Below are 110,669 nucleotides of genomic sequence, written 5' to 3' on the forward strand. Positions count from 1 at the left end.
AGCCCCCCCAGCAGCCAGGGGCGGGCCTGGGCCGGAGCCGGCCGAGCGGTGGCCGGGTGGGCGCTGGCGGGCGGCGATGCGAGGGCCGGCGCAGGTCGCGGCGCGCCGCGCTGCGGCTTCGGCAGCGTCAGCATGGCAGCCGCCGCCTGAACCTGCGCCGCCCCCACCCGCGCCGCGCCATCCAGCCCGGCGGTGAACAGCGCGCTGCCCAGCAGCATGTTCAGCAACCGCGGCACGCCGCCGGAGGCGGCCCCCAGCGCCGCCACGCCGTCCGGCGCCAGCCGCGCCGACGGCACGCCGAGTTGCGCCAGCCGGGCGGCGACATAGGCCGGAACCTCCCCGGCACGGACCGGGCGCAGGATCACGCGACGATGCGCCAGGCCCTGCAGCCGCTGCGCGAAACCGGGCAGCGCCGCCAGCACGGCCACGCCCGCCGTCTGCCGGGCCAGGGCTTCCAGCGCCGGCGCGCCGATCCGCTCCGCCTCGTCCACCAGCAGCACGCCGGGGGCGGGCGGCCCGGCCAGGTCGCCGAAATCGACGCGATGCACCCCCGGCCCCGCCTGGCGCAGGCGCCGTTCCAACTCGCCCAGCATCATGGTCTTGCCGACGCCGGGCGGGCCCAGCAGCGCCACCACCCCGGGGCCTTCCGCCAGCGCCGCCAGCAGCGCGCCCCATGCTTCCGACCACCCCGCATGGCGCAGCGCGGTGGCGGGGGCGGGGCGATCGGGCAGGTCGTTCAAATCGCGCGGATCCGGCTGTGGGCGGCAGGCGCGCCGCGCCATCCGGCCGCCCTGCCTGCCACCCTAGCCGGCGCCGCTGCCCCGCTCACCTGACAAAGCGATGAGCAGCCCGCCGCGGCGCGGCGATGAGCAGCCCGCCGCGCCGCGGCGACGAGCAGCCCGCCGCGCCGCGCGGCTCAGCCGCGCTTCACGTTCCAGAACAGCGGCAGGCCCTTCAGCACGCCGGACAGGTCGCGCCGGTAGCCGGTGGCCTGGAAGTACTGGCCGAGCGGCAGGTAGGGCACTTCCTGGAACGCCACTTCCTGGATCTGCCGGCCGACCGCCTGCTGCGCGGCGAGGTCCGGTGCCTCGAACCAGGCGACGCGCAGCTCCTCGATCTTCGGGATGGTCGGCCAGCCGAACCAGGCGGCCTGGCCATGGCCGCGCAGGCTCTGGTGGACGCCCGGGTTGAACATGTCGAGCCCGGACCAGAAGGTGAAGAACATGTTCCACCCGCCCTTGTCCGGCGCTTCCCGGCTCGCGCGGCGCTGCACCACGGTGCCCCAGTCGGTGGAGATGTAGTCCACATTCATGCCGGCACGGCGCATCATGTCGTTGCCGACCTGCGCCAGCGCATTCAGCGACGGGAAGTCCGAGGCCGCGATCAGCGTCACCTTCTCCCCGTTATAGCCGGCCGCGGCGAGGTCCGCCTTGACCTTTTCCATGTTGCGCGGGCTGGTGACGGCATCGAGCCCGGCGTCGGAGGCCAGCGGCGTGCCCGGCGGGAAATAGCCGATGCCCTCGCGCCACAGGCTGCGATCCGTGCCGATGACGGCGGTCATGAAATCCGCCTGGTTCACCGCGCCCAGCAGCGCGCGGCGCACCGCCGGCTTGTCGAAGGGCGGGTGCAGGTGGTTGAAGCGGGCGATCGCCATCAGCCCGGTCGGGTCCGGGATCTCCAGCACCACGTTGCGGTTGCGGCGCAGCAGCGGCTGCAGGTCGCCGGTCGGCTGCTCCCACCAATCCATCTCGCCGCTCTGCAGCGCCGCGGCCGCCGTGGCGGCATCCGGCGTCACATGCCATTCGACGCGGTCGAAATGCGCCACCTTCGGCCCGGCCGTCCAGCTGGCCTCGCCCCCGGTGCGCGGCACGTAGTCGGCGAAGCGCTCATAGACGATGCGCGCGCCCGGCACGCGTTCGCCGGCCACGAACTTGAAGGGGCCGCTGCCGATCAGGTCGCCGGTGATGGGCGTGTTCGGCGACTGGCTGGCCAGGCGCTCCGGCATCATGAAGGCGACCGGGGTGGAGGGCTTGCCCAGCGCCTCGAACAGCAGGGGGAAGGGCTTCTTGAGGCGGAACAGGATGGTCTTGTCGTCGGGTGCCGCCAGCTCGTCCGTCTGCGCCATCAGCACCTGGCCCAGCGCGTCGCGCGCCGCCCAGCGGCGGATCGAGGCGACGCAGTCCTTCGCCGTCACCGGCGCGCCGTCGTGCCACTTCAGCCCGTCGCGCAGCGTGATGGTGACGCGCTTGCCGTCATCCTCCACGGCATGGCCCTGGGCCATCTGCGGCTGCGCCTTGTAGTCGGCGTCGAAGCCGTACAGCGTGTCCCAGATCAGGTAGGCGTGGTTGCGGGTGACATAGGCCGTGGTCAGGATGGGATCGACCACCGCCAGGTCGGCCTGCGGGATGAACTTCAGCACCCGCGAGGTGCCGGAGGTCCCCTGGCCGAAGGAAGGTGCGCCGAGGGCCGACGCGCCGAGCGCCGCCCCGGCGCCCGTCAGAAGATGACGACGCAGCATGGTGTCCCGTTCTCCCAGATTGCGCGGCGGCAGGGCGCCGCGCCATTCCCTGTGCGCCCAGGGAACAGCCTTCACGCCCGCGATGCAAGGGTCGCAATGCTGCCGTGCCGTTACGGACGGTGTCCGAAGCCCAGCGCCGGGCTCGCCGCCGTTTCCACCCACACCGCCTTGCTCTGCGTGTAGGCGGCCAGCGCCTCCTGCCCCGAGGAACGGCCATGGCCGCTGGCGCCAAAGCCGCCGAAGGGGACGGAGACATGGATGGTGCCGTAGCCGTTCACCCAGAAGCTGCCCGCGCGGACGCCGGCCGCCACCCGGTGCGCCCGGCCCAGGTCGCGCGTCCACACGGCACCGGCCAGGCCAAAGGGCGTGGCATTGGCGAGCGCGATCGCCTCCGCCTCCTCCTCGAAGGGGATGGCGGCGACGACCGGGCCGAAGATCTCCGTCCGGGCCACCAGCGCCTGGTTGTCCAGGCCGGCCAGGATGCTGGGCATCACCCAGAAGCCGTCCTCGGGCAGGCAAGCCGGCCGTGGCGGCGCGAGAAGGGTGGCGCCTTCCGCCACGCCGGCCGCCACTAGCCCCGTCACATGGGCGAACTGCCGCGCCGTGGCGACCGGGCCGATCTCGGTCGCCGCATCCAGCGGATCACCGGCCCGGATCCGGGCGGAGGCGCTGGCCAGCAGTGCCACGAAGTGGTCATGGATGGCGCGGTGCACCAGCAGGCGGGAGCCGGCGACGCAGCTCTGTCCGGAACTGGCGAAGATCGCCTGCTGCGCGCCCTGCACGGCGGCCGGCAGGTCGGCGTCGTCGAAGACGATGTTGGCGGATTTCCCGCCCAGCTCCAGCACACAGGGGATCATCCGCGCGGCGCAGGCGGCGGCGATGTGGCTGGCGCTCGCCGCGCCACCGACGAAGGTCACCATCGCCACCTCCGCCGCCCCCAGCAGCGCCTGGCCGCTGGTGGCGCCCAGCCCCGCCACCACCTGCACCAGACCCGGCGGCAGCCCGGCCTCCACCGCCAGCAGCCCGAAGGCCAGCGAGGTCAGCGGCGTGTATTCGGAGGGCTTCAGCACCACGGCATTGCCGGCGGCGATCGCCGGCAGCACGTTCCAGCCGCAGGTGAACAGCGGCGCGTTCCAGGGCGTGATCGCCAGCACCACGCCCATCGGCTCCCGCCGCACGATCACCGTATGGCCCGAAGGCACGGGGACGGTGCGGCCCTCGATCTTGTCGCACCAGCCGGCCCAGTACTCCGCCATCTCCGCCACCCGCGCGACCTGGGCGCGGCAGTCGCGCAGCGGCTTGCCGGCATTGGCGGATTCCAGCCGCGCCAGCGATTCGGCATCGCGCCGCAGCAGCGCGCCGAGCGCCCAGATGCGTCGGCCGCGCTCCGCCGCGCTCAGCGCCATCCAGGCGCGCTGCGCCCGCGCCGCCCCGGCCGCGGCGGCGGTGGCCAGGGCCGGGCCGGCATCGGCATACCGGGCGATGGCCCGGCCGGTCGCCGGGTCCTGCAGGGTGAAGCCGGCCCCCTGCCCGTCCACCACCTGCCCGTCGATGACGCTGCCGATCCGCCCGCCGAGCAGCCGCGCGATCTCCGCTTCCAGCACCCGTTCCGCCTGGAACCCTGCCTGGAGCATGGCTCAGCCCTCCGCCAGGATGGCGGCGGGCAGGCGGTTGAAATCGGCCGCCGCGGGCAGCGAATCGCGCGCCCAGCGGGCAGCCGCCGCGCTGCAGGCCGGCAGTTCGGCGCCCACCGCCCGGGCGAGATCCAGCGCCAAGCCGACATCCTTGCGCATCAGCCCGGCCGAGAAGCCGGAATCGAAGGCCCCGGAGAGGATCCACCTCGGAAAATTCACCTCCGTGGCGGCGGAGCGGCCGGAGGCGGCGTTGACCACCGGCAGCAGGGCCTCCGGCGCCACGCCGGCCAGCGCGCCGAGGCGCAGCGCCTCCCCGGCCACGGCCAGGTGGGTCGCCACCAGCAGGTTGTTCACCAGCTTCGCCACCTGCCCGGCCCCCGGCCCGCCGACATGGATCAGCTTCGCCGCGACCAGCGCCAGGCCCGGCCGCGCGCGTTCGATCGCCGCGGCCTCGCCGCCCAGCATCATCGCCAGCGTGCCCGCCGCCGCGCCGGCCGGGCCGCCGGAGACGGGGGCGTCCAGATAGGCCGTGCCGGCGCCCGCCGCCTGGTCGGCGAATCGGCGGGCGGCGAGCGGGTCCAGCGTCGAGGTATCGGCCACCACGGCGCCCGCCGGCAGGGCCGGCAGCAGCGCCGCCAGCACCGCCGCCACCGCGCGGTCCTGCGGCAGGGAGAGCAGCACCAGCGGCGCGGCGACGCCTGCCGGGCCGGAGGCGACCACCACGCCGAGCGCCGCCGCCGCGGCGCAGCGGTCCGGATCCAGGTCGTGCCCCACCACGGCCGCGCCACATGCCGTCAGGCGGGTGGCCATCGCCAGCCCCATCTGCCCCAGACCCACCAGGCCGACCCGCATCCGCCGCCACTCCGAACCGTGATGCGGTGCAGGCTTGCAGCCGGCGGCGTGGCCGGCAACTGCCGCGCTTTGGTCACGCTGCCATGCTCTACCCCGCGGGCTTCACGAACTGCCTCCAGGCCCCACCTGACCCGCATGGATCCCCGATGCCCGATGCCCTGACCCGCCTGCTGACCCGCCTGCTCGGCGCCCGGCGGGCCGCGACGCTGCTGCAGTTCCTGCGTTTCGGCGTCGTCGGCACCGCCGGATTCCTGGTGGACACCGCCGTGCTCTATGCCGGGCTGGCGCTGGGCCTCGGGCTGTATTCAGGGCGCGCCGTCTCCTACCTCGCCGCGGCCAGCACCACCTGGGCGCTGAATCGGGCCTGGACCTTCCGGGGCGCCGCGCCGGCGCCGATGGCGCGGCAATGGGCGCTGTTCCTGGCGCTGAACCTCGTGGGCTTCGCCTTCAACTACGGCACCTATGCCGCGCTGGTGGCCTGGGTGCCGGCGGTGGCCGCCGCCCCGGTGCTCGGCGTCGCGGCCGGGGCTCTGGCCGGCATGGCGGGCAATTTCTGGCTGTCGCGCCGCTTCGTCTTCGCCGCGGCCGCGGCATGAGCGCCCCGCCCCGCATCGCCGTCCTCATCCCCTGCTACAACGAGGCGGTGGCGATCCCGGGCGTGGTGGCGGATTTCCGCGCCGCCCTGCCGGGTGCGACCATCCATGTCTATGACAACAACAGCGCCGACGGCACGGCGGAAGCCGCGCGCGCCGCCGGCGCGCTGGTGCGGCGGGAGACGCAGCAGGGCAAGGGCCATGTGGTGCGGCGGATGCTGGCCGACATCGAGGCCGACCTCTATGTGCTGGTGGATGGCGACGGCACCTACGATGCCGCCGCGGCGCCGGGCATGATCCGCCTGGCGCTGGAAGAGCAGCTCGACCTCGTCACCGGCACGCGGGTGACCCAGGGCGAGGCGGCCTATCGCCCCGGCCATGTACTGGGCAACCAGGTGCTGACCGGCCTGGTGCGGCACATCTTCGGCAACCGCATCACGGACATGCTCTCCGGCTACCGCGTCTTCTCCCGCCGCTTCGCGAAATCCTTCCCGGCCCTGGCGGAAGGCTTCGAGACGGAGACGGAATTCACCGTACACGCGCTGGCGTTGCATATGCCGGTGGGCGAGGTGCCGACCGCCTATCGCGCCCGGCCACCCGGCAGCACCTCCAAGCTCAATACCTGGCGGGATGGCTGGCGCATCCTGAGCGCCATCCTGCTGCTGGTGCGGCGGGAAAGGCCGCTGCCCTTCTTCGCCCTTGTGGCTCTGCTGCTGGCGGCAACAGGGGTGGTGCTGGCGGTGCCGGTGCTGCAGACCTTCGTCGCCACCGGCCTGGTGCCGCGGCTGCCCACCGCGGTGCTGTCCATGGGGCTGGTGCTGCTGGCCTGCCTGTCGCTGGCCTGCGGCCTGATCCTGGACACGGTGACGCGCGGCCGGGTGGAGGCGAAGCGGATGGCCTACCTCGCCATTCCCGCACCGGATTTCGCCGCGCGCCTCGACGGCGCCGGCGGGACCACCGGCGAACCGGATCACCAACGCAACTAATTACGCGAAACTTTACGCGAAGCGGTTCATCCATCACGCTTCTTTGTCCTTGCCGCATCGCGTGCTAGATGGCGTTCCGCAAGGTCCTGTTACCTCGGGAACGGCTATCGCAGGGACCATTGGGAAGCCTGGAACGATGACGGTCCTGCCGCATGCCGGGGCGCGCGCCCCTTCGCCCGCCGCCTCCATCGCCCCGCTGGGCGCCGGCGCGCCCGATGGCGCCCTGCCCTGCCTGGAGGATTTCCTGACCGGGGAGCCGGAGCAGGAGCTGCGCGACCTGCTGGCCTTCGCCATGGCCGTGCAGGCCGGCCAGCCCACCGTTCCCGCGGCGCTGCGCGGACGCGCCGATGCGGCGCTGGCGGCGCACGCGCTGCGCCACATGCACAACCAGATCGAGTCCATCCGGCTGGATGCGGCGCGGGAGCAAATGGCGCGGATGCGGCGCGGCCCCGGCTTCACCAGCCTGGTGATGGCCAACCTCCTGGCGCTGGCGCTGGCGGCGCTGCTGGGCGGCTTTCTGTGGCTGCGACCCGACCTCTGGTTGCACCTGATCCCACGCGGCCTGTTTCCCGAAGGGGGGATCTGACCCATGCGCCCACCGATGCCCCTGATGCCGGGCCAGGAACGCCTGCCGGAGACGGTGCTGTCGAAGGCGCTGGCGGCCGGGCGGTCGCAGCTGGTCGGCGTTGCCCTGTTCTCCGGCGTGGTGAACATGCTGCAGCTCACCGTGTCGCTCTACATGATGCAGGTCTTCGACCGGGTGCTCGGCAGCCGCAGCATCGACACGCTGTACTACCTGACGGCCATCGCGATCTTCGCCCTGCTGGTGATGGCGGTGCTGGACGGGCTGCGCGGCCAGGTGATGCAGCGGCTGGCGACCTGGATCGAGGGCAAGGTGGCGCCGGAGGCCTTCCTGCGCGCCGTGGAGAGCCAGCTGCGCGGCCGCCCCTACCGGATGGAGGCGCTGCGCGACCTCTCCGCCTGCCGCGCCTGGCTCGGCTCCCCGGCCTCGCTCACCGTCTTCGATGTGCCCTGGGTGCCGATCTACCTGGCGGTGATCTTCGCCCTGCACCCGATGCTGGGCTGGATCGCGCTGGCCGGCGCGGCGGTGCTGTTCTGCCTGACCCTGGCCAATGAATGGGCCACCGGCACGCTGGTGCGCCAGGCCAGCACCGCCTCCATCACCACCCAGCGCCGGGCCGAGAGCATGGTCCGCAATGCGGAGGTGATCGACAGCATGGGCATGGCGCCGGCGGTGCTGCAGCGCTGGCGCGAAGGCCTCGCCGCCGCCATGCCGCCGCAGGAACGCGCGGCGGACCGGGCGGCCATCCTGCTGTCCATCACCCGCTTTTCCCGCCTCACGGTCCAGGTCGGCGTGCTCGGCGTCGGTGCCTGGCTGGTGCTGGAACAGCAGCTGACGGCCGGCGCCTCCATCGCCGCCTCCATCATCATGGGCCGCGCCCTGGCGCCGGTGGAACAGATGATCGGCGGCTGGAAGCAGCTGGTGCAGGCGCGGCAATCCTATCGCCGCCTGCTGAGCTTCCTGGCGCAGCCGCGCATCCGCCCGCCCGGCATGCCGCTGCCGGCGCCTGAAGGCCGCGTGGCGGCGGAACGCGTGACCTTCGGCTTCCCCGGCCAGTCGGTGGCGATCATCAAGGGCGTCACCTTCAACCTGAGTGCCGGGGAAAGCCTGGCGATCATCGGGCCATCGGCCGCCGGCAAGACCACGCTGATCCGCCTGCTGATCGGCACGCTGCAGCCGGCCGCCGGCACGGTGCGGCTGGACGGCGCCGATGTCTTCACCTGGCAGCGGGAGGATTTCGGCCGCTATGTCGGCTACCTGCCGCAGGATGTGGAACTGTTCGACGGCACGGTGATGAAGAACATCAGCCGCATGCGCGACGAGCCACCGGAAGGCGTGTTCGAGGCGGCGCGGCTGGCCGGCTGCCACGAGATGATCCTGCGCCTGCCGCAGGGCTACGACACCGAGATCGGCGATGGCGGCCAGCACCTGTCCGGCGGCCAGCGCCAGCTGATCGGCCTGGCCCGCGCCATGTACGGCAACCCCCGCTTCGTGGTGCTGGACGAGCCCAATTCGAACCTGGACGGCGACGCCGAGCAGGCGCTGATCCGCGGGCTGGAGACGCTGAAGGCGCAGCGCACCACCGTGATCCTCGTCTCGCACCGGCCGACCCTGGTGCAGGGCGTGGACAAGGTGCTGCTGCTGCGCGACGGCGCGGCGGAGGCCTTCGGCCCGCGGGCCGAGGTGCTGAAGCGCCTGGCCCAGGGCAGCCGCCCGCAGGACATCACCCAGGCGCCCGGCCGGGCCGAGGGGGCCGCACGATGAGCTCAGCCATTCCCATGCCGGGCCCGGTGCCCGCGAACGGCCCGGCCGCGGGCCCGCAGCCGATCGGCCGCATCGTGCCGCAACCGGCCGGCAGCCTGCCGCCGGACGGGCCGCCGCCGGATGGCCCGCAGGGCGGCGCGCTGGCGCCGCGCCCCGCGGCGGCGCCCCCCGCGCTGTGGCAGCCGCCGGAGGACCAGCTGATCCTCGATGCGCCGCGGCCGCGCACCGGGCTGCCCATCACGCTGGGTTACCTGATCGTCGGCATCTTCGTCATCGGCCTCGGCCTCTGGGCCAGCCTGACGCCGCTGGCCGAGGCCGCCATCGCCCCCGGCATCCTGAAGGTGGAAGGCACCCGCCGCACCATCCAGCATTTTGAGGGCGGCATCGTGCGGGAGATCCTGGTCCGCGACGGCGACGCGGTGGCCGCCGGCCAGGTGCTGATGCGCCTCGACCAGCCACAGGCCCTGCAGCAGACGGAAACCCTGCGCAGCCAGCGCTGGGCCTTCCTGGCGCAGGATGCGCGGCTGGTGGCGGAACTCGCCGGCGCCCCCGCCATCACCTTCCCCGAGGATCTGCTGGCCTCCACCGAGCCGCGCGCCGCGGAGGTCATCAGCGGGCAGCGCGCCCTGTTCCAGGCGCGCAGCATCGCGCTGACCAGCCAGCTGGAGGTGCTGCGCACCCGCATCGACCAGCACCGCGCCACCATCGCCTCCGCCGAAGGGCAGATGGACGCGCAGCAGCGCATGCTGGTGCTATTGCGGGCCGAGGAATCCAACACCGCCCAGCTGCTGCGCCAGGGCCTGGCGCGGCTGCCGCAGCTGCTGGCCCTGCAGCGCCAGGTTGCCTCGGTGGACGGCAACATCACCGATATCCGCAACCAGATGGTGCGTTCCCGCGCCCAGATCGAGGAATCGGAACGCGAGATGGAGCGGGTGCAGAACCAGCGCACCCAGGACGTCTCCACCGAACTGCGCGAGGTGCGGCTGCGGCTTTCGGAAACCGAGGAGCGGCTGCGCGCGGCGGAGGATGTCTCCACCCGGCTCGAGATCACCGCGCCGGAGGCCGGCACGGTGCTGAACCTGCGCGTCTTCACCGTGGGCGCGGTGCTGCGCCCGGGCGACCCGGTGATGGACCTGGTGCCGCAGGAGGACCGCATCATCGCCGAGGTGAATGTGCAGCCGAACGACATCGACGTGCTGCATCCCGGCCTGCAGGCGGAGGTGCGGCTGCCCGCCTTCAAGCAGCGGCTGGTGCCCTACCTGCACGGCCACGTCACCTTCGTCGCCTCCGACATCACGCAGGATGAGCGGCGCGGGCTGAGCTACTACCGGGTGCACATCCAGCTGGACGAAGAACAGCTTCGCGCGCTGGAGGGCGTGCAGCTGCGCGCCGGCATGGCGGTGGAAGCGCAGATCCGCACCGGGGAGCGCAGCTTCGCCCGCTACATGCTGCAGCCGCTCTTCGACAGCTTCCACCGCGCCTTCCGCGAGCAATAGGAAACACGGCCATGTCCATCCCCACCGTCTTCGGCGACGGCGTCATCGACGTGCATGTGGTCAGCGGCGTCGCCCGCATCACGCTGGGCGCGCAGACCGCGGCCGGCGCGAAGGAAGGCAAGCCGGAACCCTCCGCCCTGCTGCTGGTGCCGGTGCTGCAGCTGGGCAACCTAGCCCGCGTGCTGGCCGAGGTGACGCGCCAGGTGGAAGCCAAGGCGCGGGAGGCGCAGGGCCAGGCGGCGACGCCGTCGCCGGCCCATGGCCAGGTGCTGCAGGCGCAGCAGCCGCAGCCGGAAGCGCCGGCCGACCAGGTCTCCGGCGCCTTCCGCTTCAACGGCTGACCGGGCACCCCGGCCCGGGGGTGCTGCTTCAGGCGGCCGCGCGGCGGTCGCCATAGCCTTCCGGATGCGCCACGCGCCAGTCCCACGCCGTGCGCACGATGGATTCCAGATCCGGGAAGCGCGGCGACCAGCCGGTATCCTGGCGCAGGCGGGCGGAGGAGGCGACCAGCACCGCCGGGTCGCCTTCCCGCCGCGGGCCCAGCGTGTGCGGCACCGGTCGGCCGCCCACCTTCTGCACCATGTCGATCACCTCGCGCACCGAATAGCCGGTGCCGTTGCCGAGGTTGTAGCGGACCGAGCGTTCCTCCAGCAGCGGCAGCACCCGCAGATGCGCATCCGCCAGATCCGTCACATGCACGTAGTCGCGCACGCCGGTGCCGTCCGGCGTCGGGTAGTCCGTGCCGAACACCATCAGCGGCGGGCGCTTGCCCAGCGCGGCGTCGATCGCCAGCGGCAGCAGGTGGGTCTCCGGCTCATGATCCTCCCCGGCCCGGCCCTCCGGGTCGGCGCCGGCGGCATTGAAGTAGCGCAGGCTGGCGAAGCGCAGGCCGTGGATCTTCTCCGCCCAGTCCAGCGCCCGCTCGCACATCAGCTTGCTCTCGCCATAGGGGGAGACGGGGCCGAGGCGCTGCTGCTCGTCGATCGGGATGCGTTCGGGAAAGCCGAACAGCGCGGCGGTCGAGGACATCACCAGCCGCAGGCAGCCATGCTTCACCGCGGCATCGGCGACGGCGGCCAGGGTGCCCAGATTCTCCGCCATGTAGCGCAGCGGGTCGCGCATGCTGTCGCCGACCAGGGACAGGGCGGCGAAGTGCAGCACCGCGTCGAAGCGGCCGCCGGCGAAGGCGCGCGCCAGCGCCTGGCGGTCCTCGCAGCGGCCTTCCACGAGCCGCACGCCGGCCGGGATGGCGGCATGGTGGCCCTTGGACATGTCATCCAGCACCACCACCTCGTCGCCCCGGTCGCGCAGGGCGAGGACGGTATGGCTGCCCACATAACCGGCCCCGCCGGTCACCAGATAACGACCCAATGCGCAAGCTCCCACTCGCCCGGCCCCCAGGCGGCCTGGCCAGGGGCGCATTCTACACCCGCGAATGTGTCAGAAAATGCGCCATCGCGGGCCCGGTTGAGGCATTCCCGCCGCGGCGCCATAAACCCTGCATGATCGTCCCGCGCGCACCGGCCCGAACCGGCTTCCTGCTGGCCCTGGCCCTCGCCGGCCCGCCCGGCCGGGCCGCCGCGGTGGAGGCACCGCCGGCGCGGGCCGCGGATTGGGCGGCGCTGCCGCTTCCTAGCCCCGGCCCGGCACGGGCCATTGGCGGCACCGCGCTGGGCTGCCTGGCCGGCGGCGTCGCGCTGCCGGCGGCAGGCCCCGGCTGGCAGGCCATCAACACCCACCGCAACCGCCAATGGGGCCACCCGGCGACCCTCGCCCTGCTGCGTCACCTGGCCGGCCAGGCGCGGTCGGCGGGGCTGCCGGACCTCTACATCGGCGACCTGTCGCAACCGCGCGGCGGGCCCATGCCCTCCGACCATGCCAGCCACCAGAACGGGCTCGATGCCGATATCTGGCTGGACCTGCGGCCGAAGCCCAGCCTGCCGGCCAGCCGGCGCAGCAACCTCGCCATCCCCTCCCTGGTGCGGCCGGACGGGCAGGCGGTGGACCCGGCGCGCTGGACCCCGCGGCATGCGGCGCTGATCCGCCTGGCAGCCGAAAGCCCGGGGCTCGACCGGCTGCTGGTGAACCCGGCGATCAAGCGGCGGCTCTGCGCCGAGCATCGCGGCGCGCCCTGGCTGCGCCGGGTGCGGCCCTGGCGCGGCCATGACAGCCACATGCACCTGCGCCTGCGCTGCCCGGCGGACAGCCCGGATTGCCGCGACATCGCCCCGCCGCCGCCCGGCGATGGCTGCGATGCGACGCTGGAATGGTGGTTCTCCGAGGAAGCCCGCCGCCCGGCGCCCCGCCCCGCCCGCCCCGGCCCACCGCCGCGCCTGCCGCTGGCCTGCGCCACGGTGCGCGCCGCGCCCTGACGGCAGGCGTCCTGCCCAATCCGCGGGCAGTTTCGGCGGCCGCGCGGCCTTCCCGGCGGCATCCGGCGTGGCCCGCGTCTTGCGTGGCCTGCCCCGCCTGTCGCACACAGGACCGTGCGCGCACCCCGCGCGCCAACCGGGGGATGAGATGGAGCGACCTTTCGTCGAGATCAGCGGCGTCGCCATGCGGTATGGCGGCGTGGAAGGGACGCTGGCCTTGCAGAACGCGACGCTGTCCGTCGGCAAGGGTGAGTTCATTGCCGTGGTCGGCCCCTCCGGCTGCGGCAAGTCCACGCTGATGAAGCTGGTCACCGGCCTGTGGCCCGCCACCGCCGGCACCCTGCTGGTCGCGGGGCAGGAGGTGGACGGGCCCCTTTCGATCGCCGGCATGGCGTTCCAGAACCCCACCCTGCTGCCATGGCGCAACATCCTGGACAATGTGATGCTGCCGCTGGAGGTGGTGGAGCCGCATCGCCGCCAGCTGCGCGCGCAGCGCGCCATGTACGAAGCCCGGGCGCAGGACCTGCTGAAGCTGGTCGGGCTCGGCGGCTTCGACAAGAAATTCCCGCATGAGCTCTCGGGCGGCATGCAGCAGCGCGCCAGCCTGTGCCGCGCGCTGATCCACGAACCCGCCCTGCTGATGCTGGACGAGCCCTTCGCCGCGCTCGACATCTTCACCCGGGAGGATCTCTGGGCGGTGCTGCAGGGCGTCTGGATGGCGCGCAAGCCCACCGTCATCCTGGTGACGCACGACCTGCGCGAGGCCGCCTACCTGGCCGACCGCGTGCTGGTCATGTCGTCCCGCCCCGGGCGGATCATCGCCGAGCGGGTGGTGGACCTGCCCCGGCCGCGCACGCTGGAGACCACCTACAAGCCCGAATTCGTCTCCCTCGTGCATGACCTGCGCGAGCACATCAGCGCCGCCCGCAAGGGCGAGGAGGTCGTCCATGGCCAGTGACGCCGTGCTGCCTGCCGCCGCGGCCCCCGCCGCGGCCTCGAACGATGCCACCATGTCGCCGGAGGCGATGCGCCGGCTGCAGGCCATGGCCGTGGCGCAGCGCCGCCGCCGCCGCCTGCAGGCCTGGCTGCCATGGCTGGTCATCGTCGGCATGTTCGTGGTGTGGGAGATCGGCGTCCACGCCTTCAACGTGCAGCAATTCGTGCTGCCGGCGCCGTCCGCCATCGCCGAGAGCATGGTGAAGTGGTGGGTGCCGCTGCTGGACAATTCCTGGCAGACGCTGATGACGACGCTGGTGGGCTTCTTCCTGGCCGTGGTCTTCGGGCTGCTGCTGGGGGTTGCCATCGGCAGCTCCACCCTGCTGTATCACGGGCTCTATCCGCTGCTGATCGGCTTCAACTCCGTGCCCAAGGTGGCGGTGGTGCCGATCCTGGTGATCTGGTTCGGCATCGGCACCGTGCCGGCCATCATCACCGCCTTCATGATCAGCTTCTTCCCCATCGTGGTGAATGTCGCCACCGGCATCGCGACGGTGGAGCCGGAGTTGCGCGACGTGCTGCGGGCGCTGGGCGCGCGGCCTTCGGACATCATCCGCAAGGTCGGCCTGCCGCGGGCGATGCCGTATTTCTTCGCCTCGCTGAAGATCGCCATCACGGTCGCCTTCGTCGGCTCCATCATCGCGGAGACGGTGGCGGCCAACAAAGGCATCGGCCACCTGATGATCCTGGCTTCCTCACGCTTCGACGTGCCGCTGGTCTTCGCCGGGCTGATCGTGACGGCGGTGATGGGCGTGGCCATGTATGTCGCCGCCGTGGCGATCGAGAACCGCACCACCGGCTGGGCCATGCGGGGCCAGAACGACCAGCAAGTGACCGTCCCCGGGGTGTAGGGCCCCGCCCCGCCCCCGGCCTTTCCGGCCGGGGCTTGCGCCCGGCCCCGGCTCGGCGCATCCCTGGCGCCGGGGATGAAACGACGGAACGGGGCATGATCGGCGTCGATTGGGGCACAACGAGTCTGCGCGCCTATCGCCTGGGCGCCGACGGCCGGGCCCGGGATCGCCTCGACCGCCCCGGCGGCATCCTCACCGTGGCGCCGGGCGGCTTTCCCGCCGCGCTGCAGGACGCCATCGGCCCCTGGCTTGCGGCCGGGGAGCGCCATGTGCTGCTCTGCGGCATGGTCGGCAGCCGCCAGGGCTGGGTGGAGGCGCCCTATCTGCGCTGCCCCGCCGGCCCGGCCGAGATCGCCGCCGCCACCATCGCCATCCCCTTCGACGGCGCCGAATGCCGCCTGGTGCCCGGCCTGACGACGGAGGATGCCGCCGGCATCCCCGACGTGATGCGCGGCGAGGAGACCAAGCTGGTGGCGCTGGCGGAAAGCCTCGGCACGGCGCTGGCGTGCCTGCCCGGCACGCACAGCAAATGGGCGCGGCTGGAAGACGGGCGCGTCACCGGCTTCACCACCCACATGACCGGCGAGACTTTTGCGGCGCTGTCCGAGCACACGATCCTGGCGCGCACCAGCACGGATGGCCCGGATGTGCCCGAGGCCTTCGCCCGCGGCGTGGACCGCGCCCGCCAGCCCGGCGGCCTGCTGCACCATCTGTTCGGCGCCCGCACCCTGCACCTGATGGACCGGCTGGCGCAGGCGGAAACCCGCAGCTTCCTGTCCGGCCTGCTGATCGGGCACGAGATCGCCGCCGCGGCCGCCGATGCCCGCCAGGTGCACCTGGCGAGCGCCGCGCATCTGGCCGCGCTCTATGCCGCGGCGCTGGCACGCAACGGCATCGCGGTGACGCAGCACGACCCCGACCTGGTCGCGCAGGGCCTCGCCCGCATCGGGAGGGATCTGGGATGGGTCTGAAGGACTGGCTCGCGGCCTGCCCGCTGGTCGCGATCCTGCGCGGCCTGAAGCCGGAGGAAGCGGTGAAGGTGGGCGAGGCGCTGGTTGAAGCCGGCATCGCCGTGCTGGAGGTGCCGCTGAACTCGCCCGAGCCGCTGGAGAGCATCCGCATCCTGGCGCATCGCTTCGGCGAGGATGCGCTGGTCGGCGCCGGCACGGTGACGGACCCCGCCGATTGCGCGCGCATCGCCGCCGTGGGCGGCCGGCTGGTGGTGACGCCGCATGCCGATCCCGCCGTGGTGCGGGCGGCCAAGGCGGAAGGCATGATCGCCATCCCCGGCTTCTTCACGCCCGGGGAGGCTTTCGCCCTGCTCAAGGCCGGCGCCGACGGGCTGAAGCTGTTCCCGGCGGAAGCCGGTTCGCCCGCCATGCTGAAGGCGCTGCTGGCGGTGCTGCCGAAGGGCACCCGGGTGCTGCCGGTGGGCGGCATCGATGCGCACAACATTCCCGCCTGGCGGGACGCCGGCGCCGCCGGTTTCGGCATCGGCAGCGCCATCTACCGCCCTGGCGACACCGCTGCCATGGTCGCCGCCAAGGCCGCCAAGCTTCGCCTTGCCTGAAACCGGCCCGGCGGGCATCAATACCCGCAATCTCCCGGCGCGGCGATCGCGCCAGGGATGAACGGGGGGCCTCGATCCATGACCATCCATCGCCGCCAGCTTGCGGCGCTCGGCGTCGCCGCGCTCGGCGCGCCCGCCCTGATCCGCAGCGCCAGCGCGCAGGAGCTGACGCTGCGCCTGCACCATTTCCTGCCGGCCGTGTCCAACGTGCACCGCCACTTCCTGGCGCCCTGGGCGCAGAAGGTGCAGGCCGAATCGCAGGGCCGCCTGCGCATCCAGATCTTCCCCTCCATGCAGCTCGGCGGCGCGCCGCCGCAGCTGTTCGACCAGGCGCGCGACGGCGTGGTGGACATCATCTGGACCCTGCCCGGCAACACGCCCGGCCGCTTCCCGAAGATCGAGGTGTTCGAGCTGCCCTTCGTGGCGGACCCGCGGGCGCGGCCGAATGCCCTGGCCTGCCAGGAATTCTTCCAGACCCATCTGCGCGACGAATTCGCGGATGTGCACACCATCGTCGCCTGGGCGCATGATGGCGGCGTGATCCATGCCAACAAGCCGGTGCAGCGGCTGGAGGATCTGCGCGGCCTGAAGCTGCGCTTCCCGACCCGCCAGGCCGGCGAGGCGCTGCGCGCCCTCGGCGCCGCGCCGATCGGCCTGCCCATCCCGCAGGTGCCGGAAGCGCTGTCCCAGCGCGTGATCGATGGCGCGGTGGTGCCGTGGGAGGTGGTTCCGGCGATCCGCCTGGCGGAGCTGGTGAACAACCACACGGAGATCCTCGGCAGCCCGACCTTCTATTCCGCCACCTTCGTCCTGGCGATGAACAAGGCGAAATACGCGGCGATGCCGGAGGATCTGCGCCGGGTGCTGGATGCCAATTCCGGCATGGTGGCGGCGGCGATGGCGGCCAAGCCCTGGGACGAGCAGGGCCCGGTGGTGCGCGCCCAGGTCGCCCGCCGGCGGCAGAACACCATCCTGCAGCTTTCGCCGGCGGAGAAGGAGCGCTGGATGCTGGCGACCCGCCCGGTGATCGATGCCTGGATCGCCGGATCCCGCGAGCGCGGCTTCGATGGCGCCGCGCTGCTGGCCGATGCCCGCGGGCTGATCGCCAAGCACGGCGCCGCCTGAACCCCACCCCGGCGCAGGGCATAGCAGGAGCGCCGGGATGGCGGAGAGCAAGGATGCCGGGGACCCGCCGCGGGGTCCCCTGGGCGGCATCGCCCGCGCCATGGCCTTCCTGGGCGGGGTTTCGCTGCTGGTGGCGGCCACGGTCACCACCATCAGCGTGGTGCTGCGCTGGACCACCAGCCAGCCGATCCGCGGCGATTTCGAGATGGTTTCCATCGCCAGCGGCGTCGCCGTCTTCGGCTTCCTCGGCTACGGTACGCTGATGCGCGCCAACATCCTGGTGGACACCTTCACCACCTGGCTGCCGCGCCGCGTCGCCGGCCTGTTCGATGCCTTCTGGATGCTGGTCTGGGCGGCGCTGACGCTGTGGCTGGCGGAACGCATGGCGCTCGGCGCGTGGGAGACCTGGGCCAACGGCATGCGCACCATCGGCCTGCTGGCCCTGCCCTATTGGTGGGCGGTCGCCATCGGCGCCCTGGCATTTGCCGTCACCGGGCTGGCGGCGCTGCTCTGGGCCGGGCGGTTCGCGCGGGGACGCTTCTAGATGGCGCCGGAATTCGTCCTCGCCGCCACCGGCTTCGCCGCGCTGCTGGTGCTGATCGCGCTGCGCGCGCCCGTCGGGCTTGCCATGCTGCTGGTCGGCATGGGCGGCTATGTCCACATCCTGGACTGGACGGCGCTGGGCAACTACCTGAAGACCACGCCCTACCACCTGTTCGCCAACTACACGCTGTCCGTCATCCCGCTGTTCATCCTGATGGGCGCGCTGGCGGAGCGCGGCGGCCTGGCGCGCGACCTCTTCGCGGCGGCGAATGCGCTGGTCGGGCGCAAGCCCGGCGGCATGGCGATGGGCGTCATCGGGGCCTGCGGCTGCTTCGGCGCGGTCTGCGGCAGTTCCGTCGCCACCACCGCCACCTTCGCCCGCGCGGCGCTGCCGGAACTGCGGCGCTACGGCTACGACCCGGGCTTTTCCACCGGCACCATCGCGGTGGGCGGCACGCTAGGCATCCTGATCCCGCCCAGCGTCATCCTGGTGATCTATGCCATCAGCACGGAACAGAACATCGCCAAGCTGTTCATGGCGGCGCTGATCCCCGGGCTGCTCGCCATCCTGTTCTACCTGGCCGCCATCGCGCTGATCGTCCGCGCCCGCCCCGAACTCGGCCCGCCGGGGGAGGCGCCGGCGCCGGGTGAGCGGCGGGAGGCCTTCCTCAACGTCATCCCCGTGCTGCTGATCGCGATGGTGGTGGTGGGCGGCATCTATGGCGGCGTCTTCACGCCGACCGAAAGTGCCGCCATCGGCTGCATCGGCACGCTGGCCGTGGGCCTGCTGCGCGGCACCCTGCCGCCGCTGGCGCTGCGCGACTGCCTGTTCGCCACCGCCGAGACCACAGCGATGATCTTCGCCATCCTGCTGGGCGCCGAGGTCTTCAACGCCTTCCTCGCCCTGTCCCAGGCACCGGACCTGCTGGCGCTGTGGATCACGGAGCAGGACTTCCCGCCCTATGGCGTGCTGGCCATCCTGCTGGTGTCCTACATCATCCTCGGCGCCGTGATGGATGAGCTGGCGATGATGCTGCTGACCCTGCCGGTGTTCTTCCCCGTTGTCACCGCGCTGGATTTCGGCCTGACGACGGAGGAGACCGCCATCTGGTTCGGCATCCTGGTGCTGGTGGTGGTGGGCATCGGGCTGACCGCGCCGCCCATCGGGCTGAACGTCTTCGTCGTCTCCGGCCTGGCGCGCGATGTGCCGATCTCCCGCATCTACCGCGGCGTGCTGCCCTTCCTGGGGATGGACCTGCTGCGGCTGGGCCTGCTGGTCGCCTTCCCGGCGCTCAGCCTGTGGCTGGTGCAGGCGCTGAGTTGACGCGCGCCGGCTTCGGCGGCACGAGAAGGCCAAACCGCGCCGCCAGGGCGGCGGGCCAATCCACCGGGGACCCAGCATCATGGCCGAAGCCTTCATCTGCGACGCAGCCCGCACCGCCATCGGCCGCTATGCCGGCGCGCTGAAGGATGTGCGGCCGGACGATCTCGGCGCCGTGCCGATCAAGGCGCTGATGGCGCGCCACCCCAACCTCGACTGGGCGGCGGTGGAGGATGTGATCTTCGGCTGCGCCAACCAGGCCGGCGAGGACAACCGCAATGTCGCGCGCATGTCCGCCCTGCTGGCCGGCCTGCCCGAGTCGATCCCCGGCGCCACGGTCAACCGGCTCTGCGGCTCCGGCATGGATGCGGTCGGCATCGCGGCGCGCGCCATCAAGGCGGGTGATGCCGAGTTCATGCTGGCCGGCGGCGTTGAGAGCATGACGCGCGCGCCCTTCGTCATGGGCAAGTCGGCCGAGGCCTTCGGCCGCAGCGCCGAGATCTACGACACCACCATCGGCTGGCGCTTCGTCAACCCGAAGATGAAGGCCGGCTTCGGCATCGATTCGATGCCGGAGACGGCGGAGAACGTCGCCCAGGATTTCCAGGTCTCCCGCGCCGACCAGGATGCCTTCGCGCTGCGCTCCCAGCAGCGGGCGGGCCGCGCGCAGGCCTCCGGCCGCTTCGCGCAGGAGATCGTCCCGGTCAGCATCGCGCGCCGCAAGGGCGACCCGATCATCGTCGACCAGGACGAGCATCCCCGCCCGGACACCACGCTGGAGGCACTGGCCAAGCTGGGCACGCCCTTCCGCAAGGAAGGCGGCAGCGTCACCGCGGGCAATGCCTCCGGCGTCAATGACGGCGCCTGCGCGCTGCTGGTGGCGAGCGAGGCCGCCGCCGGCCGGCACGGGCTGGTGCCGCGCGCCCGCGTCATCGCCGTGGCGACGGCCGGCGTCGCGCCGCGCATCATGGGCTTCGGCCCGGCCCCGGCGGTGAAGCGCGTGCTGGCCAAGGCCGGGCTGACGCTGGCCGAGATCGACGTGATCGAGCTGAACGAGGCCTTCGCCGCGCAGGCCCTGGCGGTGACGCGCGACCTCGGCCTGCCGGACGATGCGGCGCACGTGAACCCGAATGGCGGCGCCATCGCGCTCGGCCATCCGCTGGGCATGTCCGGCGCCCGCCTGGTGCAGACCGCGGTGCAGGAGTTGCACAACCGCCAGGGGCGCTATGCGCTGGTCACCATGTGCATCGGCGTCGGCCAGGGCATCGCGATGCTGCTGGAACGCGTCTGAGCGCGCGACGGCGGCGGGTTCCGGGCCTGGCCCGGGGCCGCGCTTCCGTCGCCCCGCGCTTCCGCTGCATGGAATGCCGATGCGCCCGGAGCCCGGCCTGCGGCTTCACGGGCGGCGGCATCAAGTGATAGAGAGCAGGCGGGTCTGGTGGGGAGCCGGGATGTTTTTGCACCTGGGCGACGTCGTTTTCCATGCCAAGGTGGAAGGGCCTGCCGCGGCCCCGCCGGTGCTGTTGCTGCATTCCATCGGCACGTCCCTGCATGTCTTCGACCCGCAGGTGGACATGCTGGCGCGCACGCATCGCGTCATCCGGATGGACATGCGCGGCCATGGCCTCTCGGGCGTCACGGATGGCGACTACTCCATGGATCTGCACGCGGCGGATGCGCTGGCGCTGCTGGATGCGCTGGGCGTGCGCCAGGCGCATGTGCTCGGCATGTCGATCGGCGGGCGCATCGCCATGGCGCTGGCGGTGATGGCGCCGGAGCGCGTGCTGTCGCTGATGCTGATGGACACGGCGCTGGAATTCCCGCCGCCCGAGGCCTGGCAGGAACGCATCGACGCGGTGTTGGAGATCGGCACCCAGGCACTGGTGGAGGTGGTGATGCCGCGCTGGGTGGTGGACCCCTCGCTGGCTTCCTCCCAGGGCCTTCGGCAGATGCTGCTGCGCACGGATCGCCGCGGCTATGCCGGTTCCGCCGCCGCGCTGCGCGATGCGCGCGCCAGCCAGGTGGAAGGGCGCATCACCTGCCCGACCACGGTGATGGTCGGCGACCGCGACATCGCCACCCCACCGGAGCTGGCCCGCGCCGTGCAGGCCGCCATCCCCGGCAGCCGCTATCTCGAGATCGCCGAGGCCGGCCACCTGCCGACGCTGGAATGCCCGACGGCGAGCAACGACGCCATCCGCGCGCATTTCGACGGCCTTGCCCCCGCCGCCGGGCATGAGGCCGGCATGGCCGTTCGCCGCGCCGTGCTGGGCGAGGCGCATGTCGCCCGCGCCGGCGCCGCCGTCACCCCGATGGACGCGGCCTTCCAGGACTGGATCACGGCGAATATCTGGGGCGGCATCTGGACCCGCCCGGGCCTGACGCGCCACACCCGCAGCCTGCTCTGCATCGCGATGATGGCGGCGCTCGCCCGGCATGAGGAGTTGGAGCTGCATCTGCGCGCCACCCGCAACACCGGCGTGACGCCGGAGGAAGTGGGCGAGGTGCTGCTGCAGGTCGGCGCCTATGCCGGCGTGCCCACCGCCAATGCCGCGCTGAAGCTTGCCAAGGCCGTCCTCGAGGAAGACTGATCCGATGCCCGATCCCCTTCCCTACCGCCGTCCGGACCCGGCCACCCAGCCGCCCTACGACGCGCCGGCCTATGGCAGCACCCACAAGCGCCACCCGCAGCAGGCGCTGCTGCGCATCCCCACCACGCTGACGGAAGCCAGCGCACCGCGCTTCGACCCGGCGCATTACGCGCCGCAGGCGGACATGTCCCAGGTCGCCGGCCGCGCCGCGATGGGGGAACGCATCATCGTCGCCGGCCGCGTGACGGACGAGGATGGCCGGCCGCTGCGCGGCGCGATGGTGGAGGTGTGGCAGGCCAATGCCTCCGGCCGCTACCACCACCCGCGGGACCAGCACGACGCGCCGCTGGACCCGAATTTCGAGGGCCGCGCCCGCATCTTCACCGATGTCGAAGGCCGCTACAGCTTCGTCAGCATCAAGCCCGGCGCCTATCCCTGGCGCAACCACGCCAATGCCTGGCGGCCCATCCACATCCATTTCGGCCTGCACGGCACCGGCTTCGCGCAGCGCATGATCACCCAGATGTACTTCCCGGGCGACCCGCTGCTGCCGCTGGATCCGATCTTCAACACCACGGCGGACGAGGCGGCGCGCAACCGGCTGGTCTCGACCTTCGATCTCGACATCACGAAGCCCGAATGGGCGCTGGGCTACCGCTTCGACATCGTGCTGCGCGGCCAGATGGCCACCCCCTTCGAGAACGCCTGACATGACCCCCGCCACCGCAAGCCAGACTGCCGGTCCCTACTGGCACATGATCGATTTCCCCGAATGGGCGGACCTGCTCCGCCCCGGCGGGCCGAATGAGGGCGTGGAGGGGGAGCGCATCACCCTGGCCGGCCGCATCACCGATGGCGACGGCGCCGCGGTGGCCGATGGGCTGGTGGAAATCTGGCAGGCCGGGCCGGATGGCGCCTATGAGGCCGGCTTCCACGGCTTCGGCCGCTGCGCGACGGATGCCGAGGGCGGCTTCCGCTTCACCACGCTGAAGCCCGGCGCCACGCCCGGCCCGGGCAACAGCACCCAGGCGCCGCATATCCTGGTGACGGTCTTCGCTCGCGGCCTGATGAAGCATGTGGTCACCCGCGCCTATTTCGCCGGCGAGGCGCTGAACGCGGCCGATCCGGTGCTGAACCTGGTGGACCCGGCGCGGCGCGGCACGCTGGTGGCGCAGCCGGAGGGCGCCGGGGTCTGGCGGCTGGATATTCGCCTGCAGGGCGAAGGCGAGACGGTGTTCCTCGACGCGTGAGCCCCGGCCCGGCGGGCACCCAGGCTAGGGCATTTTCAAGCCTTGCGGCTTCGCAAGGCGAGTCGGAAAATGCGTCAAAACAATAAGCTGGAGCCATTTCACCGTCTTCGCTTGCGGTGAAACGGCTCAAGGAGCCTACTGCGTTCGCTTGAACGCAGCGTGCTCTGGAAGTCTTTGATTCTAGAACAAGAGGTGCGTTCAGATGATTCGATCCGACCGCCTATTTTTCTAGCGCAACAGGCTGCCGATGGTCTCCGCCGCGCGCGCCACGGTGAAGGGCTTGGCGAGGAAGGGCGCGCCGGGCAGGCCGCGCCCCGGCTCCGCCGCCCGCAGCCGGCCGGAGGCATAGACCACCGGCAGGAAGGGCCGCAGTTGCCGCGCCGCATGGGACAGGTCGAAGCCATCCGCGCCCGGCAGGTTGATGTCCGTCATCAGCACGTCGATCTCCGGCCGCCGCGCCAGAAGGTGCAGCGCCACCTCGGCGTCCTCCGCCTCCAGCACGGTGTAGCCGGCATCGGTCAGGCCCTCGACCAGGGTCATCCGAACCAGCGGGTCATCCTCGACCAGCAGCAGCGTCTGCGGGGCCGCCTGCATGCGCACATCCTCCACGCCCATCAGGGTAACCCCTTAGCGGGGCGGAGAGGTGACCCACCGGGCGGCACGTCTGCGTGAAGCCGCGCGAAACCGGCTGCTGTGCCCGGCCTGCATCACCAGCCGCGGGAACTCTGCGCGCGCCAAACGTTTCCCCGGGCAAATCACGCGGCAGCGCAGCATGCGCCCCTTGTCACTGCGGCCGGGCAGGCCATACAGGGCAGCATGCCTCCCAAAGACATCGCCATCGTGGGCGCCGGCCTCGCCGGGCTGGCCTGCGCCAAGACCCTCGCCGCCTATGACGTGCGGCTGCGCCTGTTCGACAAGGGCCGCAGCCCCGGCGGCCGCATGGCGACGCGCCGGGTGGAGGCGGAAGGCCAGGTGCTGAACTTCGACCATGGCGCGCAATACCTGACCGCCCATGGCGCCGCCTTCGCCGCGGCGCTGGATGCGGCGCATGCGCAGGAATGGCCGGATGCCGGGCGGCGCGTCGGCGTGCCGCGCATGTCCTCCGTGCCGCGGGCGCTGGCGGAAGGGATGGATATCGACCTGCAGCGGCAGGTGACGCAGATCACCGGCGGCCCCGGCGCCTGGTACCTGCACCACCTGGACGCCCGCCTGATCCGCCCCGGCCGCCCCTTCCCCACCCAGGCGCCGGAGCGCGAAGGCCCCTTCGATGCCGTGGTGCTGGCCATGCCGGCGCCGCAGGCCGGCGCGCTGCTGGCCGGCCCCGCGCCGCATCTGGCCGCGGTGCTGGAGGTGGTGCGGTTCGAACCCTGCTGGGCGCTGATGCTGGCCTTCCCGCAAAGGCTGGACCTGCCGGACGCCATCCGCCTCGAGTCCGGCCCCATCGGCTGGGCGGCGCGCGACAGTTCCAAGCCCGGCCGCGATGCGAACCAGGAGCTCTGGGTGGTGCAGGGTGGCCCGGCCTGGTCGCGCGAACATCTGGAGCTGGAGGCCGAGCAGGCCGGCACCCTGCTGCTGGAGGCCTTCGCCCGGCACGCCGGCGGCAGCCTGCCCGCGCCCTTCTACAAGGCCGCGCATCGCTGGCGCCATGCGCTGGTGGAGGTGCCGCTCGGCGCGCCCTGCCTGTGGGATGCCTCGCTTGGCCTGGGTGCCACGGGGGATTGGTGCATCGGCGCGCGGGCCGAAGCGGCGGTGGACAGCGCCGCCGCCCTCGTCGCCGCGATACGGAGCTCATGACCGGGCTGGCGGACAGCCTGGCGGAGGCCTTCCGCCTGCTCGCCCGCGGCGTCGCCGATCGTCGCCACCCCTTCCACACGCCGACGCTGGCGACGATCGCCGCCGATGGCGCGCCCAGCGCCCGCACCGTGGTCCTGCGCGGCTTCGCGGCGGAGGACCGCCTGCTGCGGATCCACAGCGATGTCCGCGCCGCCAAGGTGGCGGAGCTGACGGCGGACCCTCGCGCTTCGCTGCACTTCTACGACCAGGGCGCGGCGGTGCAGCTGCGGCTGTCGGGCAGCGTCACGCTGCACCGGGGGGATGCGGTGGCCGAGGCCGCCTGGCAGCAAAGCCGGCCGCTCAGCCGGCTGTGCTACGCCATCGACCCCGCCCCCGGCAGCGCCTGCCCGGCGCCACCGCCGATGCCGGAGGATGTTGAGGCCGGGCGCCCGCATTTCTGCGTGCTGCGCTTCCGCCTGGCCACGCTGGAGTGGCTGCACCTGGCGCGGCAGGGCCATCGCCGCGCGCGCTTCGCCTGGGGCGAGGGACAGGCTATGGAGGCGACATGGCTGGTGCCCTGACCGCCCGCCATCGCCCGCCACCAGCGAGCCTGCCATGATCGCCGCCGAAGCCATTGCCGCCGAGATCCTGCGGCAGACCACCGAACGCGGCCCCGGGCGCAGCATCTGCCCCAGCGAGGTCGCGCGCGCCCTGGCGCCGGAGGAAGACGCCTGGCGCCGGCTGATGGGGCCGGTCCGCGCCGCCGCCATCCGCCTGGCCCGCAGCGGCCAGGTGGAGGTGCTGCGCAAGGGCAGGCCGGTATCGCCGGACGCCGAGATCCGCGGCGTGATCCGCCTGCGCATCGCTGCCGGCCCCGGCGACTTGCCGCCGGATCAGTCGCCCCCCGATGGGGCGCAGGGAGAGACCGAGGCATGAGCACGCTGGATCTGCTGCGCGGCCGCGGCCCTGCCGGCCTGCCACCACCCGTGCCGGTGGATTTTGAACATCTGGTCCTGCCGCCCTCGCCCAACGCCCATCTGGCCGCGCCGCCCGGCGTGACCAATGAACGGCACGAGACGATCCCGCTGCTGCCGATCTCGCCCGAAGCCGCCTGGGCGGCGCTGCGCATGGCGGGGGAGGGCGTGCCGCGCTGCTGGAAACTGGCGGAATGGCCGGACCGGCGGCAGGTGCAGTGGGTGGTGCGCACCCGCTTCGCCAATTTCCCGGACATCCTGGCCGGGCAGGTGGTGCCGCTGCCCGGCGGGTCCGGCTTCTTCCTGTTCTCCCGCAGCCTGATCGGATGGTCCGATTTCGGCGTGAACCGCCGCCGCGTCGCCGCGTGGCGCGCCAGGCTGGACGAGGCGCTGCGCGCGGGCTGAACCTCGTACTCCCTCCCCGGATTCGCACCCAATGCGCCGCATCGGCAGCTTCCTCCGCGACGCCTGGTCGCTGACCCGTCCCTATTGGCGCAGCGCCGAGCGCGGCCGGGCGCTGGCGCTGCTGGCCGCCGTGGTCATCCTGAACCTGTCGCTGGTCGGCATGACGGTGGTGCTCACCTACTGGCAGCGCGCCTTCTACAATGCGCTGGAGGAAAAGGACGCGGCCACCTTCTGGTCGCTGATCTTCCTGGGCGGGGAAGCCGCGGGCACCTGGTTTCCCGGCTTCGCCGTGGTGGCGGCGGCCTATATCCTGATCGCGGTCTACCAGCTGTATCTGCGCCAGGCGCTGCAGATCCGCTGGCGCCGCTGGCTGACCCGCGAATACCTCGACAACTGGCTGGCCGACCGCGCCTATTACCGCATCGCCCTGACCGACCCGGCGACGGACAACCCCGACCAGCGCATCGCCGACGATCTGCGGCTGTTCGTGGACGATGTGCTGACGCTCGGGCTCGGCCTGATGAACAGCGTGGTGACGCTGTTCTCCTTCGTGCTGGTGCTGTGGTCGCTCTCCGGCCCGCTCGAGGTCTTCGGCATCTCCATCCCCGGCTACATGGTCTGGGTGGCGCTGGTCTATTCCGTGGTCGGCACCTGGCTGGCGCATCTGATCGGCCGACCGCTGATCCGGCTGAACTTCCTGCAGCAGCGGGTGGAGGCGGATTTCCGCTACGCCCTGGTGCGGGTGCGCGACAATGTGGAGGGCATCGCCCTGCATGGCGGGGAGGCTGATGAGAAGCGCGGGCTGCTTTCCCGCTTCCAGGCGCTGACCGAGAACTGGTGGGGCATCATGACCGCCACCAAGCGGCTGACCTTCTTCACCGCCGGCTACAGCCAGGTGGCCAGCATCTTCCCCATCGTCGTGGCCGCGCCGGCCTATTTCGCCGGCGCCATCCCGCTCGGCGGGCTGATCCAGACCAGCAGCGCCTTCGGCCAGGTGCAGGGGGCGATGTCCTGGTTCGTGGACTACTACGCGCGGCTGACGGAGCTGTTCGCGACGGTGGAACGGCTGACCGGCTTCCACCGCGCCATCGCCATCGCGCGCGCCACCAGCGCCGGCCCGCGCCCGGTGCCGGGCGAGGATCCGGCGGTGACGCTGGAAGGCGCCACGCTCAGCCTGCCGGATGGCCGGGTGCTGCTGCGCGACGCGGCGCTGCGGCTGGAGAAGGGCGAGGCGGTGCTGGTCTCCGGCGCTTCCGGCAGCGGCAAATCCACGCTGTTCCGCGCCCTGGCGGGGATCTGGCCCTTCGGCCAGGGCGCGGTGCATGTGCCGCAGGGCGCGCGGGCGCTGTTCCTGCCGCAGCGGCCCTACATCCCGCTCGGCACGCTGCGCCGCGCCGTCTGCTACCCGATGGACGCCGCGCTGGTGCCGGATGCCGATGTGCGTGCGGCGCTCGAGGATGTCGGGCTGGGCCATCTGATCCCCCGGCTGGAGGAGGAGGATGCCTGGGACCGGCGGCTGTCGGGCGGGGAGCAGCAGCGCCTGGCCTTCGCCCGCGTGCTGCTGGCGAAGCCCGACTATCTGTTCCTGGACGAGGCGACGGCCAGCCTGGACCCGGCGGCGGAAGCGGCGCTGTACCGGCTGGTGGCGGAAAGGCTGCCGGGCGCGGGCGTGCTTTCCATCGCCCATCGCCCGGCGGTCGCGGCCTTCCACGGCCGCGCGCTGCGCGTGGCGGAGGGGCGGCTGCAGGAAGTTTGAAGTTTTTCCACGTCAGGCGGAATCGCCTGACGGCCCGGAATATGTGTCGAAACAAGAAGCTGGCACCCTGTCCGCGCATCTCGCTGCGCGGATCGGGCTCCGCGCGGCGGCAGGTCCCGGCGGGACAAGCCCGCGCCGATCCGGTACTTGTTGCTGATTCGCAATTTGGTCCAGCGGGTGGCAATCCGACAATGCAGGTCCTGAGTTGGTTCGGCACGGCGCTGCATGGCGCGGCGAATGGGGCTCTGCGCCCCCTGCCCTCCCCATGGCCTGGCGCCGGCCCGGCGCGCGAGGCGGCCTCGCGCAGCTGGTTCCCGCGGATGCATGTGCATCCGGGGCAGCGCTGGGTGACATTGGAACAGGGCGGGCAGCGGCTGTGCGCCACCCCGGATGGCGGGCTCGTCGCCGCGGCACCCGAGGCGGAGGAGGTGCCACCGGAGGCCCGCTTCTTGCCTCTCTCCGATGCGCGGCTGGACCACCTGGCCCGGCTGCCGCTGGATGACTGGACCCTGTCCGACGGCACCCTGGTGGCGGGCGGGGACATCCGCTTGGCGGCGGGCTTCGTGCTGCGCTTCGGCCCGCTCGACATCGCGCTGGACCAGGGCCCCGATACCCTGGTCGTGGAGACGCTGGACGGCGTGCCGCACGGGCTGCGGCTGGTGCATGATGGCTGGCGGGCGGACCGCGCCCGGGTGCTGCGGCCACTCATCTACCTGTGCGTCTTCGGGGCGGAGACGCAGTTCCTCCAGCTCCGCCTGTTACTGGAGTCGCTGGGGCGCTTCGGCGCCTATCGCGGCCAGGTGCTGATCGTCTCGGACCGCCCGGAGGCGGCGCTGCTGCCGCTGGTGCCCGAGGCCCTGGCCGGACAGGTGATGTTCACCCGGCGGGAGATGCCGGACCTCAACGCCATGCTGCATGCCCGCTACGAGCTGGACGACCTGCCAATCGGCCAATTCCAGCCGGTGCTCTATCTCGATTGCGACATGCTCTGCGATGCGCCGCTGATGCCCTTGTTCGCCGGGATGAACACGGCCGACGCCATCTTCGGCACGCTGGAAGTACCGCGGCCGATCGACGGGCCCATGGCGCCCGTCTCGCCCTGGTTCGGCGGCGCGCTTTTTGCCAAGGACCCGCTGCGGGGGCGGCGCATTCATGCGCTGAACTCCGGCTCCATCGGCTTCAGCAACCGGGCGATCGCGGAGCCGGTGTTCCGGCAGCTGCTGGGCATCGCCCGCGGCTATGCGGCGCGGGAGCCCGACCATAACCCGCGCTTCGGCGACCAGCCCTTCCTCAACTACCTGTTCCAGAAGCTGGGGCCGGTGGATCTCGCCCTGTTGAACCGGCATATCCGGGTGCTGCGCGGCAGTGCCACGACGATGGATGGGGCACGGCTCGGCCTGCTGCACTTCAACCGCGGAGTCGGGCACGCCGGCAAGCACGAGACCATGCAGGCACACCTGGCGTCGCTGAAGGAACAGGCCTGACCCGGCGCAGTTCAGTCGGACATCGCCGCCTGCAGCCTGTCCAGGCCGGCCCCAGCCATCCCCCGCGTGCCGCCCTGCACGCCCTCCTGCGCCGGGCGCGGCCCCGGCCGGCCGCGCTCGACCAGCCTTCCCGGCCGTGATCGGGGGCCACGCAACTTGGCATCGCCGCAGGCCCTTCGCAGCGCAGCACGGGGGTGCCAGCATGGCATTGCCGATCGAACAAGGGACCGCGCGATGACCCTGCTCCCCCGCCGCTCCATGCTGGCGTTGCCCGGCCTTCTCCTGGCCCGGCCGGGCGCCGCGCAGACCGCGGATTGGCCCAGCCGCGCCATCCGCATCATCGTCCCCTTCCCGCCCGGCGCCGGCACGGACCTGCTGGCCCGCGCCTATGCGCAGCGTCTGACGGAGGTGCTGGGCCAGGCGGTGGTGATCGAGAACCGCGCCGGCGCCAGCGGCATGATCGGGACGGAGGCCGCGGCGCGCGCGCCGGCCGATGGCTACACCATCCTGATGGCGAATTCCTCCGTGCTCGCCATCAACCCCGCCATCCGCGCGACCCTGCCCTACGACCCGGTGGGCAGCTTCGACCCGGTGGCGCTGGTGGGCGCCAATGACAGCGCCCTGGTGGTGCGCACCGAATCGCCCTTCCGCACGGTGGCGGCATTGCTGGCGGCGGCGCGGGCGCGGCCCGGCGGGCTGTCCTATTCCTCCGCCGGCACCGGCACCTCCACCCACATGGCGGCGGAGTTTTTCAAGCAGACCGCGGGCGTGGACATCCTGCACGTGCCCTATCGCGGCAGCCCGCAGGCGCTGACGGACATGCTGGGCGGCCAGGTGGACATGAACTTCAACACGGTGAATGCCGTGGTCGCCGCGGTGCGCGACGGCAAGGCGCGCGCCCTGGCGACCACCGGCGCCAGCCGCGACCCGCTGCTGCCGGACGTGCCGACCTTCGCCGAGATCGGCTTCACCGGCTACCAGGCCAGCGGCTGGCTGGGCTTCGTGGTGCCGGCAGGCACGCCGCCTGCCATCGTCGACCGGCTTGCGGCCGCCATCGCCCAGGTGGCCGCCCTGCCCGGCTTCGCCCAGCGCATCGCCAGCATCGGCATGAAGCCCACCATCAGCACGCCGGCGGAATTCCGCGCCATCATCGGGCCGGAAATCGCCCGCTGGACGCGGGTGGCGCGGCAGGCGGGGGTGACGGTGGAGTGATGCTGACGCGGGAGACGGTCAGCGGCACCCGCCACGCCATCTCGGCCGGCCATTATCTGGCCAGCGCCGCCGGGTTTTCGGTGCTGGAAGCCGGCGGCAATGCGGTGGATGCGGGCTGCGCGGCCGGCCTCGCGCTCGGCGTGCTGCATCCGGACCTGGTGAGCATCGCCGGCGTCGCGCCCATCCTGCTGCGCACCGCCGCCGGCACGGTGGAGAGCATCGCCGGCGTCGGCCCCTGGCCGGCGGCGACCGATGCGGCGTTCTTCCAGCGCGCCCATGGCGGGAAGATGCCGGCGGGCGTGCTGCGCACGGTGGTGCCGGCCGCGCCCTGCGCCTTCATCACCGCGCTGCAGCGCCATGGCAGCATGGCGTTTTCCGAGATCGCCGCGCACGCCATCCGCTTCGCCGCCGAAGGCTTCGCGGTCTATCCGCTGCTGGCCGAGAACATCGCCAACCATGCGGCGGAGTATCGCCGCTGGCCGCAGAACGCCGCCATCTTCCTGCCCGGCGGCGCACCGCCGGCCGAGGGCGACCGCTTCCTGCAGGCCGACCTCGCCGCCACGCTGCGCTTCATGGCGGATGAGGAGCGCGCGGCGCTTTCCCGCGGCGCCGATCGCGTGGCAGGGCTGGAGGCCGCGCGGGATGCCTTCTACCGCGGCGACATCGCCGCCCGCATGGTGGATTTCATCCAGGCGGAGGGTGGCTGGCTTTCGCGCGAGGATCTGGCCCGCTTCCGCTGCCCGGTGGCCCCGCCCGTCTCCATCGCCTGGCGCGGCCAGCGCGTCTTCACCGGCGGGCCGTGGTGCCAGGGGCCCACCCTGCTGCAGGCGCTGCTGATGGCGGAACGCGCCGGGCTGGCCGCGCTGCCGCACAACGCGCCGGACTACCTGCACCTGATGGCGGAGCTGCTGAAGATCGCCTTCGCCGACCGCGAACACCATGTCGGCGACCCGGATTTCGTCGCGGTGCCGCTGTCGGCGATGCTGTCAGATGCGCACATCGCCGCGCGCGTGGCGCAGATCGACCCGGGGCGGGCGCATCCCGGCATGATGCCGGCCCTGCTCGGCACCGGGCGCGGCCAGCCCGCGGCATCCCTGGCAGCGGACCCGCCGGTGGAGGCCGGGACCTCCTATGTCGCGGTGGTGGATCGCTGGGGGGGTGCCTTCTCCTGCGCGCCCTCCGATGCTTCCTGGTCCAGCCCGGTCATCCCCGGGCTCGGTTTCGTGCCGTCCAACCGCGGCTCGCAGAACCGCACGGATCCGGCGCATCCGGCGGGGCTGGCGCCGGGCAAGCGGCCTCGGCTGACGCCGATGCCGGCGCTGGCGCTGGGGGCGGATGGCAGTGTGATGCCCTTCGGCTCCCCGGGCAATGACGTGCAGCCGCAGGCGCTGCTGCAGGTGCTGATGAACCTGTTCGTGCATGGCATGACGCCGCAGGCGGCGGTGGAGGCGCCGCGAATCGCCAGCTACGCCTTCCCCGGCACCAGCGCCCCGCATGACCATTTCCCGGCCCGGCTGGCGGTGGAATCCCGCATCCCGGAGGCGGTGCGGGACGCGCTGGCGGCGCGCGGCCACGCCATCCGCCTGTGGCCGGAGCGCACCTGGCTGGCCGGCTGCGTCGAGCTGGTGCGGAAGGACCCGGCGCGCGGGCTGATCGCCGCTGCCGCGGACCCGCGCCGCCCCGCCGCCGCCATCGCCCTGTGATCCGCGCGCGGCTCGGCCGGATCGGCGCGCTGGCGGCGCCGACGGCGCTGGTGGCGATCCTGCAGGTGACGGGCCAGCTGGCGGAAACCTGGCTGGCGGCGCGGCAGGGCACGGAAGCGCTGGCCGGCTGGGCCACCGCCCTGCCCTTCGTGCTGCTGATGCAGATGATGTCCACCGGCGCCATGGGCGGCGGCGTGGTCTCCGCCATCGCCCGCGCGCTGGGCGGCGGGAGGCGGGAGGAGGCGTCGGCCATGGTCCTGCATGCGGCGCTGATCGCGCTGGCCGCCGGGCTGGTCTTCGCCCTGCCGCTCGGCCTGTTCCCGCGCGCGATCCTCGGCGCCATCGGCGGGCCGGCGACGGCGGAGGCGGCAGCGCCCTATGCCGCCTGGCTGTTCGGGCTGGGGGCGGTGCCGGTGTGGATGACCAACACCCTGGCCTCCGTGCTGCGCGGCGGCGGGCGGCATGCGCTGGCGGCGCGGGTGCTGGTGCTGGCCTGGGCTGCCCTGCCGCCCACCGGCTGGGCGCTGGCGGAACCCCTCGGCATGGGCCTGGCCGGGCTGGGGGCGTCAATGGCGCTGGTGTTCTGGGTGGCGACGCTGGCCATGGGGCTGGTGGTGCTGCGTGGTGGCGCCGGCTTCGTCCCGACGCTGCGGATGCGGCCCCAGGCGAGGGTCTTCGGAAAAATCCTGTCGGTGGGGCTGGTGGCCAGCGGGCTGGCGGTGATCGCCAACCTCGCCACCATCCTGGTCACCGCCCAGATGGCGGCGCATGGCGCGGTGGCCGTGGCTGCCTATGGCATCTCCGCCCGGCTTGAATTCCTGATGATCCCGCTCGCGTTTGGCATCGGCTCGGCGCTGACGGCGCTGGTCGGCCGCGCCGCCGGGGCCGGGGATTGGGCGGAGGCGCGTGCCCTGGCCTGGACGGGCGCGGCCCTGGCCCTGGCGCTGACCGGCGCGGCGGGGCTGGTGGTGGCGCTGGCGCCGGCGCAGGTGGCCGGGCTGTTCACGGCGGACCCCGCCGTGCTCGCCATCGCGGCGCGCGGCCTGGCCTATGTCGGCTTCGCCTTCGGTGGCTTCGGCCTGGGCATGGCGCTGTATTTCGCCAGCCAGGGCGCCGGGCGCATGGGCTACCCGGTGGCCGGCGCGCTCACCCGGCTGACGCTGGCCGTGGGTGGCGGCTGGCTGCTGGCCGGGCCGCTAGGCATGGGGATCGAGGGGCATTTCCTCGGCGTCGCGCTCGGCATCACCGCCTATGGGCTGGTGACGGCCGCCGGCGTGCGTCCGGCGGTCTGGCCGGGGCGCGGCTGACGCGGCAGGATGCCCCCCAACGAGAGGGGGAAACCGTGGCCGATCCGGAGATGCTGGATGCCCTGCGCGCCACCGCGCGCCGCTTCGCGGAGGCGGAGGTCGCGCCGCGCGCCGCCGAGCTGGACGAGACGGAGCGCTTCCCCGCCGACCTCTACCGCGCGCTGGGCAGCCTCGGCCTGCTCGGCATCACCGTGCCGGAGGCGCTCGGCGGCGCCGCGGCGGGGGTCGAGGCCTATGCCCTGGTCATGGAGGAACTGTCCCGCGGCTATGCCAGCGTGGCGGACCAGGTGGGGCTGGTGGAGTTGCTGGGGACCCTGCTCTCGGAGCACGGCACGCCGGCCCAGCAGGCGCAGTATCTGACACCCCTGCTGCGCTACGAGACCAGCTGCGCCTATGCGCTGACCGAGGCGGAGGCGGGATCGGACCTCGCCAACCTGAAGACCACCGCGCGGCGCGACGGCCCGGACTGGGTGCTGGATGGCGAGAAGATGTGGATCCACATGGCGCCGCGCGCGGATTTCGCCGCCGTGCTGGCGCGCACGGACCCCGCCGCCGGGCATCGCGGCATGTCCATCTTCCTCGCGGATCTGAATGCGCCGGGCGTGGAACGGCTGCGGGCGGAACACAAGATGGGCCAGCGCGCCTCCCCGGTCGGCGGGCTGCGATTCACCGATGTCAGGCTGCCGGGGGCGGCGCTGCTGGGGCCGGAAGGCCGCGGCTTCCACATGATGATGTCGGTGCTGGACAAGGGCCGCATCGGCATCGCGGCCCTGGCGCTGGGTATCCTGCAATCGGCGCTGGAGGAAAGCATCGGCCACGCGAAGCAGCGCGTGCAATTCGGCAAGCCCATCGCGGAGCAGCAGGCGATCCGCTTCCTGATCGCCGACATGGCGAAGGACACGCACGCCGCCCGGCTGCTGGTGCGCGACGCCGCGCAGGGCATGGATGCCGGCCGCCGCGTGACGCTGGAAGCCAGCATGGCCAAGTGCTTCGCGAGCGACGCCGCGGTGGCGCGCACGGCGGATGCCGTGCAGATCCATGGCGGCACCGGCTACATCCGCGGCGTGACGGTGGAGCGGCTGTACCGCGACGCGAAGATCACGCAGATCTACGAAGGCACCAACCAGATCCAGAGGATCATCATGGCACGCGAGATCCTGTCGTGACCCGCCCCGTCGCGCTCGTCACCGGCGGCAGGCGGGGGATCGGCCGCGCCGCCTGCGTGGCGCTGGCCGCCAAGGGCTACGACATCCTGGCCTGCGACATCGCCGAGGAGGGTTTCGCCGAAACCGCGGCCGCGGTGGAAGCCGAGGGCGGCTATTTCGCCTGGCGGCTCTGCAACGTCGCCGATCTCGGGGAGATCGAGGCGCTCATCGACTGGGCCTGGGCGGTGCGCGGCGGGGTGGAGGCGCTGGTGAACAACGCCGGCGTCGGCGCCCTGCAGCGCGGCGACCTGCTGGCGGTGACGCCGGACTCCTGGGACCGCTGCCTCGACATCAACACCCGCGCGCCCTTCTTCGTCTCCCAGCACCTGGCGCGGCGCATGGTGGCGGCAGGCGCCCCGGCGCGCGGGCACCGCGCGCTGGTGTTCATCTCCTCGGCCAATGCGGCGCTGGTCAGTTCGGACCGTGCCGAGTACAGCGCCAGCAAGATCGCCGTCTCCATGGTCGCGCGCTGCTTCGCGGACCGGCTGGCTGAGGAAGGCATTCCGGTCTTCGATATCCGCCCCGGCGTGATCCGCACGGACATGACCGCCGGCGTCGCCGCGCGCTACGCGGCGCGGATCGCCGCCGGGCTCTCGCCGATCCGGCGGTGGGGGGAGCCGGAGGATGTCGGCCGCGCCATCGCCGCCCTGGTCACCGGCGCCATCCCCTTCTCCACCGGCGATGCCTTCCACATCGACGGCGGCCTGCACCTGCACCGGCTATGAAGATCGATCAGGCGCTGCTGCGCTATGAACAGGTGGAGCCCGGCCTCGTCATCGAGACCGGCGGCATCACGGTGACGGAGGCGCATATCGTCGCCTTCGCCGGCCTGACCGGCGACTTCTTCGACATCCACATGGATGACGACTACGCCCGCGGCCTGGGCTATCCCGGCCGCGTCGCCCATGGGCTGCTGGGCCTGGCGCTCTGCGACGGCCTGAAGAACCGCGCGCCCACCCGGTTCGCGGCCATCGTGTCGCTGTCCTGGCGCTGGTCCTTCAGCGGCCCGATCCTGGTTGGCGACCGCATCGCCGCGCGCATCACCGTGCTGTCGAAGCGGCTGACGAAGAACCCGGCGCGCGGCATCCTCACCATGGATTTCGCCCTGGCGAACCAGCGTGGCGAGGTGGTGCAGAAGGGGGAGAACGACCTGATGGTGCACACGCTGGCGGTGGACGCGCCGCCCGCCTGAGGTCAGCCGGCGACATCCACGAAGGCACCCAGCGCGGCGCTGCGCAGCATCGCCTCGATGGCGTGCAGCACCGGCAGGCCCGTCGCGCCGTCATGCGCCGGGGCGCGCCCCTCGGCGATGGCGGCGCAGCTTTCGGCCAGCATGGCGCGGTGCGGGCCGTGGTCGAAGGCCATGGGGTCGGCGCCGCCGCCGCCGGCCATGGCACCCTCCACCACCTCCACCGGCCGGCCCTTGATGTGCAGTTCCAGGCGCTCCGCCACCAGGGACGCGCTGCCGCCGGTGCCGGCGATCTCGACGCGCTCCGGGTAGCCGGGCTCGGCCACCGTCGTCGCATCCAGCGCGCCGATGGCACCGCTGGCGAAATGCAGCGCGGCCGCCGCCATGTCCTCCGTGTCGATGGCGCGCAGGCCGCTGGTGCGCGCCAGGGCGCCGATTCGGGCCAGCGGGCCGGCCAGGTGCAGCAGCAGGTCCAGCGTGTGGATCGCCTGGGTCAGCAGCACGCCGCCGCCATCCCGCGCCTTCATGCCCCGCCCCGGCTGCGCGAAATAGGCGGCATCGCGCCACCAGCGGATGGAAGCGGAGCAGGACAGCAGCTCCCCCAGCTCCCCCGCCGCCACCGCCTGCTTCAGCCGCCGCGCGGCCGGCCGCCAGCGGTGCTGGAACACCACGCCCAGCGTCACCCCGGCGTCGCGCGCCGCCTGCACCAGCGCCGCCGCCTCCGCCGCGCTGCGCTCCAGCGGCTTCTCCACCAGCAGGTGCTTGCCCGCCGCGGCGGCGGCGCGGGCCACCGGCAGATGGTGGCCGGGCGGCGTCAGCACCAGCACCAGGTCGAGCCCCGGCACGGCCAGCAGCGCCGCCTGGCTCTCGAACACCGGCGCGCCCCAGCGCAGCGCGAAACCGTCCCGCCGCGCCGCGCTGGGGGAGAAGCCGCCGACCAGCCGCGCCGTGCCCGCGGCCTCCAGGTCGCGGATCGCCAGCATGTGCGGCTGCGTCGCCATGCCGAGCCCGATGATGCCGATGCCGATCACGCCCTGCCCCCTTCGCGCAGCGCCGCCAGGCACAGCACGTTCATCTCGTTCTCATAGGCCAGGCCGGCGCTCAGCGGCATCTCGAGCGCGTGCCGCACGCAGGCCTTCACCGCCTGGACCGCCACCGGGCTGAAGGCTGCCAGGCGCTCGCATAGCGCCAGGGCGGTGGCCGGCACATCCGCATCCGCCACCACCTGTTCCACCAGGCGCAGCCGCAGCGCCTCCGCCGCATCCACCTGCTCGCCGGTCAGCAGCAGGCGCATCGCCTGGCCCACTCCGACCAGCCGCGGCAGCATCTGCGAGGCGCCGCCGCCGCCCACCCAGCCGCGCGTCACCTCGGGGAAGCCGATGCGGGTGGACTGGCCGGCGACGCGGATATCGGCGGCCAGCGCCAGTTCGAACCCGCCTCCCAGCGCCCAGCCCTTCAGCGCCGCGACCACCGGCTTGCGGATGCCGCGCACGGCGCCGGGATAGTCGGGGCGGTGGCGGAAATCCCAGGCGCTGGGGAAGGCCTCGATGGCGCGCAGATCCATGCCGGCGCAGAAGGCACGCTCCCCGGCGCCCTGCAGCAGCACGGCGCGCACCGAATCGTCCAGGTTGATCGCCCGGGCGTGCTGCGCCAGCTGCTCCGCCATCGCATTGGTGATGGCGTTGTGCTTGGCGGGCCGGTCCAGCGTCAGCCGCGCCACGCCATCCGCCACCGCCAGTGTCACCTGACCGTCGTCCATCCCGTTTCCTCCCGCCCCTGGCGCCGGTAGAGTAGCCGGAAGGACGGTTGGGGAAACGGGCGGGATGCGCAAGGTCACGGCGCAGCAGGCGGCATCGCTGCTGCGGGATGGCGACACGCTGCTGATCGGCGGCTCCGGCGGCGGGCATGCGGTGCCGGACGCGCTGCTGGCCGCCCTCGGCGAACGCTTCCGGGAAAGCGGCTCGCCGCGCGGCATCACGGCGCTGCATCCGGTGGGCGTCGGCGATGGTGGCTCGCGCGGGCTGGGCCACCTGGCGCAGAAGGGCCTGCTGAGGCGCAACATCGCCGGCAGCTACGTCAACAGCCCGCCGATCGGCGCCATGGCGCTGGCCGACGAGATCGAGGCCTGGTCCCTGCCCCAGGGCGTGCTGTCCCAGCTGATGCGGGAGATGGCCGCCGGCCGCATGGGCCTGTTCACGAAGACGGGCCTGCACAGCTTCGTCGACCCCCGGCTGGAAGGTGGCCGCCAGAGCCCCTCCGCCACCGAGCCGCTGGTGGAGCTGGTGACGCTGCGCGGCGAGGAGATGCTGTTCTACAAACCCTACCATGTGGACATCGCCTTCCTGCGCGGCACCACGGCGGATGAGGATGGCAACGTCTCCATGGAGCAGGAGGCGGTGACGCTGGAAATGCTCTCCGAGGCGCAGGCGACGAAGCGCTGCGGCGGCATCGTCGTGGTGCAGGTGAAGCGCATGGCGCGCCGCGGCAGCCTGCACCCGAAGATGGTGAAGATCCCCGGCATCCTGGTGGACCTGGTGGTGGTGGCGCCGGAGCAGGAGCAGACTTTTCTCACCCCCTACTCTCCATCCTACGCCGGCGAGTTCCGCGTCCCGCTGGATGACATTCCCCGGCTGAAGCTGGATGCCCGCAAGATCGTCGCACGGCGCGGCACGCTGGAACTGTTCCCCGGCGCCATCTGCAACCTCGGCAGCGGCATCTTCACCGGCATCGCCAATGTGGCGGCGGAGGAAGGCTGCCTGGACGCCATCTGCCTGACCAACGAACAGGGCAATATCGGCGGCGCGCCGGCCTCGGGCGGGGAGGCCGGGGCGGCGATGAACCCGGACGCGCAGGTGGACCAGCCCTACCAGTTCGATTTCTACGATGGCGGCGGGCTCGACCTCGCCTTCCTGTCCTTCGCGGAGTTCGACGCGGCGGGCAATGTCAACGTCTCCCGCTTCGGCGGGCGCATCATCGGGCCGGGCGGCTTCATCAACATCAGCCAGAACGCGCAACGGGTGATCTTCGGCGGCACGCTGACCGCGGGCGGCAAGCCCAAGGCGGTGGCGCAGGTGGAACAGATCACCTTCTCCGGCCGCTTCGCGCGGGAACGCGGCCAGCCGGTGCTGTATGTGACGGAATCCGCCGTGTTCCGCCTGGGTGAGTCGGGGCCGGAGATGATCGAGATCGCGCCGGGGCTGACGGTGCAGCAGGTTGCCGCCCGCATGGGCTTCCAGCCCGCCATCGCCGCCGACCTCCGGCCCATGGACGCCGCACTGTTCGAGGAGGCGCATATCGGCCTGGCCGCAAGGCTGGCGGGCCGCCCGCCCCGCCCCGCCTCCCCGCGCCTCGCGGCCCTCGCATGAGGCTGGGGCTGGAGCCGGGGGCGGAGGCGCGCTTCAGCAAGACGCTGACGGAACGCGACCTGCTGCTGACGGCGGAGATCACCGGCGACCACGACCCGCTGCATGTCGATGCCGAGTATGCCGCGCGCACGCCCTTCGGCCAGCGCATCGCGCATGGCGCGCTGGTGCTGGGGCTGCTGTCTGCCACCGCGTCCGCAATCGCGCACCGCGCCATCGCCGCCGGGGCGGAAGGCGTGCCGGTTTCGGTGGGCTACGACCGCGTGCGATTCCTGCGCCCGGCCTGCATCGGCGACACGCTGACGGCGACCTATCGGGTGGAGGTGCTGGATGCAGACCGTGGCCGGTCGGAAGCCGCCTGCACGGTGGTGAACCAGCATGGCGAGGCCTGCCTGGCGGCCCGCCACATCCTGAAATGGGTGAAGGCTGCCGGGTAACTGCGCGGTTCCCAAGGCCTGGCGGCCGGTGTAGGACTCGGCGGCGAACCGGGCGTGCGACCCGGCCACCACAAAGGGAGAATAGCATCCATGGAACGTCGCGTTCTGCTGGGCGGCATTGCCGCAGCCTCGGGCCTGCTGGCTGCGCCGCATGTCGCGCGCGCCCAGGCCCCGATCACGCTGAACGGCGCCAGCCAGTTCAACGAGGAACACGTCTTCACGCGGGCGATGAAGCACTTCGCCACGAAGCTCGTGGAATATTCCGGCCGCCCGATCAATTTCGTCTGGCACCTGAACAGCTCGCTGGGCCTCGAGAAGCAGTATTTCGAGTACATGTCGGCCGGCCGCGCCGTGGATTTCGGCATCGTCAGCCCGGCGCACATGTCCACCTTCAGCCGCGCCGCGCCGTTCATCGACGCGCCCTTCCTGTTCCGCGACCTGGCGCATTGGAACAAGGTGCTGGACGGCGACATGCTGAAGCCGGTGGCCGATGAGGTGGAACGCCGCGCCCGCGTCGCGCTGATCGGCTACGCCGGCGGCGGCACGCGCAACATCTTCGCCAACCGCCCGGCGACCAACATGGCGGAACTGCGCGGCCTGCGCGTGCGCGTGCAGGGCGCGCCGATCTGGTCGCGCACCTTCCAGGCGATCGGCATGGCGCCACAGGTGATCGCCTACAACGAGGTCTACAACGCCATCCAGAACAACGTCATCGAGGCCGGCGAAAACGAGGCCGCGGGCGTCGAGCAGATGCGCTTCTACGAGGTCGGCCCGAACCTGATCATGACGCAGCACGCGATCACGGTGCGGCCGCTGTGCTTCTCCGCCCAGACCATGTCGCGCCTGCCGCGCGAGGTGCAGGAAGCGGTGCGCCGCGCAGGGCGCGAGGCCGGCGTGTTCGGCCGCAATGCCGAAAGCTCCGAGGACGCGCAGAAGATCACGGCGCTGGAATCGGCCGGCCGGCTGAAGAAGATCGCCTTCACCGAGCGGGACAAGATGAACGCCGCGGTGAACCCGGTGATGGAAGCCTACGCCAAGGAAATCGACGCGGCCGGCATCTACGCCGCGATCAACGCGCTGACCTGAAGACGGCGCGGGCGGGGCGCGCAGGCGCCCCGCCCCCATCCTTCCTGCCATGTCCAGACCGTAAGGATACCAGCCCGCATGCCGCCACAGGGCGCGCGCGGCGTGTTCCGCCGCATCACTGCCTTCTACGCCAGGCTGCTCGAGATCCTGCTGGTGGCAACCGTCGCGATCATCATCGTCCCGGTGACGATGCAGGTCGTGGCCCGCTTCGCGGACTGGCTGCCCCGCTACATCTGGACCGAGGAGCTGGCGCGCTTCCTGCTGGTCTGGATGATCATGATCGGGTCAATGATCGGCGTGCGGGAAGCAACCCATTTCAACGTCGACCTGTTCTTCAACCTGCGCGGCCGCACCCGGGCGGCGATGGACATCCTGGCCGCCCTCTTCGTGCTGGGCTTCGCCTATGTCTTCATCGTCTATGGCTGGGAATTCACCGACACCGCCTGGTTCCGCATCAGCGAGCTGGCGGAGCTGCCGCTCTGGACCATCCACATCGCCTGGCCCATCGCCGGCGTCACCTGGGTGATCTTCGCCGGCGAACGAATCTGGGATGACCTGCAGATCCTGCTGCATGGCGAGAAGGCGGACCACTGATGGCCGGCAATGTCCTGTCCACCGCCGAAGCCGCGTGGATCATGTTCGGCATCTTCTTCACCCTGCTGGCGCTGCGCGTGCCGGTGGCGGTGAGCCTGGGTCTCGCCTGCCTGCCCGCCTTCATCATCGAGGACCGGCTGTGGCCGATGGTCCTGGTGCAGGAGACGTTCAACTCCTACAATTCCTTCATCCTGCTGGCCGTGCCCTTCTTCCTGCTGGCGGCCAACCTGATGACCGCCGGCGGCATCACGGACCGGCTGGTGCGCCTGTCGCGCGCCATGGTGGGCCATCTGCCGGGCAGCCTGGCGCAGATCAACGTGGTGCTGTCCGTGTTCTTCGCCGGCATCTCCGGCAGTTCCACCGCGGATGCGGCCAGCCAGGGCAAGATCTTCATCGAGGCGCAGATCAAGGAAGGCTATTCGCCCTCCTTCTCCGTCGCCATCACCGCGGTGTCCTCCGTGCTGGCGGTGGTCATCCCGCCCTCCATCCTGATGATCGTCTGGGGCGGCGTTCTCACCACCTCGATCGGCGCGCTGTTCCTGGCCGGCATCCTGCCGGGCCTGCTGCTGGCCACCGTGCAGATGGGCACCGTCTACGCCTATGCGAAGTCGCGTGGCTACCCGACCTATGAGCGGGCCAGCTGGGGCGAGCTCGGCTATGCGCTGTTCATCTCCATCCCGGCGCTGATGACCCCCTTCATCATCATCGGCGGCAAGGTGTTCGGCTGGTTCACGCCGACGGAAGCCGCCTGCATCGCCGTGCTCTATGCGCTGGTGCTGTCGATGGTGGTCTATCGCAAGCTCAATCTGCGCGGGCTCTACCGGGCCTTCAGCGAAACCGGCCGCTTCGCCGCCATCACGCTGTTCTGCGTCGGCACCGCCAGCGCCTTCGGCTGGCTGATGGCCTTCTACCAGATCCCGCAGGCGCTGCTGGCCAATGTCTCAGCCTGGGAGATGGGGCCGATCGCGGCCGGGCTGTTCATCGCCGCCACCTTCCTGGTGGTGGGCTGCTTCCTGGATGCGATCCCGGCCATCATCATCGTCGGCACCATCCTCCAGCCGATCGCGGCGGCGGCGGGGCTCCACCCGGTGCACTTCGCCATGATCAGCATCGTCGCCCTCGCTTTCGGGCTGGTGACGCCGCCCTATGGGCTGTGCCTGCTGATCTGCTGTTCCATCGCCAAGCTGCGGCTGGTGGATGTGCTGAAGGATGTCTGCATCATGCTGCTGCCCATGCTGGGCGTGCTGCTGCTGCTGATCGCCTGGCCGGAACTGGCGCTGATGATCCCGCGCCTGCTCGAACCCGGCTTCATGGAATAGCGACGCGGTTGCGGAACGACGGGGTGCGGCGCATCTAGCAGGGGTGACCGCCGCCCCATCCTCCCCCGCGACGCGCGCGCCCGTCGCCTCGCTGCGCCTGCTGCTGCCGCATCTGCGGCCCTATCTGCCGCGCGCGCTTGGCGCCGGCTTCGCGCTGCTGGCGGCCTCCGGCCTCACCCTGGCACTGGGCCAGGGGCTGCGGCACCTCATCGATGACGGTTTCGAGCAGGGCGCCGCGGCGCTGGATTCCGCCGCGCTGTTCATGGGCGGCGTGGTCGGGCTGCTCGCGCTGGCCACCGCGGCCCGCTACTATCTGGTTTCCTGGCTGGGGGAGCGGGTGGCGGCGGATCTGCGCCGACGGGTCTTCGACCATGTGCTGTCGCTCTCCCCCAGCTTCTTCGAAACGGCGCGCACCGGCGACATCCTCTCCCGCATGACGGCGGATGTGGGGCTGCTGCAATCGCTGATCGGCTCCGCCATCTCCATGGGGCTGCGCAATGCCATCACCGGGCTTGGCGCCTTCGCCATGCTGCTGGCCACCAGCGCCAAGCTGGCCGGGATCGTGCTCGCGGTGCTGCCGCTGGTGATCGTGCCCCTGGTGGTGTTCGGCCGGCGCGAACGCCGCCTGTCCAAGCTGGCGCAGGAACGCGTGGCGGACCTGGCCGCGACGGCGGAGGAGGCGCTGAACGGCCTGCGCATCGTCCAGGCCTTCACGCATGAGCCGGAGGACCGCCGCCGCTTCGGGCGGGAGGTTGAGAGCTCCGTCGCCGCCGCGCTGCGCCGCATCGCCTCCCGCGGCCTGCTGATCCTGGCCGTCATCCTGCTGGGCTTCGGCGCCATCACCTTCAGCCTGTGGGTCGGCGGGCATGACGTGGTGGCGGGGCGGATGACCGGGGGCGAGCTTTCGGCCTTCGTCTTCTACGCCGTGCTGCTGGCCTCCTCCGGCGCCTCGATGAGCGAGTTGTGGGGCGAGATCCAGCGCGCGGCAGCGGCGGCCGACCGGCTGCTGGACCTGCTCTCCGCCCGCCCGGACATCGCCGTGCCGGCGCAGCCGGCCCGGCTGCCGGAGCCGCCGCGCGGCCGCGTGGCCTTCGAGGCGGTGCGCTTCGCCTATCCCAGCCGGCCGGACCAGCCGGCGCTGGCGGATTTCTCCCTGGTGGTGGAACCCGGGGAGACGGTGGCGCTGGTCGGGCCCTCGGGTGCCGGCAAGACCACCGTGTTCCAGCTCCTGCTGCGCTTCTACGACCCGCAATCCGGCCGGGTGACGGTGGATGGGGTGGATGCGGCGGCGCTGGACCCGGCCGATCTGCGCGGCCGCCTGGGCCTGGTGCCGCAGGACCCGGCGATCTTCTCCACCAGCGTGGCGGAGAACATCCGCTACGGCCGCCTCGGCGCCACGGATGCGGAGGTGGAGGCGGCGGCGGCGGCCGCGGCGGCGGATGGCTTCATCCGCAAGCTGCCGCAGGGCTACGCCACGCATCTCGGCGCCCGTGGCGTGACGCTCTCCGGCGGCCAGCGGCAGCGCATCGCCATCGCGCGGGCCATCCTGCGCGACCCGCCCATCCTGCTGCTGGACGAGGCGACGAGCGCGCTGGATGCGGAATCCGAGCAATCCGTGCAGCGGGCGCTGGAGGCACTCTCCCAGGGTCGCACCACGCTGGTGGTGGCGCATCGCCTGGCCACGGTGCGCAAGGCGGACCGGATCGTGGTGATGGAAGGCGGGCGGATCGTCGCCACCGGCACCCATGACGCGCTGGTGCGGGAGGGCGGGCTCTATGCCCGCCTCGCCGCGCTGCAATTCGCCGAGATGGCCTGAGGCAGCCCGCCACGCCCGCCTGCACGGCAGGCATCCATGAACAAAACCCTTCCCGCCCTGCCGGTGCCTGCTATGCTGGAAGGCACATCGTGGCGGCCAGAATGCCGCGCGCCGAGAGGGATGATCCCTGCCCGAAGCTGGAGGGAAAGCCTGCGTCATGGCGGGGGTCATTTTGCATCTGGGCGGCGGCGCCGCGGGCCTGCGCCAGGCGCTTTCCATTGAGCCGGCGACACGGCCCTCCGTGACGGTGACGAATCAGGGGCCGGACATGGTGGTGATCAGCGGCACCGGGCACGTCAATGTCAGCGCCCGGGGCACGGCCCTGATCGGCACCGGCGCGGCCGGCCTCTATGCGGAAGCCAAGGGTGACGAGGGCGCCGTGCTGCGGGTCGATCTGAGCCTCTGAACGGCGGCCGGGTGCCGACCGGCGCCGCGGCCCGCCCTTCGGTCGCCGCACAGGGTAGCCGGGTTACAGGGCCGCCGGGTTCAGAGTCCTTCGAAAAGGCGGGTGGACAGGTAGCGCTCGGCGGAGGAGGCGGCGATGCCGACCACCAGCCTGCCCGCCATCCCCGGCTCCGCCGCGATGGCCAGCGCCGCATGCAGCACGGCGCCGGACGAAATGCCGATGGCCAGGCCCTCCTCCCGCGCGCAGCGGCGCGCCGCCGCCAGGGCCTCGCGTTCCGAGACCCGGCGCACGCCGTCCAACGCCTCCAGCTCCAGCACCTTCGGCCGGAAGCCGGCGCCGAGTCCCTGGATGTCGTGCGGCCCGGCCTCCTCGCCGGACAGCACCGCGCTCTCCGCCGGCTCCACCGCCACCACCCGCAGGCCGGGCCGGCGCGGCTTCAGGGCGCGGGCGATGCCGGTCAGCGTGCCGCCGGTGCCGACGCCGCCCACCACCACATCCACCATGCCGGCGCTGTCGGCCCAGATTTCCTCGGCCGTCGTCGCCGCGTGGATGGCGGGGTTGGCCGGGTTGTCGAATTGCCGCGGCATCCAGGCGCCGGGCGTGGTGGCGGCGATGCGTTCCGCCCGCGCGATGGCGCCGGCCATGCCGAGCTTGGCCGGCGTTAAATCCAGCGCCGCCCCCATCAGCCGCATCATCTTGCGCCGCTCCAGGCTGGCACCGTCCGGCATCACCACCACCAGGCGGTAGCCCTTGGCGGCGGCGACGAAGGCCAGCGCGATGCCGGTATTGCCGGAGGTGGGCTCCACCAGCGTGGAACGGCCGGGGGCGATCAGCCCCGCCGCCTCCGCCGCCTGCACCATGGCCAGGCCGATGCGGTCCTTCACCGAGCCGGCGGGGTTGAGGAATTCCAGCTTCAAGGCCAGCGCGGCCTTGAGGCCCCCTGCCGCTTCCAGCCGCGGCAGGCGCACCAGCGGCGTGCCGCCCACCGCCTCCAGCACGCTGGCATGGAGGCGGCCGCGCGGCGGGCGGGTTGCGCTGGGGCCATCGGCCATCGGGCGATCATTCCATCCTGTCGGCGCCGGGCCGCAGGAAGCGGTGCGGGGCCGGCTGGTGAACCACAAGCGTGTTTTGTACATTTCCCGCCAAAGCGAGGGAACGCAGCATGATGATTCGCCGGGATCGCGCCATGACGGCCGTGGCCGTGATGCTGGACATCGCCTTCCACGCTGGCCGGGGCGAGGAGGTGACGGGCGGGGCGGAGGTGGCAGGCCGGCTGGGTGCGGCGCGGCGGGGGATCGAGCCGGTGTTCCAGGCGCTGTCGCGCGCCGGGCTGCTGGACAGCCTGCGCGGCCCGAATGGCGGCTACCGGCTTGGCCGCCGCCCGCGCGACATCAGCCTGTCCGAGGTGGTGGCGGCGGTGACGGAGAACGAGGCCGAGCCGGGCGACCCGGCCGGGCGGCTGCAGGCCGCCGTGGTGGCGCCGCTGTGGCAGGAGATGTCGGACCTGCTGCGGGAGAGGCTGGCCGGGCTGACGCTGGAGGATCTGCTGCGCCGCGCGCAGGCCGCCGGCCTGAAGCGCCCGGCCAGCGAGCCCCTGAACTTCGCCATCTGATCCCAAATCCCGGTGATCCGGACCGATCACCGCCTCCACCGCCGGCCTGGCGGCGCGCCACTTGGCGCGGCGGCCGTTCGGCCACTCACCCGCCTTCGGGGGGCGCAGCTTCCGATCGATGGGATTCGGTATCAGCCACCCGGTGCGGCGAAGGGCACGCCGACCGTCCGCACCAGCCAGGCCAGGCGGTGGCGCTGCGCCGCCTGGGCATGGGCGCGGCTGGCGGCTTCCGCCGCCTGCCCGTCCCGGGCCTGCAGCGCGGCCAGGATGGCGCGGTGCTCGGCATGGGCTGCCTCCGCCCGGCCGCCCAGAGTCAGCAGGCTGGGCAGCAGCGCCATGGTGGCGGCGATCTGCTCCAGGCTGCGCAGCAGGTAGCGATTATGCGCGGCCAGGTACATCAGCCCGTGCAGGCGCTGGTTGGTCTCGGCCAGCGCCCTCGCATCCCCGAACAGCGCCGGCTCCCCCGCCACCAGCTCCGCCATCGCGCCGATCTCGGTCGGGCTGGCGTGCTGCGCGGCCAGCCGCGCGGCCGCGCCTTCCAGCACCTCCCGCATCACATACAGCTCGACCACCTGCTGGTGGTCCGGCTGCGTCACCGTCAGGCCGCGGCGGGGCTCATGCGTCAGCAGCCCCTCCGATTCCAGCCGGGCGATGGCCTGCCGCACCGGGGTGCGGGAGACGCCGAAGCGGGCCGCCAGGTCGGTTTCCGTCAGCCGCAGCCCGGGCGGCAGCGTGCCGTCGCGGATCGCGGTGCGAATGCGGCCATAGGCTTCCTGGCCGAGGTCGCGGGATGGCGCGGGCATCTCCATGGAAATCTACCCTAGCATCTGGACATCACTGGATACCAGTGGATACAAGACAATCCCATGAAGCGCGGAGGCCCCTGCTGATGCCGGATTTCGCCCGGATCTATGACGTGCTGGTGGTGGGCGGCGGCAATGCCGCGCTCTGCGCCGCCATCACGGCGCGCCGCGCCGGCGCCTCCGTCATCCTGTGCGAGGCCTCCCCGCCGCCGCTGCGGGGCGGCAATTCGCGCCACACCCGCAACCTGCGCGCCCTGCATCCCGGCCCCACCCAGGTGCTGACCGACAGCTACCTGGAGGAGGAGTACTGGGACGACCTGAACCGGGTCACCGGCGGCAAGACGAACGAGGATCTGGCCCGGATGTGCATCCGCGCCAGCCAGCACGCGCCGGATTTCCTGGCCAGCTGCGGCGTGGTGTTCCAGCCCTCACTCTCCGGCACCCTGTCCCTGTCCCGCACCAACGCCTTCTTCCTGGGCGGCGGCAAGGCGCTGGTGAACGCCCTGTACCGGGAGGCCGCGAAGCTCGGCATCGTCGCGCTGACCGATACCGAGGTGCAGCACATCCAGGTGGAGGACGGCCATGCGACGGAGGCCATCATCTCCCATTGCGGCTTCCCGCAGCGCATCCGCTTCAAGGCGCTGGTCGCGGCCTGCGGCGGCTTCCAGGCCAACCGCAACTGGCTGCGCGAATACTGGGGCGATGCGGCGGATAATTTCCAGATCCGCGGCACGCCCTACGCCCAGGGCGTGGTGCTGAAGGATCTGCTGGCGCAGGGCGTGCAGGAGGTCGGCGACCCGACCCAGTTCCACGCGGTCGCCAACGACGCCCGCGCGCCGATGGAGGATGGCGGGCTGGCCATGCGGCTGGACTGCGTGCCCTTCTCGCTCGTCGTGAACCGCAACGTCGAACGCTTCTACGACGAGGGCGAGGATGTCTGGCCGAAGCGCTACGCCATCTGGGGCCGCCTGATCGCGCAGCAGCCCGACCAGATCGCGCTGGCCGTCACCGACAGCAAGGCGGTGATGAACTTTCTTCCGTCCGTCTATCCCCCCTACAAGGCGAACAGCATTGCCGAAATTGCCGCGATGGCGGGATTCGACACCGGCAAGCTGGAACAGGTGGTGGCCGCGTTCAACGCCGCCGTCCGCCCCGGCACCTTCAAGCCGATGGTGCCGGACGACTGCACGACGGAGGGGCTGGTGCCGCCGAAAAGCCACTGGGCGCGGCGCATCGACACGCCTCCCTACTATGCCTATCCGCTGCGCCCCGGCATCACCTTCACCTTCCTCGGCCTCAAGGTGAACGAGAAGGCCCGCGTGCTGATGGCGGATGGCAAGCCCTCCGCCAACATGTTCGCCAGCGGCGAGATCATGTCCGGCAACATTCTCGGCCAGGGCTACCTGGCCGGCTTCGGTATGACGCTCGGCACCGTCTTCGGGCGGCTGGCCGGCGAGGAGGCGGCGCGCCATGTCCGCAACTGAAATGAGCAAGCTGGACCTGCTGCTGCAGGAAGCGACGCAGATCGAATCCGACGCCTACCAGGATGCCCGCCGCCAGATGGCGGTCTGCAATGCCTGCCGCTACTGCGAGGGCTATTGCGCCGTCTTCCCGGCCATGGCCGCGCGGCGGGAGTTCGAGAAGGCGGACCTGACGCACCTCGCCAACCTCTGCCACAACTGCAAGGGCTGCTTCCACGCCTGCCAGTATGCGCCGCCGCATGCCTTCGGCATCAACATCCCGGCGACCTTCGCCGAGATCCGGCAGGAGAGCTATGCCGAATACGCTTGGCCGGCGGGCGCCGGGACGCTGTTCGCGCGCAACGGCACGCTGGTGGCCGGCCTTGCCACGCTGTTCGTGATGCTGGCACTGGTGCTGAGTGTCGCGATCAAGGACCCCGCGGTGCTGTTCAGTGCCCAGACCGGCACCGGCGCCTTCTTCCGCATCATCCCGCTCTGGCTGATCAACCTGCTGGCCGGCGGCAGCTTCCTGTTCGCGATCCTGGCCATGACCATGGGCGCCATCCGCTACATCCGCGGCACTGGCGGGCTGGGCGGCAGCTTCCAGCCGGCGCCGGCGGCGGAGGCGGCGGTCGATGTGCTGACGCTGCGCAACCTCGGCGGCGGCGGGCATGGCTGCAACGACCTGGACGACAGCTTCGCGCAGCATCGCCGCTGGCTGCACCAGGCGATGTTCTACGGCTTCCTGCTGTGCTTCGCGGCGACGACGACGGGCGCGATCTACCACCATGTCTTCGGCTGGTATTCGCCGCATGCCTTCCTGTCCCTGCCCGTGCAGTTGGGCACCTGGGGCGGCGTGCTGCTGTGCATCGGCACGGCGGGGCTGGTCTGGGTGAAGACGGTGACCGACCCGGCGCCCGTCGCGCGCCGCCTGATGGGCGGGGAATACGCGCTGCTGTTCCTGCTGTTCCTGATCGGCGCCACCGGGCTGCTGCTGCTGGCGGTGCGCCACACCGGCGCCATGGGCCTGATGCTGGCGCTGCATTTCGGCCTGGTGCTCGCGCTGTTCGTCACCCTGCCCTATTCAAAGATGGTGCATGGCATCTACCGCAGCTTGGCCCTGCTGCGGAATGCGCGGGAGAAGCGGGCGGCCTGATCGCCCCTCCCCCCGCCCTTCAGGGCCGCACGCCCAGATGCGTGGCGAAGGCCCGCGCCGGCGCCGGCAGGCTTTCCGGCCGCCAGGCGGCCCAGACCTGCGACCGCGTGGCGACGCCCTGCAAGGGGCGGTAGACCACGCCGGCGAAGTGCAGCTTGCGCACGGAATCCGGCACGATCGCCACGCCCACCCCGGCGCCGACCAGGCCGATCAGCGCATGCATCGGTGAAACCTCCTGCGCCACGCGCGGCACGAAGCCGGCGGCAGCGCAGACCAGCCCGACCTGGCGATGGAAATCCGTGCCATTGTCGCGCGGGAACATCACGAAGGCGCTCTCCGCCAGCATCGCCGGGGCGATGCGGCCACGGCCGGCCAGCGGATGCGCGCGCGGCAGGGCGGCGACCAAGCTTTCCTCGAACACCAGCGCGCCGGCCAGGCCGCCGGGCACGCCCAGCCGGCGCATCAGCGCCAGGTCGATCCGCCCCTCGCGCAGCGCCTCCACCAGCCGGTCGGCAGACATCTCCAGCAGCGTGAGCTGCACGCCGGGATGGGCACGGCGGAAGCCCTCCACCGCCACCGGCAGGAAGGCGTAGGCGCAGGAGCCGGAAAAGCCCAGCGTCAGCATCCCGCTTTCGCCCTGGGCCGCGCGGCGGGCCGCGGCCGGGGCGGCCTCGGCGATGGCCAGCATCCGCCGCGCATCCGCCAGCAGCGACTGCCCGGCCTCGGTCAGCGTCACCTCCCGGCTGGTGCGGGCCAGCAGCCGCGCGCCGATGCGCGCCTCCAGCGCCTGCAGGGCGCGGGAGAGCTGCGGCTGACCGATGCCGAGCCGCCCGGCGGCACGGCCGAAATGCCGTTCCTCCGCCAGCGCCACGAAGCGGCGCATGTCCCGCACCTCCAACATCGATGCCTCCGGCAGCATGGATCGGCATCCTACTATGCATTGGACGTGCTGGTAGCCCCGACGCAATCTGCAACGACAGGCCGGAACGGCCACATCCTGGGAGGGACGAGCATGTCGGCATCCGCCACGCGGCGCGACCTGTTGCGGGGCGTCGCCCTGGGCTCGGGCGGCCTGGTCCTTGGCGCGCGCGGCGCCGCCGCGCAGGCGCCCTACCCGTCGCGCGCCGTACGCCTGCTGGTCGGCTCCGCCCCCGGCGGCGCCACCGACATCACCGCCCGAATCCTGGCCGAGGCGATGACGGAAGCCTTCCCGCGCGGCATCGCGGTGGAAAGCCGCACCGGCGCCGGCGGCAACATCGCCGCCGAGACCTGCGCCCGCGCGGCGCCGGACGGCTACACGCTGCTGATCAACGACGCCGCGATGATGGCAATCAACCCCGTGCTTTATGCCAATGTGCCCTTCGACCCGGCGCAGGACTTCGCCCCCATCGCGCATCTGGCGGAGTTCCCCTTCGTCTTCGTCGTCACGCCCGATGTTCCGGCGCGCAACATGACGGAGTTCGCCGCCTGGGCGCGGGCGCAGCCGGACCCGGTGCTGTTCGCCAGCCCCAATCCCGGCAGCCAGCACCATCTTGGCATGGAGATCGTCGCCCAGCGCATGGGCTTCCGCGTGACGCATGTCGGCTTCCGAGGCGGCGGGCCTGCCACCGCGGCGCTGCTGGGCCGGCAGATGCAGGTGGGCTCGATCGGCCTGCCGCCGCTGGTGCCGCATCTGCGCGCCGGCACGCTGCGCGCCCTGGCCGTCTCCACCGCCACGCGCTCCCCCTTGGCGCCGGATGTGCCGACGCTGGGCCAGGCCGGGCTGGAGGGGCAGGAACTGGCGGTGTGGTACGGGCTGGTCGGCCCGCGCGGCCTGCCCGCCGAGGTGGTGCGCCATGTCAGCCAGGCGGCGCAGGGCGCACTGGCCCGGCCGGAGGCGTTGCAGAAGCTGGCCAGCCAGGGCCTGACCGCCCGCTACATGCCGCCCGAAGCCTTCGACCGTTTCATGGCCTCGGAACGCGCGAGTTGGGGCACCGCCGCGCGCGCCGCCAACGTCACCATCCGCTAGGGCACGGTCCGCGCCGAAGCAGGCGCGGTCCCCGCCCTGGCTCCCTTTTTCAACGTATCCTCCGGGTCGGCGGGCGCTTCCGCCTGACCGGGAGAGGCTCCAGGAGCACGCCGCGTTGCGCGACAAACGCCCGAATATCCTGTTCATCACCACCGACCAGCAGCGCGGCGACTGCCTGGGCGTCATGGGCCGAAAGGTGCGGACGCCGCACCTGGACCTGCTGGCGCAGGACGGCGTGCTGTTCCGCGGCTGCATCACGCCGAACCTGGTCTGCCAGCCGACCCGCGCCTCCATCCTGACCGGCCTGCTGCCGCGCACCCATGGCGTCTGCGACAATGGCATCGACCTGCCGGAGGAACCGGCGAGCCGCGGCTTCGCCGCCGAACTCACCCGCGCCGGCTACGACACCGCGCTGATCGGCAAGGCGCATTTCGCCACCGCCCATACCTTTGCGCCCACCGGCAGCCCGGAATGCCGCAGCTCCATGCAGCTGTACGGCCCGAACTGGACCGGCCCCTACAAGGGCTTCCAGCGGGTGGAGCTGATGGTGGAAGGCCACAACACCTTCCCCCCCATGGTCCCGCCCTCCGGCCAATCCTACGAGGCCTGGTACCACGCCGATGGCCGCGGCGGCTGGAAGGACGCGCTGCATGGGCGGAATGGCGGGCCGGATGTGAAGGGCGCGCCACAGACCTGGCATTCCGCCCTGCCACCCGCCTGGCACAATTCCACCTGGGTCGGTGACCGCAGCGTGGCCTTCCTGAATGAGCGCCGCGACCGGCCCTTCTGCCTCTGGGCCTCGATCCCGGACCCGCACCACCCCTTCGACTGCCCGATGCCGTGGAGCCTGCTGCACCGGCCGGAGGAGGTGGATCTGCCGCGCCACCGCAGCCTGGACCTGGACCGCCGCCCCTGGTGGCACCGCGCCAGCCTGGAGGGGGTGCCGAACCTGGCCGACAAGACGCTGCGCGATTTCCGCGCCAAGCACAGCCGCACCCCGGTGCTGAGCGATGAGCAGCTGGCGGAGGTGATCGCCAACTATTACGGCATGATCTCCCTGGCCGACCACAATATCGGTCGAATCCTGATCGAGCTGCACCGGCTGGGGCTGGAGGAGAACACGCTGGTCGTCGTCTCCTCGGACCATGGCGACTGGTTGGGCGACCATGGGCTGCTGCTGAAGGGGCCGATGGCCTATGAGGGGCTGCTGCGCGTCGTCTGCCTGATGCGCGGGCCGGGCCTGCCGAAGGGCCGGGTCTGCGACGAGCCGGTCTCCTCGCTCGATTTCGGCGCCACCTTCCTGGAGATGGCCGGCGTGGCACGGCCCGACCACTGGCACGGACGCAGCCTGCTGGATGTGGCGCGCGGCGAGGCGCAGCGCGACTTCGCCTATTCGGAATGGGATCTGTCGGACAGCCGCTGCGGCGTCCCGCTTGAACTCCGTACCGTGCGCACGGCGCGCGACAAGCTGACGCTGGAGGCCATCACCGGGGCGGCAGAGATGTACGACCTGGTCGCCGATCCGGAGGAGATGGTGAACCTGGCGGAGGACCCCGCTCATGCCGCACGGCGCCGCGCCTTGGAGGCGATGATTGCCGCCCGTCCGGACGATGCCCGCGCCGAACGCCTGCCGGCGGTCGGCATGGCGTGACTTGCCGGCCCACCGCCGGGCTGGCAGCCACGCCCGAAGCGAGGACCGGCTCATGCGGCATTTCCACGGATGGGCGACGCCCACTTCCCAGCGCGTCTCCATCATGCTGGAGGAATGCGGCCTGGACCATGCCGTGACTGGGTCAACATCCGGGCGCGGCAGCAATTCGCGCCCGAAATCCTGGCGCTGAACCCCTACGGCAGGATCCCCATCCTGGTGGAGGAGGGGCGCGTGAGCCTGGCCCTGCTGCGGCATGCGCGGGAGAAGCGGGCGGCCTGACGCAGCGGGCCCGCAACACGCGAAACAATCGCCCGGCCGCCACGCAATCGGGAGGCAATATTGCGGGACTAGCAAGCGCGCCCATCGCAGGGGCGTCTCCGAGGGTAAGGACGGCGGCCCGCTGTCCATCCACCCAAAGAGGTTTCCATGAGTGCGTCCAGAATGGCGCCTTTCGCCGCGTCGCCCCATCTCATCGAGGGCACCGACGGCACCGACTACCTGTTCGGCGAGACCGGCATCGACCTGATCATCGGCTATGGCGGCGATGACCATGTCTTCTATGACAACCAGGCCGAGATGCAGGGCGACACCGTCGCCGGCGGCGCCGGCTTCGACACGCTTTCCATCAGCTTCGCCTCCACCAAGACCGGCATCACCTTCCAGGTGGTCGATTCCGCCAACCTTGTCACGCTGCTGGGGGCGAAGGTCATCGGCGTGGAAACCTACGCCATCACCGCCGGCGCCTACGCCGACCGCTTCACCGGCGGCACCTGGGACGACCGCTTCGTCGGCGGCGCCGGCAATGACACGGCGCTCGGTGGCCTGGGCAACGACACCCTCTTCGGCGAGACCGGCCATGACCGCCTGGAGGGCGGCAATGGCGACGACGCACTGCTGGGGGATACCGGCAATGACCTGCTCACCGGCGGCAATGGACGCGACCAGCTCTACGGCGGCAGCGGCAATGACCGCCTCTATGGCCAGGCGGGCGAGGACCAGATGTATGGCGAGGTCGGCAACGACCTGATGGACGGCGGCACCGGCAACGACACGATGCGCGGCGGCGACGGCAACGACACGATGTTCGGCCAGGCCGGCGACGACAGCCTGTCCGGCGGCGCCGGCGCCGATTCCATGAATGGCGGCAGCGGCAATGACGTGATCGAGCGCTGGCATGGCGAAGGCGCCGATTCCATCGATGGCGGCACGGGCCTGGACCGGCTGGTGATGCACGGCCTGTCCGGCAATTTCGTCGCCAAGGCCGCCACCGTCGTGAACCTGCTGGCCGACGGCACCCGTATCATCGGCATCGAGGCCTACAGCATCGACGGCACCGAGCAGGCCAATCTCTTCGCCGGCGAATCCGGGGACGACGTGCTGAACGGCTTCCATGGGGCCGATACGCTGCGCGGCGGCGGCGGCCAGGACCTGCTGATGGGCGGCGAGGGCCGCGACCTGCTGGAGGGCGGCGACGGCGACGATATCCTGATCGTCGGCGCCGGGGGCATCGACACGATCCGCGGCGGTGCCGGCACCGACACGGCACGGATCGACCGCTTCACCTATTCGGATGCGATCGACTACCGCTTCACCGGCGCCGCGACCGCCACCCTGTCCGATGGCACCACGCTGACCGACATCGAGATCGTCGAGATCAACACCGCCTATGGCGACGACGTGCTGGCCGCCGGCACGGCGCAGCGCGTGGTCTTCAACGCCGCCGGTGGCAACAACTCCCTGACCGGCAGCGCCGGCGACGACGTGCTGGCCAGCGGCTATGGCAACGACACCATCAATGCGGGCAACGGCATCGACCGCATCATCGATGGCGGCGGCAACAACTTCATCGATTCCGGCGCCGGCGACGACGAGGTCAGCGTGGACGGCGCGACCGGCTGGAGCCGCATCAAGCTCGGCACCGGGAATGATGTGGTCTACATCAACAATGGCGGCGGCAGTGCCGGCGGCGCCTATACCGTGGATGGCGGCAGCGGCATCGACTATGCCTGGATCAACCGCTCCGGCAGCAGCCGCGACCTCACCTTCACTCTGTCCGCCCAGGCGCCGCTGTCGAATGGCTCCGTCACGCTGACGAACATCGAGCGCGTGCACATCCGCTCCGGCTCCGGCCGCGACAGCCTGGTGGGCGGCGCGCTGGACGACTGGTTCAACGGCATGTCAGGCGATGACACGCTGCTGGGCCTGGGCGGGAATGACGAGCTGACGGGCTGGTATGGCGCCGACCGGCTGGAGGGCGGCGATGGCGCCGACATCCTCTGGGCCACCGGCGGCATCAAGGATGGCGAGGCCGATACGCTGCTGGGCGGCGCCGGGGCGGATGAGCTGCATATGAACCGCGGCGACTTTGCCGATGGCGGCGCGGATGCGGATCGCCTCTTCCTCGACCTCACCGAGGAATACGTGAACTTCGCCTTCGTCTTCTCCACCGGCCTGACGCAGGTGGATGCCACCACCCGCTTCACCGGCATGGAGCAGCTGCATTTCGACGGCGGCCGCGGCCACGACAGCGTCACGGGCGGGTCGCTGGCCGACCTGCTGGAGGGCAATGCCGGCAATGACCGCCTGCGCGGCGGCAGCGGCAATGACGAGCTGACCGATGGCGACGGCAATGACAGCCTTTATGGCGATGCCGGCAACGACGTCTTCGTGCGCACCGACTTCGACGCCAATGGCACCGACTACTTCGACGGCAGCACCGGCGTGGACACGCTGCGCTTCAACATCGTCTCGGGCGCGCCGGTCTGGCTGGACATGGTGGCGCAGCAGTACAATGGCGGCCTGGCCCAGGGCCTGACCCTGCGCGTGATCGAGAACGTGGTCGGCAGCGATGCCGGCGACGATATCCGCGGCTCCGCCTCCGCCAATACCTTCTGGGGCGGCAAGGGCACCGACTACCTGGAGGGCCGCGAGGGCGACGACCTGCTGATCGGCGGCGAGGGGTCCGACCTGCTGTCCGGCGGCGCGGGACGCGACATTTTCCGCTTCGGCCTGGGCGCCACCGGCTCCGGCGACTTCATCCTCGACTTCGTCCGGGGCGAGGACCGCATCGCGATCGAGCGCGAGGCTTTCGGCCTTGGCAATCTGGCGACGCCCTCGCTCGTCGTCGGAGCCAGCCCGGTGGTCAATGCCGCGACAGCGCAATTCCTGTTCGAGACCGGCACCGGCCGCCTGTGGTTCGATGCCGATGGCACGGGGGATCAGGCCGATGTCAGCTGGGTCGCGACCCTGGACGGCGTCACCACCCTCTCGACGGCCGACCTGATCCTGGTCTGAATGCTCCAGGAACGGGAAGGACCAGGCGGTGCGGCATTTCTACGGATGGGCGACGCCCAATTCCCAGCGCGTCTCCATCATGCTGGAGGAATGCGGCCTGGACTATGCCGTGACTGGGGTGAACATCCGGGCGCGGCAGCAATTCGCGCCCGAAATCCTGACGCTGAACCCCTACGGCAAGATTCCCATCCTGGTGGAGGAGGGGCGCCCGATCTTCGAGAGCGGCGCCATCCTGCTGCACCTGGCGGAGCGCCACGGCCTGCTGATGGGGGAGGACCGGGCGACCACCCTGTCCTGGCTGATGGTCGCCCTGACCTCGCTCGGCCCCTTCACGGGCCAGGCACATCACTGGACGGAGCTGGCGCCGGAGAAGCCGGAGGCGGCGCGGGCCCATACCACCGCCCTGGTCGACCGCGTCTACCGGCTGCTGGACGGAAGGCTGGCCGAGGTGCCCTACCTGGCCGGCGCCAGCTGCTCCATCGCCGATATCGCGGCCTATCCCTGGGTGGCGAAGCACGGCTGGGCCGACCGGACGCTGGCGCCGACCCCGCACCTGGCCGCCTGGTTCGCCCGTATGGGCGAACGCCCGGCGGTGCGGCGCGGCATGGCGGTGCCGGCGGGGGCGCGGCTGGAATAGCGGCCGCGGCCGTTCAGGGCAGCCGGATGGTGCTGACGCCGCTGAAGGTGAGGACCTCGTCGCCGAAGCGCAGCGTGCCGCTCACCTCCTGCACGCGCTCGCCCTGCGCATTGACGAAGAAGAAGGTCCGGTCGTCCGTGCTGGTCATCCACACGCCTTCCTGCAACCAGAAGTTTTCGAACAGCTGATTGGGGCCGACGCCGCCGATCACCAGGGTGTCGCTGCCGGCGCCGCCATGGAACCGGTCGTTGCCGTCGCCGGTGCGCCAGATGTAGGTGTCGTCGCCGCCGCCGCCATGGGCGATATCCGCCGCGCCATCGCCGATGCCCCCATCCATCGTGTCCGCGCCGCCGCCCGGCCGGTCCTCGGCCCAATCGCCGTAGAGCAGGTCCGCGCCGGCGCCGCCGCCGATGCGGTCGCGGCCGTCGCCGCCCAGCAGCGTGTCGTCGCCCGCATTGCCCCGCAGCGTGTCGTTCGTGTTGTCCGCGCCGGAAAGCTGATCCTGCCCCTCGCCGCCCACCTGGCCGATCCGGTCGATGAGCTGCTGCTGCAGCGTGGAGATATGGTGCCGCCAATCGGGGTCCTGCAGCAGGTCCTGATGGTTCGAGGAGGCGAAGAATCGGTCCAGCGCCTCCTGCAGCCCGTTCACCTCCCGCAGTGTCTGCGCGCTGAGGTTCAGCTGGTTCAGGTCCATCCCCTGCATGCGTTCCGCCTGGCCCGAAAGGAAGGACTGGTCCTGGTGCTCCGTGGACAGGCCACCGGCGAAGGTGCCGACGCCTTCCGGCAGGGGCGGCGCCGTGGGCGTCGCTGGCGCCGGCTGCGAACCCGGGGGCGTGTAGTTCGGGAACAGAAACTGCAGGAAGGCCGGGGGAAGCCCCAGCAGATGCAACGGCTCGATCATCTCCGGCGGAAGGTCGATCTGGAAACTGGGCAGGGTGATATTGGGCCCCTCGATGTTGGGGACGGTGATCTCGGGCAGCTCGAAGATCTCGGGTGGAATCTCGAAGTCGGGCAGCGGAATGCCGATATCGTCGGGGGTGATCATGTCCGGCGTGTTGAAGAAGCCGCCGCTGACTGAATCGAGCGCTGGCTGGTCCAAATTCTCCGGCTTCGACGTCATGTTGCCCGCGTGATTGGCCATGGCCGATGATCTCTTGCTTTGAGACACCGCGGGCTGTGACTGGGCCGACCCGGCCCGAACCCCGCTTGCCCGGACCATGCCTGTTACGACCGACCGCAGAAAGAAACGAGTTCCGTTCGTTGCGATAGGCCCGTCCTATAGCTTCCGGCGCAGCATCCCGGAACCTCTCGCCCATCGGGACATCGGCGCGGCCGCCGCAGGCGGAACTTTACTGGCGTGCCCCGTCCCCAAATCCCAGCTATGCTGCATTGCCGTCGTGGCTTCCCAGGATGGCGATCCAAGGATGGACCGGATGAACGCGCAGACCCCTCCCCCCGGGCGCGAGCTGATGGCCAGGGGTGCCGAAACCCTCAGCCGCTTCATGGAACAGGCCCAGGCCATGGGCGATGTCGCCCGCCGGCAGATGGCAGCCCTCACCCCTGCCGCGGCGCCGCGCATCATGGATGGCGCGCTGCCGACCGGCGCCGCCTTCCTCGGCCGCTCCCCCTTCGCCCTGGCGCAGGACGCCATGGCCTATGCGGTGGATGCCAGCCAGCGCTCCATCCTGTTCTGGGACACCATGCGCCAGGCCGGCAACGCCTTCCTGGAGCATGAGAAGGCCGGCTGCCCGCCGGTGCTGGTCTTCGACTGGGACATGGTGGTGGATGGCCGCACCCTGCCGCGGCGCTGCAACTACGCGCTGGTCCGCATCAAGCCCCCCGCCGGCTTTCCCGCGGTGGACCCGGCGATGCGCCCCTTCGTCATCATCGACCCGCGCGCCGGCCACGGCGCCGGCATCGGCGGCTTCAAGTCGGACAGCCAGGTGGGCGTCGCGCTGCGCCGCGGCCATCCCGTCTACTTCGTCATCTTCTTCCGTGAGCCGGAGCCCGGCCAGACCATCCTCGACATCACCGAGGCCGAGGCGATCTTCCTGCGCCGCATCCACGAACTGCACCCGGAGGCGCAGCGCCCCGTCGTGATCGGCAATTGCCAGGGCGGCTGGGCGGTGATGATGCTCGGCGCCTCCGAGCCGGAGCTGACCGGCCCGCTGGTGCTGAACGGCGCCCCCCTGTCCTACTGGGCCGGCGAGAAGGGCCGCAACCCGATGCGCTACACCGGCGGCCTCGCCGGCGGGTCCTGGCCGGCGGCGATGCTGGCCGACCTCGGCAACGGCACCTTCGACGGCGCCAACCTGGTCTCCAACTTCGAGAGCCTGTCGCCGGGCAACACCAAGTTCCGCAAGTATTTCAACCTGTACGAGAAGGTGGACACGGAGGCGGAGCGCTTCCTGGAGTTCGAGCGCTGGTGGGGCGGCTACTTCCTGATGACGCGGGACGAGATCCGCTGGATCGTCGAGAACCTGTTCATCGGCGACAAATTCGCCCGCGGCGAGATCTCCGCCGGCAAGGGCGCGTCCTTCAACATGCGCGCGGTGAAGTCGCCGATCGTGGTCTTCGCCTCCGTCGGCGACAACATCACCCCGCCCGGCCAGGCGCTGCGCTGGATCGCCGACGTCTATCGCGACGAGGCGGAGATCAAGACGCTCGGCCAGACCATCATCTACCTGGTGCATGACGAGATCGGCCATCTCGGCATCTTCGTCTCCGGCAAGGTGGCCAACAAGGAACACACGGAAATCGCCAACACGCTCGAACTCATCGAGAGCGTGGCGCCCGGCCTGTATGAGCTCCGCATCACCGGCACCGCCGGCAGCGGGCTGAACACCGGCTACCAGGTGGAGCTGGTGGAGAAGACCATCGCCGACATCCGCGCGATCTCCGGCGAGGCGGAGAACGAGGCGTTTCCGGCCGTGGCCCGCATCTCCGCCATGAACCAGATGCTCTACGACCTGTTCGCCAGCCCGGTGATCCGCCAGTTCACCACGGCGGAAAGCGCCGAGCTGCGGCGGCAGATGAATCCGATGCGCGCGCGCCGCTACCTGGTCAGCGACGCGAACCCGATGATGAAGCCGCTCGGCCCTCTCGCCGCCGCGGTGAAGGCGAATCGCGCGCCGGTCGCCTCCGACAACCCCTTCACCGCCATGGAGCGCGCCTGGGCGGACAGTGTGGAGCGCAGCATCGACGCCTGGCGCGACTGGCGCGACGCAGCCCAGGAGACCGCCTTCCATGCCGTCTATGGCACGCTCTCGGCGCTGGGCGTCGCCTCCGCCGCGGCCGTTGAAGGCACGGCGGAGGCGGTGGCGGACGCGCAGGATGACAGCCCGGAGGTGCGCGCGGCGCTGGCCCGAATCGGGGAGGGCGGCTACGCCGAAGCGGTCGTGCGGATGATGATCCTGCTGGCCAAGGCGCGCGGCGGCGTGCGGCGCAACCGACTCGCGCGGTCAAACCTGCTGCTGACCACGGAGGAGCCCTTCGCGCAGCTCACCAGCTCCGCCCGCCAGGCGCTGATCCGGGAACAGACCGTGGTGGTGGAGATGGCGCCGGAGGAGGCGCTGGCGACCCTGGCGGCCCTGCTGCCGGAGGCCGAGGGCCGCCGGCGGGCACTGGCGACGGTGGAGGATGTGGCCGGGCCGGAGGACGAGCTGGGCGCCCCGGCGCTGGCCATGCTGGACCGCCTGCGCGGTCTGTTGCTGCCCGCCGCCTCGGATTAGAGCATTTTTCCGGCCTTGCGGCTTCGCAAGGCGACCCGGAAATGCGTCGGAACTATACGCTGGAGCCGTTTCACCGTCCTCGCTTTCGGTGAAATGGCTCCAGGGCATGCGCCGCGCCGGGAAGGCGCGGCGCGTGCTCGGGTTTCCTGCCTGGGCGCTTCGGCCCGGTCGTCGGACGGTGCCCCCCGGCCTAGACCATCGCAAGGCTGGCGCTTGGCGTTCCTGGTGCCTCAGCGCGATGCGGTCTGGGAGGGCTGCAAGGCTTCCTGGAGCAGGCGCGAGACGTTCAGCAGGATGAGCGCGGCGCGGATGTCGCCACGCGCCTCAGCCTGATGGGCAAGGCGCACCAGGATGGCGGCGGCATCGGTTCCATTTGTTCCGTTACGAGGTGACATGAGCATCCCCTGGGTTGGACAAAAAAGAAGCTGTCACTGCCTTGGTCGGTAGCAGATGGCCTGATGCCACGCTTTGCAAGCAAATTATTGCGAGCGGGTGACACGCCCCGTCAATACGCCGCGCGACTCGGCTATCCTGCGCCTCAGCTGCGGAATGAATTGAAGTTAAGATCATTTTTTAGAAGATTGCACCGCTTCCGGTCATCTGGCTCGGACTGATTTTATCCTTGGCAGAATCGGAGGGTCTTGCATCATGCGCCATTCCGAAAGGCCGAACGCGTGCCGCCTGTCCAGCGCATCCTCTTCCAGGACCTGCACCAGACGCTGGAATCCGCGTTGCGTCATGCTGCCGAACAGGCGGCGGACCGCCCGGCCTTTCTGCGCGAGGCCGCCAGCGAAATCAGCGAGGCGGTGCTCTCGACCTTCCAGGACGAGCATGGCGGCGTTACGGAACTCGGCCTTCGATCCTGCATTGCCGCGGCCCTGGCCGATGTCCTGCCCCGTCTCCTCGAGGAATACGAATAGGGCTGGGGCTGGTGCGGCACCGAGGGCGCTTGGCGCCCGCTGCCGGATTCATCTCTGGGCAATCGCGCGGTGGGATCATGCCCCGGCATCCGGTGCCACGCGCCGGATTCCCAGGCCGCAAGAATTGCGGCGCCGAGGCAAGAGGGCCAACGCATGACGCCGCAGACTGCCGGCCGCAACAGGCCACCCCGCGCGCCCGATCTCGTGGCCGCATCCCTGCTCACCTCCGATGACGGGGCCGAGATCCACCTCATCGCCCGCAACGGGCAGCTGCTCCGATTGCCGACCGACGAGGCCACGGCGCGGCAGCTCGTCATCGGGCTGTGGAGGGCGCTCGACCGGCAGCGCTGAGCATCGACCGCCAGGGACAGGATTGCGCGGCGCCGCATCGGGCCTATCGTGCCCCCTGCCGGGGGGGAAACAGCCATGGCGGAAACGCGAAAGATTGCCATCATCGGCGCCGGCCTGATCGGCCGCGCCTGGGCGATGATCTTCGCCCGCGCCGGCTGGCGCGTGGCGCTGCACGATCCCTCCGCCGCGGCGCTGGCCGCCGCGCCGGGGCTCTGCGCGGCAGGGTTGGCGGAATTGGCACGGCACGGGCTCTGTGCCGATCCGGAGGCCGCGCTCCGCGCCATCCAGGCCGCCGCCAGCCTGACGGAGGCGCTGGCGGATGCCGAATTCGTGCAGGAGAGCGGGCCGGAGGATGCCGCCACCAAGCGCGCCATCTTTGCCGAGCTGGACTTCCTGGCCCGCCCGGACTGCATCCTGGCCTCCTCCACCTCCGCCATCCCCTGTTCCAGCTTTACCGAGGGCTTGGCGGGCCGGGCGCGCTGCCTGGTGGCGCATCCGGTGAACCCGCCGCACCTGGTGCCGGTGGTGGAGTTGTCCGGCGCCCCCTGGACGGCGCCGGAAACCCTGGCCCGGGCGCGGGAGATCTTCGCGGGAATCGGCCAGGCACCGGTCACGCTGAAGCGGGAGATCGAGGGCTTTGTCCTCAACCGCCTGCAGGGCGCGCTGCTGGCGGAGGCGTTCCGGCTGGTGCAGGAAGGCTATGTCTCGCCGCAGGACCTCGACACCACGGTGAGCCAGGGGCTGGGCCTGCGCTGGTCCTTCCTCGGCCCCTTCGCAACCATCGAGCTGAACGCGCCGGGCGGCATCCCCGATTATTGCGCGCGCTACGGCCCCTTCTACGGCCGCATCGCCGCGGCGCCGCCCTCACCCGAGGTGTTCGGCGCGGCGGGGCTCGCCCGGATCATGGAACAATGGGGCGGAACGCCGGACCGGGCGGCGATCGCCGCCCGCAGCGTCGCGCGCGATGGAAGGCTGGCGGCACTCGCCGCCCACAAGAAGCAGCAGGAGTCGGGCGAGGCATGAGCCGGAAAGTCATCATCACCTGTGCGGTCACGGGTGCGATCCACACGCCCAGCATGTCCCCGCACCTGCCGATCACGGCGGAGCAGATCGCCGATGCGGCGATCGGCGCGGCGGAGGCGGGTGCGGCCATCGTCCACCTGCACGCGCGCAACCCGGCCGATGGCCGGCCGGACCAGTCGCCGGAGGCCTTCGCGCCCTTCCTGCGCGTCATCAAGCAGCGCAGCGACTGCGTGGTGAACATCACCACCGGCGGCGCACCGACCATGACCATCGAGCAGCGGGTGAAGCCGGCCGCGCGTTTCGCGCCGGAAGTGGCCTCGCTCAACATGGGCTCGATGAATTTCGGCCTGTTCGGGATGCTGAACCGGTTCAAGGAGTTTCAGCACGATTGGGAACAGCCTTATCTCGCCAACAAGGACATCCTGTTCCGCAACACCTTCGGGGATATCGAATACATCCTGAAGACCTGTTCCGAGAACGACACGCGTTTCGAGTTCGAGTGCTACGACACCTCCCACCTCTACAACCTGAAGTATTTCCTGGACCAGGGGCTGGTGCGCGCGCCGCTGTTCATCCAGACGGTGTTCGGCCTGCAGGGCGGCATCGGCGCGCATCCGGAGGATGTGCTGCACATGAAGCGCACGGCGGACCGGCTGTTCGGCGACAGCTACAAGTGGAGCGTGCTGGGCGCCGGGCGGAACCAATTGCCGATCGCCGCCATGGCCGCCGCCATGGGCGGCAACATCCGCGTCGGGCTGGAGGACAGCCTGTGGGGCGGCCCGGGGCGGCTGGCGGCGAGCAATGCGGAACAGGTGCGCAGCGCCAGGCAGATCATCGAGGGGCTGGGGCTGTCCGTCGCCACGCCGGATGAGGCCCGTGACATCCTGTCGCTGAAGGGCGGGGACCGGGTGAACTTCTGACCCCGATGCGCCCGCGCTTCCAGGGCCGTGCCGCCATCGTCACCGGCGCCGCGCGCGGCATCGGTGCCGCCTGCGCGGCGCGGCTGGCGGCCGAGGGCGCGGCGGTGCTGCTGGTGGATTGCGATCCCTCGGTCGCCGCCACCGCCGCCGGCCTGGGCGGCACCGCGCTGCTGGCCGATGTCGCGGCGGCGGGGGCCGGCGCGGCCATCGTCGCCGCGGCGCTGGCCGCCTTCGGGCGGCTGGATGTGCTGGTGAACAATGCCGGCATCGGCGGGTCCCGTGCCCTGGCGGCGACCGAGGATGCCGCGCTCGCCCGGATCCTGGAGGTCAACCTGGCGGCCGCGCTGCGCCTGACGCGGGAGGCGCTGCCGCATCTGGCGCGGCCGGGCGGTGCGGTGGTGAACATGGCCTCCGTCTTCGGCCAGGAAGGCATGCCCGGCAGCATCGCCTATGCGGTGGCCAAGGCCGGACTCGCGCAGTTCACCCGCAGCGCCGCAGCTGAGCTGGGCGCCGAGGGCATCCGCGTGAATGCCGTCGCCGCCGGCGCCATCGAGACGGCGATGACCGAGGCCTTCCGTGCCGATCCCTGGTACCGGCGCGCCATGATCGAGGCCGCGCCGCTGCGCCGCGCCGGCCAGCCGGAGGAAGTGGCTTCCGCCGTGGCCTTCCTCGCCTCCGACGATGCCAGCTTCATCACCGGGCAGGTGCTGGCGGTGGATGGCGGCTGGGCGGTTGCGCGGCACCCGCCACGCGAGGGTTGACACCCGGCGCAGCCAGTCCGCCCTGTTTTCCGCAGCGCTGGAGCATTTTCAAGCCTTGCGGCTTCGCAAGGCAACTCGGAAAATGCGTCGGAACAATAAGCTAGAGCCGTTTCACCGTCCTCGGTTTCGGTGAAATGGCTCTAGGTCATGCGCCCAGTCTCACCCTACCCGTGGATGTTCCCGTTGCGGGTCGTCCAGCGATAGGTGATCTCGCCATATTGCCGGCCGACGATGCGCAGCGGCAGGACGGGCGCGTAGATCTCCATCGCATGGGCCGGGCGGTAGTCGCAGACCAGCTTGCCCGTGGCGTCCGTGATGTAGACCCAGGTCGCCGGCCCGACGCGCCAGGTGACGCCGCCATGGTTGGCGATGGTCATCGCCACGATCCCCCGCCCGGAGGCCCCGTAGTTGCGGACCGACCGGATGAAGGGCCGGTAGCGCTCCGGCTCATTCGCCACCGCGGTGGCGATGATGCCGTCCTCGTGGTCCTCCACCAGCGCCTTCACCAGCCCCGTCACCATGGTGGCGCCGGAGCCGATGGCGCCGCCGGCCAGCGACACCACGGTGCCGAGGCCCCACAGCTCGATATCCCCCGGCTGCGGCGCCCGGCCGGACAGCACCCAGACCGCCGGCTGCACCAGCGCCCCGGCCAGCCCGCCGGCCGCGCCGCGCAGCCCGCCGGCGCCGCGCGCAATGGCGCGCGACAGGGTCTCGGAGGCCAGGGTCTGCGCCACCTCCCGCCCGGTGTTGGAGGAGTTGTTGATCAGGTCGGTGATGCCGTTGGATTCGGCCGGCGTCGAGAAGTCGCCGGCGGCGGGTTGCGTCGATCCACTCATGATCCGGTCCCTCTCTGCCCTCGGGGCAGTCTAGGTACCCGCATGGCGCGATGCGTTTCACCCTGCTTCGCGCGTTGCGTGCCGCGTTTCAGCGCCGCCGCCACCACCAGATGCCGAGGCCGATCACGCCCAGCACCGCCAGCACAATCAGCAACCCCTGCCAGCCGATCGTTGTCAGCAGCCGAAGCAGGCGGAGCGGCAACAGCAGCAGGTGGAGGAGACCCTCCACGCCCTCCAGTCCACGGGCCAGCCAGCCAGCAGCGCTCACGCGTGGTGGCAGGCGACCAGCGCGCCATCCTCCCGCGGTGTCAGCAGCGGCCGTTCGGCGCGGCAGATCTCGGTCGCCTTCGGGCAGCGCGGGTGGAAGGCGCAGCCGGGCGGCGGTGACAGGGGGGAAGGCAGTTCGCCGGCGATGGGCTTGAAGGTCGCCAGGTCGTCCGCCTCCAGCCGCAGCTTCGGCACGCTGTCCAGCAGCCCCTGGGTGTAGGGGTGGCGCGGCGCGGTGTAGATGCGCGCCGCCGCGCCGCTCTCCACGATGCGGCCGAGATACATGATGGCGACGCGGTCGCTCACATGCCGCACCACGGACAGGTCGTGCGAGATGAACACGCAGGTCAGGCCCAGGTCGCGCCGCAAATCGAGAAACAGGTTCAGGATCTGCGCCTGGATCGACACGTCGAGCGAGGCCACCGGCTCGTCGCAGACCAGCATCACCGGCTGCATCGCCAGCGCCCGCGCGATCGCCACCCGCTGCCGCTGGCCGCCGGAGAACTGGTGCGGGAAGCGGCTGGCAAAGGCAGGGTCCAGCCCGACGCGTGCCAGCCAATCCGCCACCATCGCCGGCGCCTGTGCACGGGCCACCAGCCCATGCGCGACGGGGCCTTCCGCGATGGTGGCCCCGATGCGCATGCGCGGGTTGAGCGAGGCGAAGGGGTCCTGGAACACCGTCTGGATGCGCGTGGTGGCCTTGTGCCGCCCCTGCATCGGCGCCACGCCATCCACCAGCACGCGGCCCGCGCTCGGTGCCATGATCCCGGCCAGCATCTTGCCGAGCGTCGATTTGCCGCAGCCGCTTTCGCCCACCAGGCCCAGCGTCTCGCCCTGGCGCACCGCCAGCGACACGTCGGAGACCGCCTGCACCGCCCGCCGCTCCACCGCCGCGCCCAGCGCGCCGGCGATGCGGTCGCCCAGCGACAGGCGCGGGTCGAAGCGCTTGGTCACGCCCTCCGCCACCAGGATCCGATCCGGAATCGGCCGATCCACGGCGCCACTTCCTTCGCCGCCCTGCCGATCGGGCGCGCTCATGCCGCCACCGCCAGCGGGTGGTGGCAGCGCACCAGCCTGCCGCCGGTGACGACATCCGGCGGGTCGGTCGCGCAGGCGGCATCGGCGCGCGGGCAGCGTGGCGCGAAGGGGCAGCCGGGCGGCAGCGCCAGCAGGCTCGGCGTGCTGCCCGGGATCTGGTTCAGCTTCTCGCCGGGCCGCGCCGTGGCGGGCAGGCTGTCCAGCAGGCCGCGCGTGTAGGGGTGGCGCGGCGCGCGCAGCGTCTCGCTCACCCCGCCGCTCTCGACGATGCGGCCGGCATACATGACCAGCACGCGGTCGGCGAGCGACGACACCGTGGCCAGGTCGTGGCTGATCCAGACCAGCGCGGTGCCGCTTTCCTTCGCCAGCTTCTTCATCTCCGCCAGGATCTGCGCCTGGATCGAGACATCCAGCGCCGTCGTCGGCTCATCCGCCACGATCAGTTCCGGCCCGTGCAGCAGGGCAGTGGCGATGGCCACGCGCTGGCGCATGCCGCCGGAGAATTCATGCGGATAGGCATCCAGCCGCGCCGCCGCATCCGGGATGCCGACGCGCGTCAGCGTGCGTGCCGCCAGGTCCCGCGCCGCCGCCTCGCTGGCCCTGCCATGCGCGCGCACGGCGAGCGCCATCTGCTGGCCGATGGTCAGCACGGGATTGAGCGTCGCCGCCGGGTCCTGGAAGACCATGGCGATGCGCGCCCCCCGCAGCCGGCGCATCGCCGCCTGCGGCAGCCCCACCAGTTCCTGCCCATCGAAGCGGATGGAGCCGGAGACGATGCGGCCCGGCGGATCGACCAGCCCGATCAGCGAGAATCCGGTGACGGATTTGCCGGAGCCGCTTTCGCCGACCAGGCCCAGGATCTCGCCGCGCGCCAGGCTGAAGGAGACGCCCTCCACCGCCCGCACCACCCCGGCGCGGGTGAAGAAATGCGTGTGCAGGTCTCGGACTTCGAGCAGCGCGCTCATCGCGTCAGCCGCGGGTTGAACTGGTCGCGGATCTGGTCGCCGACGATGTTGATGGCGACGATCAGCACGATCAGCGCGATGCCGGGATAGACGGAAATCCAGCTGCGCCCGCTCATCATGTAGGGGAAGCCGTTGGCGATCAGCATGCCGAGCGAAGGCTCCGTCGGCGGCAGGCCGAGGCCGAGGAAGGACAGCGTGGCCTCCAGCGCGATGGCATTCGCCACCTGCACCGTGCCGACGACGATCAGCGGCGGCAGGCAGTTCGGGAGGATGTGGCGCAGCACCACGCGCCAGCCCGGCAGCGGCGTGGCGGAGGCCGCCTCCACATAATCCTTCTGCCGCTCCGCCGTGGCGGCGCCGTAGGCGGTGCGGGCGAAATAGGCGTATTGCGCGGCCACCAGCGCGATGATCAGCTGCGTCTTCCCCTGCCCCAGCATCGCCACCAGCACCAGCGCCAGCAGGATCGCGGGGAAGGAAAGCTGCAGGTCCACCACCCGCATCACCACCGCTTCCACCCAGCCGCCGAGATGGGCCGAGAGGATGCCCAGCGCGGCGCCCAGCGTCATCGCCACCGCCCCGGCGGCGAGCCCCATCTGCAGCGAGATGCGCAGCCCGTAGAGAATGGCCGACAGCAGGTCCCGCCCCTGCGCATCCGTGCCCAGCCAGTGCACGAAGCCGCCGGAGCCCTCATAGCCTGGCGGCCGGCGCGCATCCATCAGGTCGAGGCCCGCCAGATCATAGGGGTCCTGCGGCGCGAACAGCGGCGCCGTCACCGCCGCCAGCACCACCAGCACCACGACGGCGAGTGCCACCACCGCCACCCAGTTCTCGCGGTAGATGCGCCAGAAATTGGTCATGCGCGCATCCGATTCAGCTCTCCGGTGCTCGCCGGCCCTGCCGGCTGCGCCCTGCGACCATCGGATGCGGTCACGCCCGCCCGCCCCGCCGCAGCCGCGGATCCAGCAGCGCGTAGGACAGATCGACCACCAGGTTGATGGTGACGAACAGGAAGGCGACCAGCACCAGATAGGCCACCATCACCGGCCGATCGAGCGAGGTGATCGAATCGATGATCAGCTTGCCGACCCCGGGCCAGGAGAAGATCGTCTCCGTCACCACGGCGAAGGCGAGGGTGGAGGCGAATTCCAGGCCGAACACCGTCACCAGCGGGATGGAGATCAGCCGCAGCACATGCCGGCGCAGGATGGTGAACTCGGCAAGCCCCGCGGCGCGGGCGAACTTCACCGTATCCGTCAGCATGATCTCCCGCGTCCCGGCGCGCGCCAGGCGGATCATCATCGCCAGCTTGAACAGCGACAGGTTCAGCGCCGGCAGGATGAGGAAGGTCAGCCCCTCCGCCGTCAGGAAGGACCAGCCGACGCCGAACACCTCCACCACCGGCCCGCGGTCGCCGGCCGGCAGCCAATCGAGATTGACCGCGAAGGTCAGGATCAGCAGCAGCCCCACCCAGAAGGTCGGCACGGAAAACCCCAGCACGGAGACCGCCATGATGGCGCGGGAGGAGGCGGCCTCCGGCCGATAGCCGGCATAGATGCCCAGCGGAATGCCGATGAAGGCGCCGATCAGCACGGAGGCCAGCGCCAGTTCCAGCGTCGCCGGCAGCCGGGCCAGCACCAGCTCCAGCACCGGGATGTCGAAGACGAAGGACCGTCCGAAATCCCCCGCCAGCAGCCGGCCGAGGAAGGCCAGGTATTGCCGCCACAGCGGCAGGTCCAGCCCGTAGTGCCGGATCGCATCCTCCCGGATCTGCTGCGTCGCATCCGGGGAGATCAGCACGTCGATCGGGTTGCCGATGGCGTATACGCCAGCGAAGACCAGCGCCGACATGGCGAGCATGACGAGCAGGGATTGCAGCAGGCGCTGGATGATGAAGCCGAGCATTGCGACGCAGTATCGGGGCATGGACAGCGGACGCAAGCCGTTCCTACCATCGGCGGAACAGGACGCTTCACCCCCGGGGGATACCGCCATGACCATGAGCTTCCGCAGCCTGATTCTCGCCGGCGCCGCCAGCATGGTTCTTGCCGGCACCGCCGGCGCACAGACCCTCAACCTCGGCGTCCGCGCCGGGCCGGAGGGGGTGGACCCGCACTACACCGCGACCGGCACCCATGCAGAGGCGCTGAAGCATGTCTTCGACACGCTGGTGACCTCCGGCGACAACCTCCAGCTGCTGCCCGGCATCGCGACGAGCTGGCGCCCGGTGGATGCCACCACCTGGGAGTTCAAGCTGCGCCAGGGCGTGACCTTCCATGACGGCACGCCGCTGACGGCGGAGGATGTGGTCGCCTCCATCCGCCGGATGCAGGTGCTGTCCGGCCCGAACCCGACGCGCATCTATGTCCGCAACGTGCAGGACATGCGCATCGTCGATCCGCACACGCTGCACATCATCACCGCCGGCCCCGCGCCGACGCTGCCGAACGATTTCATCCGTGTCTTCATCACCAGCGCGCGGGCCACCGCCGGGCTGACGCCGGAGACGGCGAACGAGGCCTTCAACGCCGGCCGCGCCGCCATCGGCACCGGCCCCTACCGCTTCGTCTCCTGGACCCCGCGCGAGCAATTCGTCGTGGAACGCAACGACGCCTATTGGGGCGGCCGCCAGCCCTGGGCGCGGCATGTGCGGCGGGAGATCCCGAACGACGCGCAGCGGGTGGCGCAGCTGCGCACCGGCCAGGTGGACATGATCGTGCGCGTGCCGGCGGCCGATGTGGCGACGCTGGAACGCGACCGCGCGCTGCGCGTGGTGAAGGCGGAGACCGTCTATGTCTTCAACCTGCAGCTCGATTACCGGGAGAACACGCCGCAGGTGACGGCGAAGGACGGCTCCCGCCTGGCCGCCAACCCCTACCGCGACATCCGGGTGCGGGAGGCGATGGACCTCGCCATCGATCGCCGCGCCCTGGCCGAGATCGCCATGGAGGGCCTGGGCAGCCCGCAGGGCCAGATGGTGACGCCGGGCATCTTCGGCTTCAACCCGGCCATCCCGATCCCGACGCCGAACCTGCCGCGCGCCCGCGCGCTGTTGGCCGAGGCTGGCTATCCGAACGGCTTCCGCATGGTGCTGAACTACACCAACAACCGCCTGCCCGGCGACAATGGCGTGGGCACGGCGCTGGCGCAGATGTTTGCCCGCATCGGCATCGAGGTTCAAGCGGCGGGCCAGCCGGCGGCGGTGATCTTCCCAGCGCGGGCCCGCGGCGAATTGTCCAACATCATGGCCGGCTGGGGCACGCTGACCGGCGAGGCGAACTACTATTATTCCGCCAACGCCCACAGCAACAACCGCGAGCTGCGGCTCGGCGCCTTCAACTGGCACGGCTATTCCAACCCGGAGATGGACCGGCTGATCCAGGCGGCCGCCGTGGAGCTGGATGAGAAGAAGCGCGAGCAGCTGCTTCAGGAAGTCGGTGCGCTCTTCGCCCGCGACCGCGTCGGCATCCCGCTCACCGCCGTCGGCTCCGCCTGGGCGATGCGGCGGGACCGGGTGAACCTGGTGCGGGCGCGGACGGATGAGGACACGCTGGCGATGGACATCGTGCCGACGACGCCCCGATGACCGGAGCGCCGCATGGCGCGCAGGTCTGAAGTCGGTGCGCCGCTGATGAACATCGCCGAGCATAACTGGCAGGATATCGAGGCGCGGCTGCGCCTCGACGACCGTTGCGTGCTGCCGCTGGGTTCCACCGAACAGCATGCGCAATTGTCGCTGGCCACCGACGCGATCCTGGCGGAACGCGTGGCGCGGGAAGCGGCGGCGCCGCTCGGCGTGCCGGTGTTTCCGGTGATGCCTTTCGGCCTGGCACCCTATTTTTCCCAGTTCCCCGGCAGCATCTCCCTGCGCGTCGAGACGCTGCTGGCGGTGATGCGGGACCTGCTTACCAGCGTCACGCGCGTGGGCTTCCGGCGCGTGATGGTGGTGAACGGGCATGGCGGCAACGCCCCGGTTGCGGCGCTGCTGCAGGAGATGATGGCGGAAACCCCCGGCCTGAGCCTGAAATTCCACAATTGGTACAACGCGCCCCGCACCTGGGAAGCGGCGATGGCGGCGGATGCTTCCGCCAGCCATGGCAATTGGTTCGAGAACTACCCCTGGACCCGCCTGCCCCATGCGCCCGCGCCGGAGGGTCGCAAGCCCATGCCGGACCTGGCGCGGATGAAGGCCAGCGGCCCGGCGGAGGTGCGAAAAATTCTGGGCGACGGCGCCTTCGGCGGCCCCTGGCAGATCGACGACGCAACCATGCAGGCCATCTGGGACACCGGCGTGGCCGAAACCCGCGAGGCCTTGGAGGGACCATGGCAGAGCCGATAGTCATCTGGGGGGCCGGCGCCATCGGCGGCACGCTCGGCGCCCATTGGGCCCGGGCGGGGCATGCGGTGCTGCTGGTCGATACCGTCGCCGCGCATGTCGAGGCCTGCCGCACCACCGGCCTGCGCATCACCGGCCCGGTCTCCGACTTCACGCAGGTGATCCCGGCGGTCACGCCGGCGGAGCTGACCGGCACCTATGCCCGCATCGTCCTCGCCGTGAAGGCGCAGGCCACCGCGGCGGCGATCCCCATGCTGGCGCCGCACCTGGCCCCCGACGGCTTCGTCTTCTCCGCCCAGAACGGGCTGAACGAGATCGCCCTGTCGCGCGCCTTCGGCGCCGACCGTGTGATGGGCTGCTTCGTCAATTTCGGCGCCGACTGGCACGGCCCGGGCGAGATCCTGTTCGGCAACCGCAGCGCGCTCGTGATCGGCGAGCTGGACGGCGTGACGCGGCCGCGGACGGAAGCGATGTTCGCGCTCTGCCGGGATTTCGAGCCGGATGCGATCCTCACCGACGACATCTGGTCCTACCTCTGGGGCAAGATGGCCTATGGCGCCATGCTGTTCGCCACCGCGCTGAACAATGACAGCATGAGCGCCAACTTTGGCGATCCCGCGCGCCTGCCGGTCTGGCTGGCGCTGGGGCGGGAGGTGGTCGCCACCGCGCTGGCGCATGGGGTGACGCCGCGCGGCTTCGGCGATTTTCATCCGATGGCCTTCGCCCCGGGCGTGCCGGACGCGGAAGGCAAGGCCGTTGTCGACTGGCTGCGGGACTTCAACGCCATCGGCGCCAAGACCCATTCCGGCATCTGGCGCGACCTCGCCGTGCGCCGCCGCAAGACGGAAGCGGAGGCGCAGATCGGCCTGGTGCCCGGGCTGGCGGCGGAGAAGGGCATCCCCGTGCCGGTCACCACCCGGGTCTGCGCCCTGATCGCGGAGATCGAGGCCGGCAGCCGAGCGCAATCGGCGGAGACCTTCATGGCGATCGGCGCATGAGCGACCCGGTCCTGGCGCATCTTCTGGCCGATCGCACGGCCTTCGTCGCGCGGCTGGCGGCGCTGGTCGCCTGCCCCTCCGTCTCCACCGACCCCGCCTATGCCCCCGGCATGGCGGAGGCGCGGGGCTGGTGGTGCGCCCGCCTCGCCGCGCTCGGGTTCCGCGGGGTGCGGGAAGTGGCAGCGGGCGGCCACCCGGCCGTCACCGCCCATTGGCACGGCGCGGGCTCAGCGGCGCCGACGCTGCTGGTCTATGGCCATTACGACGTGCAGCCGGCGGACCCGGTGGCGGCCTGGACCTCCCCGCCCTTCGCCCTCACCCCGCGCCATGGCCGCCTGCACGGCCGCGGCGTGTCCGACGACAAGGGCCCTTCCCTGCTGGCGATCGAGACGCTGGGCGCCTTCCTGGCGGTGGAAGGCCGCCTGCCCTGCAACGTGACCATCCTGCTGGAGGGGGAGGAGGAGGTCGGCTCCGCCACGCTGGGCAGGATCCTGGAGGCCAACCGGGCGCTGTTCGCCGCCGATGCCGTGCTCTCCGCCGATGGCGCGCGCTGGCGGGCCGACCTGCCGACGATGACCATTGCGACGCGCGGCGTGGCGGCGCTGGAGCTTTCGGTGCGCAGCGCGGGGAAGGATCTGCATTCCGGCCGCTATGGCGGCGTGGTGGCGAATGCGGCGCAGGCCCTGGCGCAGCTCCTGGCCTCGCTGCGGGATTCGAGCGGCGAGATCGCCGTGGCCGGCTTCGCCGATGGCGCAGCCCTGCCCGATGCGGCGACGCGCGCGGACCTGGCCCGGATTCCGTTCGATGTGGCGGCGCATGACGCCGCCATCGGCGCGCCGCCCAGCGGCCTGACCACGGCGCAATTCCTGGAACGGCTCTGGCTGCGGCCGACGCTGGAGGTGAACGGGCTGTGGGGCGGCTATACCGGCCCCGGCGGCAAGACCGTCATCCCGAACCTGGCGCAGGCGAAGCTGTCCATGCGCCTGGTCCCCGGCCAGGACCCGGCCCGCGTGGTCGCCGCCGTCGCCGCGCATCTGCGCCGGCACTGCCCGCCCGGCGTGGCGCTGGAGATCACCACGCATCGCGATGGCAGCCGCGCGACGGAGGTGCCAGGCCGCCACCCGCTGCTGCTGGCGGCGGAAGCGGCGCTGGAAGCCACCACCGGCCGCGCGCCGCTGCGCGTCCGCATGGGGGCGACGCTGCCGCTGTCCGATATCGTGCAGCGCGTGCTCGGGCTGCACACCGTCATGTTCTCCTTCGCCACGGCGGATGAGGATTTCCACGCGCCGGACGAGAACTGGCGCGAATCCGCGATCCCGGAGGGGTTCGCGGCCTGGGTGGCGCTGCTGCGGCGCGTTGGCGGGCCCAGGCGCGCGGATTTCGCCGGCTGATCAGGCGGCCTCGGCACCCAGCCGGCGCAGCCGCTCCAGCCATCCCGCGCGCTTCGCCGCATCGGCGCCCGCCACATTGCCGAGCAGCGTCCAGCGCACCGGCTTCAGCCCGACGAAGCGCAGCAGGTTGCGCTCCAGGCTGCGCAGGCTGTGGGCGCGGAAGAACAGGCGGTAGAGCAGCGCAGGCATCCCCATCGTCACCACCACCCGGGCGGAGCGCCCACGCAGCAGCCCGGCATCCAGCCCGCGGGCGCCGCGAGGAATGGCGAAGCCCGGCCGCATCACCTGCTCGAACAACGCCTTCAGCGCCGCCGGGATGTCCCCGAGCCAGAGCGGGTAGAGGATGACGACATGCTGCGCCGCGGTGAAGGCGGCCTGCACCGCGGCCACCGCCGCGGCGGGCTCTGCCTCCCAGGCCGCGGCGCTGCGCAGCGGCGGCAGGTCGAGCCGTGCCACATCCAGCCGCGCCACCTCATGCCCGGCCGCGGTGGCGCCGGCCGCATAGGCATCGGCCAGGGCATGGACCAGCCGCGCCGGGTCGGGGTCCGGATGGCCGTCAAGGATCAGGATGCGCATGGCGCGCCCTCCGCCGGGAAGCGCGCAGCCTCGGGCGGCCCTGGGGCCGCCGTCAAATACCCAATGTGGCAATCGCCCCCGCCGCCAGCGCCTGCGGGCTGGCCGCGACGTCGAGCACGATGGCGCCTTCCTCCGGCGCCGGCGGTTCCAGCGTGGCGAACTGGCTGGCCACCAGGCTGGCCGGCATGAAATGCCCCTGCCGGGCGGCCTGCCGCGCCGCCACCAGCGCCTGGTCGCCCTGCAGGAACACCAGCCGCAGGTCCGGCGCCGCCGCGCGCAGCCGGTCCCGGTAGGCACGCTTCAAGGCAGAGCAGGTGACGACGCAGCCGATGCCGCGATGCGCGGCCAGATGCGCGCCGATGGCATCCAGCCAGGGCGCGCGGTCGGCATCGTCCAGCGGCTCGCCCCGGCTCATCTTCGCGACATTGGCCGGCGGGTGGAAGGCATCGGCATCGTCGAAGCGCAGGCCGAGTCCCTCCGCGATCAGCGGCCCGACGGTGGATTTGCCGGCCCCCGAGACGCCCATCAGCAGGACCAGGTGGCTCATTTCGGCTCCAGATGCCCGCCGAAGGCGTTGCGCATGGCGGACAGCGAGCGATCCGCGAAGGGGGAGTCCTGCCGCGAGCGGAAGCGGGAATAGAGCGCGGCGGAGAGCACGGGCGCCGGCACCGCCGCCTCGATCGCCGCCTGCACCGCCCAGCGCCCCTCCCCGCTGTCGCCGACCCGGCCGGAATAGCCGGAAAGCTCCCCATCCGCCGCCAGCGCCTGCGCAGTGAGGTCGAGCAGCCAGGAGGCGACGACGGAGCCGCGGCGCCAGGCCTCCGTGATGTCCGGCACATCAAGGTCGAGGCGCAATTCCGGCGCCACCGCCTCGCTGCCCTGCTGGCGCAGCAGCTCCAGCCCCTCCGCCATCGCCTGCATCATCCCGTATTCCACGGCGTTGTGGACCATTTTCGTGAAATGTCCGGCGCCATTGGCCCCGCAATGGATGTAGCCCTGCGGCGGGCGCGGGTCGGCTTCCGCGCTGCGGCCGGGGGTTGGGGCGGCGGCGGCCTCGCCCGGGGCCAGCGCCTTGAACACCGAATCCAGCCGCGCCACCGGCTCCGCCGGCCCGCCGATCATCAGGCAATAGCCGCGCGCCAGCCCCCAGACGCCGCCGGAGGTGCCGATATCCAGCATGTCGATGCCGACCTCGCGCAGCGCCGCCGCCCGGCGGATGGCGTCCTTCCACATCCCGTTGCCGCCATCGATGGCGACGTCGCCCGGCGCCAGAAGCTGGCTGAGCTGGCCGATCGCCTCCTCCGTCGCCTCGCCCGCCGGCAGCATCACCCAGACGGCGCGGGGCTCGGCCAGCTGGGCGACCAGGTCTTCCAGGTCCTTGGCCGGCGTGGCGCCTTCCGCCGCCAGGGCCTGTACCACCGCGGGGTCCCGGTCCCAGACGACGCAGCCGATGCCGGCCTGCATCAGCCGCCGCACCAGGTTGCCGCCCATGCGGCCAAGCCCGACCATGCCGAGTTGCATTGCCCCAATCCCCTCCCCCGATCCCGGCCAGGATGCGGGGCGGGCGCGGTCAGGACAAGCCGGCGGCGGCCTCGGCGGATTTCGGCTTCACCGGGATCTTCAGGTAGCGCACGCCATTGGCCTCCGCCGCCGGGAAGCGGCCGGCGCGGATGTTCACCTGGATGGAGGGCAGCAGCAGCGCCGGCGCGGCCAGTTGCGCGTCGCGGGCGGTGCGGAAGGCGACGAAATCCTCCTCCCCCTGGCCGTCCTTCACATGCGGGTTGTGGGCGCGCTGCTCGGCGACGGTGGATTGCCAGGCGAAGCGATCCCGCCCCGGCGCCTTGTAGTCGTGGCACATCCACAGGCGCGTGGCCGGCGGCAGGTCCAGCAGGCGCCGGATGGAACGGTACAGGGTGCGCGCATCGCCGCCGGGGAAATCCGCGCGCGCCGTGCCGTAGTCGTGCATGAACAGCGTGTCGCCGACGAAGACATCGTCCGCAATCCTGTAGGCGGCGCAGGCCGGCGTGTGGCCGGGCACGTGCAGCACCTCCACCGCCAGCGTGCCGAGGCGGAAGCGTTCCCCATCCTCGAACAGGTGGTCGAAGTCGCCGCCCTCGGGGGCCATGTCGTCCAGCCCGAAGACCGGGCGGAAGATGGTCTGCACCCGCTTCACCCCGGCACCGATACCGATCCGCGCGCCGCTGTGCTGCTTGATCCAGGGCGCGGCGGTCAGGTGGTCGGCATGCACATGGGTTTCCAGTACCCAGTCCAGCGTCACCCCCTCCGCCTTCGCCGCGTCCAGCAGCGCCTGGGCGGAGGCGGTATCGGCGTCCCCGCTGCGGTTGTCCCAATCCAGCACCGGGTCCACCACGGCGCCGCGCTTCGTGGCGGGGTCCCAGACCAGGTAGGAAACGGTGTTGGTCGGCTCGTCAAAAAAGGCGCGGATGGTGGCGCTGGCCATGATCGTCTCCCCCGGCTTTGCGCCATGATAGGGGAAGATCCGGCTGTGGATCACCTCAATCCTGGGCGATTTTTCCCCCATCGCCGCGTAGCGCCATCAGCACCCGCTCCGGCGTCGCCGGCAGGTCCAGCGCCGGGACCCCGATGGCGTCCTTCAGCGCATTGGCCACGCTGATCGCCAGCAGCAGCGGCGGCTCCCCCACCGCCTTGGAGCGGAAGATGGTCTCGGACCGCGCCGGCGCGCCTTCCAGCAGGCGCACCTTGAAGTGCGGCGGCACGTCGCGGGAGCCGGGGATCTTGTAGGTGGAAGGCCCCACCGTGCGCAGCCGCCCCTGCGCGTCCCACCACAATTCCTCGCAGGTCAACCAGCCCAGGCCCTGGACGAAGGCGCCCTCGATCTGGCCGCGATCCACCGCCGGGTTCAGGCTGTTGCCGCAATCCTGCACGATGTCGGTGGCCAGGCACCGGTGCTCGCCGGTCAGCGTGTCGACGATCACCTCGGACACCGCGGCGCCGTAGGAGAAGTAGAAGAAGGGATTGCCGCGCATGGTCGCGCGGTCCCAGTGGATGTCCGGCGTGCGGTAGAAGCCGGTGGCGGAAAGGCTGACGCGCTCCAGGAAGCACAGTTTTGCCAGTTCGCCGAAATCGAGGAACAGGTTGCCGCCGACGGCCCCGGCCCAGGCGCGGTCCTCGGCGAACACCACCTGCTCGGGCGCGATGCCGAAGCGCCGCGCGGCCACCGCCGCCATGCGGTCCCGGATCGTGGTCGCGGCGTTGTGCGCGGCCCAGCCATTCAGGTCGCTGCCGGTGCTGGCCGCGGTGGGGGCGGTGTTCGGCACCTCCGCCGTGCTGGTCGCGGTGATGGCCACGCGGCCGAGCGCCACGCCGAAGACGGCGGAGACCAGCTGCGCCACCTTCACGAACAGCCCCTGCCCCATCTCCGTCCCGCCATGGTTCAGCCGGATGGAGCCGTCCGCATACACATGCACCAGCGCGCCGGCCTGGTTCAGGTGCATGACGCCGAAGGAGATGCCGAAGGCCAGCACCATGGAGCCGAGGCCGCGCCGCAGCGTCGGGTGGCTGGCGTTGAAGGCGGCGATCTCGCCGCGCCGCCGGTCCCAGTCGCTGTCGCGCCGCGCTTCCGCCCAGACGCGGGCGATCAGGTCGCCTTCCACCTTCTGGCCGTAGGGCGTTTCATCGCCCTTGCCCGGCGCGCCGAGGAAATTGCGCGCCCGCACCTCCTCCGGCGGCAGGCCGCAGGCGGCGGCGATGCGGTGCACCACATCCTCCATCAGCAGCGCCCCCTGCGGCCCGCCGAAGCCGCGGAAGGCGGTGTGGGAGACGGTGTTGGTGCGCACGGCGCAGCCGGTGATCGCCACATCGGCCACGTCGCAGCAATTCAGCGCATGGGTGATGCTGCGGAACACGACGCCGCCGGACATGTCGAGCGACCAGCCGCCATCGGCGGCGAGCAAGGCGCGCAGCCCCAGCACCCTTCCCTGGTCGTCGAACCCCGCCGTCCAGCGATACAGGAAGGGGTGGCGCTTGCCGGTGGCGATCATGTCCGCCCGCCGCGACAGCCGCAGCTTCACGGGCCTGCCCGTGGCCTGCGCCGCCAGGGCGGCGGCCGCGGCGACCCAGCTCGCATTGCTCTCCTTGCCACCGAAGCCGCCGCCCATGCGGCGGCAGGTGACCGTCACGCGGTGGCAGGCATGGCCGAGCACGCGGGCGACCACATGCTGCGCCTCCGACGGGTGCTGGGTGGAGCAGATGATGGTCATCTCCCCATCCTCGCCCGGGGTTGCCAGCGCCACCTGGCCTTCCAGGTAGAAATGCTCCTGCCCGCCGGCGCGGAATTCCGCCTCCATCCGGTGCGGCGCGGCGGCAATGGCGGCCTCCGCATCGCCCCGCGCCAGGGTCTGCGGCGCCACCACATGCTGGCCGAGTTCCAGCGCCCGCTCGATGCTCAGCACCGGCTCCAGCGGTGCGATCTCCGCGGTGATGGCGGCGGCGGCGCGGATCGCCTGGTCGCGCGTCGCGGCCACCACCAGGGCCAGCGGCTGGCCGGCGAACTGCACCAGCCCGTCCGCGAAGAGCGGCTCCACCTCCCCCGCCGGGCCGACATCATTGGCGCCGGGGATGTCGGCCGGGCCGAGCACGGCAACGACGCCCGGCATGGCCCGCGCCGCCGTCAGATCCAGGGCACGCAGCGTGCCATGCGGGATGGCGGACAGCGCCAGCGCCGCATGCAGCGTGCCGGCGGCCTCCGCCAGGTCGTCGGCGAAGCGTGCCTCCCCGGTGGTGTGCTTCAGGGCGCTGTCATGGCGCAGCGCGGCGCCGGGGCCGGAGCGGGGCAGGCCGTCCATCATCGGGACTCCGCATAGGCGGCGATATCGGCCGGCAGGTCCGGGCACGTGGCGCGCAGCAGCAGGCGCCGCAGCAGGCCCTGCGCCACCAGCAGCCGGTATTCCGCGCTGCCCCGCCAATCCGACAGCGGCGCGATGTCCTCGGCCAGCGCCGCCCCCGCCGCTTCCACGCTCTCCGGATCCAGCGCCCGGCCGAGCAGCGCGGCCTCCGCCCGACCGGCCCGCAACACCGTGGCGCCAACGCCGCCGAAGGCCAGCCGCGCCGCCGCCACCCGCCCGCCTTCCGGCCGCAGCCACAAGGCGGCGCCGACCGTCGCGATATCCTGGTCGTGCCGCTTGGAGATCTTCTCGCAGGCCAGGGTATCGCCCGGCGCCGGGCGCGGCAGGGTGATCGAGACCACCACCTCATCCGCCGCCAGGGCGTTGCGGCGATAGCCGGTGAGGAAATCCGCCACCTCCAACCGCCGCCGCCCGTGAAGCGAGGCCAGCTCCACCGAGGCCCCCAGCGCCAGCAGCGGCGGCAGCGCATCGCCGATCGGCGACGCGGTGCCGAGATTGCCGCCCAGCGTCCCCAGCCCGCGGATCTGCCGCGAGCCGAGCCGCGCCAGCAGCGAGGCCAGCGGCCCGAAGCCCGCTTCCACCCGGCAGGCCTCCAGCAGCCGCGCATAGGGGGTGGCGGCACCGACCACCAGCGCCTCCGGCGTCGCCCGCAGCCCGTGCAGTTCCGGCACACCGAGCAGGCAGATGATCGCCGCCGGCACCTCCCGATGGTCGGAGACGCGCAGGCCGAGATCGGTGCCGCCGGCCAGCAGCCAGGCCCCGGGATGCGCCGCGCGCAACGCCAGCAGGTCCGCCAGCGTGGCCGGGCGGTGGAACACCTGGCCCGGCGCCTCGAACCGCGCGGGGCCGGGTTCGGGCAGCGCGGGCGGCGGCGCGGCGTCGTCCGCCAGGGTGGCGAAGACGTCGAGGATGGGGCGGTAGCCGGTGCAGCGGCATAGATTGCCCGCGAGCGCCTCATGCACCTCGCCGCCCTGGCGGGCCTGCGCCCAGGCGGCCATCACGATGCCGGGCGTGCAGAAGCCGCATTGCGTGCCGTCGCTTTCCGCCATGGCGCGCTGGATCGGGTGCGGCGTGCCATCCGCCCCGCGCAGCCCCTCCACGGTGCGGATCGCCGCGCCATGCACCTGGCCGAGCAGCGTCAGGCAGGCATTCACCGGGATGCGCCCACCATCGGCGGCTTCCAGCACCACGGTGCAGGCGCCGCAATCGCCCTCCGCGCAGCCCTCCTTGGTGCCGGTCAGCCCGGCCGGGCCGCGCAGCCAGTCCAGCAGCGGGGTGGTGGGGGAGGTGCCGGGCGGCAGCGAAACAGGCCGCCCGTTGAGGAGGAAGGCGATGGCGTTGGCGATCATGCCCCAAGACTAAGCAAAAGCCGGGCCTGCCGCCAAAGCCCCTTTCAGACCCCGAATTTCCGCGATTTCGGGAAACGCTCCGGCGGCATGCGGCCGGCGCCGGCGCGCTGGCCGCTCCAGGTCCGCAGGTCGGTCTCCACCTTCACCCCGCCGCCATAGCGCCAGGCCAGGCCCTCCCTGGCCGAAAATACCTTGGCGTCGTTCAGCGTCGCGCCGTCCTTCAACTGCATCAGCTGCACGCCGCGGCCGCGCGCCATTTCCGGCACCTGGGACAGCGGGAAGACCAGCAGGCGGTTGTTGCTGCCGATGGTCGCCACGCTGTCGCCCTCCCCCTTCTCGCCCTGGGTCGGGATGCACAGCAGGGCCTCCACCGCCGCCTCCACCACCAGCACCTGCTTGCCGGTGCGCTTTTCCGCCAGCAGGTCCTCGCCCTTCACCACGAAGCCCTTGCCGTCGGTGGCGGCCAGCAGGAAGCGGCGGCCTTCGCGGTGGACGAAGAAGGTCACCACATCGTCGCCATTGCCGAGGTCCAGCAGCAACCGCACCGGCTGGCCGTCGCCGCGGCCACGCGGGATGGCCTCCGCCCGCACGGTGAAGGCCTTGCCATTGGTCGCCACCAGCACGATGCGGTCCGTGGTCTCGGCGTGCAGCGCCTGCTTCAGGCTGTCGCCTTCCTTGAAGCGCAGTTCCGCGGTTTCGGCCAAATGGCCCTTCTGGGCGCGGATCCAGCCCTTCTCCGACAGGATGATGGTGATCGGCTCGCGCTCGATGAAGGCGGTCTCGTCCACCGCCGCCACCGCTTCCACCGTGCCGAGGGTGGTGCGGCGGTTGCCGAGGGGCCCGCTGCCGAATTTCTCCCGCGTCGCGGCGATCTCCTCGGCGATCGCGGCCCAGCGCTTCGCCTCGCTGCCCAGCAGGCCCTGCAGCTTCTTCTGTTCCGCGCTGAGCTTCTTGTGCTCCTTGCGGATCTCCATCTCCTCCAGCCGGCGCAGCGCGCGCAGCCGCATGTCGAGGATGGCGTTGGCCTGCACATCGGTCAGGCCGAAGGCCGCCATCAGCGCTTCCTTGGGCTTGTCTTCCTCCCGCACGATGCGGATCACCTCGTCCAGGTTCAGGTAGACGATCAGGTAGCCGTCGAGGATTTCCAGCCGCCGCGCGATGGTCGCCAGCCGGTGTTCCGACCGCCGCACCAGCACCACCTGGCGGTGGTCCAGCCAGCAGCGCAGCACATGCTTCAGCCCCATCACGCGCGGCGTGCGGTCGGCGTCCAGCACGTTCAGGTTCAGCGGGAAGCGGGTTTCCAGCTGGGTGTTGCGGAACAGCGTCTCCATCAGCGTCTTCGCATCCACCGCGCGCGTCTTCGGCTCCAGCACCAGGCGCACGATGTCGGTGGATTCGTCCCGCACATCGCCCAGCAGCGGCAGCTTCTTCTCCTCCATCAGCTGCGCGATCTGCTCGATCAGCCGGGATTTCTGCACCTGGTAGGGAATCTCGGAGACGACGACCTGCCAGGTGCCGTTCTTCAGCGGCTCCACGCTCCAGCGCGCGCGCAGGCGGAAGCCGCCGCGGCCGGTGGCGTAGGCTTCCCGCATGGATTCGGGGCTTTCCACCAGCAGCCCGCCGGTCGGGAAATCCGGGCCCTGCACATGCGCCAGCAATTCGTCGATGCCGGCCCCAGGGTTGGCGATCAGCGCCAGCGCCGCGCCGCACAATTCCCCGGCATTGTGCGGCGGGATGGAGGTGGCCATGCCCACCGCGATCCCAGCCGCGCCATTGGCCAGCAGGTTCGGGAAGGCGGCCGGCAGCACCAGCGGTTCCTTTTCCTCGCCGTCATAGGTGGCGCGGAAATCGACCGCATTCTCCTCGATGCCTTCCAGCAGCGCCTGGGCGACCTCGGTGAGGCGGGCCTCCGTGTAGCGCATGGCCGCGGCGTTATCGCCGTCGATATTGCCGAAATTGCCCTGGCCCTCAACCAGCGGGTAGCGCGCGGCGAAATCCTGCGCCTGGCGGACCAGCGCCTCGTAGATGCTGCTGTCGCCATGCGGATGGTACTTGCCCATCACGTCGCCGACGATGCGGGCGCATTTCTTGAAGCCAGCGGCGGGGTCCAGCTTCAGCTGGTGCATGGCATACAGAAGCCGCCGGTGCACCGGCTTCAGCCCATCCCGCACATCCGGCAGGGATCGGCTGACGATGGTGGACAGGGCATAGGCCAGGTAGCGCTCGGACAGCGCCGCCGCCAGCCCGGTCTCCCGCATGTTGCCGCCATCGTCGGGGTGGCCCGGGGGCGGCGGCTTGATGTCGTCCGGCATGGGGATTGATTCGTGCTTCGTTCTGGTCCGAAGCCCTTTACCCCAGCCGGCGGCGCCTGTTGAGGGGCTTCATGCGGCGTGGCGGGCGGAGGCCAGGGCCTCCATCGCCGCGTCGATGCGGCGCCGCGCGGCCTCGTCCTGCCGGAAGGTCACGGCCAGCAGGCCGTCGGCGGCGCGCACCACGCGGGCCGCCATGCCCTGCCCGGCATGGAGGGTTCCAATCCCGGGCAGCACCACCTCCAGCGGCGCGCCGGCCGGCAGGTCCAGGCTGCAGGCCAGGGCGGCGCCGCTGCGCGACAGGTCGCGCAATTCCGCCACCACCTCCGGCCGGCCGGGCTGGCGCAGGATGACGCGCGCGCCGTTGCCGGATTGGCGTTCATACTGGCGGCGGTCACCGCTATCGTTGTTCAGCGCGGCCAGGAAGCCGTCCACCTCCGCCCGCAGGTCACCGGCGACGCGCGAGACCTCCGTCGCCGCGACCAGCACCTTCTGCGCGGTGCCATCCGCGCCCTGCACGGTGGCGCTGACGCCATGCATCGCCCGGCCAGCACTTTCGGTCTGCTGCGCCACCTTGTGGACGCTGGTTGCGATCTCCCGTGTCGTGGCGCCCTGCTGTTCGACCGCGGCGGCGATCGCGGTGGTCACCTCGCTGACCCGGGCGATCGCCTCGCCGACCGCGCTGACGGCGCCGACGGCCTCGCCGGTTGCCGCCTGCATCCCGGCGATCTGCGCGCCGATCTGCTCGGTCGCCTGCGCGGTCTGCGCCGCCAGTTGCTTCACCTCGCCGGCCACCACCGCGAAGCCCTTGCCGGCCTCCCCCGCGCGCGCGGCCTCGATGGTGGCGTTCAGCGCCAGCAGGTTGGTCTGCTGGGCGATCCCGTTGATCAGCCGCACCACCTCGCCGATCTCGCCCGCCGCCTGGGTCAGGCTGCGCACCGTGGCATCCGTGGCGCGGGCGCGGCTGTCGGCTTCACTGGCCATGGCAGCGGCGCGTGCCACCTGGCCGGCGATCTCGCCCACCGTGTGGGTCATTTCCTCGGTCGCTGCCGCGACGGAGGAGAGGTTGCCCACGCTTTCCGCCGCGCCGGTCGCGGTGGCGTCGGCGCCTTCCCGGGTGCGGGCCATGGCCTGGGCCATGTCGACGGCCGCCGCACGCATCGAATCGGCTGAACTGCCCAGCGTCGCCATGACGCCACTGATGGAGACGCCGAATTCCTCGGTATGCCGGTCCATGGCTGCCTGCCGCCGGAGGCCGGCTGCACGGGTTGCTGCCGCGGCCGCCTCCAGGCGCCGCTTCTCCAGCCCGTCGGCGCGGAAACGCTCCAGCCCGCGGGCCAGCACGCCCAGCTCGTCGCGGCGCGCAATGCCGGGGACCGGCGTTTCCAGCTCACCGGCGGCGATCGCCTCCGTCGCCTTCGTCACCTGCCCCAGCGGCCTGACGATGCTGCGCGCCACCAGGAAGGCGAACAACGCCACCGCCAGCGCCGCCAGCAGGGTTTCCCCGGCCACCGAGAACACCTGCGCCCGCTGCGCGGCGCGGAGATCGTCGATGTACAGGCCGGAGCCGATCACCCAGCCCCAGGGCGCGAAGCCCTGGACGAAGGACAGCTTCTCCACCGGTACCGCCTGGCCCTGACCGGCCCCCGGGCGCGGCCACAGGTAGGGAACGACGCCACGGCCCTGCCGACGCACCGTCTCGACGAAGGCCTGGAAGATCGGCAGGCCGTTCGGGTCGCGCAGCGCACCCACCTCCCTGCCTTCCAGGTCGGGACGGAAGGGGTGCATGACGAGGCGCGGCGTCATGTCGTTGATCCAGACATATTCCTCGCCGCGATAGCGCAGGCCGCGCAGGGCTTCCTGCGCGTGGCCCTGGGCGGCTTCGCGCGAAAGCCGCCCGGCCTGCTCCTCCGCCGCATAGCGCGCGATGATGCCGCTGGCCGATTCCACCACGCCGCGGATCAGCGCCACCCGGTCCGCCTTGAGCGCGGTGTTGGTCTCGACGATCCGGAGCCCACCCAGGGCCAACAGCCCGAGCAGGGCCACCAGCGTCGTCAGGTGGATGCGCGAGGCGATACGCAGGCCGGCCAGACGGTGGAGCATGGGAAGCCTTAAGGGTTACAGGATCTCACAGTGGCGTGAATTCCTTGCCGCCTCCTGAACCACCGGCTCCCGCGGCTCGGTCCCCCGCTCGCTCCCCGGCCAGGATATCCGCCAGCATCAGCCGCGCGGCCGGCAGCGGGCGGTGCTGCACGCCGAAGACATCGCGGGCCAGGAAATGCCCGGTCAGGCGCAGCCCATCGCGCCACTCCGCGGGGCCGGAGGGTCCCTGCCCCAGCAGGAAGGGCGGCAGCCGCAGCAGCCGCGCCGCCCATTCCCCCGCCCCGGCGCGGGAGACGGCGCGGCCGCTGCGCGGCGAGACGAAGGCCAGATCCTCGCGGCTGCCAGTGACGGCGCAGGCCGAGAGGTCCAGCCCATAGCCGAGGTCGGCCAGCAGGTCCGCCTCCCACCGCACCAGGTCGGGCAGGGCGAGATCCGTGCCGCGCGCCAGGGTGGCGATGAAGGCGACCAGGCCGTGGAAGATGCGCGGATGCGCCTCCCGCTCCGGCAGCGCCGATTCGGCAACCGCGCAGGCGGCACGCAGCGCGGCCAAGGCGAGGCGGTCCTCCATCGCCAGCGCCGCCGCGGGGTGCACCATCTCCGCGCTCAGCGCGCCCAGCTGGTCCGGCAGCCGGGCCACCCAGCGCGCCTCCACCAGATTGCCCGGCTGCCACAGCGCCGCCTGGCCGCGGGAGGCACCGCCCTTGGCGAGGCCGGCATGGCGGCCGTGCTCCTCGGTCAGCAGCGTCGCGATCAGCCCGCCCTCGCCATGCGGGCGGATGTCGAGGATGATCGCGGGGGCGGTCCATTCGATGCTCACGCCGCACAAGGTGGGCGCTGGCCGGGCGGCTGGGAAGCCGGGAGAGGGCGAGGGCGATGTTCACCGCGCTGCGGCTGCCGCTGGCCGCCTCCACCGCCGCCCTGGTCCTGGCCAACCTGGTGCCGCTGGGCGGGGCGCTGCTGGGCATCTGGTCCAGCTACGAGCTGGTGCTGCTGTTCTGGGCGGAGAACCTCATCATCGGCGGGCTGCAGCTGCTGCGCATGGCCAGCGCGCTGGTGCTGCGGCAGCGCTTCATCATGCTGTTCCTGATCCCCTTCTTCACCGTCCATTATGGCGGCTTCGCCCTGGGGCACGGCGTCTTCGTGGCGACGTTGATGGGCCCGCGCGGCGGCTCGCTGGCGGATGCCACCGCCCTGCTGCTGTCGCCGGAGGGGCTGCTGTGGGCCTGCGTGGCACTGGCCGCCAGCCACGCGCTGTCCTTCGTGGTGAACTTCCTGGGCGAGGGCGAATGGCGGAGGGCGGATGACAAGGGGCTGATGGTCGAGCCCTATGGCCGCGTGGTGCTGCTGCACCTCGTCATCATCCTGGGCGGCATGCTGTCCCTGGCGCTGGGCGAGCCGACGGCGATCCTGGCGCTGCTGGTGGTGGCGAAAACCCTGTTGGACCTGAAGCTGCACCTGAAGGCGCACCAGGCCGGACCGACGCCGCCGGCCTGAGGCGCCATGCCGCCGCCGGCCGGTGGCCCCACCCTCACCCCTGGTCGTCCAGCCCCAGCGCGCGGATGCGGCCGCGCTCCTCGTCCCAGCCGGCACGTTCCTTGACGTTGACGAACAGGTGGATCCGCCGTTCCAGCAGCGCCTCCAGCTCCCGCCGCGCCGCCTGGCCGATGCCCTTCACCTTGGCCCCGCCATCGCCGATCAGGATCGCCTTCTGGGTCGATCGCGTGACATAGATGGTCACGTCGATCCGCGCGCTGCCATCCTTGCGTTCCTGCCAGCTTTCGGTCTCGACCGTGGCGTGGTGCGGCACTTCCTCATGGGTCTGGCGCAGCACCTGCTCGCGCACGATCTCGGCCGCCAGCATGCGCTGCGGCAGGTCCGAGAGGTCGTCCTCGGGGAACAGCCAGGGGCCTTCGGGCATGCGCTGCGCCAGCACCGCCAGCACCCGGTCCAGGCCCTTCCCCTTCAGGGCGGAGACCATGAAGGTCTCCTCGAAGGACAGGATCTCGTTTAGCGCCTGGGCCAGCGGCAGCAGCCGCGGCGGGTCCACCAGATCGGCCTTGTTCAGCAGCAGCATCACCTTGCGGCCGCCCTGCTTCAGCTTCTCCGCGATCTCCCGCACCGCATCCGTCAGCCCGGCGCGCGCATCGACGATCAGCACCGCCAGGTCCGCATCCTGCGCGCCCCCCCAGGCGGCCGCCACCATCGCGCGGTCCAGCCGCCGGCGCGGGGCGAAGATGCCCGGCGTGTCCACCAGCACGATCTGCGCCGCGCCCTGCATCACCACCGCGCGGATGCGGAAGCGCGTTGTCTGCGGCTTGGGCGAGACGATGGAGACCTTGCTGCCGGCCAGCGCATTCACCAGGGTGGATTTGCCGGCATTCGGCGCCCCCACCACGGCCACCAGGCCGCAGCGGCGGGGCTCCGCGGGTTGCGCAACCTCACTCATGCGGCCCCCAGCAGCTTCAGCAGCTTGGCGGCCGCATCCTGTTCCGCCGCGCGCTTGTTGTCGCCCATGCCCTCCGCCTCCTGCCCCGCGGCCAGCGCACGCACCACGAAGACGGGGCTGTGCGAGGGGCCGGTCGAGGACATCATGATGTAGTCCGGCAGGCCCAGGCCACGGCCCAGGCTCCATTCCTGCAGCCGGCTTTTCGGCGAGACCGGCGGCCGCACCGGGCCCTCCAGCAACGCATCCCATTCCCGCCGGATCAGCGACCGCGCCGCCTCCAGCCCGCCATCCAGGTACAGCGCGCCCAGCAGCGCCTCCAGCGCGTCGGAAAGCACGGAGGCGCGCTTGCGCACCCCGCTGCGTTCCTCATTCGCCGTCACCCGCAGCGCCGGGCCGATGCCCAGCGCCACCGCCACCCGCGCCAGGCTGTCCTGCGCCACCAGCACGGCCAGCCGCTTGCCGAGGTCCCCTTCCCGTTCCTGCGGAAAGCGCTCCGCCAGCCATTCGGCCATGACCAGGGCCAGAACGCGGTCGCCGATGAATTCCAGGCGCTCGTTGCTGTCCAGCATCTGCCGGCGCGGATCGGCGGCGGAACGGTGGGTCAGGGCATGGTGCAGCAAGTCCGGGCGCGCGAAGCGGTGCGGCAGGCGGGCGGCCAGGGCGGCCGTCGCCTCGCCTTCCGCGGCGGTCTCGGCCGCCGCCTTCGGGGTGGTCACCGCACCGCGCTGAGCAGGCGGCTCCAACGAATCGCCATCGGCCAGGCCCAGACCTCCCACCAGCGGGCGGTGCCATCGACGGAGAAGAAGATGAACTCCGCCCGCCCCACCAGATTTTCCACCGGGATGAAGCCCACCGCATTCTGCGCCCGGCTGTCCAGGCTGTTGTCGCGGTTGTCACCCATGGCGAAGACATGGCCTTCCGGCACGCGGTATTCCTGGGTGTTGTCGAAGGGCTGGTCGTCCGACATCTCCAGCACATAGTGGATCCGCGCCTCGCCCCCCGCCGCCGCCGGCGGCAGGAATTCGCGATATTCGCGCACCACCAGGCGCGGACCATCGCCTTCCACGGTGTAGGGGCCGACCAGTTCGCGGCGCACCGCCTGGCCGTTGACGTAGAGCACGCCCGCGCGCACCTGGATGCGGTCGCCCGGCAGGCCGATGATGCGCTTGATGTAGTCCGTGGAATTGTCCCGCGGCAGCTTGAACACGGCGACATCGCCGCGCGCCGGCAGGCTGCCGAAGAGGCGGCCCTCGAACAGCGCCGGGCTGAACGGCATGGAATGGCGCGAATAACCGTAGGAATATTTCGAGACGAACAGGTAGTCGCCCACCAGCAGCGTGGGAATCATGCTGCCCGAGGGGATGTTGAACGGCTCGAACGCCACCGTGCGGATCCCGATCGCGATCAGCCCCGCATAGAGCACCGTCTTGATGGACTCGAGCCAGCCGCCCGACTTCTGTTTGGCCATGGTGGGAATTTTCGCGGGCATCCTCGTCGGACGCCCCAAATGTCGGACGCGTCGCTGCGGGTCGGGATAGAGCGCGACCGGGTGCAACCTGTCAAGGAATGCGCATCAGCCCCCGCCGATCCGCGGCAGCGGCACGGCCGTGATGATGACCATCGCCTGGGCGTAGGGGAATTCGTCCGTCATGGTCAGCGCCACCTGCGCGGCGTGGCCGGGGGGCGTGATGGCCGCCAGCCGGGCCGCGGCACCGCCTGTCATGCGCAAGGTCGGCTGGCCGGAGGACAGGTTCACCACACCGAGGTCGCGCCAGAACACCCCCGCCCGGAACCCGGTGCCCAGCGCCTTGGAAGCCGCTTCCTTCGCCGCATAGCGCTTGGCGTAGGTGGCGGCGCGAATCGAGTCCGTCCGCCGCTCCGCCTTGGCCCGTTCGGCGGGCGTGTAGATCCGCGCCAGGAACCGCTCGCCATACGTCCCCAGCACCCGCTCGATCCGGCGGATGTCGATGATGTCGCTTCCCAGCCCGATGATCATGCCCGCCACATCCGATTCAGCCCTCCGGTGCTCGCCGCCGCGATGCCTGCGGCCATCGGCAGCGGCCATCGGAAGCGCAAGGCCCGCCGCATCCCCCGGCCCCCGCCACCGATCACCCCTTGGAGCGCTCCACCTGCGCCACGCCCTGCAAGGCCCGCACGGCGGCGATGATGTTGGAGAGGTGGCGCAGATCCTGCACCTCCACATCCACCGCGATCTCCTGGAAATCCGGGCCGCGATGGACGATGCGGATGTTCTCGATGGCGCCTTCCTGCCGCGCGATCGCCTCCGTCACCGCGGACAGCGCGCCGCGGTCATTCACCGTCACCACGTCGATCCGGCCGGTATGCGCCACCCCCGGCCCGCCGCCATAGTCCCAGTCGATGTCGATGAAACGCTCGGGACTTTCGGCAAAGCCCGACAGGTTATGGCAATCCGTCTTGTGCACCGTCACCCCCTTGCCGGTGGTGACGATGCCGAGGATGCGGTCGCCCGGCAGCGGATGGCAGCAGCCGGCAAAATGCACCTCCATCCCCGCCACCAGGCCGGTGATGCCCATGGTGACGTCGCGCTTGAAGCCGCCCTTGGCCAGCGGCACGGCGCGCGGGCGCGACCGCGCGAGCGGCAGCGAATCCGCCGCCCGCGGCGGGCCGCGCAGCTCCGGATAGACGGCATGCAGCACGTCCTTGGCGGTGGCGCCGCCGGAGGCCACCACCAGGCACAGCTCCTCGAAGCTCGTCTGCTTCAGCGCCCGCAGCGCCGGCTCCATCAGCTTTTCCGAGAACTCCACCCCTTCGGCGCGGAACGCCTTGGCGATGGCGGCGCGGCCATCCTGCTGCTGCTGCTTGCGCTGTTCGGCATGGACGAAGCGGCGGATGCGGGCGCGCGCCTTGCCGGTGACGACGAAGCGCGCCCATTGCGGGTTGGGCGTGCCGCCGCGGGCGGTGATGATCTCCACCTGGTCGCCATTTTCGAGCGGCGTGCGCAGCGGCTTGATCTGGCCGTTGATCTTCGCGCCGACGCATTGGTCGCCGACCTGGCTGTGCACCTGGTAGGCGAAGTCGACGCAGGTGGACCCGCGCGGCAGGGCGATCAGCTCGCCCTTGGGCGTGAAGCAGAACACCTCGTCGCGATGCAGCTCCATCCGCGTGGCGTCGAGGAATTCCTGCGGCTCGCTGGCCTGTTCCAGGATTTCGAGCAGCGCCTTCACCCAGGGGAATTTCTGCTGGTCGCGCGCCGCCTCCCCGCCCTGCTTGTAGATCCAGTGCGCGGCCACGCCGTATTCCGCGACCTCATGCATCTCCCGCGTGCGGATCTGCACCTCGATCTTGGCGTTGCGGCGTTCCGGCACCGTCAGCCCGGTGTGGATCGACTGGTAGCCATTGGTCTTCGGGGTGGAGATGTAGTCCTTGAACCGCCCGGGCACGACGCGATAGGCCGAATGCAGCACGCCGAGCGCCTGGTAGCAGGCGGCCTTGTCCGGGACAATGACGCGGAAGGCCATGATGTCGGACAGCTGCTCGAACTCGATGCTCTTGCCGTGCATCTTCAGCCAGATGGAATAGGGCGACTTCTCGCGCCCCGTCAGCTCCAGCAGGTCGATGCCGGCTTCCTCCAGCACCCGCTGCAGGTCGGCGCGGATCTCCGCGATCAGATCGGCACCCTGGCCGTAGAGGAAGCCGCGGCGGGCGACGATGGACTGGCTGGCATCCGGCTCCAGCTCGCGGAAGGCGAGCGTCTCCAGCTCGGTCTTCAGCGCGTCCATGCCGATGCGCTCCGCCAGCGGGGCGAAGATCTCCATGGTCTCCCGCGCCGTCTTGCGGCGGCGGGCTTCCTGCGGGACGAAATGCAGCGTCTGCATGTTGTGCAGCCGGTCCGCCAGCTTCACCAGCAGCACCCGGATGTCCTCGCTCATCGCCAGGACCAGCTTGCGGAAATTCTCCGCCTGCTTGGTGCGCTCGGATTGCAGTTCCAGGCGCGTCAGCTTGGTGACGCCATCGACCAGCCGCGCGACTTCGCGGCCGAAGCGCTTCTCCAGCTCCGCCAGCCCCACCTTGGTGTCTTCCGCCACATCGTGCAGCAGGGCGGTGGCGATGGAGGCCGCGTCCAGCCGGTACTGGATCAGCGTGCGGGCGACGGCGACGGGATGGATGATGTAGGGGTCGCCATTGTCGCGCTTCTGGCCTTCATGCGCGGCGGTGGCGGTGATCCAGGCGCGCTCGACGAGGGCGGTATCGGCCCGCGGCGCATAGGCGGCGACGAGGCGGGCAAGTTCCTGGCCGATCGTCTCCCCGGGCGGCGGGAGGGAAGCGACCACCGCGGCGGGTGCCACCGGCGCCGGATCGATCGCGATGCCGGTGAGCGAGGCGTCGGTGGGCGCGTCGGGCGTGTTCATCGGCGGCGCGCCCGAAGCCATGTCCGGGCGGCCGTGGCCTTGGGTGCGGGGGCGCGAGGCGCCCCGCGCGGGCCGCCAGGCGTCAGCGCTTCCCGCCCAGTTCGGCGGCGATCGCCGCCTCGATGTCGTCGGGCGAGAGGTCCTCCAGGCCGGCACCTTCGCCGATCTGCTCCTCGTTCACGTCCATGACACCGAAGATGTTCTCATCCGTGGCGATGAGGTCGAGCACCTCCTCCTCCGCCGGCTCCGGCTCCGGCGCGCGCTGCAGCGACTTCACCAGGTCGGCCTGGAGCAGGTCGAGGTCCACGGTGGCGTCGGCGATCTCGCGCAGCGCCACGACCGGGTTCTTGTCGTTGTCGCGGTCGACGGTCAGTTCCTCGCCACGGCTGATGTTGCGGGCGCGCTGCGCCGCATGCAGAACCAGCTCGAAGCGGTTGGGGACGCGGAGGATGCAGTCCTCGACGGTTACGCGCGCCATGGCGGCTCCAATCCCGATGCGGGGGGACAGTACGGGTCGGCCCGAGGCGCTGGCGATGCGCGCGGGACTCCCCTCCCCACCCTATGGTGAGCGCTCCATGTAGCCAGCCGGGCCGCCTCTTGCAAGGCGCGGTCAGCCCAGTGCCCGCACCCCGGCGGCCTCGGCGCCCGCCAGCAGCGCGGCCACGGGGGCGCCCAGGCGGGGATGCACCCAGGCCGGTGCCACATCGGCCAGCGGCGCCAGCACGAAGCCGCGCAGATGGGCGCGCGGGTGCGGCAGGATGGGGTCCGGTGCCTCGCGCAGGGCGCCCTCCAGGTCGATCAGGTCCAGGTCCAGCGTGCGCGGCGCGTTGGGATAGGGCCGCACCCGGCCGAAGCGCTGCTCGATGCCCTGCAGCGCCGCGAGCAGCGCCGCCGGGTCCGGCGCGGCGGCGCCAGGGCGGCGGGAAAGCCGGGCGACGCCGTTCACATAATCCGGCGACTCCGGGCTCGGCGGCACCGGGGCGGTGGCATACCATCGGGAGAGGGCGCGCAGCCGCAGGCCGGGCAGGCCATCCAGCAGGGCGGCGGCGGCGCGGCAGGTGGCCAGCGCGTCGCGCCCATCCGGGCCGGGCAGGTTGGCGCCAAGGGCGATCAGGATCATGGTCGGCGCTTTACGAGCCGCAGCCGCGAAAGACCACGCCTTGCTCCGATCCTCGGCCGAGACCCCTGGCCATGACTGCCCGCTCTGCCCGCGCCTCGTCGCCTACCGGCAGGAGAACCGCGCCAAATGGCCGGAATGGCACAATGGCCCGGTGCCCTGCTGGGGCCCGCCGGAGGCGCGGCTGCTGGTGCTGGGCCTGGCACCCGGCGTGCGCGGGGCGAACCGCACCGGCCGGCCCTTCACCGGCGACCATGCCGGCAAGCTGCTCTACGCGACGCTGCTGCAATACGGGCTCGCCACGGGGGCGTATCGGGAGGACCCGCAGGACGGCATGGCACTGCAGGGCGTGCGGATCGCCAATGCCGTGCGCTGCGTGCCGCCCGAGAACCTGCCGACGCCGGCGGAGGTCACCACCTGCAACCGCTTCGTCCTGGCCGAGCGGCTGGCGATGCCGAACCTGCGCGTGGTGCTGGCGCTGGGCCTCGTCGCCCACAACGCGCTGCTGAAAAGCCACCGCATCCCCGCCGCCCGCCATCGATTCGCCCATGGCGCCCAGCACGCGCTGCCGGATGGCGTGGTCCTCGCCGACAGCTACCATGTCAGCCGCTACAACACGAACACCGGCCGCCTGACGACCGAGATGTTCGAATCCGTGGTGCGGGCGATCCTGCCCCTCCTCGCCTGACCGATCGGGGGTACGCCATGCGGGAAAGCGGCCAGCCTGGCCGGCGGAGATCGGGCTCCGCCGGCCGTGCCGTCCTGGGCGCGGTCCTCGGCAGCCTGGTCGGGCTGCCGACCGGCTTCCTGGCCTATATGGTGGTGCGGGACCTGCTGCTGCCTACCAGCCTCTGGTCCTCGGACCTGCCGCTGTGGGGGGTGATGGGCGGCGTGGCGCTGGCGGCGGCGGCCCTCGGTGCCGCGCAGGGTGCGCGGCCGACGCGGCTCGGGCACGCGCTGGCTCGGGGGCTGGGCGGTTTCCTGGGCGCCGCCGTCCTGGGCGGGCTGGGCATCGGCGTGCTCGCCCTGGTGATCGGCGACCTTGCCGGGGTCTCGCAGCGCGAAGGCGCCTTCGCCATGGGTGTGGCCTTCACCCTCGTCCCGCTCGGCGGCCTGGCCTGCGGGCTGGTGGGGGCGGTCTGGCTGGCTCGGCGCGCCTGGCGCCGCTGGTGAAGGGTGGGAGAGGACGCGGCACGCCACGTCCCCAGCCCGGTCAGCGCAGGCCGAGGAAGCTCAGGATGGCGATGACGATGACGACGGCGCCGACGATGTAGACGATGCTGTTCATGGGGGTGTCCCTTGGTTCACGACCACGGGACAACGAAGCTGTCGCGCCGGAGTTGCAGACTCGTGCCAAGGGTCGGCCTCACTCAGCCCAGCGCCGGTCCGGACAGCGCCGCCTCCACCGCCCGGAGCAGGTCCGGATGCGTCGGTCCGGTGGCGGTGGCGAAGGCACGCACCGCCCGCCCGTCCCGCGCCACCAGGTATTTGTGGAAATTCCAGCGCGGTGCGCCGCCCCCGCGGGCCGCCAGCCAGGCGAATAGCGGGTGCGCGCGCGGTCCGCGCACCGTGGTCAGCCCGGCCATCGGGAAGGTGATGCCGTAGACCGTCTCGCAGAAGCTGCGGATCGCCGCGGCATCCGTGCTTTCCTGCCGGAAATCGTTGGACGGCACGCCGATGACGCTGAAGCCGCGCCCGGCGAAGCGGTCATGCAGCGCCTGCAGCCCCTCATATTGCGGGGTGAAGCCGCAGAAGCTGGCGGTGTTGACCACCAGCAGCGCCTGGCCGCGGTATTCCGCCAGCGCCAGCGGGCCGCCTTCCAGCGCCTCCAGCCGGAAGTCGAACACGGTCTGCGCCGGCCCGGCCGCCATCAGCAGGGGCGTGGCGAGGAGGCTGCGCCGCGAAAACTCAGCCATAGCGTTCCTCCATCCAGGGATCGCCGCGGTTGTGGTAGCCGCGCACCTCCCAGAAGCCCGGCCGATCCTCGCGCAGCAGCTCGACCCGGGTCAGCCATTTCGGGCTCTTCCAGAAATACAGGTGCGGCACCACCAGCCGCAGCGGCCCGCCATGCTGGCGCTCCAGCGGGGCACCTGCCCAGGAATGGGCGACGAGGTTCTCCGGCCGGGCGAAATCCTCGATGGCCAGGTTCGTCGTGTAGCCGTCATAGCTGGTCAGCGCGACGAAGCGCGCCTCCTCCTTCGGCCGGGCCAGCGCCAGCAGCGCCGCCACCGGCACGCCCTCCCACTCATTGTCGTAACGCGACCACTGCGTCACGCAATGGATGTCGTTGCGGCGCCGCGCCTGCGGCAGGGCCAGGAATTCGTCCAGCGTCAGGCGCAGCGGGGCGGCGACCAGGCCCTCGATGCGCAGCCGGTATTTCTCGCGGCTCACATCCGGCTGCACGCCCAGGTCGAGCACGGGGAAATCCGTCACCAGCCGCTGGCCCGGCGGCAGGCGGTCGGCCTCCGGGGTGGATGTGGTACCGGTCAGCAGGCGGCCGTCGCGGGCCCAGCCCTGCTTGGTCTCCACCAGCTTCTCCCGCACCTTGCCGGTCAGCGGGATGTCCTCGTCCTCGGCCATCGCGGTCTCCTGCGCCTTCGATAGGTGCCGATGCGGCGGCGCGATGCAAGGGGGCGGTCACCATCTCGCGCGTCGAACGATCCGACCCGCGACACCCGGTTGCGGCCCGCCGCGGAAGCCGCCATCCGGGTCGGCATGACCCGCATCGGCTGTCTCCTGCTGCTCGGCGCCACCCTGCCCGGCTGCGGGCCCCTGCTTTCCGAAGGCACCAGCGCCGCCGCCGGCGTGGGCAGTGCCAGCCTGGCGGAGGCGGTGGGCACCAGCGCCGCGGCCACCACCGGCATCGGCCTGGGCGTGCAGGCGGGGGCGCGGGCCGGGCTGCACTATGCGCAGCGCCGCACCCAGCGCGGCACCCAGCTTCGCGTCGCCGCGGCGGCCGGGCCGCTGGCGGTGGGCGAGGTGGCGCCCTGGTCCGTGGAACACCTGGTGCCCTTGCAACCGGACGAGGCCGGGCAGGTCACCGTCACCCGTCGCATCGCCACCGGCGCGCTGGACTGCAAGGAGATCGTGTTCTCCGTGGCCGATCCGCCGGCGGCGGAAGGCGCCGCCCCCGGAAGGCGCTTCTACACCGCCACAATCTGCCGTGATGGCGAGACCTGGCGCTGGGCGAATGCCGAACCGGCGACGGAGCGCTGGGGCAGCCTGCAATGAGACGCCTGGGGCTGCTCGGCCTGGCGGCGCTCGGCGGCTGCGCGCAATTGCCGGATGTGACCGGCGCGGTGGCCGGCGGTGGCGCGGCGCTGGCCAGCAGCAACCCGGCGCTGGGCTTCGCCATCGGCATCAGCGTCCGTGCCGGCGTCTCCGCCGGGTTGCAGGTGGTGATGCGCCGTCGCCAGCAGGCCGAACAGGACGCGATCGCGGCGGCGATCGGCGCGCCGGTGCCGGCGGCTGAGGGGCTGCCGGGCGCCTGGGCGGTGCGCCACGGCATTCCGCTCGGCAACCGCGAGGGTGAGGTCCGGCTGGTGCGGGTGATCGACAGCGCCCTGGCCGAGTGTCGGGAGGCGCTGTTCCGCGTGCAGGGCGAGGGCCAGTGGTTCCTGACCACCGCCTGCCGCCAGGGTGAGGGCTGGAAATGGGCGGCGGCGGAACCGGCGACGACGCGCTGGGGCAGCCTGCAATAGGTCAGGTCTGGCGCGCGCCGTAGCCGTGGCTGCGCAGGAAGCGCTCGACGATCGGGCCCCAGGTGGCGCTGCCGCCGGCGCCGAAGAACAGGCTGTGGCCATCCGCCCCCCATGCCGGCAACGCCACCAGCGCCGCCTGGCCGCCGGCCCGGGTGAAGGCGTCCTGCATGGCAGCGGCCAGCGACGGGCTGAAGAAGCTGTCATTGGCCGTGGCCACCCACAGCACCGGCAGGCGGGCGGAACGGCCGAACTCCCCGGCCGCCGCCACCAGGCGCTCCGGCGCACAGTTGCGGCCAGGCTGCCCGCCGGCCCAGCCGCCGCGCCCGGGGGCCATGGCGATCACCGCCGCGACGCCTTCGGGGCGGTCCGCCGCCAGTGCCAGCGCCGCCCAGCCGCCGGCGGATTGCCCCACCACCAGCACGCCTTCCGGCCGGATGCCCGGCAGCCGGCGGCCGTATTCCACCGCCGCGGCGACATCCAGCGCCCCCTGCCGCCCCGCCCCGGCGAAATCCGGCGCCGCGCAGCGCCCATTGCTCTCGGCCCAGGCGCCGCCGGAGACGCCGTAGCCGCGCCGCAGCGGCAGCAGCACGGCGAAGCCGCGGTCCGTGAACCAGCGCACGGCTTCCGCGCCGCAGGCCGCCGGGCGCATCCGCGGCCGGGCGGCGGCATCGGCGGGCGAGCCATGGTTGATCACCGCCAGCGGCACCGGACCTGTCCTCGGCAATTCCGGCCGGCAGAGCCGGGCGGCGATCGCCTGGCCGGTGCCGGGGACCGGGATGGCCAGCAGGTCGCGCTCCAGCGCGGCGGGGCTGGACGCCGGCGGTGCCGCGACGCATCCGGCCAGCAGCAGCGCCATGATCCCTGCCCGCAGCATCATCCCATCCCCTGTCGCCTGAGGCGAAGAGGATGGCCGGGCTTTCGCGCGGCTGTCGAGGGGCCGGTCTCGGCCGGGGCGCCTCAGCCGCGGTTGCGCATCAGCCGGGCCTTGTCGCGCGACCAGTCGCGCTCCGCGATCGCGGCGCGCTTGTCGTGCTTCTTCTTGCCCTCGCCCACGCCAATCAGGATCTTGGCCACGCCGCGGTCGTTGAAGTGGATGTCCAGCGGCACCAGCGTCACGCCATCCCGCGCCACGCTGCTCGCGAGTTCCTTGACCTGCTTGCGGTGCAGCAGCAGCTTGCGCGGGCGGCGCGGCTCGAACTGCGCCACATGGCTGCCGGCCTGCCATTCGGGGATGTAGCAGTTGAACAGCCACATCTCCCCGTCGCGCTCGCCGGCCCAGGCCTCGGTCAGCGTGGCCCGCCCGGCGCGCAGCGACTTCACCTCCGGCCCCACCAGCATCACGCCGGCCTCGATCTCCTCGCCGATCTTGTAGTCGAACCGGGCCTTGCGGTTCTGCGCGGCGATGCCGTGGCTGATCAGGCCCTTCTTGCGGGGTTCCGCCATCAGTTCAGCAGGCCGGCCCCGGCCATGGCGCTGCGCACGCGCGCCTGCGTCGCCTCCGCCACCGGGGCCATCGGCAGGCGGCAGAAATCCGTGCCATGGCCGAGCAGGCTGGCGGCGAACTTCACCGGGCCGGGGGAGGTCTCGCAGAACATCGCGTCATGTACCGGGGTCAGGCGGGCCTGGATCGCCATCGCGTCCTGCACCCGGCCCTCGGCCCAGGCATCGTGCATCGCCCGGCACAGCCGGGGGGCGATGTTGGCGGTGACGCTGATGCAGCCATGGCCGCCGGCGGCCAGGAAGGCCAGCGCGGTATGGTCCTCGCCGGACAGCTGGCAGAACTCGGCGCCGATCGCAGCCGTGGTGTGCAGCGGGCGCGTCAGGTTGGCCGTCGCATCCTTCACGCCGACGATGTTCGGGTGCTTCGCCAGCCGCGCCATCGTCTCCACGCTCATGTCCACCACGCTGCGCGGCGGGATGTTGTAGATGATGAGGGGCAGGTCGACCGCATCGGCGATCGCCATGAAGTGGCGGTACAGCCCTTCCTGCGTCGGCTTGTTGTAGTAGGGCGTCACCACCAGGGCCGCATCGGCGCCCGCCGCCTTGGCATGGCGCGTGAGGTCGACGGCCTCCGCCGTGCTGTTCGATCCGGTGCCGGCGATCACCGGCACGCGGCCGGCGGCGGCGGCGATGCACAGATCCACCACCTGGTGGTGCTCGGCATGGCTCAGCGTCGGGCTTTCGCCGGTGGTGCCCACCGGAATCAGGCCCTGGGTGCCTTCGGCGATCTGCCAGGCGACGAAATCCGAAAAAGCCTTGGCGTCCAGGGAGCCATCGGCCTGCATGGGCGTGATCAGCGCCACGAGCGATCCCCTGAACATGTTCTGCTGCCAATCCCGTGCGTTGCGTTGGGCCGAGCAACCTAATGGCCCGCCCCCCTTGCGACAAGGGCGCGAGTTGGCGCGGATTTTCGGCTAGGATGGATCCATGCACCTCGCCCGCCGCCTCCTCCCCCTTCTGCTGCTGGCCCCGCTGACGCAGGGCCCGCCTGCCGCCGCGCAACCATGGGCCAGCGAATCGGCGCGCCTCGCCGGGCGCGCGGCGCTGGAGGCGGTGCGCCGCAACCAGTTCCTGGAAGCCGACAGCCTCTCGCTCGCCGCCGATCCCGTGGTGCGCAAGCTGGTGGTGTGGAACCGGGTGCAGAACCGCCAGGGCGGCGCCTCCGCCGCCGAGATCGTCGCCTGGCTGGATGCCAACCCGGACTGGCCCTTCCCCCTCAGCGTCGCCATGCGCGCCGAGGAAGCCCTGGTGGCGGAGCCGGACGATGCGCTGGCCCTTCGCCAGTTCGGCCGCGCCCCGCCGCGGACGCTTGCGGGCCTGGATCGCTACGTCGCCGCCCTGCTGCGCGCCGGCCGCCCGGCGGAGGCGCAGGCGGCGCTCGCCCGTGGCTGGCGGGACGCCGCCGGTGACGGCTTCGCCGAACAGGGCCTTCTGGCCCGGCACGGCGGCCTGCTGACGGTGGAGGACCATTGGCAGCGCGCCGACCGGCAATTCTGGGACGGCCAGCCCGGCGCCGCCGCCCGCATGATGCCACTGCTGGACGCCACGCGCCGCGCCATCATCGAAGCCCGCCTGGCCGCTGCCTCGTCGCGTGCCGAGCCGCCCTCGGCGATCCGCGACATCGGCGCGGCGCTGGAAGTGGCGCGCCAGCAGCGCCGCGCCGACCGCGATGCGGACGCCGCCGCCACCTGGATCGCCGCGGAGCCCCTGCAGCAGGGCCTGTCGGCGGATGCCGCCCGCGCCATCTGGGTGGAACGCCAGGTGCTGTCGCGCAAGCTGCTGCGGCTGGGCGATGCCGCCACCGCCTATCGCATCGCCGCCGCCCATGGCCAGACGGAGCCCGGGGAGCCGCGCGGCGAAGGCGAGTTCCTCGCCGGCTTCCTCGCGCTGCGCAAGCTGGGCCAGCCGGACCGGGCGCGGCAGCATTTCGCCAGGGTGGGCCAGGACAGCAGCAGCGTCATCACCCGCGCCCGCAGCGCCTTCTGGCAGGGCGCGGCGCTCTCCGCCATGGGCCGCACGGCGGAAGCGCAGGCGCAATGGCGGGAAGCCGCCGCCCTGCCGGTCGCCTTCTACGGCCAGCTTGCCAGCCTCTCGCTCGGCGAGAGCCCGGCGCAGCTCGCCGCGCGCATCGCCGCCGTGCCTTCCGCCGCGCCGTCGCAGCCGGTGGCGGCGCAGTTCCTCGGCCGCGACCTGGTGCGGGCGGTGATCGCCATGGCCGATCTCGGCCAGTCCGACCGCGCCCGGATCTTCCTGCTGCGGCTGGAGGAGCTGGCGGCGGAGCCGGCGGATCGCTGGCTGACGGCGCGGCTGGGCGTTGCCATCGGCCGGCCGGACCATGCGGTGTGGATCGCCCGCCGCGCCGGGGCGGATGGGGTGATGCTGCTGGAGGATGGCTGGCCCACCCCCTACCCGACGCCGGCCGATGGCGCGGAGCCGGCGCTGGTCAACGCCATCACCCGGCAGGAGAGCAATTTCGATCTCTCGGCCGTGTCCTCGGCCAATGCGCGGGGGCCGATGCAGCTGCTGCCCTCCACCGCCGCGGGGGTGGCGCGGCGGCTCGGCGTGCCGCATTCGACGGCCATGCTGACCGCCGACGCCGCGCACAACCTTCGCCTCGGCAGCGCCTACATCAACGACATGCTCGGCCGCTTCGACGGCGCCATGCCGCTGGCCGCCGCCGGCTACAATGCCGGCCCCGGGCGCGTGGTGCAGTGGCTGGGCACCTATGGCGACCCGCGCCAGCCGGACGGGCCGCATATCCTGGACTGGATGGAGCAGATCCCCTTCGGGGAGACGCGCAACTACGTGCAGCGGGTGATCGAGAACGTGGTGATCTATCGCGCCCGCAACGCCGCCACGGCGGGGCTGCCGCACCCGCTGGCCGCGCTGATGGCCGGCCGGCCATGAGCGCCCGCCGCATCGCCTTCACCGCGCGGGATGGCCTGGTGCTGTCGGCGCTGGATCATCCGGGGCCGGAGCACCGCACGCCGCTGCTCTGCCTGCCCGGCCTGACCCGCAGCGCGGAGGATTTCGATGACCTCGCCGCGCGCCATGCCGGCCGCCGCCGGGTGCTGGCGCTGGACCATGCCGGGCATGGCGAAAGCGCCCGGGCGCGGGAGGTTTCACGCTACGGCATCGAGGACAGCCTGCGCGACGTGCTGGACGCGATGGCGGCACTGCATTGCCACCGCGCCGTGCTGGTCGGCACCTCCTTCGGCGGCATCCTGGGCATGGTGCTGGGGGTGGTCCGGCCGACCGTGCTGGCCGGCGTGGTGCTGAACGATGTCGGCCCGGTGCTGCAGCCGGTGGGGCTGGAGTCGGTGCAGGACCTGGTGGGCCGCGACCCGGCGCTGCCGGGGCTCGACGCGGCGGTGGCCCATCTGAAGGATCGGCTGCCGCCACTGGTGATGGATGCGCCCGCCTGGCAGCGCTTCGCCGCCCGCACCTTCCGCCCCGGCCCCGATGGCGCCTGGCATCCGCGCTGGGACATCCGCATCGCCCGGGCCATGGGCGCCGGCGGCCCGATGCCCGACCTCTGGCCCGCCTTCGGCGCGCTGGCCCATGCGCCCCTGCTGCTGCTGCGTGGCGAGGTTTCCGGCCTGCTGTCGCGCGAAACCGCCGACGCCATGCGCGCGGCGCGGCCGGACATGGCCTTCGCCGAAATCCCCGCCACCGGCCATTGCCCGACGCTGGAGGAACCGGCCGCGGTCGCCGCGCTCGACGCCTTCCTCGACCGCATCGCATGACGCCGGCGCTGTTCGTGGCGACGCTGGCGGGCGCCGGCCGGCTGCGGCCGGGCCCCGGCACCTGGGGCTCCGCCGTGGTGCTGCCGGCGCTGTGGCTCGGCCCCCTGCCCTGCCTGGCGCTGTCCCTGCTGGCGCTGCTGGCCGGCTGGTGGGCGGCCGGCGAGGTGCTGCGCGGCGGCGCCGAGGATCCCGGCTGGTTCGTGGCGGATGAGGCGGCGGGCATGCTGCTGGCGCTGGCCGCCCTGCCTTCCGCCACCCTGCCCGGCGCGCTGGCCGCCTTCGCCCTGTTCCGGCTGTTCGACATCGCCAAGCCCTGGCCGATCTCCTGGGCCGATCGGCAATCCGGTCCCTTCTGGGTGATGGTGGATGACATGATCGCCGGCGCGATCGCCGCGTTGCTGCTGCTGGCCTTCCACGCTGCCCTGCCCGGAGTGCTTGCCTGATGCTGCCCCCCTCCACGCTCGAGGACGCACAACGCCTGCTGGTCCAGCTCCAGGCGCGGGAGCTGACGCTCGCCACCGCCGAATCCTGCACCGGCGGGCTGATCGCCGCGGCGCTGACGGCGATCCCCGGCTTCTCCTCCGTCATGCTGGCCGGCTTCGTCACCTATTCGAACCAGGCCAAGACCCGGATGCTGGGCGTGCCCGCCGCGCTGATCGACAGCCTGGGCGCGGTGAGCGAGCCGGTGGCGCGCGCCATGGCGGAAGGCGCCTGCCGCGAATCGGGAGCTTCCGTCGCCGTCTCCTGCACCGGGATCGCCGGGCCGACCGGCGGCAGCGCAGCGAAGCCGGTGGGGCTGGTGCACCTGGCCTGCGCCCTGCCCGGTGCGCCGACCCTGGCCGAGCGCCACATCTTTCCCGGCGACCGCACGGCGATCCGCGCCACCACGGTGGCCACCGCCTTCGCCCTGATCCGCCGCGCCCTGGAGCACCGTGCATGAGCCTGACCGAACAGCTTCTGACCACCCTGGACGCCGGGCGCGACGCGGCCGTGGCGCGGCTGGTGGAGTGGCTGCGCATCCCCTCCATCTCGGCGCAGCCGGACCATGCGGCGGATTGCGTGCGCGCCGCCGAATGGGTGCGCGACCAGCTTCTGGAACTCGGCTTCACCGCCAGCCTGCGGCAGACGCCGCGGCACCCGGTGGTGGTGGCGCACCATCCCGGGCCCGGCGGCGGCGGCAAGCCGCACCTGCTGTATTACGGCCATTACGACGTGCAGCCGCCGGACCCGCTGGAGCTCTGGGCCAGCCCGCCCTTTGAGCCGGTGCTGACGGAAGGCCCGAACGGCCCGCGTGTGGTCGCCCGCGGCGCGGTGGACGACAAGGGCCAGGTGCTGATGTGGATCGAGGCGCTGCGCGCCTGGCACCAGGTGGCCGGCGGCCCGCCCTGCGCCATCACCGCGGTGATCGAGGGCGAGGAGGAAATCGGCTCCCCCAACCTCGCCCCCTTCATGGCGGCGAATGCCGATGAACTGCGCGCCGACGTCGCCATCATCAGCGACACCGGCATGTGGGACATCGACACGCCGGCGCTGTCCACCCGCCTGCGTGGCCTGTGCTTCGTGCAGCTGGACATCAAGGCGGCCAGCCGGGACCTGCATTCCGGCATGTATGGCGGCAGCGCGCTGAACCCGAATAATTTGATCACGAAGATCCTGGGCGACCTGCACGATGCCAATGGCCGCGTGCGGCTGCCGGGCTTCTATGACGGCGTGCCGGAGCTTTCGCCCGAGCTCCGCGCGCAATGGCAGGCGCTGGGCTTCTCCGAGCATGATTTCCTCGGCGCCATCGGGCTTTCGGTGCCGGTGGGGGAGAAGGATCGCGGGCCGCTGGAACGGCTGTGGGCGCGGCCGACGGCCGACATCAACGGCATCTGGGGCGGCTATACCGGCCCCGGCAGCAAGACCGTCATCCCCAGCGAGGCCCACGCCAAGATCACCTTTCGCCTGGTGCCCGGCCAGCACCACGAGCGCGTGTTCGAGGCCTTCAGGCAGTTCGTGCAGGCCCGCCTGCCGGCGGATGCCACCGCCACCTTCCAGGGTGGCGGGGCCAGCCCCGGGATCGAGGTGCCGGCGGACAGCAGCTTCGTCCAGGCGGCGCGCGCCGCGCTGGCCGATGAATATGGCCGGCCGGCAGCGATGATCGGCTGCGGCGGGTCCATCCCCGTCGTCTCCTCGATGCAGGAGGTGCTGGGGCTGGACACCGTGCTGATGGGCTTCGGCCTGGAGGACGACCAGGTGCACAGCCCGAACGAGAAGTTCGACCTGCGCTGCTTCCACCAGGGCGCGCGCAGCCATGCGCGGCTGCTGGCGAAGCTGGGCTGAGACTTCGTGAAGCAAGGCCCGAAGGCGCCAAGCTCCAAGGTTCAAGGATGGCGATTTCAACGGGCATCGGTGCGCAGGCTCGCTGACTGCGCCTGGCCTGCCCCCCGCGCAACGCAACGAAACCCGGCCCCGACGGGTGGCGCGCTAAGCTTGCGCCGCACAGCGGAGGACCGGGCGATGGGCGTGGGGTTTGGCGGCAACGCCGTGTTCAACCGGGCCTCGCCCTCCAGCAACCCCGACTGCGTCGCGCGCATCGTCGCGGAATTCCTGCCGGCGGCGGGGCGGCCGCCGCGCCTCCTCGACATCGGCGGCACCGCGGGCGGCTTCCGCCGCCTGGCCGCCCTGCCCCCCGGCAGCCGCCTGGTGATCGCCAACCCGGAACGCGGCGTCGGGGCGGACTACGCCTATGTCCAGGACATGCCGCCGGGCGAGGCGGATTTCGACCTCGCCATGCTGTTCGGCGTGATGATGTACCTGCCGCCCGAGGATCTTCTGACCCTGTTCCGCGACGTCAAGCAGCGGCTCCGCGGCGACGGCACGCTGCTGGTGGCGGAGCCCGATCCGGAAGGCGTGGTGGGGCGGGTGGAGGTGGCGGCCAAGACCGTCTACGCCGCCATTGTCAGCCTGTGGAACCCGACGCGCTTCATCTTCCACACGCAGGGCGCGGCGCGGGCGCTGCTGCGCCAGGCCGGCTTCGGCCGGATCAGGAGCCGGCCGGACCTGCGGCCGGGGGGCCAGGGTTTCGCGCCTCCGCCGCAGCCCCCCTACTTCGTGCTGGCGGCGCGCATCTGATACCCAAGAGCCGTCTCACCGCCAGCGAAGACGGTGAAACGGCTCCAGCTCATTGTTTCGACGCATTGTCCGAGTCGCCTTGCGAAGCCGCAAGGCTTGAAAATGCTCTGGCGCAGCGCCGCCGACCCTTTCAGGCCGATCCTGCCGCCGCCACCCGCTGAACCCGCCTTCCCGGCGCGGCGCCCACGCCGCGCGGCCGCCGGGCCATCGCCTCCTCGCCGCCGGGATCCGGACCAGCCCGCCTGCCAAGCGCCCCCTTTCTACCCTTTGCAGGGATCACGCGGATGTGAAACGCTCCGCGCCATGCCCGCCCAGCCGCCTTCGACCACCCTGCACCGGCCAAGGCCGGGCTCCCTGCTGCCGTGGCGCCCGGCGTTCATGGCCTTCGGCGGCAATCAGGTCTCCGGCCCGACCCTCACCGCCTTCCGGCTGCGCGCCGCGACGCTGTTCGACCATGCCGCTACCGGCAACCGCGTCGAGGTCGGTCCCGGCTTCCGCAACCGCGGCCTTTCCATCAGGATGACCGGGCACGGCAACCTGCTGCGCATCGGCGCCGGTGTCACCTGGGGCGGCGTGATCTCGGTCTACGGCGATGGGTTGCTGGTGACGATCGGCGACCGCTGCGATGCCAAGCAGGTCACCATCGTGGCACGCCACGCCGGCGTGACCGTCGGCGCCGACAGCCTGTTCGCCACCGGGGTGGAGATCCGCTCCTCCGACATTCACGGAATCCGCGATCGGGCGAGCAGCGACCTCCTCAACCCACCGGCCCCCGTGCATCTCGGGCGGCATGTCTGGGTCGCCGGGCGGGTCTTCATCGGCAAGGGTGTGACGGTACCGGATGGCTGCGTCCTGGGCGCCGGCTCCGTCATCACCCGGCCCTTCGAGGAGCCCGATTGCGTCATCGCCGGCAATCCGGCGCGCATCATCCGGCGCGGCATCGTCTGGACCCGCTGAGCGCGAAGCCCGGCACCCGAGCCGGATCCCCGTGATGCCAGGCCGCGCCCGCCGAAGGCGGGCGCTTGAGGCGGTGAGGATCACCGGGCTATGGCATCAGGCCTTTGCCAGCGCGCCGCGGATGGCGCCCAGCGCCGCCTCGATCATCGGCGCCGCCACGTCCAGATGCGTGCAGGCGCGCAGCCGGCCGCCGAGCAGCGACACGGCGATTCCCTCCATCCGCAGCCGGCGCTGCAACGCCTCCGCCGCCACGCCGGTGCCCGCGATGGTGAAGAACACCAGATTGGTGTCGGGGTCCTGCACCTCCACCCCCTCCATCTGCGCCAAGCCGCGGGCCAGCGCCTTGGCGTTGGCGTGATCCTCCGCCAACCGGTCGATGTTGTGGTCCAGCGCATAGAGGCAGCCCGCCGCGCAGACACCCGCCTGGCGCATGGCGCCGCCGAGCCGCTGCTTCCAGCGCCAGGCCTCGTCGATGAAGTCACGCGTGCCGCACAGCACGGCGCCGAGCGGCGCGCCCAGGCCCTTGGTGAAGTCCAGCCAGACGCTGTCATAGCCGGCCACCATCTCGGCCGGGGCGATGCCGGCGGCGACGCAGGCATTCATCAGCCGCGCGCCGTCCATATGGGTGGACAGGCCCGCGCCATGGGCGATGGCCGCGATCTCCGCCAGCACCGCGCGGTCCCAGACGGCGCCGCCGCCGGTATTGGCCGTCTGCTCCACCTCCACCAGCCTTTGCGTCGGCGTGTGGCGGGACTTGCCGCGCAGCGCGCCGCGCAGCGAATCGGGGCTGTACATGCCGCGCGGGCCCTTCAGCGGCAGGATCTGCACGCTGCCGAGCGCCGCATGGGCGCCGCCCTCGCTGGTCAGGATATGCGCGGTTTCATGCGCGATGATCTCCTCCCCCGGGCGGCAATGCACCAGGGTGGCGGCGACGTTGCACATGGTGCCGGAGGGCATGAACACCGCCGCTTCCTTGCCCATCAGCGCCGCCATGCGGTCGCACAGCGCATGCACCGTGGGGTCGTCGCCATGCTGCTCGTCGCCGACCTCGGCCCGCATCATGGCGTCCAGCATCGCCGGCGTCGGCCTGGTCTGCGTGTCCGAATACAGGTTGATGCGGACGGGCGGCGCGCCCTCGGGCGGGCGTTCGGGGGCATGGACCATGGGGGCGGCTCCGGCTGGTGTTCCGGGGCACTCCGCTATGGGCGGGGGGCGACGTCAAGCCAGGTGGTGGCGCTGCCACAGCGGCGCGATGGCCGGGCGTGCGGCGACCGCGCGGGTCAGCGCCTCGATCCGCGGCAGGTTCGCCGGCGCCCATTCCCGCCCACCCGCCCAGCGGGAGAGCACGGCCAGGTAGAGATCCGCGACGCTGAACCGTGCGCCGAGCAGGAAGGGCGCGGCGGGATCGCCGGTCAGGCCGGCATGATCCTCCACCACCCGCAGCACCTCGCGCGCCATGGTCTGCGCCATGTCGCGCAGCGCCTGGTGCTGGTCCGGCGGCACGCCGAAGCGGGCGGGGTAATCCCAGCGGGTGATCTGCGGGTAGAACTCCCCGGCCAGCAGCGCCATCCAGCGGAGCGCCCGCGCCCGGCCCGTATCACCCGGCGGCGGCAGCAGGCCCGGGTGGATATCCGCCAGCGTCACCAGGATGGCCAGGCTTTCCGTCATCACCGTGCCATCCGGCAGGATCAGCGTCGGCAGGCGGCCCATCGGGTTGATGGCCCGGTAGTCCGCGCGCAGCTGGTGGTCACCCTCCAGCGGCACGTCCCGCACTTCCACCGCGGCGCCGATCTCGGCCAGCGCCATCTCGACCGGGGCGGAGCCGGAGCCGGCATCGCCGTAGAGGATATAGCCCGCCATCCTGCCCCCCCGATTGCCGTGGCACGCGAAACAGCATGCAACGCCGGCGCCATCCTGTCGCCGGGCCGACATGCTTTCCTGCGCCCGCAGCAACGGGACGTGATGCGATGAGCGGCCTGCAGGTCAGCATCGGCGACATCCTCGCCGATCAGCGGGAGGGTGCAGCGGCGCGCCTCGGCGCCACCGCGGCGGATATCCGCACCGCGCGCGACAGCGGCTTCGATCCGCAGGATGTGATGACCCTGCGCCAGGCCAGCGCCGCCCGCGCGGTGCTGCTGGTCTTCCGCTGCCCCAACCTCGCCGCCCGGTCCCTGCACGGGCTGTTGCCCGCCAAGACCGCGGTGACCACCGCGAAAAGCGGCAGTTCCGGCGCCGTGACCAGCACGAGCGGCCTGCTGATGGTCTCCGACTACGACATCATGAGCGCCTGGCGGCAGGAGGGCGCCGGCTTCCGCAAGATCCCGATCACCGCTGCCACCCCGGGTGCCAAATACGGTGCCTGGCTGCCGGAAGCCCGCGAGCTGGTGCAGGCGCTGAACCGCAGCCTGGTGACGAAGATCCAGCACGGCGCGCAGGATGACTGGCTGGATGCGGAGCGCAATCGCGGCGTGAAGCCGGAGGATCTGTTCCTCGCCTTCCGCCTCGGCGTGCCGGCGCTGCTGGAGGGGCCGGCGGCGCTGGAACGCTTCTACCGCCAGGATCGCCTGTTCTGGCCCTATCTGCCGAACGGCAGGCACAGCGGCGCCGCCAACTAGAGCCATTTCGCCGAAACCGAGGACGGCGAAACGGCTCTGGCTTATTGTTTCGGCGCATTTTCCGAGTCGCCTTGCGAAGCCGCAAGGCTTGAAAATGCTCCAGCTTATTGTCCCGGCGCATTTGCCGGGTCGCCTTGCGAAGCCGCAAGGCTTGAAAATGCCCTAGCTCAGGCCGAGGGTGCCGGGCTCGCGGCCGCCGGTGGCGGCGCGCGGCGGTACAGCGCCGCGGCGCGGCGTTCGAAGGACCGCACCATCAGCCGCACCGCCTCGTTGAAGACGGTGCCGATCACGGCCTGCAGCAGGCGCGACTTGAACTCGAAATCGACGAAGAAATCGACCTCGGTGCCATTCGCCACCGGCCGGAAACGCCAATGGTTGTTCAGGTAGCGGAATGGCCCCGTCAGGTAGCGGACATGCACATGATGCGGCCGCTCCAGCGTCACCTGGCTGCGGAAGGTCTCGCGGAACATCTTGAAGCCGATGGTCAGGTCGGCGATCAGCTCGCCCTCGGTGCGGGAGATGACGCGCGCGCCGACGCACCAGGGCAGGAATTCCGGGTAGCGGCGCACATCCGCCACCATGTCGAACAGCTGCTCATCCGTATAGGGCAGCACCCGCTTCTCGGCATGGG

Annotated in this window: 111 protein-coding genes and 1 pseudogene (1 of these 112 running past the window's edge); 68 read left to right on the top strand and 44 right to left on the bottom strand. The window is 71.7% G+C overall.

Features of this window, described 5'->3' with window-relative positions; genetic code table 11:
• The 5 genes and pseudogenes from HEQ75_RS05330 to HEQ75_RS28710 all read right to left on the bottom strand — a co-directional run.
• Positions 1–740, bottom strand: a 740-nt coding sequence (locus HEQ75_RS05330) for an ATP-binding protein (RefSeq protein ID WP_235961309.1), incomplete at its 3' end; no start/stop codon positions are given.
• Between the two features lie 176 nt (positions 741–916).
• Positions 917–2,518, bottom strand: coding sequence for an ABC transporter substrate-binding protein (locus HEQ75_RS05335; protein ID WP_168027906.1), 1,602 nt, complete (start codon positions 2,516–2,518; stop codon positions 917–919).
• A gap of 110 nt (positions 2,519–2,628) precedes the next feature.
• Positions 2,629–4,152, bottom strand: coding sequence for an aldehyde dehydrogenase family protein (locus HEQ75_RS05340; protein ID WP_168027908.1), 1,524 nt, complete (start codon positions 4,150–4,152; stop codon positions 2,629–2,631).
• Positions 4,153–4,155: 3 nt separating this feature from the next.
• Positions 4,156–4,518: an NAD-binding protein gene (locus tag HEQ75_RS28705; protein ID WP_328733465.1), complete on the bottom strand. Its 363-nt coding sequence runs from the start codon at positions 4,516–4,518 to the stop codon at positions 4,156–4,158.
• Positions 4,519–4,548: 30 nt separating this feature from the next.
• A pseudogene (locus HEQ75_RS28710) lies at positions 4,549–5,031 on the bottom strand (NAD(P)-binding domain-containing protein); the annotation flags it as partial.
• 119 nt (positions 5,032–5,150) lie between these two features.
• Here HEQ75_RS28710 and HEQ75_RS05350 point away from each other — a divergent pair.
• From HEQ75_RS05350 to HEQ75_RS05375, 6 genes are all read left to right on the top strand, one after another.
• Entirely contained in the window at positions 5,151–5,600 is a 450-nt protein-coding gene (locus HEQ75_RS05350) for a GtrA family protein (RefSeq protein ID WP_168027912.1), read from the top strand.
• Positions 5,597–6,583 (top strand): glycosyltransferase, encoded by a 987-nt coding sequence (locus HEQ75_RS05355; RefSeq protein WP_168027914.1) that lies wholly within the window; start codon positions 5,597–5,599, stop codon positions 6,581–6,583. Before HEQ75_RS05350 ends, HEQ75_RS05355 begins: the two co-directional genes overlap by 4 nt.
• Before the next feature lie 136 nt (positions 6,584–6,719).
• A complete protein-coding gene (locus tag HEQ75_RS05360) occupies positions 6,720–7,169 on the top strand; it encodes a hypothetical protein (RefSeq protein WP_168027916.1) in 450 nt (149 codons plus the stop codon).
• A gap of 15 nt (positions 7,170–7,184) precedes the next feature.
• Positions 7,185–8,930, top strand: coding sequence for a type I secretion system permease/ATPase (locus HEQ75_RS05365; RefSeq protein WP_235961311.1), 1,746 nt, complete (start codon positions 7,185–7,187; stop codon positions 8,928–8,930).
• Positions 8,927–10,426 (top strand): HlyD family type I secretion periplasmic adaptor subunit, encoded by a 1,500-nt coding sequence (locus HEQ75_RS05370; RefSeq protein ID WP_168027918.1) that lies wholly within the window; start codon positions 8,927–8,929, stop codon positions 10,424–10,426. Before HEQ75_RS05365 ends, HEQ75_RS05370 begins: the two co-directional genes overlap by 4 nt.
• Positions 10,427–10,437: 11 nt before the next feature.
• Entirely contained in the window at positions 10,438–10,767 is a 330-nt protein-coding gene (locus tag HEQ75_RS05375; protein ID WP_168027920.1) for a hypothetical protein, read from the top strand.
• Between the two features lie 28 nt (positions 10,768–10,795).
• On the opposite strand, the gene galE is transcribed toward HEQ75_RS05375, so the two are convergent.
• Complete coding sequence (gene galE, locus HEQ75_RS05380) at positions 10,796–11,797, bottom strand: UDP-glucose 4-epimerase GalE (RefSeq protein ID WP_235961313.1); 1,002 nt, start codon at positions 11,795–11,797, stop codon at positions 10,796–10,798.
• A 131-nt stretch (positions 11,798–11,928) separates the two neighbouring features.
• On the opposite strand from galE, the gene mepA reads away from it, so the two are divergent.
• From mepA to pcaG, 12 genes are all read left to right on the top strand, one after another.
• On the top strand, positions 11,929–12,798 hold the full coding sequence (gene mepA, locus HEQ75_RS05385) for a penicillin-insensitive murein endopeptidase (protein ID WP_168027924.1): 870 nt from the start codon (positions 11,929–11,931) through the stop codon (positions 12,796–12,798).
• A gap of 148 nt (positions 12,799–12,946) precedes the next feature.
• Positions 12,947–13,756, top strand: coding sequence for an ABC transporter ATP-binding protein (locus HEQ75_RS05390; RefSeq protein WP_168027925.1), 810 nt, complete (start codon positions 12,947–12,949; stop codon positions 13,754–13,756).
• Positions 13,746–14,645, top strand: a complete 900-nt coding sequence (locus HEQ75_RS05395) for an ABC transporter permease (protein WP_328733415.1) — start codon at positions 13,746–13,748, stop codon at positions 14,643–14,645. Before HEQ75_RS05390 ends, HEQ75_RS05395 begins: the two co-directional genes overlap by 11 nt.
• Positions 14,646–14,740: 95 nt before the next feature.
• On the top strand, positions 14,741–15,616 hold the full coding sequence (locus tag HEQ75_RS05400; RefSeq protein ID WP_168027926.1) for a 2-dehydro-3-deoxygalactonokinase: 876 nt from the start codon (positions 14,741–14,743) through the stop codon (positions 15,614–15,616).
• Positions 15,607–16,215: a 2-dehydro-3-deoxy-6-phosphogalactonate aldolase gene (locus HEQ75_RS05405; RefSeq protein ID WP_168027927.1), complete on the top strand. Its 609-nt coding sequence runs from the start codon at positions 15,607–15,609 to the stop codon at positions 16,213–16,215. The genes HEQ75_RS05400 and HEQ75_RS05405 overlap by 10 nt, the downstream gene beginning before the upstream one ends.
• 78 nt (positions 16,216–16,293) lie before the next feature.
• A complete protein-coding gene (locus HEQ75_RS05410) occupies positions 16,294–17,340 on the top strand; it encodes a TRAP transporter substrate-binding protein (RefSeq protein ID WP_168027928.1) in 1,047 nt (348 codons plus the stop codon).
• A gap of 37 nt (positions 17,341–17,377) precedes the next feature.
• Positions 17,378–17,884 carry a TRAP transporter small permease gene (locus tag HEQ75_RS05415; RefSeq protein WP_168027929.1) on the top strand — a complete coding sequence of 169 codons (507 nt, stop codon included), beginning with the start codon at positions 17,378–17,380 and terminating at the stop codon, positions 17,882–17,884.
• Complete coding sequence (locus tag HEQ75_RS05420; protein ID WP_168027930.1) at positions 17,885–19,207, top strand: TRAP transporter large permease; 1,323 nt, start codon at positions 17,885–17,887, stop codon at positions 19,205–19,207.
• A 79-nt stretch (positions 19,208–19,286) separates the two neighbouring features.
• A complete protein-coding gene (pcaF, locus tag HEQ75_RS05425; protein WP_168027931.1) occupies positions 19,287–20,495 on the top strand; it encodes a 3-oxoadipyl-CoA thiolase in 1,209 nt (402 codons plus the stop codon).
• A 160-nt stretch (positions 20,496–20,655) separates the two neighbouring features.
• Positions 20,656–21,795 carry a bifunctional 3-oxoadipate enol-lactonase/4-carboxymuconolactone decarboxylase PcaDC gene (pcaDC, locus tag HEQ75_RS29220; protein WP_168027932.1) on the top strand — a complete coding sequence of 380 codons (1,140 nt, stop codon included), beginning with the start codon at positions 20,656–20,658 and terminating at the stop codon, positions 21,793–21,795.
• A 4-nt stretch (positions 21,796–21,799) separates the two neighbouring features.
• Complete coding sequence (gene pcaH, locus HEQ75_RS05435; RefSeq protein ID WP_168027933.1) at positions 21,800–22,504, top strand: protocatechuate 3,4-dioxygenase subunit beta; 705 nt, start codon at positions 21,800–21,802, stop codon at positions 22,502–22,504.
• Position 22,505: 1 nt separating this feature from the next.
• Positions 22,506–23,045 carry a protocatechuate 3,4-dioxygenase subunit alpha gene (pcaG, locus tag HEQ75_RS05440; RefSeq protein ID WP_168027935.1) on the top strand — a complete coding sequence of 180 codons (540 nt, stop codon included), beginning with the start codon at positions 22,506–22,508 and terminating at the stop codon, positions 23,043–23,045.
• A 228-nt stretch (positions 23,046–23,273) separates the two neighbouring features.
• Here pcaG and HEQ75_RS05445 read toward each other — a convergent pair whose 3' ends face one another.
• Positions 23,274–23,639, bottom strand: coding sequence for a response regulator (locus tag HEQ75_RS05445; protein ID WP_168027937.1), 366 nt, complete (start codon positions 23,637–23,639; stop codon positions 23,274–23,276).
• Between the two features lie 222 nt (positions 23,640–23,861).
• Between HEQ75_RS05445 and HEQ75_RS05450 the strand changes: the two genes are divergently transcribed.
• From HEQ75_RS05450 to HEQ75_RS05505, 12 genes are all read left to right on the top strand, one after another.
• Positions 23,862–24,839 (top strand): NAD(P)/FAD-dependent oxidoreductase, encoded by a 978-nt coding sequence (locus HEQ75_RS05450; RefSeq protein ID WP_168027939.1) that lies wholly within the window; start codon positions 23,862–23,864, stop codon positions 24,837–24,839.
• Positions 24,836–25,399, top strand: coding sequence for a pyridoxamine 5'-phosphate oxidase family protein (locus tag HEQ75_RS05455; RefSeq protein ID WP_168027941.1), 564 nt, complete (start codon positions 24,836–24,838; stop codon positions 25,397–25,399). The genes HEQ75_RS05450 and HEQ75_RS05455 overlap by 4 nt, the downstream gene beginning before the upstream one ends.
• Before the next feature lie 34 nt (positions 25,400–25,433).
• The gene (locus tag HEQ75_RS05460; RefSeq protein WP_168027943.1) at positions 25,434–25,754 is read left to right on the top strand and encodes a DUF3253 domain-containing protein; all 321 of its coding nucleotides are present in this window, start codon (positions 25,434–25,436) and stop codon (positions 25,752–25,754) included.
• Entirely contained in the window at positions 25,751–26,197 is a 447-nt protein-coding gene (locus HEQ75_RS05465) for a DUF1499 domain-containing protein (RefSeq protein WP_168027945.1), read from the top strand. Before HEQ75_RS05460 ends, HEQ75_RS05465 begins: the two co-directional genes overlap by 4 nt.
• Positions 26,198–26,228: 31 nt before the next feature.
• Entirely contained in the window at positions 26,229–27,953 is a 1,725-nt protein-coding gene (locus tag HEQ75_RS05470) for an ABC transporter ATP-binding protein/permease (protein ID WP_168027947.1), read from the top strand.
• A 191-nt stretch (positions 27,954–28,144) separates the two neighbouring features.
• Positions 28,145–29,437 carry a hypothetical protein gene (locus HEQ75_RS05475; protein WP_168027949.1) on the top strand — a complete coding sequence of 431 codons (1,293 nt, stop codon included), beginning with the start codon at positions 28,145–28,147 and terminating at the stop codon, positions 29,435–29,437.
• A 234-nt stretch (positions 29,438–29,671) separates the two neighbouring features.
• Positions 29,672–30,649 (top strand): Bug family tripartite tricarboxylate transporter substrate binding protein, encoded by a 978-nt coding sequence (locus HEQ75_RS05480; protein ID WP_168027951.1) that lies wholly within the window; start codon positions 29,672–29,674, stop codon positions 30,647–30,649.
• Entirely contained in the window at positions 30,649–32,352 is a 1,704-nt protein-coding gene (locus HEQ75_RS05485) for a gamma-glutamyltransferase family protein (protein ID WP_168028211.1), read from the top strand. Before HEQ75_RS05480 ends, HEQ75_RS05485 begins: the two co-directional genes overlap by 1 nt.
• Positions 32,349–33,659, top strand: coding sequence for an MATE family efflux transporter (locus HEQ75_RS05490; protein WP_168027953.1), 1,311 nt, complete (start codon positions 32,349–32,351; stop codon positions 33,657–33,659). The genes HEQ75_RS05485 and HEQ75_RS05490 overlap by 4 nt, the downstream gene beginning before the upstream one ends.
• Positions 33,660–33,709: 50 nt before the next feature.
• The gene (locus HEQ75_RS05495; RefSeq protein ID WP_168028213.1) at positions 33,710–34,825 is read left to right on the top strand and encodes an acyl-CoA dehydrogenase family protein; all 1,116 of its coding nucleotides are present in this window, start codon (positions 33,710–33,712) and stop codon (positions 34,823–34,825) included.
• Complete coding sequence (locus tag HEQ75_RS05500; RefSeq protein WP_168027955.1) at positions 34,822–35,589, top strand: 3-ketoacyl-ACP reductase; 768 nt, start codon at positions 34,822–34,824, stop codon at positions 35,587–35,589. The genes HEQ75_RS05495 and HEQ75_RS05500 overlap by 4 nt, the downstream gene beginning before the upstream one ends.
• Positions 35,586–36,056: a MaoC family dehydratase gene (locus tag HEQ75_RS05505; protein ID WP_168027957.1), complete on the top strand. Its 471-nt coding sequence runs from the start codon at positions 35,586–35,588 to the stop codon at positions 36,054–36,056. The genes HEQ75_RS05500 and HEQ75_RS05505 overlap by 4 nt, the downstream gene beginning before the upstream one ends.
• A gap of 2 nt (positions 36,057–36,058) precedes the next feature.
• On the opposite strand, the gene HEQ75_RS05510 is transcribed toward HEQ75_RS05505, so the two are convergent.
• Both HEQ75_RS05510 and HEQ75_RS05515 read right to left on the bottom strand, forming a co-directional pair.
• Positions 36,059–37,084 (bottom strand): Gfo/Idh/MocA family protein, encoded by a 1,026-nt coding sequence (locus HEQ75_RS05510; RefSeq protein WP_328733416.1) that lies wholly within the window; start codon positions 37,082–37,084, stop codon positions 36,059–36,061.
• Positions 37,081–37,812 carry an enoyl-CoA hydratase/isomerase family protein gene (locus tag HEQ75_RS05515; RefSeq protein ID WP_168027959.1) on the bottom strand — a complete coding sequence of 244 codons (732 nt, stop codon included), beginning with the start codon at positions 37,810–37,812 and terminating at the stop codon, positions 37,081–37,083. Before HEQ75_RS05515 ends, HEQ75_RS05510 begins: the two co-directional genes overlap by 4 nt.
• Positions 37,813–37,876: 64 nt before the next feature.
• Between HEQ75_RS05515 and HEQ75_RS05520 the strand changes: the two genes are divergently transcribed.
• The 7 genes from HEQ75_RS05520 (at position 37,877) to HEQ75_RS05550 (ending at position 45,073) form a co-directional block, all read left to right on the top strand.
• A complete protein-coding gene (locus HEQ75_RS05520; RefSeq protein WP_168027961.1) occupies positions 37,877–39,418 on the top strand; it encodes an acyl CoA:acetate/3-ketoacid CoA transferase in 1,542 nt (513 codons plus the stop codon).
• On the top strand, positions 39,415–39,852 hold the full coding sequence (locus HEQ75_RS05525) for a MaoC family dehydratase (protein WP_168027963.1): 438 nt from the start codon (positions 39,415–39,417) through the stop codon (positions 39,850–39,852). The genes HEQ75_RS05520 and HEQ75_RS05525 overlap by 4 nt, the downstream gene beginning before the upstream one ends.
• A 90-nt stretch (positions 39,853–39,942) precedes the next feature.
• On the top strand, positions 39,943–40,938 hold the full coding sequence (locus HEQ75_RS05530; protein WP_168027965.1) for a TRAP transporter substrate-binding protein: 996 nt from the start codon (positions 39,943–39,945) through the stop codon (positions 40,936–40,938).
• 78 nt (positions 40,939–41,016) lie between these two features.
• Entirely contained in the window at positions 41,017–41,532 is a 516-nt protein-coding gene (locus HEQ75_RS05535; RefSeq protein WP_168027968.1) for a TRAP transporter small permease, read from the top strand.
• Positions 41,532–42,851 (top strand): TRAP transporter large permease, encoded by a 1,320-nt coding sequence (locus HEQ75_RS05540; RefSeq protein ID WP_168027970.1) that lies wholly within the window; start codon positions 41,532–41,534, stop codon positions 42,849–42,851. The genes HEQ75_RS05535 and HEQ75_RS05540 overlap by 1 nt, the downstream gene beginning before the upstream one ends.
• Before the next feature lie 43 nt (positions 42,852–42,894).
• Positions 42,895–44,667: an ABC transporter transmembrane domain-containing protein gene (locus HEQ75_RS05545; protein WP_328733417.1), complete on the top strand. Its 1,773-nt coding sequence runs from the start codon at positions 42,895–42,897 to the stop codon at positions 44,665–44,667.
• Positions 44,668–44,824: 157 nt separating this feature from the next.
• Positions 44,825–45,073, top strand: coding sequence for a DUF1439 domain-containing protein (locus HEQ75_RS05550; RefSeq protein ID WP_168027972.1), 249 nt, complete (start codon positions 44,825–44,827; stop codon positions 45,071–45,073).
• 80 nt (positions 45,074–45,153) lie between these two features.
• Here the strand turns inward: HEQ75_RS05550 and cysK are convergent, their stop codons facing one another.
• Positions 45,154–46,125, bottom strand: a complete 972-nt coding sequence (cysK, locus tag HEQ75_RS05555; protein WP_168027974.1) for a cysteine synthase A — start codon at positions 46,123–46,125, stop codon at positions 45,154–45,156.
• A 110-nt stretch (positions 46,126–46,235) separates the two neighbouring features.
• Here cysK and HEQ75_RS05560 point away from each other — a divergent pair, with 110 nt between their 5' ends.
• Entirely contained in the window at positions 46,236–46,685 is a 450-nt protein-coding gene (locus HEQ75_RS05560; RefSeq protein ID WP_168027976.1) for an RrF2 family transcriptional regulator, read from the top strand.
• A gap of 131 nt (positions 46,686–46,816) precedes the next feature.
• On the opposite strand, the gene HEQ75_RS05565 is transcribed toward HEQ75_RS05560, so the two are convergent.
• Positions 46,817–47,488 (bottom strand): GntR family transcriptional regulator, encoded by a 672-nt coding sequence (locus tag HEQ75_RS05565; RefSeq protein ID WP_209318362.1) that lies wholly within the window; start codon positions 47,486–47,488, stop codon positions 46,817–46,819.
• Positions 47,489–47,574: 86 nt separating this feature from the next.
• Between HEQ75_RS05565 and tcuA the strand changes: the two genes are divergently transcribed.
• Entirely contained in the window at positions 47,575–48,972 is a 1,398-nt protein-coding gene (gene tcuA, locus HEQ75_RS05570) for an FAD-dependent tricarballylate dehydrogenase TcuA (protein ID WP_168027980.1), read from the top strand.
• Positions 48,959–50,104 (top strand): tricarballylate utilization 4Fe-4S protein TcuB, encoded by a 1,146-nt coding sequence (gene tcuB / locus HEQ75_RS05575; RefSeq protein WP_209318363.1) that lies wholly within the window; start codon positions 48,959–48,961, stop codon positions 50,102–50,104. The genes tcuA and tcuB overlap by 14 nt, the downstream gene beginning before the upstream one ends.
• 19 nt (positions 50,105–50,123) lie before the next feature.
• On the opposite strand, the gene HEQ75_RS05580 is transcribed toward tcuB, so the two are convergent.
• Positions 50,124–51,023, bottom strand: coding sequence for a LysR family transcriptional regulator (locus HEQ75_RS05580; RefSeq protein WP_168027982.1), 900 nt, complete (start codon positions 51,021–51,023; stop codon positions 50,124–50,126).
• 93 nt (positions 51,024–51,116) lie between these two features.
• On the opposite strand from HEQ75_RS05580, the gene HEQ75_RS05585 reads away from it, so the two are divergent.
• From HEQ75_RS05585 to HEQ75_RS29010, 5 genes are all read left to right on the top strand, one after another.
• Positions 51,117–52,112, top strand: a complete 996-nt coding sequence (locus tag HEQ75_RS05585) for a Bug family tripartite tricarboxylate transporter substrate binding protein (protein ID WP_168027984.1) — start codon at positions 51,117–51,119, stop codon at positions 52,110–52,112.
• 115 nt (positions 52,113–52,227) lie between these two features.
• Positions 52,228–53,763 (top strand): sulfatase family protein, encoded by a 1,536-nt coding sequence (locus HEQ75_RS05590; RefSeq protein WP_168027986.1) that lies wholly within the window; start codon positions 52,228–52,230, stop codon positions 53,761–53,763.
• Between the two features lie 114 nt (positions 53,764–53,877).
• Positions 53,878–54,042, top strand: coding sequence for a hypothetical protein (locus tag HEQ75_RS05595; protein ID WP_168027988.1), 165 nt, complete (start codon positions 53,878–53,880; stop codon positions 54,040–54,042).
• 162 nt (positions 54,043–54,204) lie between these two features.
• Positions 54,205–57,057: a calcium-binding protein gene (locus HEQ75_RS05600; protein ID WP_168027990.1), complete on the top strand. Its 2,853-nt coding sequence runs from the start codon at positions 54,205–54,207 to the stop codon at positions 57,055–57,057.
• A gap of 28 nt (positions 57,058–57,085) precedes the next feature.
• Entirely contained in the window at positions 57,086–57,694 is a 609-nt protein-coding gene (locus HEQ75_RS29010) for a glutathione S-transferase family protein (protein ID WP_168027992.1), read from the top strand.
• Positions 57,695–57,707: 13 nt separating this feature from the next.
• Here the strand turns inward: HEQ75_RS29010 and HEQ75_RS27795 are convergent, their stop codons facing one another.
• Positions 57,708–58,835 carry a calcium-binding protein gene (locus HEQ75_RS27795; protein WP_209318364.1) on the bottom strand — a complete coding sequence of 376 codons (1,128 nt, stop codon included), beginning with the start codon at positions 58,833–58,835 and terminating at the stop codon, positions 57,708–57,710.
• A gap of 292 nt (positions 58,836–59,127) precedes the next feature.
• On the opposite strand from HEQ75_RS27795, the gene HEQ75_RS05615 reads away from it, so the two are divergent.
• Entirely contained in the window at positions 59,128–61,425 is a 2,298-nt protein-coding gene (locus HEQ75_RS05615; RefSeq protein ID WP_168027994.1) for a DUF3141 domain-containing protein, read from the top strand.
• Between the two features lie 230 nt (positions 61,426–61,655).
• Here HEQ75_RS05615 and HEQ75_RS05620 read toward each other — a convergent pair whose 3' ends face one another.
• Positions 61,656–61,826 carry a hypothetical protein gene (locus tag HEQ75_RS05620; RefSeq protein WP_168027996.1) on the bottom strand — a complete coding sequence of 57 codons (171 nt, stop codon included), beginning with the start codon at positions 61,824–61,826 and terminating at the stop codon, positions 61,656–61,658.
• 273 nt (positions 61,827–62,099) lie between these two features.
• On the opposite strand from HEQ75_RS05620, the gene HEQ75_RS05625 reads away from it, so the two are divergent.
• The 5 genes from HEQ75_RS05625 (at position 62,100) to HEQ75_RS05645 (ending at position 65,400) form a co-directional block, all read left to right on the top strand.
• Positions 62,100–62,345, top strand: a complete 246-nt coding sequence (locus HEQ75_RS05625; RefSeq protein WP_168027998.1) for a hypothetical protein — start codon at positions 62,100–62,102, stop codon at positions 62,343–62,345.
• A gap of 153 nt (positions 62,346–62,498) precedes the next feature.
• On the top strand, positions 62,499–62,696 hold the full coding sequence (locus HEQ75_RS05630) for a hypothetical protein (RefSeq protein WP_168028000.1): 198 nt from the start codon (positions 62,499–62,501) through the stop codon (positions 62,694–62,696).
• 75 nt (positions 62,697–62,771) lie between these two features.
• Positions 62,772–63,719, top strand: a complete 948-nt coding sequence (locus HEQ75_RS05635) for a 3-hydroxyacyl-CoA dehydrogenase (RefSeq protein ID WP_168028002.1) — start codon at positions 62,772–62,774, stop codon at positions 63,717–63,719.
• On the top strand, positions 63,716–64,639 hold the full coding sequence (locus tag HEQ75_RS05640; RefSeq protein ID WP_168028004.1) for a BKACE family enzyme: 924 nt from the start codon (positions 63,716–63,718) through the stop codon (positions 64,637–64,639). The genes HEQ75_RS05635 and HEQ75_RS05640 overlap by 4 nt, the downstream gene beginning before the upstream one ends.
• 5 nt (positions 64,640–64,644) lie before the next feature.
• Positions 64,645–65,400 (top strand): SDR family NAD(P)-dependent oxidoreductase, encoded by a 756-nt coding sequence (locus HEQ75_RS05645; RefSeq protein WP_168028017.1) that lies wholly within the window; start codon positions 64,645–64,647, stop codon positions 65,398–65,400.
• A 164-nt stretch (positions 65,401–65,564) separates the two neighbouring features.
• On the opposite strand, the gene HEQ75_RS05650 is transcribed toward HEQ75_RS05645, so the two are convergent.
• From HEQ75_RS05650 to HEQ75_RS05675, 6 genes are all read right to left on the bottom strand, one after another.
• Positions 65,565–66,236 carry a hypothetical protein gene (locus HEQ75_RS05650; protein WP_168028019.1) on the bottom strand — a complete coding sequence of 224 codons (672 nt, stop codon included), beginning with the start codon at positions 66,234–66,236 and terminating at the stop codon, positions 65,565–65,567.
• 88 nt (positions 66,237–66,324) lie between these two features.
• Positions 66,325–66,504: a hypothetical protein gene (locus tag HEQ75_RS05655; RefSeq protein WP_168028021.1), complete on the bottom strand. Its 180-nt coding sequence runs from the start codon at positions 66,502–66,504 to the stop codon at positions 66,325–66,327.
• The gene (locus HEQ75_RS05660) at positions 66,501–67,499 is read right to left on the bottom strand and encodes an ABC transporter ATP-binding protein (protein ID WP_328733418.1); all 999 of its coding nucleotides are present in this window, start codon (positions 67,497–67,499) and stop codon (positions 66,501–66,503) included. The genes HEQ75_RS05655 and HEQ75_RS05660 overlap by 4 nt, the downstream gene beginning before the upstream one ends.
• A 38-nt stretch (positions 67,500–67,537) precedes the next feature.
• A complete protein-coding gene (locus tag HEQ75_RS05665; RefSeq protein ID WP_168028034.1) occupies positions 67,538–68,506 on the bottom strand; it encodes an ABC transporter ATP-binding protein in 969 nt (322 codons plus the stop codon).
• Positions 68,503–69,363 (bottom strand): ABC transporter permease, encoded by an 861-nt coding sequence (locus HEQ75_RS05670; protein ID WP_168028036.1) that lies wholly within the window; start codon positions 69,361–69,363, stop codon positions 68,503–68,505. The genes HEQ75_RS05665 and HEQ75_RS05670 overlap by 4 nt, the downstream gene beginning before the upstream one ends.
• A gap of 70 nt (positions 69,364–69,433) precedes the next feature.
• Entirely contained in the window at positions 69,434–70,408 is a 975-nt protein-coding gene (locus HEQ75_RS05675; protein ID WP_168028038.1) for an ABC transporter permease, read from the bottom strand.
• 88 nt (positions 70,409–70,496) lie between these two features.
• Between HEQ75_RS05675 and HEQ75_RS05680 the strand changes: the two genes are divergently transcribed.
• The 4 genes from HEQ75_RS05680 to HEQ75_RS05695 are packed head-to-tail and all read left to right on the top strand — an operon-like array spanning position 70,497 to position 75,228.
• Positions 70,497–72,089 carry an ABC transporter substrate-binding protein gene (locus HEQ75_RS05680; protein ID WP_168028040.1) on the top strand — a complete coding sequence of 531 codons (1,593 nt, stop codon included), beginning with the start codon at positions 70,497–70,499 and terminating at the stop codon, positions 72,087–72,089.
• 12 nt (positions 72,090–72,101) lie between these two features.
• Positions 72,102–72,842, top strand: coding sequence for a creatininase family protein (locus HEQ75_RS05685; protein WP_235961316.1), 741 nt, complete (start codon positions 72,102–72,104; stop codon positions 72,840–72,842).
• The gene (locus HEQ75_RS05690; RefSeq protein ID WP_168028042.1) at positions 72,827–73,837 is read left to right on the top strand and encodes a ketopantoate reductase family protein; all 1,011 of its coding nucleotides are present in this window, start codon (positions 72,827–72,829) and stop codon (positions 73,835–73,837) included. Before HEQ75_RS05685 ends, HEQ75_RS05690 begins: the two co-directional genes overlap by 16 nt.
• Positions 73,834–75,228 carry a M20/M25/M40 family metallo-hydrolase gene (locus HEQ75_RS05695; RefSeq protein WP_168028044.1) on the top strand — a complete coding sequence of 465 codons (1,395 nt, stop codon included), beginning with the start codon at positions 73,834–73,836 and terminating at the stop codon, positions 75,226–75,228. Before HEQ75_RS05690 ends, HEQ75_RS05695 begins: the two co-directional genes overlap by 4 nt.
• Here HEQ75_RS05695 and HEQ75_RS05700 read toward each other — a convergent pair whose 3' ends face one another.
• The 9 genes from HEQ75_RS05700 to recO form a co-directional block, all read right to left on the bottom strand.
• On the bottom strand, positions 75,229–75,804 hold the full coding sequence (locus HEQ75_RS05700; RefSeq protein WP_168028046.1) for an NAD(P)H-dependent oxidoreductase: 576 nt from the start codon (positions 75,802–75,804) through the stop codon (positions 75,229–75,231). It lies immediately after the preceding gene.
• A 52-nt stretch (positions 75,805–75,856) separates the two neighbouring features.
• Positions 75,857–76,351: a gluconokinase gene (locus HEQ75_RS05705; protein WP_168028048.1), complete on the bottom strand. Its 495-nt coding sequence runs from the start codon at positions 76,349–76,351 to the stop codon at positions 75,857–75,859.
• Positions 76,348–77,325, bottom strand: coding sequence for a phosphogluconate dehydrogenase (NAD(+)-dependent, decarboxylating) (gene gnd / locus HEQ75_RS05710; RefSeq protein WP_168028050.1), 978 nt, complete (start codon positions 77,323–77,325; stop codon positions 76,348–76,350). Before gnd ends, HEQ75_RS05705 begins: the two co-directional genes overlap by 4 nt.
• 49 nt (positions 77,326–77,374) lie before the next feature.
• The gene (locus HEQ75_RS05715; protein ID WP_328733419.1) at positions 77,375–78,319 is read right to left on the bottom strand and encodes an MBL fold metallo-hydrolase; all 945 of its coding nucleotides are present in this window, start codon (positions 78,317–78,319) and stop codon (positions 77,375–77,377) included.
• A 1-nt stretch (position 78,320) separates the two neighbouring features.
• Positions 78,321–80,630 (bottom strand): xanthine dehydrogenase molybdopterin binding subunit, encoded by a 2,310-nt coding sequence (xdhB, locus tag HEQ75_RS05720; RefSeq protein WP_235961318.1) that lies wholly within the window; start codon positions 80,628–80,630, stop codon positions 78,321–78,323.
• A complete protein-coding gene (locus HEQ75_RS05725; RefSeq protein WP_209318365.1) occupies positions 80,630–82,039 on the bottom strand; it encodes a xanthine dehydrogenase small subunit in 1,410 nt (469 codons plus the stop codon). The genes xdhB and HEQ75_RS05725 overlap by 1 nt, the downstream gene beginning before the upstream one ends.
• 44 nt (positions 82,040–82,083) lie before the next feature.
• Positions 82,084–84,351: a DNA topoisomerase IV subunit A gene (gene parC, locus HEQ75_RS05730; protein ID WP_168028054.1), complete on the bottom strand. Its 2,268-nt coding sequence runs from the start codon at positions 84,349–84,351 to the stop codon at positions 82,084–82,086.
• A gap of 69 nt (positions 84,352–84,420) precedes the next feature.
• The gene (locus HEQ75_RS05735; RefSeq protein ID WP_168028056.1) at positions 84,421–86,451 is read right to left on the bottom strand and encodes a cache domain-containing protein; all 2,031 of its coding nucleotides are present in this window, start codon (positions 86,449–86,451) and stop codon (positions 84,421–84,423) included.
• 25 nt (positions 86,452–86,476) lie between these two features.
• On the bottom strand, positions 86,477–87,262 hold the full coding sequence (gene recO / locus HEQ75_RS05740) for a DNA repair protein RecO (protein ID WP_168028240.1): 786 nt from the start codon (positions 87,260–87,262) through the stop codon (positions 86,477–86,479).
• A gap of 62 nt (positions 87,263–87,324) precedes the next feature.
• On the opposite strand from recO, the gene HEQ75_RS05745 reads away from it, so the two are divergent.
• The gene (locus tag HEQ75_RS05745; protein WP_168028058.1) at positions 87,325–87,945 is read left to right on the top strand and encodes a DUF6498-containing protein; all 621 of its coding nucleotides are present in this window, start codon (positions 87,325–87,327) and stop codon (positions 87,943–87,945) included.
• 34 nt (positions 87,946–87,979) lie between these two features.
• Here the strand turns inward: HEQ75_RS05745 and era are convergent, their stop codons facing one another.
• The 7 genes from era to folK form a co-directional block, all read right to left on the bottom strand.
• Positions 87,980–88,897 (bottom strand): GTPase Era, encoded by a 918-nt coding sequence (gene era, locus HEQ75_RS05750; protein WP_168028060.1) that lies wholly within the window; start codon positions 88,895–88,897, stop codon positions 87,980–87,982.
• A complete protein-coding gene (gene rnc / locus HEQ75_RS05755; RefSeq protein WP_168028062.1) occupies positions 88,894–89,613 on the bottom strand; it encodes a ribonuclease III in 720 nt (239 codons plus the stop codon). Before rnc ends, era begins: the two co-directional genes overlap by 4 nt.
• Positions 89,610–90,365 (bottom strand): signal peptidase I, encoded by a 756-nt coding sequence (gene lepB / locus HEQ75_RS05760; protein ID WP_168028064.1) that lies wholly within the window; start codon positions 90,363–90,365, stop codon positions 89,610–89,612. Before lepB ends, rnc begins: the two co-directional genes overlap by 4 nt.
• Positions 90,366–90,470: 105 nt before the next feature.
• Positions 90,471–90,893 carry a holo-ACP synthase gene (gene acpS, locus HEQ75_RS05765; RefSeq protein ID WP_168028066.1) on the bottom strand — a complete coding sequence of 141 codons (423 nt, stop codon included), beginning with the start codon at positions 90,891–90,893 and terminating at the stop codon, positions 90,471–90,473.
• A gap of 112 nt (positions 90,894–91,005) precedes the next feature.
• Complete coding sequence (locus HEQ75_RS05770) at positions 91,006–93,288, bottom strand: RelA/SpoT family protein (protein ID WP_168028068.1); 2,283 nt, start codon at positions 93,286–93,288, stop codon at positions 91,006–91,008.
• Positions 93,289–93,370: 82 nt separating this feature from the next.
• Positions 93,371–93,766, bottom strand: coding sequence for a DNA-directed RNA polymerase subunit omega (gene rpoZ, locus HEQ75_RS05775; RefSeq protein WP_168028070.1), 396 nt, complete (start codon positions 93,764–93,766; stop codon positions 93,371–93,373).
• A gap of 132 nt (positions 93,767–93,898) precedes the next feature.
• Entirely contained in the window at positions 93,899–94,408 is a 510-nt protein-coding gene (folK, locus tag HEQ75_RS05780; protein WP_168028072.1) for a 2-amino-4-hydroxy-6-hydroxymethyldihydropteridine diphosphokinase, read from the bottom strand.
• Positions 94,409–94,448: 40 nt separating this feature from the next.
• Between folK and HEQ75_RS05785 the strand changes: the two genes are divergently transcribed.
• On the top strand, positions 94,449–95,093 hold the full coding sequence (locus HEQ75_RS05785; protein WP_235961320.1) for a uracil-DNA glycosylase: 645 nt from the start codon (positions 94,449–94,451) through the stop codon (positions 95,091–95,093).
• 17 nt (positions 95,094–95,110) lie between these two features.
• Positions 95,111–95,578, top strand: a complete 468-nt coding sequence (locus HEQ75_RS05790) for a hypothetical protein (RefSeq protein WP_168028076.1) — start codon at positions 95,111–95,113, stop codon at positions 95,576–95,578.
• A gap of 197 nt (positions 95,579–95,775) precedes the next feature.
• On the opposite strand, the gene HEQ75_RS05795 is transcribed toward HEQ75_RS05790, so the two are convergent.
• Positions 95,776–96,276 carry a glutathione peroxidase gene (locus HEQ75_RS05795; RefSeq protein ID WP_456237383.1) on the bottom strand — a complete coding sequence of 167 codons (501 nt, stop codon included), beginning with the start codon at positions 96,274–96,276 and terminating at the stop codon, positions 95,776–95,778.
• 37 nt (positions 96,277–96,313) lie between these two features.
• Positions 96,314–96,985 carry a sulfite oxidase-like oxidoreductase gene (locus HEQ75_RS05800; RefSeq protein WP_168028080.1) on the bottom strand — a complete coding sequence of 224 codons (672 nt, stop codon included), beginning with the start codon at positions 96,983–96,985 and terminating at the stop codon, positions 96,314–96,316.
• Between the two features lie 135 nt (positions 96,986–97,120).
• Between HEQ75_RS05800 and HEQ75_RS05805 the strand changes: the two genes are divergently transcribed.
• Together HEQ75_RS05805 and HEQ75_RS05810 are read left to right on the top strand one after the other, a co-directional pair.
• Entirely contained in the window at positions 97,121–97,636 is a 516-nt protein-coding gene (locus tag HEQ75_RS05805; protein ID WP_168028081.1) for a hypothetical protein, read from the top strand.
• Positions 97,633–98,106 carry a hypothetical protein gene (locus tag HEQ75_RS05810; RefSeq protein WP_168028083.1) on the top strand — a complete coding sequence of 158 codons (474 nt, stop codon included), beginning with the start codon at positions 97,633–97,635 and terminating at the stop codon, positions 98,104–98,106. Before HEQ75_RS05805 ends, HEQ75_RS05810 begins: the two co-directional genes overlap by 4 nt.
• A gap of 1 nt (position 98,107) precedes the next feature.
• Here HEQ75_RS05810 and HEQ75_RS05815 read toward each other — a convergent pair whose 3' ends face one another.
• The 3 genes from HEQ75_RS05815 to dapA all read right to left on the bottom strand — a co-directional run bounded on the left by HEQ75_RS05815 (position 98,108) and on the right by dapA (position 100,427).
• Positions 98,108–98,980 (bottom strand): alpha/beta hydrolase family protein, encoded by an 873-nt coding sequence (locus HEQ75_RS05815; RefSeq protein WP_209318367.1) that lies wholly within the window; start codon positions 98,978–98,980, stop codon positions 98,108–98,110.
• A gap of 83 nt (positions 98,981–99,063) precedes the next feature.
• Positions 99,064–99,549 (bottom strand): SsrA-binding protein SmpB, encoded by a 486-nt coding sequence (gene smpB / locus HEQ75_RS05820; RefSeq protein WP_168028094.1) that lies wholly within the window; start codon positions 99,547–99,549, stop codon positions 99,064–99,066.
• A complete protein-coding gene (dapA, locus tag HEQ75_RS05825) occupies positions 99,549–100,427 on the bottom strand; it encodes a 4-hydroxy-tetrahydrodipicolinate synthase (protein ID WP_168028096.1) in 879 nt (292 codons plus the stop codon). The genes smpB and dapA overlap by 1 nt, the downstream gene beginning before the upstream one ends.
• A gap of 106 nt (positions 100,428–100,533) precedes the next feature.
• Here dapA and HEQ75_RS05830 point away from each other — a divergent pair, with 106 nt between their 5' ends.
• From HEQ75_RS05830 to HEQ75_RS05860, 7 genes are all read left to right on the top strand, one after another.
• Positions 100,534–102,513 (top strand): lytic transglycosylase domain-containing protein, encoded by a 1,980-nt coding sequence (locus HEQ75_RS05830; RefSeq protein WP_168028098.1) that lies wholly within the window; start codon positions 100,534–100,536, stop codon positions 102,511–102,513.
• On the top strand, positions 102,510–103,352 hold the full coding sequence (locus HEQ75_RS05835) for an alpha/beta fold hydrolase (RefSeq protein WP_168028100.1): 843 nt from the start codon (positions 102,510–102,512) through the stop codon (positions 103,350–103,352). The genes HEQ75_RS05830 and HEQ75_RS05835 overlap by 4 nt, the downstream gene beginning before the upstream one ends.
• Complete coding sequence (locus HEQ75_RS05840) at positions 103,349–103,795, top strand: phosphatidylglycerophosphatase A family protein (protein WP_168028102.1); 447 nt, start codon at positions 103,349–103,351, stop codon at positions 103,793–103,795. Before HEQ75_RS05835 ends, HEQ75_RS05840 begins: the two co-directional genes overlap by 4 nt.
• On the top strand, positions 103,795–104,292 hold the full coding sequence (locus tag HEQ75_RS05845; protein ID WP_168028104.1) for a CinA family protein: 498 nt from the start codon (positions 103,795–103,797) through the stop codon (positions 104,290–104,292). Before HEQ75_RS05840 ends, HEQ75_RS05845 begins: the two co-directional genes overlap by 1 nt.
• The gene (locus tag HEQ75_RS05850; RefSeq protein ID WP_168028106.1) at positions 104,289–105,674 is read left to right on the top strand and encodes a dipeptidase; all 1,386 of its coding nucleotides are present in this window, start codon (positions 104,289–104,291) and stop codon (positions 105,672–105,674) included. The genes HEQ75_RS05845 and HEQ75_RS05850 overlap by 4 nt, the downstream gene beginning before the upstream one ends.
• A gap of 150 nt (positions 105,675–105,824) precedes the next feature.
• Positions 105,825–106,466 carry a class I SAM-dependent methyltransferase gene (locus HEQ75_RS05855; protein ID WP_168028108.1) on the top strand — a complete coding sequence of 214 codons (642 nt, stop codon included), beginning with the start codon at positions 105,825–105,827 and terminating at the stop codon, positions 106,464–106,466.
• Positions 106,467–106,769: 303 nt separating this feature from the next.
• Positions 106,770–107,423, top strand: a complete 654-nt coding sequence (locus tag HEQ75_RS05860) for an acyltransferase (protein WP_168028112.1) — start codon at positions 106,770–106,772, stop codon at positions 107,421–107,423.
• Positions 107,424–107,519: 96 nt separating this feature from the next.
• Here the strand turns inward: HEQ75_RS05860 and HEQ75_RS05865 are convergent, their stop codons facing one another.
• Together HEQ75_RS05865 and HEQ75_RS05870 are read right to left on the bottom strand one after the other, a co-directional pair.
• Positions 107,520–108,587, bottom strand: a complete 1,068-nt coding sequence (locus HEQ75_RS05865) for a threonine aldolase family protein (RefSeq protein WP_168028115.1) — start codon at positions 108,585–108,587, stop codon at positions 107,520–107,522.
• A 54-nt stretch (positions 108,588–108,641) separates the two neighbouring features.
• Positions 108,642–109,283 (bottom strand): glutathione S-transferase family protein, encoded by a 642-nt coding sequence (locus HEQ75_RS05870; protein WP_168028117.1) that lies wholly within the window; start codon positions 109,281–109,283, stop codon positions 108,642–108,644.
• A gap of 107 nt (positions 109,284–109,390) precedes the next feature.
• Here HEQ75_RS05870 and HEQ75_RS05875 point away from each other — a divergent pair, with 107 nt between their 5' ends.
• Positions 109,391–110,038, top strand: a complete 648-nt coding sequence (locus tag HEQ75_RS05875) for a hypothetical protein (protein WP_168028119.1) — start codon at positions 109,391–109,393, stop codon at positions 110,036–110,038.
• A 167-nt stretch (positions 110,039–110,205) separates the two neighbouring features.
• Here the strand turns inward: HEQ75_RS05875 and HEQ75_RS05880 are convergent, their stop codons facing one another.
• Positions 110,206–110,669, bottom strand: partial view of a type II toxin-antitoxin system RatA family toxin gene (locus HEQ75_RS05880; protein ID WP_168028120.1) — the 3' portion only. It continues 7 nt past the right edge of the window; the window shows 464 of its 471 coding nt (coding positions 8–471); its start codon lies off the right edge, out of view — the gene reads right to left on this strand; its stop codon occupies positions 110,206–110,208.

This window comes from Falsiroseomonas selenitidurans, assembly GCF_012103215.1.
GTDB classification, from domain to species: domain Bacteria; phylum Pseudomonadota; class Alphaproteobacteria; order Acetobacterales; family Acetobacteraceae; genus Falsiroseomonas; species Falsiroseomonas selenitidurans.

Coding starts and splice junctions, on each gene's coding strand:
- HEQ75_RS05335 (WP_168027906.1), bottom strand. CDS start 2,518: ATGCTGCGTCGTCATCTTCTGACGGGCGCCGGGGCGGCGCTCGGCGCG.
- HEQ75_RS05340 (WP_168027908.1), bottom strand. CDS start 4,152: ATGCTCCAGGCAGGGTTCCAGGCGGAACGGGTGCTGGAAGCGGAGATC.
- HEQ75_RS05350 (WP_168027912.1), top strand. CDS start 5,151: ATGCCCGATGCCCTGACCCGCCTGCTGACCCGCCTGCTCGGCGCCCGG.
- HEQ75_RS05355 (WP_168027914.1), top strand. CDS start 5,597: ATGAGCGCCCCGCCCCGCATCGCCGTCCTCATCCCCTGCTACAACGAG.
- HEQ75_RS05360 (WP_168027916.1), top strand. CDS start 6,720: ATGACGGTCCTGCCGCATGCCGGGGCGCGCGCCCCTTCGCCCGCCGCC.
- HEQ75_RS05365 (WP_235961311.1), top strand. CDS start 7,185: ATGCCCCTGATGCCGGGCCAGGAACGCCTGCCGGAGACGGTGCTGTCG.
- HEQ75_RS05370 (WP_168027918.1), top strand. CDS start 8,927: ATGAGCTCAGCCATTCCCATGCCGGGCCCGGTGCCCGCGAACGGCCCG.
- HEQ75_RS05375 (WP_168027920.1), top strand. CDS start 10,438: ATGTCCATCCCCACCGTCTTCGGCGACGGCGTCATCGACGTGCATGTG.
- mepA (WP_168027924.1), top strand. CDS start 11,929: ATGATCGTCCCGCGCGCACCGGCCCGAACCGGCTTCCTGCTGGCCCTG.
- HEQ75_RS05390 (WP_168027925.1), top strand. CDS start 12,947: ATGGAGCGACCTTTCGTCGAGATCAGCGGCGTCGCCATGCGGTATGGC.
- HEQ75_RS05395 (WP_328733415.1), top strand. CDS start 13,746: ATGGCCAGTGACGCCGTGCTGCCTGCCGCCGCGGCCCCCGCCGCGGCC.
- HEQ75_RS05400 (WP_168027926.1), top strand. CDS start 14,741: ATGATCGGCGTCGATTGGGGCACAACGAGTCTGCGCGCCTATCGCCTG.
- HEQ75_RS05405 (WP_168027927.1), top strand. CDS start 15,607: ATGGGTCTGAAGGACTGGCTCGCGGCCTGCCCGCTGGTCGCGATCCTG.
- HEQ75_RS05410 (WP_168027928.1), top strand. CDS start 16,294: ATGACCATCCATCGCCGCCAGCTTGCGGCGCTCGGCGTCGCCGCGCTC.
- HEQ75_RS05415 (WP_168027929.1), top strand. CDS start 17,378: ATGGCGGAGAGCAAGGATGCCGGGGACCCGCCGCGGGGTCCCCTGGGC.
- HEQ75_RS05420 (WP_168027930.1), top strand. CDS start 17,885: ATGGCGCCGGAATTCGTCCTCGCCGCCACCGGCTTCGCCGCGCTGCTG.
- pcaF (WP_168027931.1), top strand. CDS start 19,287: ATGGCCGAAGCCTTCATCTGCGACGCAGCCCGCACCGCCATCGGCCGC.
- pcaDC (WP_168027932.1), top strand. CDS start 20,656: ATGTTTTTGCACCTGGGCGACGTCGTTTTCCATGCCAAGGTGGAAGGG.
- pcaH (WP_168027933.1), top strand. CDS start 21,800: ATGCCCGATCCCCTTCCCTACCGCCGTCCGGACCCGGCCACCCAGCCG.
- pcaG (WP_168027935.1), top strand. CDS start 22,506: ATGACCCCCGCCACCGCAAGCCAGACTGCCGGTCCCTACTGGCACATG.
- HEQ75_RS05445 (WP_168027937.1), bottom strand. CDS start 23,639: ATGCAGGCGGCCCCGCAGACGCTGCTGCTGGTCGAGGATGACCCGCTG.
- HEQ75_RS05450 (WP_168027939.1), top strand. CDS start 23,862: ATGCCTCCCAAAGACATCGCCATCGTGGGCGCCGGCCTCGCCGGGCTG.
- HEQ75_RS05455 (WP_168027941.1), top strand. CDS start 24,836: ATGACCGGGCTGGCGGACAGCCTGGCGGAGGCCTTCCGCCTGCTCGCC.
- HEQ75_RS05460 (WP_168027943.1), top strand. CDS start 25,434: ATGATCGCCGCCGAAGCCATTGCCGCCGAGATCCTGCGGCAGACCACC.
- HEQ75_RS05465 (WP_168027945.1), top strand. CDS start 25,751: ATGAGCACGCTGGATCTGCTGCGCGGCCGCGGCCCTGCCGGCCTGCCA.
- HEQ75_RS05470 (WP_168027947.1), top strand. CDS start 26,229: ATGCGCCGCATCGGCAGCTTCCTCCGCGACGCCTGGTCGCTGACCCGT.
- HEQ75_RS05475 (WP_168027949.1), top strand. CDS start 28,145: ATGCAGGTCCTGAGTTGGTTCGGCACGGCGCTGCATGGCGCGGCGAAT.
- HEQ75_RS05480 (WP_168027951.1), top strand. CDS start 29,672: ATGACCCTGCTCCCCCGCCGCTCCATGCTGGCGTTGCCCGGCCTTCTC.
- HEQ75_RS05485 (WP_168028211.1), top strand. CDS start 30,649: ATGCTGACGCGGGAGACGGTCAGCGGCACCCGCCACGCCATCTCGGCC.
- HEQ75_RS05495 (WP_168028213.1), top strand. CDS start 33,710: ATGCTGGATGCCCTGCGCGCCACCGCGCGCCGCTTCGCGGAGGCGGAG.
- HEQ75_RS05505 (WP_168027957.1), top strand. CDS start 35,586: ATGAAGATCGATCAGGCGCTGCTGCGCTATGAACAGGTGGAGCCCGGC.
- HEQ75_RS05515 (WP_168027959.1), bottom strand. CDS start 37,812: ATGGACGACGGTCAGGTGACACTGGCGGTGGCGGATGGCGTGGCGCGG.
- HEQ75_RS05520 (WP_168027961.1), top strand. CDS start 37,877: ATGCGCAAGGTCACGGCGCAGCAGGCGGCATCGCTGCTGCGGGATGGC.
- HEQ75_RS05525 (WP_168027963.1), top strand. CDS start 39,415: ATGAGGCTGGGGCTGGAGCCGGGGGCGGAGGCGCGCTTCAGCAAGACG.
- HEQ75_RS05530 (WP_168027965.1), top strand. CDS start 39,943: ATGGAACGTCGCGTTCTGCTGGGCGGCATTGCCGCAGCCTCGGGCCTG.
- HEQ75_RS05535 (WP_168027968.1), top strand. CDS start 41,017: ATGCCGCCACAGGGCGCGCGCGGCGTGTTCCGCCGCATCACTGCCTTC.
- HEQ75_RS05540 (WP_168027970.1), top strand. CDS start 41,532: ATGGCCGGCAATGTCCTGTCCACCGCCGAAGCCGCGTGGATCATGTTC.
- HEQ75_RS05550 (WP_168027972.1), top strand. CDS start 44,825: ATGGCGGGGGTCATTTTGCATCTGGGCGGCGGCGCCGCGGGCCTGCGC.
- cysK (WP_168027974.1), bottom strand. CDS start 46,125: ATGGCCGATGGCCCCAGCGCAACCCGCCCGCCGCGCGGCCGCCTCCAT.
- HEQ75_RS05560 (WP_168027976.1), top strand. CDS start 46,236: ATGATGATTCGCCGGGATCGCGCCATGACGGCCGTGGCCGTGATGCTG.
- HEQ75_RS05565 (WP_209318362.1), bottom strand. CDS start 47,488: ATGCCCGCGCCATCCCGCGACCTCGGCCAGGAAGCCTATGGCCGCATT.
- tcuA (WP_168027980.1), top strand. CDS start 47,575: ATGCCGGATTTCGCCCGGATCTATGACGTGCTGGTGGTGGGCGGCGGC.
- tcuB (WP_209318363.1), top strand. CDS start 48,959: ATGTCCGCAACTGAAATGAGCAAGCTGGACCTGCTGCTGCAGGAAGCG.
- HEQ75_RS05580 (WP_168027982.1), bottom strand. CDS start 51,023: ATGCTGCCGGAGGCATCGATGTTGGAGGTGCGGGACATGCGCCGCTTC.
- HEQ75_RS05585 (WP_168027984.1), top strand. CDS start 51,117: ATGTCGGCATCCGCCACGCGGCGCGACCTGTTGCGGGGCGTCGCCCTG.
- HEQ75_RS05595 (WP_168027988.1), top strand. CDS start 53,878: ATGCGGCCTGGACCATGCCGTGACTGGGTCAACATCCGGGCGCGGCAG.
- HEQ75_RS05600 (WP_168027990.1), top strand. CDS start 54,205: ATGGCGCCTTTCGCCGCGTCGCCCCATCTCATCGAGGGCACCGACGGC.
- HEQ75_RS27795 (WP_209318364.1), bottom strand. CDS start 58,835: ATGGCCAATCACGCGGGCAACATGACGTCGAAGCCGGAGAATTTGGAC.
- HEQ75_RS05615 (WP_168027994.1), top strand. CDS start 59,128: ATGAACGCGCAGACCCCTCCCCCCGGGCGCGAGCTGATGGCCAGGGGT.
- HEQ75_RS05620 (WP_168027996.1), bottom strand. CDS start 61,826: ATGCTCATGTCACCTCGTAACGGAACAAATGGAACCGATGCCGCCGCC.
- HEQ75_RS05630 (WP_168028000.1), top strand. CDS start 62,499: ATGACGCCGCAGACTGCCGGCCGCAACAGGCCACCCCGCGCGCCCGAT.
- HEQ75_RS05635 (WP_168028002.1), top strand. CDS start 62,772: ATGGCGGAAACGCGAAAGATTGCCATCATCGGCGCCGGCCTGATCGGC.
- HEQ75_RS05640 (WP_168028004.1), top strand. CDS start 63,716: ATGAGCCGGAAAGTCATCATCACCTGTGCGGTCACGGGTGCGATCCAC.
- HEQ75_RS05645 (WP_168028017.1), top strand. CDS start 64,645: ATGCGCCCGCGCTTCCAGGGCCGTGCCGCCATCGTCACCGGCGCCGCG.
- HEQ75_RS05650 (WP_168028019.1), bottom strand. CDS start 66,236: ATGAGTGGATCGACGCAACCCGCCGCCGGCGACTTCTCGACGCCGGCC.
- HEQ75_RS05665 (WP_168028034.1), bottom strand. CDS start 68,506: ATGAGCGCGCTGCTCGAAGTCCGAGACCTGCACACGCATTTCTTCACC.
- HEQ75_RS05670 (WP_168028036.1), bottom strand. CDS start 69,363: ATGACCAATTTCTGGCGCATCTACCGCGAGAACTGGGTGGCGGTGGTG.
- HEQ75_RS05675 (WP_168028038.1), bottom strand. CDS start 70,408: ATGCTCGGCTTCATCATCCAGCGCCTGCTGCAATCCCTGCTCGTCATG.
- HEQ75_RS05680 (WP_168028040.1), top strand. CDS start 70,497: ATGACCATGAGCTTCCGCAGCCTGATTCTCGCCGGCGCCGCCAGCATG.
- HEQ75_RS05685 (WP_235961316.1), top strand. CDS start 72,102: ATGGCGCGCAGGTCTGAAGTCGGTGCGCCGCTGATGAACATCGCCGAG.
- HEQ75_RS05690 (WP_168028042.1), top strand. CDS start 72,827: ATGGCAGAGCCGATAGTCATCTGGGGGGCCGGCGCCATCGGCGGCACG.
- HEQ75_RS05695 (WP_168028044.1), top strand. CDS start 73,834: ATGAGCGACCCGGTCCTGGCGCATCTTCTGGCCGATCGCACGGCCTTC.
- HEQ75_RS05700 (WP_168028046.1), bottom strand. CDS start 75,804: ATGCGCATCCTGATCCTTGACGGCCATCCGGACCCCGACCCGGCGCGG.
- HEQ75_RS05705 (WP_168028048.1), bottom strand. CDS start 76,351: ATGAGCCACCTGGTCCTGCTGATGGGCGTCTCGGGGGCCGGCAAATCC.
- gnd (WP_168028050.1), bottom strand. CDS start 77,325: ATGCAACTCGGCATGGTCGGGCTTGGCCGCATGGGCGGCAACCTGGTG.
- xdhB (WP_235961318.1), bottom strand. CDS start 80,630: ATGGACGGCCTGCCCCGCTCCGGCCCCGGCGCCGCGCTGCGCCATGAC.
- HEQ75_RS05725 (WP_209318365.1), bottom strand. CDS start 82,039: ATGATCGCCAACGCCATCGCCTTCCTCCTCAACGGGCGGCCTGTTTCG.
- parC (WP_168028054.1), bottom strand. CDS start 84,351: ATGCCGGACGACATCAAGCCGCCGCCCCCGGGCCACCCCGACGATGGC.
- HEQ75_RS05735 (WP_168028056.1), bottom strand. CDS start 86,451: ATGCTCCACCGTCTGGCCGGCCTGCGTATCGCCTCGCGCATCCACCTG.
- HEQ75_RS05745 (WP_168028058.1), top strand. CDS start 87,325: ATGTTCACCGCGCTGCGGCTGCCGCTGGCCGCCTCCACCGCCGCCCTG.
- era (WP_168028060.1), bottom strand. CDS start 88,897: ATGAGTGAGGTTGCGCAACCCGCGGAGCCCCGCCGCTGCGGCCTGGTG.
- lepB (WP_168028064.1), bottom strand. CDS start 90,365: ATGGCCAAACAGAAGTCGGGCGGCTGGCTCGAGTCCATCAAGACGGTG.
- acpS (WP_168028066.1), bottom strand. CDS start 90,893: ATGATCATCGGGCTGGGAAGCGACATCATCGACATCCGCCGGATCGAG.
- HEQ75_RS05770 (WP_168028068.1), bottom strand. CDS start 93,288: ATGAACACGCCCGACGCGCCCACCGACGCCTCGCTCACCGGCATCGCG.
- rpoZ (WP_168028070.1), bottom strand. CDS start 93,766: ATGGCGCGCGTAACCGTCGAGGACTGCATCCTCCGCGTCCCCAACCGC.
- folK (WP_168028072.1), bottom strand. CDS start 94,408: ATGATCCTGATCGCCCTTGGCGCCAACCTGCCCGGCCCGGATGGGCGC.
- HEQ75_RS05790 (WP_168028076.1), top strand. CDS start 95,111: ATGCGGGAAAGCGGCCAGCCTGGCCGGCGGAGATCGGGCTCCGCCGGC.
- HEQ75_RS05795 (WP_456237383.1), bottom strand. CDS start 96,276: ATGGCGGCCGGGCCGGCGCAGACCGTGTTCGACTTCCGGCTGGAGGCG.
- HEQ75_RS05800 (WP_168028080.1), bottom strand. CDS start 96,985: ATGGCCGAGGACGAGGACATCCCGCTGACCGGCAAGGTGCGGGAGAAG.
- HEQ75_RS05805 (WP_168028081.1), top strand. CDS start 97,121: ATGACCCGCATCGGCTGTCTCCTGCTGCTCGGCGCCACCCTGCCCGGC.
- HEQ75_RS05810 (WP_168028083.1), top strand. CDS start 97,633: ATGAGACGCCTGGGGCTGCTCGGCCTGGCGGCGCTCGGCGGCTGCGCG.
- HEQ75_RS05815 (WP_209318367.1), bottom strand. CDS start 98,980: ATGCTGCGGGCAGGGATCATGGCGCTGCTGCTGGCCGGATGCGTCGCG.
- smpB (WP_168028094.1), bottom strand. CDS start 99,549: ATGGCGGAACCCCGCAAGAAGGGCCTGATCAGCCACGGCATCGCCGCG.
- dapA (WP_168028096.1), bottom strand. CDS start 100,427: ATGTTCAGGGGATCGCTCGTGGCGCTGATCACGCCCATGCAGGCCGAT.
- HEQ75_RS05830 (WP_168028098.1), top strand. CDS start 100,534: ATGCACCTCGCCCGCCGCCTCCTCCCCCTTCTGCTGCTGGCCCCGCTG.
- HEQ75_RS05835 (WP_168028100.1), top strand. CDS start 102,510: ATGAGCGCCCGCCGCATCGCCTTCACCGCGCGGGATGGCCTGGTGCTG.
- HEQ75_RS05840 (WP_168028102.1), top strand. CDS start 103,349: ATGACGCCGGCGCTGTTCGTGGCGACGCTGGCGGGCGCCGGCCGGCTG.
- HEQ75_RS05845 (WP_168028104.1), top strand. CDS start 103,795: ATGCTGCCCCCCTCCACGCTCGAGGACGCACAACGCCTGCTGGTCCAG.
- HEQ75_RS05850 (WP_168028106.1), top strand. CDS start 104,289: ATGAGCCTGACCGAACAGCTTCTGACCACCCTGGACGCCGGGCGCGAC.
- HEQ75_RS05860 (WP_168028112.1), top strand. CDS start 106,770: ATGCCCGCCCAGCCGCCTTCGACCACCCTGCACCGGCCAAGGCCGGGC.
- HEQ75_RS05865 (WP_168028115.1), bottom strand. CDS start 108,587: ATGGTCCATGCCCCCGAACGCCCGCCCGAGGGCGCGCCGCCCGTCCGC.
- HEQ75_RS05870 (WP_168028117.1), bottom strand. CDS start 109,283: ATGGCGGGCTATATCCTCTACGGCGATGCCGGCTCCGGCTCCGCCCCG.
- HEQ75_RS05875 (WP_168028119.1), top strand. CDS start 109,391: ATGAGCGGCCTGCAGGTCAGCATCGGCGACATCCTCGCCGATCAGCGG.